Annotated in this window: 89 protein-coding genes (1 of these 89 cut by a window edge); 46 read left to right on the top strand and 43 right to left on the bottom strand. The window is 70.0% G+C overall.

The features are described from left to right. The 4 genes from ACQZ13_RS05125 to ACQZ13_RS05110 all read right to left on the bottom strand — a co-directional run. A protein-coding gene (locus tag ACQZ13_RS05125) for an efflux transporter outer membrane subunit (RefSeq protein WP_431050157.1) crosses the window boundary here: on the bottom strand, window positions 1-1,329 show its 5' portion. It extends 96 nt beyond the left edge of the window; the window shows 1,329 of its 1,425 coding nt (coding positions 1-1,329); it begins with the start codon at window positions 1,327-1,329; the stop codon falls past the left edge of the window. Window positions 1,330-1,341: 12 nt separating this feature from the next. Next, the gene (locus ACQZ13_RS05120) at window positions 1,342-4,605 is read right to left on the bottom strand and encodes an efflux RND transporter permease subunit (RefSeq protein WP_431050156.1); all 3,264 of its coding nucleotides are present in this window, start codon (window positions 4,603-4,605) and stop codon (window positions 1,342-1,344) included. A gap of 122 nt (window positions 4,606-4,727) precedes the next feature. Continuing rightward, window positions 4,728-5,939 (bottom strand): efflux RND transporter periplasmic adaptor subunit, encoded by a 1,212-nt coding sequence (locus tag ACQZ13_RS05115; protein WP_431050155.1) that lies wholly within the window; start codon window positions 5,937-5,939, stop codon window positions 4,728-4,730. A gap of 55 nt (window positions 5,940-5,994) precedes the next feature. After that, a complete protein-coding gene (locus ACQZ13_RS05110; RefSeq protein ID WP_431050154.1) occupies window positions 5,995-6,843 on the bottom strand; it encodes an alpha/beta hydrolase fold domain-containing protein in 849 nt (282 codons plus the stop codon). A gap of 232 nt (window positions 6,844-7,075) precedes the next feature. Here ACQZ13_RS05110 and ACQZ13_RS05105 point away from each other — a divergent pair, with 232 nt between their 5' ends. Together ACQZ13_RS05105 and ACQZ13_RS05100 are read left to right on the top strand one after the other, a co-directional pair. After that, window positions 7,076-8,089 (top strand): LysR family transcriptional regulator, encoded by a 1,014-nt coding sequence (locus ACQZ13_RS05105; protein WP_088404923.1) that lies wholly within the window; start codon window positions 7,076-7,078, stop codon window positions 8,087-8,089. Window positions 8,090-8,362: 273 nt separating this feature from the next. Further along, complete coding sequence (locus ACQZ13_RS05100) at window positions 8,363-9,727, top strand: reverse transcriptase family protein (RefSeq protein ID WP_431050153.1); 1,365 nt, start codon at window positions 8,363-8,365, stop codon at window positions 9,725-9,727. On the opposite strand, the gene ACQZ13_RS05095 is transcribed toward ACQZ13_RS05100, so the two are convergent. Then, a complete protein-coding gene (locus ACQZ13_RS05095) occupies window positions 9,717-11,114 on the bottom strand; it encodes a sensor histidine kinase (RefSeq protein ID WP_431050152.1) in 1,398 nt (465 codons plus the stop codon). The two genes, ACQZ13_RS05100 and ACQZ13_RS05095, sit on opposite strands and share 11 nt — an antisense overlap. A gap of 13 nt (window positions 11,115-11,127) precedes the next feature. Further along, window positions 11,128-11,817 carry a response regulator gene (locus ACQZ13_RS05090; protein WP_088404920.1) on the bottom strand — a complete coding sequence of 230 codons (690 nt, stop codon included), beginning with the start codon at window positions 11,815-11,817 and terminating at the stop codon, window positions 11,128-11,130. Between the two features lie 135 nt (window positions 11,818-11,952). Here ACQZ13_RS05090 and ACQZ13_RS05085 point away from each other — a divergent pair, with 135 nt between their 5' ends. Genes ACQZ13_RS05085 through ACQZ13_RS05075 form a run of 3 tightly spaced genes read left to right on the top strand, consistent with a single transcriptional unit; the run spans window position 11,953 to window position 14,358 of the window. Beyond that, a complete protein-coding gene (locus tag ACQZ13_RS05085) occupies window positions 11,953-12,858 on the top strand; it encodes an alpha/beta hydrolase (protein WP_431050151.1) in 906 nt (301 codons plus the stop codon). After that, entirely contained in the window at window positions 12,842-13,117 is a 276-nt protein-coding gene (locus ACQZ13_RS05080) for an acyl carrier protein (protein WP_088404918.1), read from the top strand. Before ACQZ13_RS05085 ends, ACQZ13_RS05080 begins: the two co-directional genes overlap by 17 nt. Before the next feature lie 14 nt (window positions 13,118-13,131). Continuing rightward, a complete protein-coding gene (locus ACQZ13_RS05075; RefSeq protein WP_431050150.1) occupies window positions 13,132-14,358 on the top strand; it encodes a beta-ketoacyl-[acyl-carrier-protein] synthase family protein in 1,227 nt (408 codons plus the stop codon). Here ACQZ13_RS05075 and ACQZ13_RS05070 read toward each other — a convergent pair. Beyond that, complete coding sequence (locus tag ACQZ13_RS05070) at window positions 14,335-14,982, bottom strand: response regulator transcription factor (RefSeq protein WP_431050149.1); 648 nt, start codon at window positions 14,980-14,982, stop codon at window positions 14,335-14,337. The two genes, ACQZ13_RS05075 and ACQZ13_RS05070, sit on opposite strands and share 24 nt — an antisense overlap. Continuing rightward, window positions 14,979-16,946 (bottom strand): sensor histidine kinase, encoded by a 1,968-nt coding sequence (locus ACQZ13_RS05065; RefSeq protein WP_431050148.1) that lies wholly within the window; start codon window positions 16,944-16,946, stop codon window positions 14,979-14,981. The genes ACQZ13_RS05070 and ACQZ13_RS05065 overlap by 4 nt, the downstream gene beginning before the upstream one ends. Before the next feature lie 193 nt (window positions 16,947-17,139). Between ACQZ13_RS05065 and ACQZ13_RS05060 the strand changes: the two genes are divergently transcribed. The 4 genes from ACQZ13_RS05060 to ACQZ13_RS05045 all read left to right on the top strand — a co-directional run bounded on the left by ACQZ13_RS05060 (window position 17,140) and on the right by ACQZ13_RS05045 (window position 23,557). Beyond that, window positions 17,140-18,162, top strand: coding sequence for a TRAP transporter substrate-binding protein (locus tag ACQZ13_RS05060; RefSeq protein WP_431050147.1), 1,023 nt, complete (start codon window positions 17,140-17,142; stop codon window positions 18,160-18,162). A gap of 78 nt (window positions 18,163-18,240) precedes the next feature. Next, entirely contained in the window at window positions 18,241-18,882 is a 642-nt protein-coding gene (locus ACQZ13_RS05055) for a TRAP transporter small permease (RefSeq protein WP_431053130.1), read from the top strand. Then, the gene (locus tag ACQZ13_RS05050) at window positions 18,879-20,207 is read left to right on the top strand and encodes a TRAP transporter large permease (protein ID WP_088404913.1); all 1,329 of its coding nucleotides are present in this window, start codon (window positions 18,879-18,881) and stop codon (window positions 20,205-20,207) included. The genes ACQZ13_RS05055 and ACQZ13_RS05050 overlap by 4 nt, the downstream gene beginning before the upstream one ends. A 287-nt stretch (window positions 20,208-20,494) precedes the next feature. Then, window positions 20,495-23,557, top strand: a complete 3,063-nt coding sequence (locus ACQZ13_RS05045) for a hypothetical protein (protein WP_431050146.1) — start codon at window positions 20,495-20,497, stop codon at window positions 23,555-23,557. 6 nt (window positions 23,558-23,563) lie between these two features. Here ACQZ13_RS05045 and ACQZ13_RS05040 read toward each other — a convergent pair whose 3' ends face one another. Then, window positions 23,564-24,265 carry an SDR family oxidoreductase gene (locus ACQZ13_RS05040; protein WP_088404912.1) on the bottom strand — a complete coding sequence of 234 codons (702 nt, stop codon included), beginning with the start codon at window positions 24,263-24,265 and terminating at the stop codon, window positions 23,564-23,566. Window positions 24,266-24,433: 168 nt separating this feature from the next. On the opposite strand from ACQZ13_RS05040, the gene ACQZ13_RS05035 reads away from it, so the two are divergent. From ACQZ13_RS05035 to ACQZ13_RS05020, 4 genes are all read left to right on the top strand, one after another. Beyond that, entirely contained in the window at window positions 24,434-25,441 is a 1,008-nt protein-coding gene (locus ACQZ13_RS05035; protein ID WP_431050145.1) for an HlyD family secretion protein, read from the top strand. Then, the gene (locus tag ACQZ13_RS05030; protein WP_431050144.1) at window positions 25,438-26,421 is read left to right on the top strand and encodes an ABC transporter ATP-binding protein; all 984 of its coding nucleotides are present in this window, start codon (window positions 25,438-25,440) and stop codon (window positions 26,419-26,421) included. The genes ACQZ13_RS05035 and ACQZ13_RS05030 overlap by 4 nt, the downstream gene beginning before the upstream one ends. Continuing rightward, window positions 26,418-27,587 (top strand): ABC transporter permease, encoded by a 1,170-nt coding sequence (locus tag ACQZ13_RS05025; RefSeq protein ID WP_431050143.1) that lies wholly within the window; start codon window positions 26,418-26,420, stop codon window positions 27,585-27,587. Before ACQZ13_RS05030 ends, ACQZ13_RS05025 begins: the two co-directional genes overlap by 4 nt. A gap of 271 nt (window positions 27,588-27,858) precedes the next feature. After that, a complete protein-coding gene (locus tag ACQZ13_RS05020) occupies window positions 27,859-28,371 on the top strand; it encodes a hypothetical protein (RefSeq protein WP_431050142.1) in 513 nt (170 codons plus the stop codon). 5 nt (window positions 28,372-28,376) lie between these two features. Here ACQZ13_RS05020 and fdhD read toward each other — a convergent pair whose 3' ends face one another. The 4 genes from fdhD to ACQZ13_RS05000 form a co-directional block, all read right to left on the bottom strand. Continuing rightward, on the bottom strand, window positions 28,377-29,213 hold the full coding sequence (fdhD, locus tag ACQZ13_RS05015) for a formate dehydrogenase accessory sulfurtransferase FdhD (RefSeq protein ID WP_431050141.1): 837 nt from the start codon (window positions 29,211-29,213) through the stop codon (window positions 28,377-28,379). Continuing rightward, the gene (locus ACQZ13_RS05010; RefSeq protein WP_431050140.1) at window positions 29,210-29,548 is read right to left on the bottom strand and encodes a hypothetical protein; all 339 of its coding nucleotides are present in this window, start codon (window positions 29,546-29,548) and stop codon (window positions 29,210-29,212) included. The genes fdhD and ACQZ13_RS05010 overlap by 4 nt, the downstream gene beginning before the upstream one ends. Before the next feature lie 10 nt (window positions 29,549-29,558). After that, a complete protein-coding gene (locus ACQZ13_RS05005) occupies window positions 29,559-31,919 on the bottom strand; it encodes an FdhF/YdeP family oxidoreductase (protein ID WP_431050139.1) in 2,361 nt (786 codons plus the stop codon). Window positions 31,920-32,075: 156 nt separating this feature from the next. Next, window positions 32,076-33,746 carry an OFA family MFS transporter gene (locus ACQZ13_RS05000; RefSeq protein WP_431050138.1) on the bottom strand — a complete coding sequence of 557 codons (1,671 nt, stop codon included), beginning with the start codon at window positions 33,744-33,746 and terminating at the stop codon, window positions 32,076-32,078. Window positions 33,747-34,482: 736 nt separating this feature from the next. Between ACQZ13_RS05000 and ACQZ13_RS04995 the strand changes: the two genes are divergently transcribed. From ACQZ13_RS04995 to ACQZ13_RS04980, 4 genes are all read left to right on the top strand, one after another. Next, window positions 34,483-34,857 carry a hypothetical protein gene (locus ACQZ13_RS04995; protein ID WP_431050137.1) on the top strand — a complete coding sequence of 125 codons (375 nt, stop codon included), beginning with the start codon at window positions 34,483-34,485 and terminating at the stop codon, window positions 34,855-34,857. Window positions 34,858-34,910: 53 nt separating this feature from the next. Beyond that, complete coding sequence (locus ACQZ13_RS04990; protein WP_431050136.1) at window positions 34,911-35,771, top strand: hypothetical protein; 861 nt, start codon at window positions 34,911-34,913, stop codon at window positions 35,769-35,771. 10 nt (window positions 35,772-35,781) lie between these two features. Continuing rightward, window positions 35,782-38,805 carry a TonB-dependent receptor gene (locus tag ACQZ13_RS04985; RefSeq protein WP_431050135.1) on the top strand — a complete coding sequence of 1,008 codons (3,024 nt, stop codon included), beginning with the start codon at window positions 35,782-35,784 and terminating at the stop codon, window positions 38,803-38,805. A 127-nt stretch (window positions 38,806-38,932) separates the two neighbouring features. After that, window positions 38,933-39,478, top strand: coding sequence for a cysteine hydrolase family protein (locus tag ACQZ13_RS04980; protein WP_431050134.1), 546 nt, complete (start codon window positions 38,933-38,935; stop codon window positions 39,476-39,478). A gap of 15 nt (window positions 39,479-39,493) precedes the next feature. On the opposite strand, the gene ACQZ13_RS04975 is transcribed toward ACQZ13_RS04980, so the two are convergent. The 8 genes from ACQZ13_RS04975 to ACQZ13_RS04940 all read right to left on the bottom strand — a co-directional run bounded on the left by ACQZ13_RS04975 (window position 39,494) and on the right by ACQZ13_RS04940 (window position 44,214). Then, window positions 39,494-40,264 carry a Crp/Fnr family transcriptional regulator gene (locus tag ACQZ13_RS04975; protein ID WP_431050133.1) on the bottom strand — a complete coding sequence of 257 codons (771 nt, stop codon included), beginning with the start codon at window positions 40,262-40,264 and terminating at the stop codon, window positions 39,494-39,496. 178 nt (window positions 40,265-40,442) lie between these two features. Continuing rightward, window positions 40,443-41,141, bottom strand: a complete 699-nt coding sequence (locus ACQZ13_RS04970) for a flagellar basal body L-ring protein FlgH (protein ID WP_431050132.1) — start codon at window positions 41,139-41,141, stop codon at window positions 40,443-40,445. 14 nt (window positions 41,142-41,155) lie between these two features. Next, window positions 41,156-41,701, bottom strand: coding sequence for a cell division protein FtsI (locus tag ACQZ13_RS04965; RefSeq protein ID WP_431050131.1), 546 nt, complete (start codon window positions 41,699-41,701; stop codon window positions 41,156-41,158). A 10-nt stretch (window positions 41,702-41,711) separates the two neighbouring features. Beyond that, the gene (locus ACQZ13_RS04960; RefSeq protein ID WP_431050130.1) at window positions 41,712-42,062 is read right to left on the bottom strand and encodes a hypothetical protein; all 351 of its coding nucleotides are present in this window, start codon (window positions 42,060-42,062) and stop codon (window positions 41,712-41,714) included. 19 nt (window positions 42,063-42,081) lie between these two features. Further along, window positions 42,082-42,345, bottom strand: a complete 264-nt coding sequence (locus ACQZ13_RS04955) for a hypothetical protein (protein ID WP_431050129.1) — start codon at window positions 42,343-42,345, stop codon at window positions 42,082-42,084. Between the two features lie 214 nt (window positions 42,346-42,559). Next, window positions 42,560-42,784: a hypothetical protein gene (locus tag ACQZ13_RS04950; protein WP_431050128.1), complete on the bottom strand. Its 225-nt coding sequence runs from the start codon at window positions 42,782-42,784 to the stop codon at window positions 42,560-42,562. A gap of 199 nt (window positions 42,785-42,983) precedes the next feature. Then, on the bottom strand, window positions 42,984-43,124 hold the full coding sequence (locus ACQZ13_RS04945) for a hypothetical protein (RefSeq protein ID WP_431050127.1): 141 nt from the start codon (window positions 43,122-43,124) through the stop codon (window positions 42,984-42,986). Between the two features lie 55 nt (window positions 43,125-43,179). Then, window positions 43,180-44,214: a cation diffusion facilitator family transporter gene (locus ACQZ13_RS04940; protein WP_431050126.1), complete on the bottom strand. Its 1,035-nt coding sequence runs from the start codon at window positions 44,212-44,214 to the stop codon at window positions 43,180-43,182. A 116-nt stretch (window positions 44,215-44,330) separates the two neighbouring features. Between ACQZ13_RS04940 and ACQZ13_RS04935 the strand changes: the two genes are divergently transcribed. Then, complete coding sequence (locus ACQZ13_RS04935) at window positions 44,331-48,038, top strand: CheR family methyltransferase (protein ID WP_431050125.1); 3,708 nt, start codon at window positions 44,331-44,333, stop codon at window positions 48,036-48,038. Here the strand turns inward: ACQZ13_RS04935 and ACQZ13_RS04930 are convergent, their stop codons facing one another. Beyond that, complete coding sequence (locus tag ACQZ13_RS04930) at window positions 48,039-49,127, bottom strand: GGDEF domain-containing protein (protein WP_431050124.1); 1,089 nt, start codon at window positions 49,125-49,127, stop codon at window positions 48,039-48,041. It abuts the gene before it with no gap. A 192-nt stretch (window positions 49,128-49,319) separates the two neighbouring features. On the opposite strand from ACQZ13_RS04930, the gene ACQZ13_RS04925 reads away from it, so the two are divergent. Next, window positions 49,320-49,652, top strand: a complete 333-nt coding sequence (locus ACQZ13_RS04925) for a hypothetical protein (protein ID WP_431050123.1) — start codon at window positions 49,320-49,322, stop codon at window positions 49,650-49,652. A gap of 140 nt (window positions 49,653-49,792) precedes the next feature. Here the strand turns inward: ACQZ13_RS04925 and ACQZ13_RS04920 are convergent, their stop codons facing one another. The 5 genes from ACQZ13_RS04920 to rtcR all read right to left on the bottom strand — a co-directional run bounded on the left by ACQZ13_RS04920 (window position 49,793) and on the right by rtcR (window position 59,781). Next, window positions 49,793-52,495, bottom strand: a complete 2,703-nt coding sequence (locus ACQZ13_RS04920; RefSeq protein ID WP_431050122.1) for a thiamine pyrophosphate-dependent enzyme — start codon at window positions 52,493-52,495, stop codon at window positions 49,793-49,795. 251 nt (window positions 52,496-52,746) lie between these two features. Continuing rightward, the gene (locus tag ACQZ13_RS04915; protein ID WP_431050121.1) at window positions 52,747-54,291 is read right to left on the bottom strand and encodes a methyl-accepting chemotaxis protein; all 1,545 of its coding nucleotides are present in this window, start codon (window positions 54,289-54,291) and stop codon (window positions 52,747-52,749) included. Between the two features lie 85 nt (window positions 54,292-54,376). Continuing rightward, on the bottom strand, window positions 54,377-54,613 hold the full coding sequence (locus tag ACQZ13_RS04910; RefSeq protein ID WP_431050120.1) for a hypothetical protein: 237 nt from the start codon (window positions 54,611-54,613) through the stop codon (window positions 54,377-54,379). Window positions 54,614-54,862: 249 nt separating this feature from the next. After that, the gene (locus tag ACQZ13_RS04905; RefSeq protein ID WP_431050119.1) at window positions 54,863-57,997 is read right to left on the bottom strand and encodes a two-component regulator propeller domain-containing protein; all 3,135 of its coding nucleotides are present in this window, start codon (window positions 57,995-57,997) and stop codon (window positions 54,863-54,865) included. Between the two features lie 119 nt (window positions 57,998-58,116). After that, window positions 58,117-59,781, bottom strand: a complete 1,665-nt coding sequence (gene rtcR, locus ACQZ13_RS04900; protein WP_431050118.1) for an RNA repair transcriptional activator RtcR — start codon at window positions 59,779-59,781, stop codon at window positions 58,117-58,119. Window positions 59,782-60,069: 288 nt separating this feature from the next. Here rtcR and ACQZ13_RS04895 point away from each other — a divergent pair, with 288 nt between their 5' ends. The 9 genes from ACQZ13_RS04895 to ACQZ13_RS04855 all read left to right on the top strand — a co-directional run bounded on the left by ACQZ13_RS04895 (window position 60,070) and on the right by ACQZ13_RS04855 (window position 76,570). Further along, window positions 60,070-61,668 carry a vWA domain-containing protein gene (locus tag ACQZ13_RS04895; protein WP_431050117.1) on the top strand — a complete coding sequence of 533 codons (1,599 nt, stop codon included), beginning with the start codon at window positions 60,070-60,072 and terminating at the stop codon, window positions 61,666-61,668. Window positions 61,669-62,047: 379 nt separating this feature from the next. Further along, window positions 62,048-63,262 (top strand): RtcB family protein, encoded by a 1,215-nt coding sequence (locus ACQZ13_RS04890; RefSeq protein ID WP_431050116.1) that lies wholly within the window; start codon window positions 62,048-62,050, stop codon window positions 63,260-63,262. 72 nt (window positions 63,263-63,334) lie between these two features. Next, on the top strand, window positions 63,335-64,402 hold the full coding sequence (gene rtcA / locus ACQZ13_RS04885; protein WP_431050115.1) for an RNA 3'-terminal phosphate cyclase: 1,068 nt from the start codon (window positions 63,335-63,337) through the stop codon (window positions 64,400-64,402). Window positions 64,403-64,485: 83 nt separating this feature from the next. Further along, window positions 64,486-68,340, top strand: coding sequence for a DUF4132 domain-containing protein (locus ACQZ13_RS04880; protein WP_431050114.1), 3,855 nt, complete (start codon window positions 64,486-64,488; stop codon window positions 68,338-68,340). Beyond that, window positions 68,337-69,509: an ATP-binding protein gene (locus tag ACQZ13_RS04875; RefSeq protein WP_431050113.1), complete on the top strand. Its 1,173-nt coding sequence runs from the start codon at window positions 68,337-68,339 to the stop codon at window positions 69,507-69,509. Before ACQZ13_RS04880 ends, ACQZ13_RS04875 begins: the two co-directional genes overlap by 4 nt. After that, window positions 69,506-72,085 carry a DUF5682 family protein gene (locus tag ACQZ13_RS04870; protein ID WP_431050112.1) on the top strand — a complete coding sequence of 860 codons (2,580 nt, stop codon included), beginning with the start codon at window positions 69,506-69,508 and terminating at the stop codon, window positions 72,083-72,085. The genes ACQZ13_RS04875 and ACQZ13_RS04870 overlap by 4 nt, the downstream gene beginning before the upstream one ends. Continuing rightward, a complete protein-coding gene (locus ACQZ13_RS04865; protein ID WP_431050111.1) occupies window positions 72,082-73,224 on the top strand; it encodes a VWA domain-containing protein in 1,143 nt (380 codons plus the stop codon). The genes ACQZ13_RS04870 and ACQZ13_RS04865 overlap by 4 nt, the downstream gene beginning before the upstream one ends. Further along, on the top strand, window positions 73,221-75,503 hold the full coding sequence (locus ACQZ13_RS04860) for a hypothetical protein (protein WP_431050110.1): 2,283 nt from the start codon (window positions 73,221-73,223) through the stop codon (window positions 75,501-75,503). Before ACQZ13_RS04865 ends, ACQZ13_RS04860 begins: the two co-directional genes overlap by 4 nt. Before the next feature lie 92 nt (window positions 75,504-75,595). Beyond that, complete coding sequence (locus tag ACQZ13_RS04855) at window positions 75,596-76,570, top strand: aldo/keto reductase (protein WP_431050109.1); 975 nt, start codon at window positions 75,596-75,598, stop codon at window positions 76,568-76,570. 163 nt (window positions 76,571-76,733) lie between these two features. Here ACQZ13_RS04855 and ACQZ13_RS04850 read toward each other — a convergent pair whose 3' ends face one another. The 3 genes from ACQZ13_RS04850 to ACQZ13_RS04840 all read right to left on the bottom strand — a co-directional run bounded on the left by ACQZ13_RS04850 (window position 76,734) and on the right by ACQZ13_RS04840 (window position 79,069). Next, window positions 76,734-77,789: an NAD(P)H-dependent flavin oxidoreductase gene (locus tag ACQZ13_RS04850; RefSeq protein ID WP_431050108.1), complete on the bottom strand. Its 1,056-nt coding sequence runs from the start codon at window positions 77,787-77,789 to the stop codon at window positions 76,734-76,736. Window positions 77,790-77,850: 61 nt separating this feature from the next. After that, window positions 77,851-78,756: an SDR family oxidoreductase gene (locus ACQZ13_RS04845; RefSeq protein ID WP_431050107.1), complete on the bottom strand. Its 906-nt coding sequence runs from the start codon at window positions 78,754-78,756 to the stop codon at window positions 77,851-77,853. Between the two features lie 97 nt (window positions 78,757-78,853). Then, complete coding sequence (locus ACQZ13_RS04840; RefSeq protein ID WP_088404882.1) at window positions 78,854-79,069, bottom strand: hypothetical protein; 216 nt, start codon at window positions 79,067-79,069, stop codon at window positions 78,854-78,856. Window positions 79,070-79,383: 314 nt separating this feature from the next. Here ACQZ13_RS04840 and ACQZ13_RS04835 point away from each other — a divergent pair, with 314 nt between their 5' ends. From ACQZ13_RS04835 to gloA2, 3 genes are all read left to right on the top strand, one after another. Continuing rightward, entirely contained in the window at window positions 79,384-79,839 is a 456-nt protein-coding gene (locus tag ACQZ13_RS04835) for a hypothetical protein (protein WP_431050106.1), read from the top strand. Between the two features lie 130 nt (window positions 79,840-79,969). Next, complete coding sequence (locus ACQZ13_RS04830; protein WP_431053128.1) at window positions 79,970-82,567, top strand: ATP-binding protein; 2,598 nt, start codon at window positions 79,970-79,972, stop codon at window positions 82,565-82,567. 2 nt (window positions 82,568-82,569) lie between these two features. After that, window positions 82,570-82,953 carry an SMU1112c/YaeR family gloxylase I-like metalloprotein gene (gloA2, locus tag ACQZ13_RS04825; RefSeq protein WP_431053126.1) on the top strand — a complete coding sequence of 128 codons (384 nt, stop codon included), beginning with the start codon at window positions 82,570-82,572 and terminating at the stop codon, window positions 82,951-82,953. A gap of 9 nt (window positions 82,954-82,962) precedes the next feature. Here gloA2 and ACQZ13_RS04820 read toward each other — a convergent pair whose 3' ends face one another. Beyond that, the gene (locus ACQZ13_RS04820) at window positions 82,963-83,988 is read right to left on the bottom strand and encodes a SphA family protein (RefSeq protein ID WP_431050105.1); all 1,026 of its coding nucleotides are present in this window, start codon (window positions 83,986-83,988) and stop codon (window positions 82,963-82,965) included. Window positions 83,989-84,287: 299 nt separating this feature from the next. On the opposite strand from ACQZ13_RS04820, the gene ACQZ13_RS04815 reads away from it, so the two are divergent. Then, entirely contained in the window at window positions 84,288-84,893 is a 606-nt protein-coding gene (locus ACQZ13_RS04815; protein WP_431050104.1) for a chalcone isomerase family protein, read from the top strand. Between the two features lie 67 nt (window positions 84,894-84,960). On the opposite strand, the gene ACQZ13_RS04810 is transcribed toward ACQZ13_RS04815, so the two are convergent. The 3 genes from ACQZ13_RS04810 to ACQZ13_RS04800 all read right to left on the bottom strand — a co-directional run bounded on the left by ACQZ13_RS04810 (window position 84,961) and on the right by ACQZ13_RS04800 (window position 86,768). Continuing rightward, window positions 84,961-85,581 (bottom strand): class I SAM-dependent methyltransferase, encoded by a 621-nt coding sequence (locus ACQZ13_RS04810; RefSeq protein ID WP_431050103.1) that lies wholly within the window; start codon window positions 85,579-85,581, stop codon window positions 84,961-84,963. 89 nt (window positions 85,582-85,670) lie between these two features. Beyond that, on the bottom strand, window positions 85,671-86,405 hold the full coding sequence (locus tag ACQZ13_RS04805; protein WP_431050102.1) for a DUF899 family protein: 735 nt from the start codon (window positions 86,403-86,405) through the stop codon (window positions 85,671-85,673). Window positions 86,406-86,525: 120 nt separating this feature from the next. Next, window positions 86,526-86,768, bottom strand: coding sequence for a glutaredoxin domain-containing protein (locus ACQZ13_RS04800; RefSeq protein WP_088404873.1), 243 nt, complete (start codon window positions 86,766-86,768; stop codon window positions 86,526-86,528). A 117-nt stretch (window positions 86,769-86,885) separates the two neighbouring features. On the opposite strand from ACQZ13_RS04800, the gene ACQZ13_RS04795 reads away from it, so the two are divergent. Both ACQZ13_RS04795 and ACQZ13_RS04790 read left to right on the top strand, forming a co-directional pair. Beyond that, window positions 86,886-88,106 (top strand): helix-turn-helix domain-containing protein, encoded by a 1,221-nt coding sequence (locus tag ACQZ13_RS04795; RefSeq protein ID WP_431050101.1) that lies wholly within the window; start codon window positions 86,886-86,888, stop codon window positions 88,104-88,106. A 103-nt stretch (window positions 88,107-88,209) separates the two neighbouring features. Next, window positions 88,210-88,872 (top strand): DUF5074 domain-containing protein, encoded by a 663-nt coding sequence (locus ACQZ13_RS04790; protein WP_431053124.1) that lies wholly within the window; start codon window positions 88,210-88,212, stop codon window positions 88,870-88,872. Window positions 88,873-88,977: 105 nt separating this feature from the next. Here the strand turns inward: ACQZ13_RS04790 and ACQZ13_RS04785 are convergent, their stop codons facing one another. Together ACQZ13_RS04785 and katG are read right to left on the bottom strand one after the other, a co-directional pair. Then, window positions 88,978-89,631, bottom strand: a complete 654-nt coding sequence (locus ACQZ13_RS04785) for a CAP domain-containing protein (protein WP_431050100.1) — start codon at window positions 89,629-89,631, stop codon at window positions 88,978-88,980. A gap of 179 nt (window positions 89,632-89,810) precedes the next feature. Then, complete coding sequence (gene katG / locus ACQZ13_RS04780) at window positions 89,811-92,012, bottom strand: catalase/peroxidase HPI (RefSeq protein WP_431050099.1); 2,202 nt, start codon at window positions 92,010-92,012, stop codon at window positions 89,811-89,813. A 606-nt stretch (window positions 92,013-92,618) separates the two neighbouring features. Here katG and ACQZ13_RS04775 point away from each other — a divergent pair. The 5 genes from ACQZ13_RS04775 to ACQZ13_RS04755 all read left to right on the top strand — a co-directional run bounded on the left by ACQZ13_RS04775 (window position 92,619) and on the right by ACQZ13_RS04755 (window position 97,170). Continuing rightward, the gene (locus ACQZ13_RS04775; RefSeq protein ID WP_431050098.1) at window positions 92,619-93,299 is read left to right on the top strand and encodes a hypothetical protein; all 681 of its coding nucleotides are present in this window, start codon (window positions 92,619-92,621) and stop codon (window positions 93,297-93,299) included. A gap of 194 nt (window positions 93,300-93,493) precedes the next feature. After that, window positions 93,494-94,153 (top strand): peroxiredoxin, encoded by a 660-nt coding sequence (locus tag ACQZ13_RS04770; RefSeq protein WP_431050097.1) that lies wholly within the window; start codon window positions 93,494-93,496, stop codon window positions 94,151-94,153. Between the two features lie 287 nt (window positions 94,154-94,440). Then, window positions 94,441-95,307 (top strand): hypothetical protein, encoded by an 867-nt coding sequence (locus ACQZ13_RS04765; RefSeq protein ID WP_431050096.1) that lies wholly within the window; start codon window positions 94,441-94,443, stop codon window positions 95,305-95,307. Between the two features lie 59 nt (window positions 95,308-95,366). Then, window positions 95,367-96,239: a hypothetical protein gene (locus ACQZ13_RS04760; RefSeq protein WP_431050095.1), complete on the top strand. Its 873-nt coding sequence runs from the start codon at window positions 95,367-95,369 to the stop codon at window positions 96,237-96,239. A 58-nt stretch (window positions 96,240-96,297) separates the two neighbouring features. After that, window positions 96,298-97,170 carry a hypothetical protein gene (locus ACQZ13_RS04755; RefSeq protein ID WP_431050094.1) on the top strand — a complete coding sequence of 291 codons (873 nt, stop codon included), beginning with the start codon at window positions 96,298-96,300 and terminating at the stop codon, window positions 97,168-97,170. 48 nt (window positions 97,171-97,218) lie between these two features. On the opposite strand, the gene ACQZ13_RS04750 is transcribed toward ACQZ13_RS04755, so the two are convergent. Beyond that, the gene (locus ACQZ13_RS04750) at window positions 97,219-98,118 is read right to left on the bottom strand and encodes an SDR family oxidoreductase (RefSeq protein WP_431050093.1); all 900 of its coding nucleotides are present in this window, start codon (window positions 98,116-98,118) and stop codon (window positions 97,219-97,221) included. Between the two features lie 93 nt (window positions 98,119-98,211). Between ACQZ13_RS04750 and ACQZ13_RS04745 the strand changes: the two genes are divergently transcribed. Beyond that, on the top strand, window positions 98,212-99,117 hold the full coding sequence (locus ACQZ13_RS04745) for a helix-turn-helix transcriptional regulator (RefSeq protein WP_431050092.1): 906 nt from the start codon (window positions 98,212-98,214) through the stop codon (window positions 99,115-99,117). 20 nt (window positions 99,118-99,137) lie between these two features. On the opposite strand, the gene ACQZ13_RS04740 is transcribed toward ACQZ13_RS04745, so the two are convergent. Next, window positions 99,138-100,055, bottom strand: a complete 918-nt coding sequence (locus ACQZ13_RS04740; RefSeq protein ID WP_431050091.1) for a LysR family transcriptional regulator — start codon at window positions 100,053-100,055, stop codon at window positions 99,138-99,140. A 132-nt stretch (window positions 100,056-100,187) separates the two neighbouring features. Between ACQZ13_RS04740 and ACQZ13_RS04735 the strand changes: the two genes are divergently transcribed. Next, a complete protein-coding gene (locus tag ACQZ13_RS04735; RefSeq protein WP_431050090.1) occupies window positions 100,188-100,913 on the top strand; it encodes an SDR family NAD(P)-dependent oxidoreductase in 726 nt (241 codons plus the stop codon). Window positions 100,914-100,965: 52 nt separating this feature from the next. After that, entirely contained in the window at window positions 100,966-101,202 is a 237-nt protein-coding gene (locus ACQZ13_RS04730; RefSeq protein ID WP_431050089.1) for a tautomerase family protein, read from the top strand. 46 nt (window positions 101,203-101,248) lie between these two features. Here ACQZ13_RS04730 and ACQZ13_RS04725 read toward each other — a convergent pair whose 3' ends face one another. Next, entirely contained in the window at window positions 101,249-101,788 is a 540-nt protein-coding gene (locus ACQZ13_RS04725) for a hypothetical protein (protein WP_431050088.1), read from the bottom strand. A gap of 169 nt (window positions 101,789-101,957) precedes the next feature. Between ACQZ13_RS04725 and ACQZ13_RS04720 the strand changes: the two genes are divergently transcribed. From ACQZ13_RS04720 to ACQZ13_RS04710, 3 genes are all read left to right on the top strand, one after another. Beyond that, the gene (locus ACQZ13_RS04720; RefSeq protein ID WP_431050087.1) at window positions 101,958-105,317 is read left to right on the top strand and encodes a hypothetical protein; all 3,360 of its coding nucleotides are present in this window, start codon (window positions 101,958-101,960) and stop codon (window positions 105,315-105,317) included. A 5-nt stretch (window positions 105,318-105,322) separates the two neighbouring features. After that, window positions 105,323-107,068, top strand: a complete 1,746-nt coding sequence (locus tag ACQZ13_RS04715; RefSeq protein ID WP_431050086.1) for an SWIM zinc finger family protein — start codon at window positions 105,323-105,325, stop codon at window positions 107,066-107,068. A gap of 334 nt (window positions 107,069-107,402) precedes the next feature. Beyond that, window positions 107,403-109,367 (top strand): reverse transcriptase domain-containing protein, encoded by a 1,965-nt coding sequence (locus tag ACQZ13_RS04710; protein ID WP_431050085.1) that lies wholly within the window; start codon window positions 107,403-107,405, stop codon window positions 109,365-109,367. Here the strand turns inward: ACQZ13_RS04710 and ACQZ13_RS04705 are convergent. The 3 genes from ACQZ13_RS04705 to ACQZ13_RS04695 all read right to left on the bottom strand — a co-directional run bounded on the left by ACQZ13_RS04705 (window position 109,352) and on the right by ACQZ13_RS04695 (window position 112,346). Further along, a complete protein-coding gene (locus ACQZ13_RS04705) occupies window positions 109,352-110,026 on the bottom strand; it encodes a YitT family protein (protein WP_431050084.1) in 675 nt (224 codons plus the stop codon). The two genes, ACQZ13_RS04710 and ACQZ13_RS04705, sit on opposite strands and share 16 nt — an antisense overlap. 50 nt (window positions 110,027-110,076) lie before the next feature. Next, window positions 110,077-111,105: an amidohydrolase family protein gene (locus ACQZ13_RS04700; protein WP_431050083.1), complete on the bottom strand. Its 1,029-nt coding sequence runs from the start codon at window positions 111,103-111,105 to the stop codon at window positions 110,077-110,079. 335 nt (window positions 111,106-111,440) lie between these two features. Beyond that, window positions 111,441-112,346, bottom strand: a complete 906-nt coding sequence (locus tag ACQZ13_RS04695; protein WP_431050082.1) for a LysR family transcriptional regulator — start codon at window positions 112,344-112,346, stop codon at window positions 111,441-111,443. Between the two features lie 155 nt (window positions 112,347-112,501). Here ACQZ13_RS04695 and ACQZ13_RS04690 point away from each other — a divergent pair, with 155 nt between their 5' ends. Then, window positions 112,502-113,650 (top strand): porin, encoded by a 1,149-nt coding sequence (locus ACQZ13_RS04690; protein WP_431050081.1) that lies wholly within the window; start codon window positions 112,502-112,504, stop codon window positions 113,648-113,650. Between the two features lie 9 nt (window positions 113,651-113,659). On the opposite strand, the gene ACQZ13_RS04685 is transcribed toward ACQZ13_RS04690, so the two are convergent. Beyond that, window positions 113,660-115,054: an RtcB family protein gene (locus ACQZ13_RS04685; RefSeq protein ID WP_431050080.1), complete on the bottom strand. Its 1,395-nt coding sequence runs from the start codon at window positions 115,052-115,054 to the stop codon at window positions 113,660-113,662. Window positions 115,055-115,343: the final 289 nt, after the last annotated feature.

The raw sequence follows: 115,343 nt of genomic DNA, 5'->3' as shown, positions 1-115,343 counted from the left end.
GCGCAGTTCGCTGCGGCGCGCGTCGAGCAGGTCGAGCTGGCTGACCAGCCCGTTGCGGTAGCGCGAGTCCGACAGCGCCGTCGCACGCGTCGACGACTGCACGGCCTGCCCTTGCACTTCCGCCTGCTGCGACAAGGTCTGCAGACCGACCAGCGAGTCCTCGACCTCACGCAGCGCTTGCAGCAGTTGCTGGCGATAGCTCGACATCGCCAGATCCAGCCCTGCCTTCGCCGATTCCACGCCGGCCTTGCGGCGGCCGCCGTCGAAGATCGGCAGCGACAGCAGCGCGTCGACCGACCACGCACGCGCCGACCAGCGGAACACGTCGCTCAGCTCCGGCGACGCGTAGCCGCCGTTGGCCGTCAGCGTCAGGCTTGGGAACCACGCGGCCTGCGCCACGCCCACCCGCGACTGCGCCGCCAGCAGGCTGCGCTGCGACGCGGCCACGTCAGGACGTCGCGCCAGCACCGTGCTCGGCAGACCCGCCGGAATCGCCGGCAGCGGCGCGAGCGCCGTGTCTTCCGCCACCTTGAAGCCCGAGGCGGGCTCGCCCAGCAGCACCGACAGCGCGTTCTCCAGCTCGGCGCGACGACGGTCGAGGCTGATCGCCTCGGCCTCGGTCGAAGCGACCTCCGTCTGCACGCGCGCCAGATCCAGTTCCGCGACGTCGCCCGCCTGATAGCGACGCTGCGTCAGCGACAGCGTCTCGCGGTAGGCTGCGACCGTGTCGCGCACCAGTCGACGTTCCTGATCGGCGAAACGCAGCGCCAGGTAGGTCTGCGCCACATCCGCCTGCACCATCAGCCGCGTCGACTGCAGCAGCGCTTCACGCGATTGCGCGTCCAGCGAAGCCGCACGCGTCGCTTCCGACAGGCGACCGGAGAGATCGACCTCCCAGCTCGCGCCGAGACCCGCGTTGTAGACCGTCGTGGCAGCCGGGCCCTGGCCCGCCACCGTGCCTCGCGTCGCACCGGCGCTCGCGCCGACTTGCGGCAGGCGATCCGCATTCGTGCTGCGCAGCAAGGCGCGCGCTTGCGCCAGTCGCGCCGCAGCGCCTTGCAGGTCGTTGTTGTTGACCAGCGAGCGGCGGATCAGATCGTTCAGCGTCGCATCGCCGAACGCCAGCCACCAGTCGCCGCGCGGCTCGGCATCGGCGGGCGGGGCCACCGCCCAGCGCGCCTCGCCGACCGTCGCGGTCGCCTGCGGCGCCTGAGTCTTGAAAGCCGTCGGCGTCGCCGGCAGGCGCGACTCATCGATCGGCGGCGGCGTCGCGCAACCGGCCAGCACCAGGGCCGCCAGCAACGTCGTCATCATCAGTTTCGTTTTCATGGCTCGAATCCTTTATTCGTGCTCGTGGCGCGGCGCGGCCGGATGCGGGCGGGCGTTGCCGCCCGGGCCGAAGTCGTGGCCCTCGCCCTGCGCGGGCTGCACGAACGCTTCCACGTCATGCGGCACCTCGCCGTGCTGCTTGAGCGGCTTGTTGCCCGTCAGGCGACGCACCACCACGTAGAACACCGGCGTCAGGAACAGGCCGAAGGCCGTCACGCCGATCATCCCGGCGAACACCGCCACGCCCATCGCGTTGCGCATCTCCGCGCCCGCGCCCGTGGCCAGCACCAGCGGCAGCACGCCCATCACGAACGCCATCGACGTCATCAGGATCGGACGCAGACGCAGCCGGCTCGCCTCGATGGCCGCCTGCAGCGGCGTCCTGCCGGCGAATTCCAGCTCGCGGGCGAACTCCACGATCAGGATCGCGTTCTTCGCCGACAAGCCCACCAGCACGATCAACCCGATCTGCGTGAAGACGTTGTTGTCCCCGTGGCTCAGGAACACGCCCGTCATCGCCGCCAGCAGACCCATCGGCACGATCAGGATGATCGCCACCGGCAGCGCCAGGCTCTCGTACTGCGCGGCCAGCACCAGGAACACCAGCAGGATGGCCAGCGGGAACACCCACACGCCCGAATTGCCGGCCAGGATCTCCTGGTAGGTCAGCTCGGTCCACTCGTAGCTGATGCCCGGGGGCAGCGTCTCCGCGGCGATGCGCGCAACCGCGTCCTGCGCCTGGCCGGTCGAGTAGCCCGGCGCCGCGCCGCCGTTGATGTCGGCCGACAGGAAGCCGTTGTAGCGCATCGCGCGTTCCGGACCGAAGCTCGGCTCGACCTTCATCAGCGCCGACAGCGGCACCATCTCGCCCGAGGCCGAACGCACCTTCAGCAGACCGACGTCCTCGGCACGGGCGCGGTAGGCGGCGTCCGCCTGCACACGGACCGTGTAGGTGCGGCCGAACTTGTTGAAGTCGTTGACGTACAGCGAGCCCAGGTAGATCTGCATCGTGTCGAACACGTCCGTCACCGCCACGCCCAGCTGGCGCGCCTTGGTGCGGTCGAGGTTCGCGTACAGCTGCGGCACGTTGACCTGGTAGCTGCTGAACAGACCCGCCAGTTCCGGCGCCTTCTGCGCCTTGGCCATGAAGGCCTTCACCGCGCCGTCGAGCGCCTCGTAGCCGAGACCGCCGCGGTCTTCCAGCTGGAACTTGAAGCCGCCCGTGGTGCCCAGACCCTGCACCGGCGGGGGCGGGAACATCACGACGAAGGCGTCCTGGATCTGCGCGAACTGCGCATTCAGGTTGCCCGCGATCTCACCGGCGGACAGGCCCTTGCCGGTGCGTTCGTCGAAAGGCTTCAGCGGCGTGAAGACGATGCCCGAGTTCGAGCTGTTGGTGAAGCCGTTGATCGACAGGCCAGGGAAGGACACGGCGTGGTCGACGCCGGGGGTCTTCATCGCGATCTCGCTCATGCGGCGGATCACGTCTTCCGTACGGTCCAGCGTGGCGCCGTCCGGCAGCTGCGCGAAGCCGATCAGGTACTGCTTGTCCTGCGCCGGCACGAAGCCGCTGGGCACCGCCTTGAACAGGCCCACCGTCAGGCCCAGCAGGCCCGCGTAGACGATCAGCATGATGATCTTGCGCGAGATCGCCTTGGTCACGCCGCCGCTGTAGGCCTTGGCGCCGCGGTTGAACAGCTTGTTGAAGCCGCCGAAGAAGCGGCCCAGCACCTTGTCCATCGCGCGGGTCAGCCAGTCCTTGGGCGCGTCGTGGCCCTTGAGCAGCATCGCGGCCAGCGCGGGCGACAGCGTCAGCGAGTTGACCGCCGAGATCACCGTCGACATCGCGATCGTCAGCGCGAACTGCTTGTAGAACTGACCCGTCAGGCCGGTGATGAAGGCCAGCGGCACGAACACCGCGACCAGCACCAGCGCGATCGCGATGATGGGACCCGACACTTCGCGCATCGCGCGGTAGGTCGCCTCACGCGGACTCAGGCCCGCCTCGATGTTGCGCTCGACGTTCTCCACGACCACGATCGCGTCGTCCACCACGATGCCGATCGCCAGCACGAGGCCGAACAGCGACAGCGCGTTGATCGAGAAACCGAACAGGTGCATCACCGCGAAGGTGCCGATGATGGACACCGGCACCGCCAGCAGCGGGATGATGGACGCGCGCCAGGTCTGCAGGAACAGGATCACGACCAGCACGACCAGCGCCACCGCTTCCAGCAGCGTGTGGACGACGGACTCGATGGACGCACGGACGAACTGCGTCGGGTCGTAGACGATGGAGTAGTCCACGCCTTCAGGCATGGCCTTCTTCAGCTCGGCCATCGTGGCGCGCACGTTGTTCGAGATCTCGATCGCGTTCGAGCCCGGGGCCTGGAAGATCGGGATCGCCACGGCGGACTTGTTGTCCAGCAGCGAGCGCAGCGCGTATTCGGCGGCGCCCAGCTCGATGCGGCCCAGGTCGCGCAGACGCGTCACCTGGCCGTTGGCGCCGGACTTGACGATGATGTCGCCGAATTCCTGCTCGTTGTTCAGACGGCCTTGCGCGTTGATCGGCAGTTGCAAATCGATGCCCTGCAGACCGGGCGAAGCGCCGACCACACCGGCGGCCGCCTGCACGTTCTGCTCACGGATCGCCTGGACGACGTCGCTGGCCGACAGGCCGTGCTCCGCCACCTTCTGCGGGTCCAGCCAGACGCGCATCGAGTAGTCCCCCGAGCCGAACAGCTGCACCTGACCCACGCCCTGGATGCGCGCGAGGCGGTCCTTGACGTTCAGCACCGCGTAGTTGCGGAGGTAGGTCATGTCGTAGCGGTCGTTGGGCGACAGCAAGTGCACGACCATGGTCAGGTCGGGGCTGCTCTTGACCGTCGTCAGACCGAGTCGGCGGACCTCCTCGGGCAGGCGCGGCTCGGCTTGCGAGACGCGGTTCTGCACCAGCTGCTGGGCCTTGTCCGGGTCGGTGCCCAGCTTGAAGGTGACCGTCAGCGTCATCAGGCCGTCGGTGGTCGCCTGGCTGCCCATGTAGAGCATGCCTTCGACGCCGTTGATCGATTCCTCGAGCGGCGTGGCCACCGCTTCCGCGATGACCTTGGGGTTGGCGCCGGGGTACTGCGCGCGGACGACCACCTGCGGCGGCACGACTTCCGGGTATTCCGAGATCGGCAGCACGCGCACGGCGAGCAGCCCGGAGACGAAGATCAGCACCGACAGCACACCCGCGAAGATCGGGCGGTCGATGAAGAATTTGGAGAGATTCATGTCAGTCTTTCAAGTCGACTGGAGAAAACGGCAAAGGGTCCCCCGCGGGGCGGCGTCGCGCCGCCCCGAAGGCTGTCCGTAGCCCCATGGGGACGGGTCTTGCCCGCCCCTTCGGGTTCAGGTCAGGTCTTGTCCGCCTTGGGGGCGCCGTCCTTGGCCTGGATCTCGGCCTTGGCGTTCATCGGGACGATGGTCGGAGCGACCAGCGCACCCGGTCGCACACGCTGCAGGCCGTTGACGACCACGCGCTCGTTGGCCTTCAGGCCCGACGTGACGACGCGCAGGCCGTCGACGTTGGCGCCCAGCAGGACCTCGCGGTAGCTCAGCGTGTTGTCGGCGCCGACCACCATGACGAAACGCTTGCTCTGGTCGGTGCCGACCGCGCGCTCGTTGACGAGCACCGCCGCGCGGGTCTTGGCCTGGCCCAGGCGGATGCGGGCGAACTGGCCCGGGATCAGCGCGCCGTCCTTGTTGTCCAGCACCGCGCGCACGCGCACCGTGCCGCTGCGCGCGTCGACCTGGTTGTCGATCAGCTGCAGCTTGCCGTTGAACGGCGTGTCGGCGGTGGCCGCGGTGCCGATCTGGACAGGGATGCTCGACAGGTCACCGGCGGCGCCCTTGGCGTTGCCGTGCAGCTCGTTCAGCGCGCGGGCGACGGTGCCTTCATCGGCGTCGAAGCTCGCGTAGATCGGGCTGACCGAGACCAGCGTCGTCAGCACCGGCGCGCCCGGACCGGCGGCCACGAGGTTGCCCTGCGTGACCTCCAGTTTGCCGACGCGGCCGGCCACCGGCGCCTTCACCTGCGTGTAGCCGAGGTTCAGCTTCGCCGACTGCAGCGCGGCCTGCGCGGCGCGCAGGTTGGCGTTGGCTTCATTCGACGCATTGCTGCGCTCGTCGAGCTCGCGCTGCGCGATGGCGCGCTCGCTCCACAGGCGGGTGGAGCGCTCCAGCTCGCTCTTCGAGTACGTCACGCGGGCCTGCGCGGCCAGCACCTGCGCGTCGGCGCGGTCGACCTCGGCCTGGTAGGGCGCGGGATCGATGGTGATCAGCAGGTCGCCGGCCTTCACCAGCGCGCCCTCCCGGAAGTGCACCGACTGCACCGCGCCGGAGACGCGGGCGCGCACGTCGACGCGCTCCACGGCTTCGAGGCGGCCCGAGAACTCGTCCCACGCGGCCACTTCCTGGCTCGCGACGGTGGCGACGGAGACGGGAATCGCCTGCGGCGCGCCCGACGGTTGGTTGGCGACCGCCTGCTGGCTGTGCAGGCCGACGACGAGGGCGCCGACGACCGCGGCGACGGCGGTGAGCGAAGTGGCAAAGATCTTCTTGTTCATGGTGGTGCTCCGGTGACGGGGGTAGACGTTGGGAGTTCTTGGAGGGCTCTTGGGGTCAGGCGGGTTGCAGCCGGGATCTGCCGGCCGGTGGGATCAGGGACAGGAAATCGGCCAGCTTCTGGCGCAGGGCGCTCGCCCAGGGCAGCTGGAGGGCGGACAGCGAGGGCAGCTTCATCAGGCTGCAGGGCCAGCCGCTGGGGCCGGCGATCAGCGCCTGCTGCACGTCGACGCCGGCACGCTTCATCGCGCGGGCGTAGGCCAGGGCCTCGTCGCGCATCGGGTCGTCGTCGGCGCTGACGACCAGCGCCGGCACCAGACCCGACAGGCGGCCGGTGTTGGCGGGCGCGGCGTAGGGGTGGTCGCCGTCCTCGCATTCGCCGAGGTAGGCGCGCCAGCCGTGCATCCAGCGGCATTCGCCGTAGCCGGCATCGGCCTGGCGCAGCGAGGCGGTGCCCATGCAGGGGTTCAGCATCGGCCCGATCAGGATCTGGCCGGACAGCTTGCGATGGCCCTGGTCGCGCGCCATCAGGGCCAGCGCCGCCGCGAGGTTCCCGCCGGCTTCTTCACCGGCGACGATCAGCGGCGCGCCCTTGCCCGACAGCTTGGCGCGCGCCTTGTGCAGGCCGGCCAGCAGCGCGTCCAGCGTCTTGAGCGCGGTCGGGAACACGGTTTCCTCGCCGGTGGGGTAGTCGACGTCGACGACCACCGCGCCCGCGTCCGCCAGCAGGCGCGAGACCAGCTCGCCGCTGTCGAGGTCGCCGCGGGTGAAGGCGCCGCCGTGCAGATGCATGACCACCGGCGCGTCCTTGCGGCGGGCGGCGCTCTTGTACACGCGCACCGGCACCACGCCGTCGCCGGCGGGCAGGAGGTCGTCGTGGCAGGAGGTGAGCGGCAGCGCGTCCATGGCAGGGCCAAAGGCCTGCTCCCCGTGGGGGCAGACCGGTCATGTTGCAATGCAGCGAAATTTAGACAACGGACGCCGTCCGATAAATAGCCCGGGACGCGCTTCAGCGTTTCATCGACGAAACAATCGATCGGGCAGGATGGCGACCTCGCGCGCGCGCAGACGCGCCGTTGTGTTGGAGCAGTCGCGGCGGTGCCGCAGCAGTCGGGGTCAAGGGTTCAAGGGGTCACGGATGGACAAGCTCAATGCCATGCAGGCTTTCGCGCGCGTCGTGGAAGCGGGAACGTTCACGCGGGCGGCGGAATCGCTGGACCTGCCCAAGACCGCGGTGACGCGGCTGATCCAGTCGCTGGAGGACCACCTCAAGGTCAAGCTGCTGAACCGCACGACGCGGCGCGTGAGCGTGACGCCGGACGGCGCCGCGTATTACGAGCGGGTGACGCGGCTGCTGTCGGACATCGAAGAGCTCGAGGGCTCCGTGTCGCATGCGCGGGCAGCGCCGAAGGGCCGCATCCGCGTCGACGTGGCGTCGTCTGTTGCGCGGCTGCTGCTGATTCCGGCACTTCCGGAGTTTTATGCAAGACATCCGGACATCCAGATCGACCTCGGCGTGTCGGACCGGCCGGTGGACCTGATCGGCGACAACGTCGACTGCGTCGTGCGCGGCGGCGAGATCACCGACCAGTCGCTGGTCGCGCGCCGCATCGGCGACTGGGGCTACGGCTGCTGCGCCTCGCCGGCCTACATCCAGCAGCACGGCCTGCCGCAGCATCCGCTGGACCTGGAGTCGGACCAGCATCACGTGGTCAGCTATTTCTCGACGCGCACCGGCAAGCGCTTCCCGTTCGACTACAGCAAGAACGGCCAGCGCTACGAGATCTACGGCCACTACAAGGTGTCGGTGAACGACGGCAACGCGTACATGACGGCGGGGCTGACGGGATTGGGCGTGATCCAGGCGCCCTACTTCATGATCAAGCCGCACATCGACTCGGGCGAGCTGGTGCCCTTCCTCTGCGATTGGGAATCGGATCCGCTGCCGCTGTACGTCGTGTACCCGCCGAACCGGCACCTGAGCACCAAGCTGCGGGTGTTCGTCGACTGGATCGCGGAGCTGTTCGACCGCCACTCGCTGTGGCAGAAGCAGCTGGTCGCGAGCTGCGAGGCCAAGCGCACCGAGTCGGATGCGGAGTACATCCCGCTGCAGGCCAACGGCACGAAGCAGGCGGTGCTGAGCGCGGCTTGAGGCCTCACACCCCCGTGAGGGTGCTTGAGCGTCGTCACGGCCCGCACCCATAATCGCCGCCGACCTCCGGTCGCCGCCAAGCCTTCGGAAGCGTTCGCGCCTCCGGCCGCGGGGTATCCCCGCGGCGCTTTCTCTCGCTACTCATCCGGCGCCGATACCTGCACCGCGCTGCCGCGCGGACCTGTATCCGTCGAGACCCGTCAGTTGGCGGCGCATCCGGGGGTCACCTGTTGCCCCCACGTTGCCCTGACCGTTGCTCCACGCGCCGTGCCGATGAGTCACCCTTACTGGATCGCGATCTCGCTCGCCCGCGCGCTGCAGGCGGACGATGAATCGCCACGTGCGCGCGAGGCCGGTGCGCTGCTGGCGCGCGCGGAGCAGTGTCTCGGCACCGAGGCGCGCCCGTGGTTGAAGCCGCTGTGCGACGACCTCGCGCGATGGCCCGGGCCGGTGTGGCGCGCGCATACGGTGAACAGCTTCGCCTTCGCGCTCCTGGAGCTCAACGCCTTCCATGAAGGCTTCGATGCGGAACGCTTCCCTCGACCGGAGATGCGGCGACTGTTGCTGCGGCCCTCGCGGATGCGGCCCTTGCCCTTCGCGCTGGAACACCTCGTGCTGCCGCATTGGCCGACGGAGGCCGACCTGGCGGCGTGGCTCGGCCTGACGACGGACGAGCTCGATCACTTCGCCGGTCCCGCGCGTCAATACCGGGAAGCCAACGCTACGCCGCTTCGTCCGAATGTCGCGCCGACGCCCCACTACCGCTGCCTGCTCGTGCCGAAACGTCGCGGCGGCCTGCGTCTGATCGAGGCGCCGCTGCCGCGATTGAAAACGATCCAGCGCCAGTTGCTCGACGGCCTGTTGAACAGGTTGCCCTGCCACGAGGCGGCCCAGGGTTTCGTGCCCGGCCGCAACGTCGCGACGAACGCCGCGGTGCATGTCGGTCAGGACTTCGTCATCCGCTTCGACCTGCGCGACTTCTTTCCCAGCATCGGACGCGCGCGGATCGCGGCGACCTTCCGGACGCTGGGGTTCTCCGACGCGGTCGTCGCGCGGCTGACGACGCTCTGCACCGCCCGCACGCCGGCCCCGGTGCGCGAACGCCTGCGCGATGACGGCGCCATCGACTTCGACGGCGCCAAGCGGCTCGCCTCTCCGCACCTGCCGCAAGGCGCGCCGACATCGCCGGCGCTCGCCAATCTCTGCGCGTTCCCGCTCGACATGCGGCTGGACGGGCTCGCCCATCGTTTCGGCGCGCGCTACACGCGGTATGCGGATGACCTCGTGTTCTCAGGGACAGCCACGCTGCGCCGCGATCAGCGCGAGTTCCGCGCCTGGGTGCAGGCGATCGTCGAGGAGGAAGGCTTCCGGCTGCGCCACGACAAGACGCACGCGATGCCCGCTGGCGGCAGACAGCAAGTGACCGGCGTCGTCGTCAACGCGAAGCCGAACCTTGCGCGCGAGGACTTTGATCGATTGAAGGCCGAGCTGCATCGGCTGGGCGCTTCGACGGACGTGGATCCGGCGCTGCGATCGGTGCTGCTAGGGCGCATCGCCTGGACGAGGCAATTCCTGGCACCAGCGCGCGTCGAGAAACTTCAGCGGATGTTTGACGCGATCGCCTTCGTCAGGAACTGACTGGCGCGCGCGGCACGCTCAACCGCACCCGCAAGCCCTGACCCGTCGTCGCATCGAGCAGCTCCAGCTTCCCGCGGTGCCGCTGCGCGATGTCCAGCGCGATCGCCAGGCCCAGGCCGCTGCCGGTGCCCTTGGACTCGCTGCCGCGCTCGAAGCGGCGCAGCGCGCGTTCGCGGTCTTGCGGAGGAATGCCGGGCCCGTTGTCCTCGACCTCCATGCGCGCCCAGTCGCCGTCGCAGCCCGTCCGCACCGTGATGCGCGGATTCGGACCGGCGTAGTTCAGGCTGTTGTGCAGCACGTTCGACAGCAGCTCGCGCAGCAGGAAGCTTTGGCCCAGCATAGGCGCGCTCTCCAGCTCGAACTCGATGTCGGCGCCGGACTGCAGCGCGCGCGGCACCCAGTCCTCCGCCACCTGCGCCGCGATGTCCCGGAGGTTCACCGGTTGTTCGCGTCCGCCGGGCTCGGCCTCGGCGCGCGCGATCGACAGCATCTGCGTCGCCAGCCGCGCGCTGCGGTCCACCGAGCCCTGCAGCCGCTTCAGCACCGGCTCCATCTGCGGGTCGTGCGGCTCCAGCAGCGCCAGGTCGATCTCGGTGCGCAGCGACGTCAGCGGCGTGCGCAGCTGATGCGCCGCATTCGCCAGGAAGTCCTGCTGCGCCGACGAGGCCCGCCGCAGTCGCTCGAAGAGCCGGTTGAACGCCGCGATCAACGGCCGCAGCTCGCCGGGCACGTCGTGCTGCAGCGGCTCCAGGCGCGCGAGGTCGCGCTGTTCCAGCTCCGCGCTCAGCTGCGACAAGGGTCGCAGGCCGCGGTAGGTCGCCCACCAGCCGGCGCCCGCCAGCAGGATCGCCATGCCGCCGATCAGCAGGCCCACGACCACCACCAGCTGCTGCTGCAGCGCGTCGCGCTTGTTCAGCGTCTCGGCCACCAGGATCTGGCAGACATGCCCGTTGCCGCAGGCGGCCCCCAGGACCGCCGCGCGCAGCGATTCGCCGTCCAGCGTCGCCAGCGTGAAGAACCATTCGTTGGGTTTGCGCTTGGGCAGCTTCAGCCGCGCCAGCTGCGCGTCGCCGAGCACCACCTCGCCCGACGGGTCGAGCACCAGGTAGTACACCCGGTCGGTCCGGTCGAAGCGCAGCGCGCGGTCGGTCGGTCCCGAGACGTCGACGACGACCTGGCCGTCGCGCTCCTTCAGCAGGCTGGCCACCGCGAGCGCGGTGTCGCCCAGCGCCTGGTCGAGCCACGAGATCGCCGTGTCGTGCATGACCCGGTACAGCATGAACCCGGCCGCGGGCACCGCGACCAGCACGGGGAACATCAGCCAGATCAGCAGCCGCTGCTTGAGGCTGAAGGTCCGGCGGCCGCCGGGCGGGGACGACTCGCTCATGCCGCGGCGGCGGTCAGGCCTTGGCCGCCGGCGCGGGCGGCATCTCTTCCAGCAGGTAGCCCAGCCCGCGCACGGTGCGCAGTTGCAGGCCCGCAGGCTCGATCTTGGCGCGCAGCCGCGAGACGCAGACCTCGATCGCGTTGTCGCTCACGCCCTGCTCCCAGCCGTTGCTGGCCGAGGCGATCTGCTCCTTGGCCACCACCTTGCCAGCGCGCGCCAGCAGGAAGCCCAGCACGTCCCATTCGCGGGCCGACAGCGCCAGCGGCTCCTCGGCGATGTAGGCGCGACGCGCCTCCATGTCCATGCGCAGCGAGGAGAGTCTCAATTCGTTGCCCGTCCGCGCCTGGCTGCGGCGCACCAGCGCGCGGGCCCGGGCGATCAGCTCGCTCAGCGCGAAGGGCTTGACCAGGTAGTCGTCGGCGCCGCCTTCCAGGCCGCGCACGCGGTCCTCGACGGCGTCACGGGCCGTCAGCAGCAGCACCGGCGTCGTGCTGCCCTGCGCGCGCACGCGCCGCAGCGTCTCGAAGCCGTCGATGCCAGCCAGACCGATGTCCAGGATGAGCAGGTCGTAGCGGTCCTCGCGCAAGGACAGCGGCACGGGCTCGCCGCGGGCGCTGACGTCCACGACCCAGGACTGCGAGCGCAGCGCCCGGGCGGTGGACTCCGCCAGGAACTCATCGTCTTCGACCAGGAGGATTCGCATGGAGCGTCAGCATAAGCCTAGAGCCTTGCACGGGCCAATCCGTCACCTGTCAGAAACCTGAGGGCAACGGCGTTGACAGGTTCCGGACAGGTTGTCGTCAAGTCCGCAACAGCGAGCTTGGACAGACTGCCGTCCATGCCGAACACCACCCTGACCGACGTCTCCTCCCGGCCGGATCCCCGACCCGCCGTGCTGCTCCTGCACGGCCTGTGCGCCAACCCGCTGGAAATGATGCCGCTGGCCCGCTCGCTGCGCGACGCCGGCTACGTCGTGGAAGCGCCCGCGCTGGACGGCTACGGCGTCGTTCCCCCGGTCGCCGGCGCGCCGGCCGCCGACCGGGCGCCGCGCCGCCCGGTCCCGCCATTCGAGCAGTGGGTCGAGATGGCCGCCGCGCACTTCGACGCCCTGGCCGCCAGGCACGCCCGCGTGGCCGTCGGCGGTCTGTCCATGGGCGCGGTGCTGGCGCTGGCGCTTGCGCTGAAGCGCCCGGCGGCGGCATTGATGCTGCTGTCGACCAGCCTGCACTTCGACGGCTGGAACGTCTCGCCGTGGCGCCGCCTGCTGCCGCTGGCCTACGTGCCGCCGCTGCGCCAGTGGCTGGCCTTCCGCGAGACGCCGCCCTACGGCATCAAGAACGAGCGCCTGCGCGAGTGGGTCGCCCAGGCGATGAATTCCAGCCACGTTTCCGCCGCCGGCGCGGACCGGCTGCCGGCCGCGTCGCTCTACCAGGCCTCCCGGATGATCCGCCTGGTGCGCCGCCGGCTGCACACGATCGCGACGCCCGCCGTCGTCCTGCATGCGAGCGAGGACGACGTCAGCGGTCCGCGTTCCGTGCTGGAACTCCAGCGCCACCTGGCCACGACGCCCGAGGTGCACTGGTTCCATCACAGCTATCACATGCTGACCCTGGACAACGAACGCGGCGCCGTCACCCAGGCGGCGCGCCAGTTCCTGCAGCGGATGGTGCCCGTCGAGGCACTGTCTCCTTCCCTTTCCCCCCTGACCACGACCGAGGACCTCCGCCATGAGCAACACGCTTGATCAACTCCGTGAACTCGCCTGCCACGAGCTGGGCATGACCGGGGACGAACTGAAGAACGACGTCACCTTCGCCGAACTGGGTCTGGACTCGCTGATGCTGGTCGACTTCATGTTCGCGGTGGAGGACAAGTTCCTGATCGACATCGACCACGAGACCGCGATGAAGCAGCCGACCATCATCGGCCTGGCCGCGATCGTGGACGCGCAGCTGGCCGCCAAGGTCGACGCCGGCGGCACGCCCGCGGCCGTCGCCGCCTGAGCGCCGGTACCGGCATGAGCCCGGAAGCGGTATGGATCACCGGCATCGGCGCGTGCAGCGCGCTCGGCCCGGACGCGGACTCGCTGGCGGAGGCGCTGGCGCAGGGACGCTCGGGGGTCACGCTGCAGCCCGGAGAACCGACACGCGGCGTGGTGCCGTTCGCGGCGGCGGCGGTGACGCTGCCGCTGGGACAGGACATGCCGCCGGCGCAGCGCAACCTGCACGACCGTCACAGCCTGATGGCGCTGCACGCGGCGCGCGAGGCCTGGACGCAGTCCGGCCTGCCGGCGACCTCCGCGACGCCGGAACGCTCGGCGGTGGCCTGGGGCACGGGGCTGGGCGGCTCGAACGCGCTGCAGCAGTCCTACGGCGAACACCTGACCAAGGAGACGCCGCGCATCCATCCGTACACGGTGGTGCGGGTGATGAGCAACTCGGCCGCGTCGCACCTGGCGATGAAGTACGGGTTGAAGGCGGCGATGCTGACGATCTCCAACGCCTGCGCCTCCTCGGCGCAGGCGATCGGCGAGGCGCTGATGCTGCTGCGCCAGGGCCGCGCGGACGTGGCGCTGGTCGGGGGCTCGGAGGCGATGCTGAACCCGGGCTCGGTGGCCGCGTGGCAGGCGATGGGCGTGATGGCGCCGGCGGATCCGGAAGATCCGTCGCGCAGCTGCCGGCCGTTCGACGACGCGCGCAAGGGCCTGGTGCTGGGCGAGGGCGCGGCGGCGCTGGTGCTGGAGACGGAGAGCCACGCCCGCGCACGCGGCGCGTCGGCGCTTGCCGTGCTGGCCGGCTATGGACATAGCGTGGACGCGGTGCACCTGTCGCGGCCCGACGCCGACGGCCAGGAGCGCGCGCTGCGCGCCGCGCTGGCCGATGCGGGCATCGCGGCGTCGCAGGTCGGCTACGTGAACGCGCACGGCACGGCGACGGACGTCGGCGACACGGTCGAGGCGGAATCGCTGTCGCGCGTCTTCGGCGTGCGCGGCGTGCCGGTCAGCGCGACCAAGGCGCTGCACGGTCACCTGATCGGCGCCGGCGGCGCGCTGGAGCTCGTCGCCTGCGTTCAGGCGATGCGTCGCAGGGAACTCCCGCCGAGCGCGCACATCGGCAAGAGCGAACTCGAAGAGATCGCGGACGTGATCCGCGATCCCCGCGCCTTCGATGCGTCGAAGGCGATGGTCAGCAACTCGTTCGCGTTCGGCGGCAGTAACGTGTCACTGGTGATCCGGGCGGCCTGAGCCGCCCTTCACCTCGAACCGCTCCAGCATCGTCGCCAGCTCCGCCGCGGAGCGCAGACCCAGCTTCGTGAACGCCCGTGCGCGGTGGACCTCCACCGTGCGGATCGCGATGCCGAGCTCGTCGGCGACCTGCTTGTTGAGCTTGCCCGCCGCGACCAGCACCGCGACCTCGCGTTCGCGGTCGGTCAGGCTGGCGAGCTTGCCGGCGACGTCCGCGTGAGCGCGCGATTCGCGCCAGCGGTGGATGTCGGTCGCGATCGCGCGCTGCACCTTGTTGACCAGCGCCTGGTCGTTGAACGGCTTCTCGACGAAGTCGAGCGCGCCCTTCTGCATCGCGTCCACCGCCATCGGGATGTCGCCGTGGCCGCTCAGGAAGATCACCGGCAGCGGCACGCCGCGCGCGATCAGCTCGTCGTGCACCTGCAGGCCGGAGAGCGGCTCCATCCGCACATCGAGCACGATGCAGCCGTGCGGCTCGATCGCGCGATCCAGCGCCTCGAACAGCGCCGGACCGCTCGCGTGCGGCTCCACGCGCAGCCCGTGCGTGCGCATCAGAAAGGCCAGCGCGTCGCGCACCGCCGCCTCGTCGTCCACCAGATGGACCGTCGCCTGTGGGTCGCTCATCGCGCGCCCTCCTTGTGTTGTCCGATGCCGCTGCCGATGCTGGCACCTGTCGCCGGTTCGCTGCCGTCGCACGCGCCCTGTCCCGGGCACAGCGGCAGTGTGAAGCTGATCCTCGCGCCGCCGAGTGCGCTCGCGCCGGCTTCCATGCCGCCATGGTGCGCCTCGATCACCGACCGGCAGATCGCCAGCCCCATGCCCATGCCTTCGGACTTCGTCGAATAGAAGGCCGTCGTCAGCTGGTCGATGCCGCGTCCCTGAAGCCCGGGCCCGTTGTCGTCGACATCGACCCGCACGAATCGGTCACCGACGCGCTGGGCGGCGATGCGCACCTGCGAGCCCGGCTTGCCGTGCAGCTCGTCGAGCGCATTGCGGACCAGATTGATCAGCACCTGCTCGATGAGCACGGCGTCGGCCTGCACATCCGGCAGGCCGGCTGGCATCGCGACCTCGACAAGCACGCCGCGCAGGTCGCGCTTGAGCAGCGCCAGCACGCGCGCCGCGAGTTCCGGCACCGCGCAGCGCTCCGGCTGCGGCGCGCGGCGCGTCAGGAACGCGCGGATGCGCTGCACGATGCGCCCGGCCTCCTGCGCCTGCTCGCCGAGGCGGCGCAGCGCCTCCATCACGATCTCGTCGGTCTGGCCCGCGCGTTCCAGCGACCGCAGCGCGCCCGCGTTGTAGCCGGCGATCGCCGCCAGCGGCTGGTTCAGCTGATGCGCCAGCGCCGACGCCACCTCGCCCAGCGTGCTCAACCGCGCCTGGTGCGCGAGCGCCTCCGTGCGACGACGGTCCCGCTCCTCCGTCTGCTTGCGCGCGCTGATGTCGACGATCGATCCCATCCACCCGATCTGCACGCCGTTCGCGTCCACCAGCGGCGCCTCGAAGATCATCACGTCCAGCTCGTGGCCTTCGCGATGCATCCAACGCGCCTCGTAGCCCTCGCGCGGCGCGCCGCCGGCCATGTTGCGCTGATGGCGGCGCAGGCTGTCCTCCATCTCGTCGGGCAGCCAGTACGGCATGGGCGGCAGTTGACCCAGCAGCTCCTCCCCGCTGTAGCCCACCAGATCGCAGAACGCGCGGTTCACATGCGTGAGCCGGCCGTCCAGGTCGCGACCGCGCAGACCCACCGTCAGCGAATCCTCGACCGCGCGGCGCCAGGCCGCCTCGGTTCGCGCCTCCGCTTCGGCGCGTCGCACCTCGCGCATCTGCCGACGCAGCATGCCGCTGGCCAAGGCCGAGAGCAGCAGGAACACGCCCATCAATCCCGCCGCCAGCGTGTACCACCAGGGGCGATGCGGCACGCGCGTGTTGAGTTCGAGCCAGGTCTCGCGCATCGCCGGATCGACGCTGACGCGGTAGCTCTGCGTGTCGGGCAGCGCCAGCGCGTCGCCCGCCTGCGCGAGCCGCTGACCCAACGCGTCGACCAGCCGCACGTCGTACTTCTGCGAGAGCCACCACGGCAGCGTCTGCCGCAGCAGCGCGCTCGGCGCGAAGCGCACGACCAGCCGGCCGCCCTGCGGCCGCGGCGAACTCCAGTGCGCGGTCAGTCCGCCTTCGTCGAGGCTCACGCCGCTGCGTTCCCGCGACGGCGCCAGCGCCTGCGGCGTCTGCTGCGGCACGTGCGCGATGACGCGGTTGTTGCCGTCGAGCACCGTCACGCTGACCCACAGCCGTCGCAGTCCTTCCGCCACTGCGCGATGGTTCAGCAGCATCTGGTCGTCGACGCTCCCCGGCAGCTGCTGCGCGAGGCGGTCCACCGCCGCGTGCTCCGCATTGAGCCAGTCGGAGATGCGCGCCTCCAGCGACAGCGAGTCGGCGATCAGCGTCAGCCGTTCCTCCTCCAGGTCGCGCATGTCGCTCAAGCGCAGCCACACGCCGACCGACGCGGCGAAGGCCAGCGCGAGCAGCACGGGCAGGGCCCAGCTCGCGCGCTTGAGCAGGTGGAGGAGACGTCGGGACGCGGCCATGGCGGCAGTCTAGGTGCTGCGCTGCGCAGAGCGCACGACGGGCCCCGCGGGATACGTGTTTCCCCAATGTGGAAGTCCACAACTGGCGGCGCGGGAACCGGATTTCCACAATCCGCCACATTCCGCGACAGGTCGTCACTGCGCCTGATGGGCGGATCCCGAAGAACACTCGCGAAGAACACCAGGAGACCGCATGTCCGCCAAATTCCCCCGCCGCCTGCTGCTGTCGGCTGCCCTCGCCATCGCCGGCATGGGCGCCGCCGCCACGGCGTTCGCGCAAGCCCCGATCGTCATCAAGCTGAGCCACGTCGTCGCCCCCGACACCCCCAAGGGCAAGGGCGCGCAGCGCTTCAAGGAGCTCGCCGAGGAGCGCAGCAAGGGCCGCCTGAAGGTCGAGGTCTACCCCAACAGCCAGCTCTACAAGGACAAGGAAGAGCTGGAAGCGCTGCAGCTCGGCTCGGTCCAGATGCTGGCGCCGTCGCTGGCCAAGTTCGGCCCGCTGGGCGTCAAGGAATTCGAGGTCTTCGACCTGCCCTTCCTGTTCAAGGACGACGCCTCGTTCCGCAACACGACCAACACGCTGGGCATGGAGCTGTTCAAGAAGCTCGAGCCCAAGGGCATCAAGGGGCTGGCCTTCTGGGACAACGGCTTCCACATCATGAGCGCCAACAAGCCGCTGCACCACGTGGCGGACTTCAAGGGCCTGAAGATGCGGATCCAGTCCTCCAAGGTGCTGGACGCGCAGATGCGCGCGCTGGGCGCGATCCCGCAGGTGATGGCCTTCTCCGAGCTGTACCAGGCGCTGCAGTCCGGCGTGGTCGATGGCACCGAAGGCGTGCCGTCCAACTTCTACACCCAGAAGACCTACGAGGTGCAGAAGCACACGACGATCAGCAACCACGGCCACCTGGCCTACGCGCTGATCATCAACAAGAAGTTCTATGACGGCCTGCCCGCCGATCTGAAGGCCGTGGTCGACAGCTCCGTCAAGGACGCGACGACCTACGCCAACGCGATCGCGCAGACCGAGAACCAGCAGGCCTTCGAGAAGATCAAGGCCAGCGGCAAGACGACCATCTACACGCTGACGCCGGCGGAAGTGAACGAGTGGAAGCTGGCGCTGATGCCGGTCCACAAGGAGATGGAGTCGCGCGTGGGCAAGGGCACCGTCGAGGCTGCCTATAAAGCCGCCGGTTTCGTCCCCCCGACGAAGTAAGCCGCTCACCGTCCTTCCTCAGCCGCGCCCTGCTTAGGCGGCGCGGCTTTTCTTTGCCTGAAGGAGACCGCCATGTCATTGAAGTGGCTGGATCGATTGGAGGAGACGCTCATTGCGTTCCTCATGGGCGCCGCGACGCTGGTGATCGCGATGGCCGTGCTGCACCGATTCCTGGCCGGCGTGCCGGCGGTGCAGGACTACGTCATCCGCATCGACGTGAGCTGGGCGCAGGAGCTGTGCATCTACATGTTCGTGTGGATGGCGAAGTTCGGCGCGGCCTACGGCGTGCGCGCCGGGACCCACGTCGGCGTCGACGTGCTGGTGCGCAAGCTCAAGCCCGAACACGCGAAGTACCTGGTGATCTTCAGCCTGCTGGCCGGCGCGGTCTTCACCGCGACGGTGGGCACGCTGGGCGCGACCTTCGTGTGGGAGAACGGCGCGCACTACGCGTTCACGCATGCCTTCGGCATCGAGAACCCCGACCTCTTCGAAGGCCCGACCTCGCCGGACCTGGAGATCCCGACCTGGATCGCCTACTCCTGCGTGCCGCTGGGGTCCTACCTGATGTGCTTCCGCTTCCTGCAGGTGTGCTGGACCTTCATCCGCACCGGTGAGGCGCCGCACGCAGACCACGGCCATGTCGAAGGCATCGAGGACGACGTCGCCGCGGTGGGCTCGGTGAAGACCGCCGAGGAAGCTTCGAAGGGAGACCGCGCATGAACACGCTGATCATCTTCTCGCTGCTGGTGGTGCTGATGCTCACCGGCATGCCGATCTCGATCTCGCTGGGCCTGACGGTCCTGACCTACCTCTTCACGATGACGAACGTGCCGATCGAATCGGTCGCGCTCAAGCTGTTCACCGGCATCGAGAAGTTCGAGATCATGGCCGTCCCGTTCTTCATCCTGGCGGGCAACTTCCTGACGCATGGCGGGGTGGCGAGGCGGATCATCCACTTCGCCACGACCATGATCGGCCACTGGTACGGCGGCCTGGGCCTGGCCGGCGTGCTGGCCTGCGCGATGTTCGCGGCGATCTCGGGCTCGTCGGTGGCGACGGTGGTCGCGGTCGGCTCCATCATCCTGCCGGCGATGACCAAGCAGGGCTATCCGAAGCAGTTCGGAGCCGGGGTGATCACGACGTCGGGCGCGCTGGGCATCCTGTTCCCGCCGTCGATCAACCTGGTGATGTTCTCCATCGCCACGGCCGGCATGTCGGCGACGGGTCCGCACGGCGAGGTCGTCGGCACCGCGTCCGTCGGCCAGCTGTTCATGGCCGGCGTCGTGCCGGGCGTGTGCCTGTCGATCCTGCTGGGCATCACGACCTGGTACCGCGCCAAGAAGTACGACTACCCCCGCATGGTCAAGGCCACCTGGGGCGAGCGCTTCAAGGCCTTCCGCGACAGCTTCTGGGGCCTGATGCTGATCGTCGTCGTCATCGGCGGCATCTACAGCGGCAAGTTCACGCCGACCGAAGCGGCTGCCGTGGCGGCGGTGTACGCCTTCATCATCTCGGTCTTCGTCTACAAGGACATGGGCCTGAAGGACGTGCCCAAGGTGCTGCTGAAGGCCGCGGCGATGAGCTCCATGCTGCTGTACATCATCACCAACGCGGTGCTGTTCAGCTTCCTGATGGCCTCGGAGCAGATCCCGCAGACGATGGCCGCGTGGATGTCGGCGCAGGGCTTCGGACTGTTCGTGTTCCTGCTGCTGGTCAACCTGATCCTGCTGGGCGCGGGCAACTTCATGGACCCCGCCGCGATCGTGCTGATCATGGCGCCCATCCTGTTCCCGGTGGCGGCCAAGCTCGGCGTCGATCCGGTGCACCTGGGCATCCTGATGGCGGTGAACATGGAAGTCGGCCTCTGCCATCCGCCGGTGGGCTTGAACCTCTACGTGGCGTCGGGGATCACGAAGATGGGGATCACCGAACTCACCGTCGCCGTGTGGCCGTGGCTGCTCACGATGCTGGGCTTCCTGATGGTCGTCACCTACTGGCCGACGCTGTCGCTGGCGCTGCCGAGGGCCTTGGGTCTGGTCGGCTGACGACGGATCCGTCCCGCTCCGAAAGCCCCGCAGGCGCGATTGCGCCGCGGGGCTTTTTTCATGGTGCCGGGTCATGCCTTACCCGCTTGCGAGGGCCCTCGCCTCCCTCGCAAGAGGTAGGCGCGTGGTGTGCGAATCGACGGATTCGGCAACACGGGTAACGGTCGATTTCAGAGAGGCGCGATCGATTGACGCGACCAGTAGCGGACCACTTTAATGCGCTGCCCTGACGCGCGACCTGCGCGTCGGGACCGAACACGCCGGCCGCAGCGCCGAGAGGAATCCGCATGGCGCTCGCCCCCCGTCCCACCTCCGCCGAATGGCTGCGTCGCGCCGCCGTCCGATCGAGCCGCGCCGCGCTGGCCGCTGCCCTGCTCGCGGCGCTGAGCGCCTGCGGCGGCGGCAACGGCGATGAGTCCAAACCGCAGACCAATCCGCCCGTCAGCGTCGATCCTGGATCGGGCGGCGGCACGGGTACCGGATCGGGCGGAACGGGCTCGGGAGGAGGCACCGGCACAGGCGGAGATCCCACCGCCGAGATCCCGCCGCCGCTGTCCCCGCCGATGCCGCCGACGATTCCGGCGGATCCGGAACCGGCGCCGCCCGCACCGCCTCCGTCGACGACACCGACCGCGCCGGCACCTTCGCCTGCGCCGGCACCCTCGCCTTCTCCGGCGCCGTCGCCGGCGCCCTCCCCGGCGCCTGCCCCTTCGCCGGCGCCGTCTCCCGCACCTGCTCCCTCACCGGCGCCTGCGCCTTCCCCCGCACCTTCACCGGCCCCGGCACCTTCGCCTGCGCCTTCTCCAGCGCCGGCGCCTTCCCCCGCACCGTCTCCCGCGCCGTCCCCCGCTCCTGCACCCTCGCCAGCGCCCGCGCCGGCCCCGGCACCTGCCCCAGGCCCGACCGCCACGACCCCGCTGCGTCTGCCGCTGGAGTTGCTGGGCGCCGGCCTGCCGAGCGCGCCGACCGTTGCCACCGCCAACCTGACGCTCGACGTCAGCGGCGTCGGCGCCGCGACCGAGCTGTGGCTGCGCTGCCACCGCTGCAGCTTCTTCGGACCGCCGGAACACGAGGCGACCAGCGAAACACCGGCCGCCGTGAAGGCGAGCCTGCGGATCCTCGGCGGCACGTCGACCGCCAATGCCGGTGCCGTCCCCTGGGTCGACATCACCGACGCCACGATGGTGCTGGCCGATGCCGAACGCGTGCAGGGCGGCCTGAAGCGCGGCGGCGGCCTCTACACCGCCCGCATGAAGCTCACGCTCGACGCGGCCACGAAGGCGCGCCTCATCAGCGGCGTGAACCTCGTGCAGTTCCGCTTCAACGGCAGCGACGGCGAGTCGAACGGCTACCGCGTCATCGACCTGCAGTTCCGCAACGCGCAGGGCCAGAGCCTGGCGACCAACGCGGTGCAGCGCACCGACGTCAACGCCGAGAAGGTCGCCGGCCGCACGCTGACCACCGACGTCGCCGCCGGCGAGAAGCTGTGGAAGGCCGAGAACACGCTGCTGAAGTCGACGCTGGTGCCGCGCCAGATCCGCGCGGCCTGCGCGTCTTGCCATGCTTCGGACGGCCGCGACCTGCAGTACTTCAACTACTCCAACAACTCGATCGTCCAGCGCTCGCGTTTCCACGGCCTCACCGAGGCGCAAGGCGGCCAGATCGCCGCCTATCTGCGATACGCGCTGCGCGACATGGCGCACGTCGCGCAGGCCGCGCCGTGGAATCCGCCGTACCAGCCGGGCGCGGGTCTCGACAGCAAGCCGGTCACCGAATGGTCCGCCGGCGCCGGTCTGGATGCCGTCCTCGATTCGCCGACCGATGCGGTCAAGGCGCTGTTCGGCAAGCCGCTGGACGGCTCGGCGCTCGCGCTGACGCAGGCCGACGTCGACAAGGTGATGGACGTCAACACGACGCTCAACACCCGCGAGGTTCCTCTCCCCATCCAGTTCCCCGACTGGAACTCCTACCTGCCGGCCATCCATCCGCTGGACATCTGGCCCACCGGCGCGGACGCGGCCGGCTCGTTCGAGAAAGGCGCGACCTTCACCGCGGACAACCGGCGCCTCGATCCGCTGGGCACGTCGAAGAAGATCACCGCCTGGCTGGAGTCGCACCGCTCCGCCACCTTCGGCGACTGGAGCCACCTGACCCCGCAGCAGCGCAACGAGATCCAGAGCCTGCTCAAGCCGTCCGGCTTCGAGCTGTACGCCTTCCTCGGCGGCGGCCGCGGCAACCACCTGGCCAAGACCGGCCTCTACGGCTCACAGGTCGGCGCCGCGCAGCTGCAGAAGCTGGCCTCGCCGACGCGCGTCGCCACGGAGCCCGCCGCCTTCACGACCAACGCCTTCATCGAACGCGTCGTCGGCAGCGCGCTGCAGTGGAACCTCGTCCAGCAATGGGAATGGGCGCAACGCTACGGCATGGAAGGCGACCAGCGCTGGTTCATCGGCGACTACGACGCGACGGCCAAGACCTGGGCGGGGCGCGGCGAGAAGCGCGGCTGGCCGTTCAACACGGTCAGCGCCTTCTTCCTGGCGCCGCACATGGTCTACCAGCAGGACAACGACGCCACCGGCAAGATCACCCGCGAGTGGCTGCTCGCCTGGGAGACCGGCAACAAGCCCGGCTCCTACACGCGCACCAACGCCTGGTACCAGATGCAGGTCACGCTCAATCCGGGCGCGCAGAGCGACTGGGTGAACTACTCGGTGGACTGGCCCTACCTGACCGGCTTCGACTCGCTGCTGTCGCAGACGCTGGGCGACGCCACGCCGGCCCAGTCCACCTTCGCGTTGATGAGCGACATCCGCCTGCTGCAGGCCCGGATCAAGTCGGCGCAGTTCGTCAACAACAACATCCCCCTGTGGGTGCCGACGGACACGCGCTCGATCATCAACAACCGCGGGCGCTTCAGCAAGGCGGCGGTGGTCAAGCACCTGAACCCGATCAACTTCATGGAGGCCGTCTCCACGCAGGCGACGCAGAGCTCGCCGTTCCGCCGCCTCGACAAGCTGCAGGCCGGCCTGACCTTGAAGCTGCTCAACGGGGCGTTCAAGCAGTTCAACCAGCTCTACACCGCCACCGATCCGGCGATCTGGCGCCGGTGCGATCCGAACAACATGGACCTCGGCGAGGCCGAGCCCACCGCCGGCTTCTCGTTCTGCCTGGACGTGACCAAGCAGCCGCTGACGCTCAAGTCGCCCGGCGTCTACGTCATGGCGTCGACGGACTACCGCAGCACCGCCGAGCAGAAGCTGCAGTACGCGGTGTGGAAGGCCGGCACGCTCGGCGCCGATCCGGACCGCGTCAAGACGCTGAACGACTGGCTGCTGCGCGTCTGGCCCTGAGTCCGCTCAGACGCCGCCGCGGTAGCTGCCCTGCTCGGCCGACAGGCCGGCCTTGACGCCGCGCGTCAGCTCGTCGGCGTAGACCTCGTCGCGACCGGCGGCGAGTGCGTCCAGCACCTGCTGCGCGACGTCGAGCGGATCGGCCTTGGGCGCTTCCAGGCCGGCGGTCATGTCCGTGTCCATGAAGCCCACGTGCAGGCCGACCACCGCGGTGCCCTGCCCCTTCAGCTCCTGGCGCAGGCCGTTGGTCACCGACCAGGTCGCCGCCTTCGACACGCTGTAGGTGGCCGCACCCGTCAGGTTGAGCCAGCTCAGCACCGACAGCACGTTCACCACCGCGCCGCCGCCCTGCGCCTTCAGCACGGGCGCGAAGGCGCGCGTGAGTTCCAGCGGGCCGACGACGTTGGTCTCGAATTCGTCGCGCAAGGCGGCGAGCGCCTTCTCGCCCAGCAGCGGCGAGCCGCGCGTGATGCCCGCGTTGTTGATCAGCAGCGTGACATCGCCGGCGGCGCGCACGGCGGCCGCGATCTGATCCGGTTTCGTCACGTCCAGCTTCACCGGCACGACGCCGGGCAGATCGATGGTCGAGGGGTCGCGCGCGGCGGCGTAGATCTTCTTCACGCCGGCGGCCTGCAGTGCCTTGACGAAGTTCTTGCCCAGGCCGCGGTTGGCGCCGGTGACGAAGGCGACGGTGTTCTTGAAGTCCATGGGGATGTCCTTGCGGGGGTTGCGGGGCGTCTCAATGACGCGTTTTCAATGTTGATCGACATGAATAATGTAATGTCGACCATCATCTAAACGCAGCGAGGCATCGGTCTTGCCCCTGGTGGCGCAGGGGCAATAATCGTTGTCACCCCGTCGCCGGAGATCGCGTCGATGCCGAAGATGTCGCGTTGCCTGTGTCTTCCCGTCCTGGTCTCCGTGGCCTCCCTGGCACTGTTGACGGCTTGCGGCGACGAACCGCCTCCGGCCTGGTCCGGCTACGCGGAAGGCGAGCCGGTCTACGTGGCGGCCCCCGTCGCCGGACAGCTCGTCGAGCTCGCGGTCCAGCGCGGCGACACCGTGAACGCCGGCGTGCCGCTCTTCCGCATCGACGTCACGCCGGTGAGCGCCGCCCGGGCCGAGGCCGACGCCCGGCTCGCCGCGGCCAGTGCCGAACAGGCCGACGTCGCCAAGGGCCGCCGGCCCGACGAGATCGCCATGAGCCGGGCGCAGCTGGCGCAGGCCCGCGCGCAGTCGACGCTGGCGGATTCGGACCTCGCGCGGCAGCAGCAGCTGATCGGACAGGGCTTCATCTCCGCCTCGCGGCTGGACGACGCGCGCGCCGCCGCGGCGCAGGCGCGTCAGCGGGTGCGGGAGCTGGAGTCCTCGCTGCGCGTGGCGGAGCTGCCGGCCCGCACCGACCAGCAGGCCGCCGCGCGCGCCAACACGGCGGCGGCCTCGGCGGCGCTGGCCCAGCAGCAGTGGCGCGAATCGCAGACGCGCCAGAGTGCGCCGTCCGCCGGGCTCGTCGACGACACCTTCTACCGCGTCGGCGAATACGTGAACGCCGGGCAGCCGGTCGTGTCGCTGTTGCCGCCGGCGCAGCGCAAGGCGCGCTTCTACGTGCCGGAGCCCGAACTCGCCTCGCTGCGCCAGGGGCAGGCCGTGCAACTCAGCTGCGACGGCTGCGGCGCGCCCATCGCGGCGCGCGTCAGCTACATCTCGCCGCAGCCGGAGTACACGCCGCCCGTCATCTATTCCAACAGCCAGCGCTCGCGCCTGGTGTTCCTGGTCGAAGCGCGTCCCGAACCGGCGCAGGCGCTCCGGTTGCATCCCGGCCAGCCGCTGGAGGTCCGACCCGTGGCCATCGCCGTTGCCGCCTCGTCGACGGGACGCCCATGAGCGACACCGCCGGTGAACTTGCCATCGACGTCCGCGGCCTGACCAAGCGCTACGGCCAGCGGACCGTCGTCGACCACGTCGACCTGCAGCTCGGTCGCGGCCGCATCTGCGGTTTCCTCGGCCCCAACGGCAGCGGCAAGACGACGACCATCCGCATGCTCTGCGGCCTGCTGACGCCCGACGAGGGCGAAGGCACCTGCCTCGGCCTCGACATGCGCAAGCGCGCCGGGGAGATCAAGCGGCAGGTCGGCTACATGACCCAGCGCTTCGGGCTGTACGAGGACCTCTCGATCCGCCAGAACCTCGATTTCATCGGGCGGCTCTTCGAACTCGACGACCGCGCCCGTCGCGTCGACGAGGCGCTGGACCGGCTCGGTCTGAAGACCCGCCAGGACCAGTTGGCCGGGGCGCTGTCAGGCGGCTGGAAGCAGCGCATGGCGCTCGCCGCCTGCCTGCTGCACGACCCCAAGCTCCTGCTGCTCGACGAGCCCACGGCGGGCGTCGACCCGAAGGCGCGGCGCGACTTCTGGGACGAGATCCATCGCCTGGCGGCCGACGGCATCACGGTGCTGGTCTCCACGCACTACATGGACGAGGCCGAGCGCTGCCATGAGCTCGCCTATATCGCCTACGGCAAGCTGCTCGCGCGCGGCACGCAGCGCGAGATCATCGAGCAGGCGAAGCTCACCGTGTGGGCGCTGCACGCGGAGGATCCGAAGCGCCTGGCCGACCTGTCCGCGGCGCTCAACGGCGCCGAGGGCGTGCTCAGCGTCGCCGCGTTCGGCAACAGCCTGCACGTCGCCGGCCAGGACGAGGCGGCGCTGGAGCGCGCCATCGCGCCGCACCGCAACGGCGGTGGCGCGAGCGACGCTGGTGGTGCCAATGCCGACCTGCGATGGGAACGCGCCGAGGCCAATCTCGAGGACGTCTTCATCAGCCTGATCAGCAAGACGCCCGACAACTTCGAGGCCGCGCGATGACGTCGAGCCGCTTCAGCCTCGCGCGCGTGCTGGCGATCTTCATCAAGGAAGTCCAGCAGATGCTGCGCGACCGGCCGACCTTCGCGATGGCGGTGGGCGTGCCCATCCTGCAGCTGCTGCTCTTCGGCTATGCGATCAACACCGATCCCAAGGGACTGCCGACCGCGGTCGTGACGCAGGATCGCGGGCCGATGGCGCGCAGCCTGGTGGCGGCGCTGGCGCAGAGCGGCTACTTCCGCGTCCAGGCCCGACCTGCGTCGGAGCGCGAGGGCGACGCGCTGGTCGAGGACGGCGAGGTGCAGTTCCTCATCGTCATCCCGCCGGACTTCAGCCGCCGCGTCATCCGCGGCGAACAGCCGGCGGTGCTGGTGAGCGTCGATGCGACGGATCCGTCGGCGTCCAGCAATGCGCTGGCGGCGCTCGCGCAACTCGGCGCGCAGGCGCTGCGGCGCGACCTCATCGGTGCGGCGAATCCGAGCGGCGCTGCGACGGCCGCTACGTCAGGCGGCGCCTCGCCGGGCATGCCCTTCGAATGGCGCATCCATCGGCGCTACAACCCCGAAGGCCTGTCACGCTACAACATCGTCCCGGGCCTCATCGGCACCATCCTGACGATGACGATGGTGATGCTCACGGGTCTCGCGATGACGCGCGAACGCGAACGCGGCACGATGGAGAACCTGCTCGCGACGCCGGTGCGTCCGCTGGAAGTGATGATCGGCAAGATCCTGCCCTACATCGTGCTGGGCTACGTGCAGTTGGGCGTGATCCTGCTGGCGGCGGCGCTGCTGTTCCAGATCCCGATGGCGGGCAGTTTCACCCTGCTGCTGACGATGATCGGCGTGTTCATGCTGGCCAACCTGGCGGTGGGATTCACCTTCTCGACGCTGGCGAAGAACCAGTTGCAGGCGCTGCAGGCGACGTTCTTCTTCTTTCTGCCGTCGATGCTGCTGTCGGGGTTCATGTTCCCGTTCCGTGGCATGCCGCGATGGGCGCAGGTCATCGGAGAGGCGCTGCCCCTCACGCATTTCCTGCGCATCGTGCGCGGGATCATGCTCAAGGGGAATTCGTTCCAGCAGCTCGTGCCGGAACTCTGGCCGATGCTCATCTTCCTGCTGGTCGCGGGGACCATCGCGCTGCTCAGATACCGGCAGACGCTCGACTGAACGCTTCAGTACTACCACCGCCGCTGGCCCTCACCCCCACCCTCTCCCGCAGTGCGGGAGAGGGGGCCACCCCAGTGATCCTGCGGCGAATTCCTCGGTGCATTCTCACTCCCTCTCCCGCTTGCGGGAGAGGGTGGGGGTGAGGGCCAGCTGACTAGGCAGTCAACCAGATCCCCCATGCCCACGGGGGAAAGTCCTGATCCCGGCTTCAGCCGCGCTTCAGCACCGGCGCGCACCGTGAGGGCTCGCGGGTTGGAGTTCGGAGGACCACATGGGACACGCCTCAAGCAGGAGGTGGCGGTACGTCGTCGGCGTGACCGCCACGCTCGGGATCGCGGGCATCGCCGCGGCGGCGCCGTCGGTGGCGGATCCGGCGCCTCCGGCATCCGCACCGATGGCGGTGCAGGAGGGAAGCGCGCCGGCAGAGGCGGCGCGTCGGCCGCTGGCGTTGCAGGCGTCGCTCGCGGCGCTACGTTCGCGACTACAGACGTCCCCGGCAGCGAGCGCCGACGGCGCGCGATCCAACGTGATGCTGAATCGCGGGCTGGACATCCAGGTGGTCGAGCTCCCGCGCGAAGGTGCGCCCATCGGCCCGCCGCCCAAGCGCGCGCATCACGCGCTGAGCATCGGCATGTCGGGCCCGAAGCAGATGCTGCGGGGACTCGGGCTGGATGCCACCGAATGTGCGGCGCGATTCCGCATGCCTTCGAAGCTCAGTCGGAAGGGTGACGGATCGGCGCAGATCGACATCACCGCGCAGCTCGGCATGGGCTGCAAGTTCTGAGGTGCTCAGGCGTAGAGCGTCGCGCGGCCTTCGCGGACGAAGCCCGCGAGCCGCAGTCCGCAGGACTTTGCCGTGCGGATCGCCAGGTGCGTGGGCGCGCTGACCGCCGCCAGCATCGGCATGCCGGCGATTGCCGCCTTCTGGACCATCTCGAAGCTGGCGCGGCTGGTGACGGCGGCGAAGCCTTGCGAGGCGTCGATGCCGGCCTTGGCCATGGCGCCGATCAGCTTGTCGAGGGCGTTGTGGCGGCCGACGTCTTCGCGCGCGAGGACGACGCTGCCGTCGGGGAGGCACCAGGCGGCGGCGTGGATGCCGCCGGTACGTTGCTGCAGCGGCTGCGCGGCGGCGAGCTCGCGCATCGCGCGCGACAACGCCGGCACGAGGGATTCTGCGTCGCCAAGGGCCGCGGGCAACGGCGGCACCGGCCGATCCGGCACGCGGAAGACCTGATCGAGGTTGTCCGTGCCGCAGAGGCCGCAGCCCGTGCGGCCGGCCATGCTGCGGCGGCGTTCCTTCAGCAGCGCCTCGCAGCGCGCGGTGACGCGCAGCTGCAGCGCGACGCCGTTGGGTCGCGTGCGCACTTCCACGTCGAGCAGATCCGCCGGCGATCCCAGCAGTCCTTCGGTCAGCGAGAAGCCGAGCGCGAAATCCTCCAGGTCCAGCGGCGTCGCCAGCATCACGGCATGCGAGAGACCGTTGTACTCCAGCGCGACCGGCACCTCTTCGGCGACGAATTCCTCGTCCGCCGCGCGCGTGGCGCCTAGCCGCTCCGGCCGCACCGCGATCAGCGCGGAAGGCAGTGGCGCGTCTTCATCGCCGGGTAGCGCGCAGGCGTCGTTCACGAATCCATCCCCTCGTCGCCGCGACCGGCCGGCGTGATCCTGGCGATCCACCGGCCGTCCTCATCCACGCGCAGGCCCACCCAGCCGGGTCCCTGCGCGTCGCCGACGCGCGCGTCGCTCATCAGCGTGTAGAGCCGCAGCAGCACGCTGACGCGCAGCCCCGTGCGCTTGGCCAGACGCGGCAGCGACACGCCGTTGCCGCCGTCCAGCTCCGCCAGCGTCTCCAACGCGAAACGCGCCTGCGCGGCCATGTCGCCGTCGTCCTCGATCGTCTCCTCGACCTCTCGGTCCGGAGCGTCGCGGACGTCGGCGACTGGCGCGTCGGCGCGGTTCATCGTGCGCGCCTCAGGCGGTCGCCCCGGCCACCGAACGGGCCTGGTCCTGCGGCAGCGGCGCGTCCTGCGGGCGCAGCGTCAACACCACCGGGATCGACTTCGACGTCGGCGTTCCCGCGCCGATGGACACGCTGCTCAGCGGCACCAGCGAGTTGGTCTCCGGGAAGTAGCTCGCCAGGCAGCCGCGCGGGATGTCGTACTCGATCAGCACGAACTTCTCGGCGCGACGCGTGTCGCCGTCGCTGTAGACGCTGGTGATGTCGACCCACTCGCCGGCCTTCATGCCGATGGTCTTCAGGTCGTCCTTGTTGATGAACACCACGCGGCGATGGCCCCACACGCCGCGGTAGCGGTCGTCGTTGCCGTAGATCGTCGTGTTGTACTGGTCGTGCGAACGCACCGTCGCCAGGTTGAACACCACCGTCTTCTCGTCGCCGCGCAGCCGCGCGCGCGCCTGATGCAGCGGCGTGTCCGTCGGCAGCGCGTAGGTGATGAAGTTGGCCTTGCCGGTCGGCGTGTTCCAGACCCGCTCCGACGCGGTGTTGCGCAGGCGGAAGCCGCCCGGCACCTTGATCTTCTCGTTGAAGCCGGCGAAGTCGTCGAAGACTTCCTCGATCTTGTCGCGGATGCGCGAGTAGTCCTCCACCAGCCACAGCCACGGCGTCTTCGAGCGGCCCTTGAGCGTCGCGGCCGCCAGGCGCGCCACGATCATGGGCTCCGACAGCAGGTGCTCCGACGCCGGCGCGTTCATGCCGCTGGAGATGTGCACCATGCTCATCGAGTCTTCCACCGTCACGCCCTGCGGGCCGGCGGCCTGCATGTCGATCTCGGTGCGGCCCAGGCACGGGAGCACCAGCGCCTCCTTGCCGTGGATGGTGTGGCTGCGGTTGAACTTGGTCGTCACGTGGACGGTCAGGTCGGTCTTGCGCAGCGCCTTCCAGGTCGCGATCGTGTCCGGCGTCGCCGAGGCGAAGTTGCCGCCCAGCGCGAAGAACACCTTGCCCTTGCCGTCCAGCATCGCCTGGATGGATTCGACCGTGCCGTAGCCGTTCTCGCGCGGCGGCTCGAAACCGAACACCTGGCCGAGGCGATCCAGCAGCGCCTTGGGCGGCTTCTCGTAGATGCCCATCGTGCGGTCGCCCTGCACGTTGGAGTGGCCGCGCACCGGGCAGGCGCCCGCGCCTTCGCGACCCAGGTTGCCGCGCAGCATCAGCAGCGCCGCGATGTGCTGGATGGTCGCCACCGAGTGCTGGTGCTGGGTAATGCCCATGCCCCAGCAGATGATCACGCGCTTGGCCTGCGCGTACAGGTCGCCGGCGGCGCAGAGCTGCTCCTGCGACAGGCCGGATTCGGCCTCCAGCGCTTCCCAGCTTTCAGCCCGGATGCTGGCTTCGAATTCCTCGATGCCGTTCGTGTGCTCGGCGATGAAGCCCAGGTCCAGCACGCGCTCGCCGCCGGCGGCCACCGCCGCGTCGTCCAGCTCGAAGACGCGCTTGCACAGCGCCTTCATCACGGCCATGTCGCCGCCGATGCGCAGCTGGAAATAGTTGGTCGAGATCGGCGTGCTGCCCAGGGTCGCCATCTCCATCTTGTCCTGCGGGTCGGCGAAGCGCTCCAGGCCGCGCTCGCGCAGCGGGTTGAAGCTGACGATCTTGCAGCCGCGCTTGGACGCTTCGCGCAGCTCGCCCAGCATGCGCGGGTGGTTGGTGCCAGGGTTCTGGCCCATGATGAAGATCGCGTCCGCCTTCTCGAAGTCGTGCAGCGTCACCGTGCCCTTGCCGATGCCGATGGTCGGCTTCAGGCCCTGGCCGCTGGGCTCGTGGCACATGTTCGAGCAGTCGGGGAAGTTGTTGGTGCCGAACTCGCGCACGAACAGCTGGTACAGGAACGCGGCCTCGTTGCTGGCGCGTCCCGAGGTGTAGAACATCGCCTCGTTGGGATTGCTCAGCGCGTTCAGGCGCGCGGCGATCAGCTCGAAGGCGTCGTCCCAGGCGATCGGCTTGTAGCGGTCCGTGGCGCGGTCGTAGACCAGCGGCTCGGTGATGCGGCCCAGGTTCTCCAGGTCGAAGTCGGACCACTCGGCCAGCTCGCTGACGGTGTGTCCGCCCAGCACGCCGGCCGTGGCGCGGTGCGCGGTCGCCTCGGCGGCGATCGCCTTGGCGCCGTTCTCGCAGAACTCGAAGGTCGAGCGGTGATCCCGGTCGGGCCAGGCGCAGCCGGGGCAGTCGAAGCCGTCCGCCTGGTTGGCCGACAGCAGCGTCTTCGCCCCCTTCACCGCGACGCCCTGCGCCTGCAGGTGCTTCGCGACGCTCTTCAGCGCGCCCCAACCGCCCGCGGGGCCCTTGTAGAAGTGGATCTTCTGCTCGCTCATCGAGTCCTCCAAAAATCGTTGTTCCCTGTCCGCCCCTCGCCCAACGCGAGGTCTTGAAACAGAGTCGCCCCGTGGTCGTCGTGGACGGCCGCCGGGGCGAGGGTCATGCTAGCCGGTCAGACGCTCTCGCGCTGCCGGCGGGTCTTGCGCGCAAGCTCAGCTGAAGAACTTCGCGGCGCTCAGCAGCGTGCGATAGATGCCCCAGGCCAGCGGGATGCCCACGGCCAGCCAGGCCAGCGCGACCAGCACCGTCGGCGTCGCGGCGCCGGCGCCCGGACCGCTGCCCACTTCGTTGGCGGCGGCCTTCTCATGGGCCAGCTTCTTCTCGACGGCCAGTTCGGCGTCGGTCATGAAGTGCTTGTCGGCGACCGGACGGATGGCCAGGTTGGCGATCAGGCCGATGACCAGCATGCCCACCAGGATGTACATCGTCTGGTTGTAGACCTGCTCGCGCGGGATGCCCAGACCCAGCTGGTAGTCGCGCATGTAGTTCACGACGATGGGGCCCAGGATGCCGGCGGTGGCCCAGGCGGTCAGCAGGCGGCCGTGGATCGCGCCCACCATCTGCGTGCCGAAGAGGTCGCCCAGGTAGGCCGGCACGGTGGCGAAGCCGCCGCCGTACATCGACAGGATGATGCAGACCGCGCCCACGAAGGCCAGCTTGTGGCCGGCGGCCGCGCTGCTCGGCAGGCTGGCGTACAGCAGGCCGCCCAGCACGAAGAACACGGTGTAGGTCAGCTTGCGGCCCAGCTTGTCCGACAGCGACGCCCACACGAAGCGGCCGCCGATGTTGAACAGGCTCAGCAACGCGGTGAAGCCGCCGGCGATCGCGGCGATCGCGGCCAGCTGCGTCTTGTCCAGCTCGCTGAACTTGGCCGACACGCCGATCAGGTTGCCGCCGAAGATCTCCTGCAGCATCGGGCTGGCCATGCCGATCACGCCGATGCCGGCGGACACGTTCATGCACAGCACGATCCACACCAGCCAGAACTGCGGGATGCCCCAGACCTTCTTCACGTGCACGTGGCGCTGCGTGATCATGGTGTTGGTGGCCTGCGCCGCCGGCGGGGTCCAGCCCTCAGGCTTCCAGCCGGTGGGCGGCACGCGGTAGCCCATCGCGCCGGCGACCATGAACAGGAAGTACACGACGGCCATGACGACGAAGGTCTGCATCACGCCCGCGTCGGTCGGGGTGGCGAAGTGCTTCATCAGCTCGACGGCCAGCGGCGAACCGATCATCGCGCCGCCGCCGAAGCCCATGATGGCCATGCCGGTCGCCATGCCGCGACGGTCCGGGAACCACTTGATCAGCGTCGACACCGGCGAGATGTAGCCCAGGCCCAGGCCGATGCCGCCGATCACGCCGGAGCCCAGGATCATCATCCAGAACTGGTGGGTGTGGATGCCGATCGCGGAGATCAGCATGCCGCCGCACCAGCAGACCGCGGAGACCAGGCCCGCCTTGCGCGGACCGGCACGTTCCAGCCAGCCGCCCCAGATCGCGGCGGCGCAGCCCAGGAACACGAAGAACAGCGTGTACATCCAGCCCAGGGTCGCGACGCTCCAGTCGCACTGGGTGGTGAACAGCTGGGCGAAGAAGCCCACATCCTTGCCGCACGCGGCGCCGGTCCCGGCGGTCTGCAGCATCTTGGACAGCGGCAGCCAGAACACCGAGAAGCCGTAGGCCATCCCGATGCACAGGTGGATGGCGAGCGCGCTAGGCGGCACCAGCCAGCGGTTGAAGCCGGGAGCGGCGATGGTGCGCTCCTTGTCCAGCCAGCTCCCGCTGGTGGATCCGCCGCCCTGATCGGTCAGCACAGTAGACATGGGTCCTCCTCAATCACAAAAGAAAGGCGGCCGCAACGCGGCCCGCTGATGACGAACGGCGACGAACCCTCAAACGGCACCATTCGGCCGCGTCCCGTGTTCCGACGTTCCCCGTCCCTTTCGGCATCAAGAAACCGTTAGGAAAACGATTTCTGGTGACGGGCTGAAAAAGTTGGGGCAGAACGCTCGCGGCGTCGCGATCTTGACGCATGTCATTGACATCCATTGACAACCACACATAGCGAGCGGACATGTATCGCACGAACACGACAGCCGGCGTCTATGGAACGCCGGGCGGTAACCGAATGTGGCGGCGGTCATTCGGGCGATAAACGCACAACACCCCCCGTGAGCGGTGTCCGCCCCAGGAGGGACGGGGAGGGACACGCACCGCCGCGGATTGTTGAGGCCCCCACAACGGTGCGTTGCGCGCCGCAGCATTTATGGGATCGGGGTGAATGCCTATTGTTCGGGGGTCTCCTGTCTCTGAAGGCGTCCATCAGCGCCTTCTTCGCCGGACCGCCCGACCCGGGCCGTCCGGCTTTTTCTTGGGCGCAGGAAACCGCGAGGGATCGCCGTTTGCCCCGATGAACACGTGGATGTATCGGGTTGAAACCTGCCACTTGTCCTACAAGCCGTCGCGACCTCAACCCACGTTCGACGCCCCGTCCACGGTCCAAAGTTGGTCCTAACCGATCTCCACCGATCGGCCCCTCAAGCCCAAAGGAGAGAACTCATGAACGCGACCAAATCCCTCGTGACCGGTGCCGTTGCCCTGACCGCCTTTGCCAGCGTGCTGGGCCTGGCGTATGCGCAGGTCGAGAACTCGACCGAGTCCACCCAGACGCAAGCCACGCAGGAGCAGTACCCCGCCACCCAGACTGAACAGCAGGCCCCTGCCGACCAGAGCATGACGCCGGCCGACCAGTCGAACCAGGCGACCACGCAGCAGGAGCAGACGACGCCGGAAGCACAGTCGCAGCAGACCCAGCCGTCGTCGACCGACCAGTGGCAGAACCAGCAGCCGCAATCCACCCAATCGACGCAGGACCCGCTGCCGGCCGAGCCCACCAGCGCCGGTACGCCGGCCCCGCGCGCCGACCGCAACTGATCGGTGAGTCCGCACCGCCACGCCCGGACCTGATCTCTCCCTGAAAGCCCACCATGCTGCGCGCCTCCAGCGGGTACTTCTTCAGCGATCCTCCTCCGCCCAAGCCGTCTTCCGGGACGGGGTGGGGCTGGATCCCTGAACACCTGCGGGAACGCGCGGGATGGGCGGCGCAGGGACTGGTCCTGGGTCTGGCCGGCGCGCTGCTGGCCTGGCCGGCGGCAACCTTCCTGATGAAGCAGCTTCGATCGGCTCCGCCCGTCGTGGCCCGACACACTCCATCCGCACCGGTCCAACCGGTCGCCCAGGCCCCCGCACCAGTGCTGCGGACCGGCACGGCCGACTTCGGCAAGACCAAGGTTTCCAAGCAGGCCCGACAACTCGCCCAGTGGGTGATGGCGGGCTGGGATCACAACGGACGCCCGTTCGCGATCCTCGACAAGCGCCAGGCGCAGGTGCTGGTGTTCAGCCCCGAAGGCAAGCTCCAGGCGACCACGCCGGTGCTGCTGGGCTACGCCGCCGGCGACGACAGCGTCGCGGGCATCGGCCTGCGGCCCATCGCCGAAGTGAAGCCCTCCGAGCGCACCACGCCAGCCGGCCGCTTCGTTGCGCAGCCGGGCAAGAACGCCGGGCACGAGGACGTGCTCTGGGTCGACTACGAGGCCGCCGTGTCCATGCACCGCGTGCGCCCGACCAACCCCGCGGAGCGTCGACTGGAGCGGCTCGCGTCGCCGACGCCCAAGGACAACCGCATCAGCTTCGGCTGCATCAACATGCCGGTGAAATTCTTCGAGCAGACCCTGTGGCCGACCTTCGGCAAGCGCGGTGGCATCGTGTACGTGCTGCCTGAAAAGAAGGCGATGGAACAGGTCTTCGCGGAGCAGATGCGCCGCGCCAAGGCCGGACCGTCCACCTGACGCGCGGTCGATGACTGCCCCGCGTCCGCGGTCGACGACCGCCTCCCGTCGCCATCCCTCCTTCCCCACCGTCCCCTCCGTCACCCGTTCCGCGCTTGCGCTGGCGGTTGTCGTCGCGCTGGCGGCCGGCATCGCCCCGTCCGCGCAGGCGCAGGTGAGCCGTGCGACCGTGCGCGGCCTGGTCAATGCGCCAGCCGGTGTCCAACCCGGCGGACTGTCCATCACCGCCACCAACAGCGCCAACGGCGCCCGCTACCGCACGAGCACCCGCGCCGACGGCCGTTATGCGCTGATCGGACTGGCGCCGGGCGAGTACGTCGTGAGCGTGGCCGCCGCGGACGGCAAGCCGATCAAGACCGAACGCATCACGCTGTCCGTGGGCGAGAGCGCGTCGCTCGACCTGGGCGCAGCGCCCGTGGCGGACACGCCCGACGCGATCCAGCTCGGCACCGTGACCGTCGAGGGCAACGCGAGTCGGCAAGGCGTCAAGGATTCGCAGCTCGGCACGGTGGTGTCGCAGCGCATGATCGAGGCGCTGCCGCAGACCACGCGCAATTTCCTCAGCGCGGCGGACCTCGCGCCGGGCGTCGCCTTCTCGACCGATTCGAGTGGGCTCAGCCGCGTGCAATCCGGCGCGCAGGACTTCGACCACCTGAACGTCTTCATCGACGGCGTGGGCCAGAAGAACAACATCCTGCGCGGGGGCGTCAGCGGCCAGTCGGACACGCGCGGCAACCCGTTCCCGCAATCGGCGATCGCCGAATACAAGGTGCTGACGCAGAACTACAAGGCCGAGTTCGACCAGGTCAGCAGCGCCGCGATCACGGCGGTGACGAAGTCCGGCACCAACGAGTTCCACGGCGAGATCTACGGCGACCGCACCGGCACCAACTGGCGGTCCATGAACTCGCTCGAGAAGGAGCGCGAGGCCCAGGGCATCTCGCGGCCCTCGTCCGAGAAGTACGAGTACGGCGCCAGCATCGGCGGTCCGATCGTCAAGGACAAGCTGCATTTCTTCGTCGCCTATGACGCCAAGCGCATCGAGGACTCGCGCCAGATCGCCGGCCAGAACTTCGAGAAGCTGCCCAACGCCGGCATCGTGCCGGAGCTGCTCGCGCGGCGCGGCAGCCAGGTCGATCCCTTCCACGAGGACCTGTTCTTCGGCAAGCTCGACGCGCAGCTCAACGACGAGCATCGCCTGACCCTCAGCGCGCGGCTGCGCCGCGAGACCGACCGCATCGCCGAGGACCGCAACCTCTCGCTGCCCGGCAACGACAAGGAGCGCCGCAACGACGAGACGCGCATCGACCTCAAGCACGAGTGGTCGCGCGACGACTGGCTCAGCGAGGCGCGCATCGGCTACGAGGACTACCTCTGGAACCCGAAGTCGGCGTCCGACACGCCGCTGGTCCGCTACAAGGTGTCGACGGCGTCGCCGCAGGTGCTGACGGCCTCGCAGGACGTGATCCTGGACGGCGGCTCGCCGGACGCGCAGCGGCGCAAGCAGCGCGGCACCTTCGTGTCGGAGGAACTGACCTACACCGGCTTCGACGGCCATGTGATCAAGGGCGGCGTGAAGCTCAAGGACATGCGCTACGACCTGAGCGGCACCGCCAACTCGGTCGACGCGGTCGAGGTGCTGATCGACAACGTCACCGGCCTGCCCTACTGGGACGGCACCAACTGCCTGGGCACCAACGTCTCCAACAACGGCAGCACCAGCGCGCAGTGCAACATCCGACGCGCGTCGGCGGCCTCGGGCGCCAGCTTCAAGAACAAGCAGTGGGGGCTGTACCTGCAGGACGACTGGGCCGTCACGAACAAGCTGGAGCTCAACCTCGGCGTCCGCTGGGACTACGAGGACAACATGCTCAACAACGCGTACGCGACGCCGGCGGACCGCATCGCAGCGCTGATGGCGCTGGACGGCGAGCGCTACGGCATCGTGCCGCCGGCGGGGCAGACCTACGCGCAGTCGCTGGCCAAGGGCGGCATCGACATCTCGCAGTACATCAGCAGCGGCAACTCCCGCAAGGCGTTCAAGAACGCGATCGCGCCGCGGGTCGGGTTCTCCTACGACGTCTTCGGCAACCGCAACACGGTGGTCTTCGGCGGCTACGGCCGCAGCTACGACCGCACGATGGCGAATCACGCGCTGGACGAGGCGCAGAAGAACCAGCCCGCCGGCGGCGAGATCTGGCTGATCCGCAACGACCTGAAGATGCCCTATGCGGACCAGTTCAGCATCGGGCTGCGGCAGGCGCTGACGAAGACGTGGAACGGCGAGATCGCATTGAGCCGCGTCGAGGCGAAGAACCAGTTCGTCTGGTTCAGCGGCAACCGCGACGCCAACGGCGGCTTCGCGCAGCAGTCGTCCATCGATCCGCTGTGGGGCGGACCGCCCGGCTTCGGGCAACTGGTGCTCGGCGATTCGATCGGCCGGACGCGCACGGACTCGGTCTTCGTGAAGGCGGAGAAGCCGTACTCGGAATCGTCCGGCTGGACGGCGACGCTGGCCTACACCTACAGCGACGCGAAGACGACCAACCTGCAGTGGAGCAACGACACCTTCGACTGGACCTACGGCCGCGCGGGTCGCGGCTGGAATCCGAGCACGCTGGTGGACAGGCACCGGCTGGTCGGCGCGTTCATGACCGACAAGCTGCTGCCGTGGGGGTTGACGTTCTCGGCCAAGGGCACCTATGCGAGCGGCTTCCCGCGGCGTCTGACGAACTGCATCGGCGGCACGCCGCAGTGCTTCCTGGGGGAGGGCGATTCGCCGAGCTTCCGGCAGGTCGACATCAGCATCGGCAAGGCCTTCAAGTACGGCATCCACCAGGTCGCGCTGCGGCTGGACGTGCTGAACGTGCTCGGCGCCGACAACTACGGCGGCTTCGACGACTGGATCGGCAACGCGCCGCAGCCGGGCGCGACACCCAACCGGCTGGGCGGCGACAACCTCAACCTCGACAAGCCCAACAACATCCGCGGCGACAACCGCGCGATGCGGGTGGTGCTGAACTACAAGTTCTGAAGCGGGGATCGCGGAGGCGGTCCGGCACCGCAAAGCGGGGACAAGGTCGGAGGACGTGACGAACGGCGAGGCCGGTGGCCTGCCGGCTATGCTGGCCGGCATTGTTCATCGACAACCGCCGGACGCCATGACCACTGCCCTGCTCATCATCGATCTGCAACGCGCCCTCTGCGTCGGCGAGTACGCCTGTCACGAGGTCGACGCCGTGATCGGTCGCATCAACGGCCTGATCGCGCAGGCGCGGGACACCGGCACGCCGGTGGTCTTCGTCCAGCACGAGGAGGACGGCTACGAGCCGCTGCGCCACGGCAGCGAGGGCTGGCAGATCGACGACCGCCTGCACGTGAAGCCCGACGACCGTCGGGTTTTCAAGACCTCGCCGGACTCGTTCCACAAGACGGATCTGGACGCGGTGCTGAAGGGCTTCGGCGTGAAGCACCTCGTCATCTGCGGCGCGCAGAGCGACTTCTGCGTCGACACCTCGACACGCCGCGCGCTGAGCTCCGGCTACGACGTCACGCTGGTCGAGGACGGCCACACGACGATCGCGTACGGCGACCTCACCGCGCCGCAGATCATCGACCACCACACGCTGATCCTGCGCAACCTCAACAGCTTCGGGCCGAAGATGGAGGCGAAGAAGGCGGCGGAGATCAGCTTCGCCAAGACCTGACCCTGAACGTTCGGGTCACTTCATCGGCGTCCGCGCGCTGGCAAGCTGCGACAACGTCATGTCGCACTGATCCACCGTCGCGATGCAGTCGAGCCCGCGCGATTCAACCTCCCCCATCAGGCTCAGCCACGCGTTCAGGCCCTCCAGCGTGACCTTGGTGCGCGAGGTGCGGCTCCAGCCGCGCTCGGCCAGTTGCCCGAGGTAGATCCAGGTCTGCCGGCGCGACAGCCCCGACAACTGCCCGATGCACGCCTGCGACACCGGCAGCGCCAGGCTGTTGCCCACCGTGCCCGCGCGCTGCGAGCTGCTCAGCGCCGCAGCCAAGGTCGCCAGCACGCTGATCAGGCGCTGGAAGCCGTTGCCGGCCAAGCGCATCGTGATCTGGTCCTGCAGCCGCGAGGCCGTCGCCGCATACAGCTCGACCGTCGCGGCGTCGCGGTCCGGCGCATTCGTGTCCTTCATCCGCGGCATCGGGATGTGGATCGTCGTCACGTCGACCAACGCCGTTACGTCGTACCGTGCCGCCAGCTTGCCCAGCGGCGAGTCCGCCCCGATCACGTCGCCCAGCCACAGCGCCGCCACGGCCACACGCGTGTCCGCCGCGACCTTGGCCGCGAGGAAGGCCGCGCCGCCGCTGATCGCGATCCACTCGGCCAGCGGCGTGCCGGCCTCGATGATCTTCTGGCCGCGTCGATACGTCCGGATCTGGCCGTCGGCCAGCCAGTCGTCGCTCGTCGCGTCCGGTGCGCCGTCTTGCGTCGGCGTCCGCGTCCCTCTCGTGCTCATGATGTGTTCTGCGTGAGATCCGCCGGACAAGGCTCCGCCCTCCGCTTTTCCTGCGGAACTTTTGCGAATGCCGTTGCGGCGAATCGTGGGTTATAGAAGCGGACCGCCGACCTCGATCGGTCGATAAGGCCCGTGGCCTCGGCCCGGTTTGCGGGTTGACCGCGCGTCAATCAGCCCATCACCAGATGGACAGGCTCCTCGCCAGCACGCGCTGCAGCCAGCTGCGCGACGAGGCCTCCGACACGTCGCCCTGCGCGACGCTCTCCAGGCTCGCGTTCACCACGTCGCGCGACGAGACCAGGTTGCCCGGGCGGATGTCGCGCGGATTCACGATCCCCGAGAAACGCAGCGTGTTCACGCCCTTGTTCAAGCCCACGTTGCGCTCGCCCGCCACCAGCAGGTTGCCGTTGGGCAGCACGTTGATGACGCTGACCGCCACCGTGGTCGTGAAGCTGTTGTCCGTCTCCGTCGTGCCCGAGCCCTTGAACGAATCGCTGCCGGCCGCCGCGGCGTCGACGTTGAGCAGCCGCTCCACCACGCCGATCTTGCTCTGGCCGCCCGGACCGTGCACCGCGAGCTTGTTGTCGCGGCTCGTGTCGGTCGTCTGCTTCTGGCTCGCCTTCAGCGTCTCCTGGATGTCCACCTTCAGCGTGTCGCCGATCGCGCTCGGACGCTTCTCGCCCGAGAACAGCGAGGTCGGCGACATGCTCGGCTGGTAGATCGCGCCGTTGTTCGGACGCTCGATGTACATCGGCGCCTGCGGCGGCGTGACCATCATCGGACCGGCCACCGTGGGCGGCGCGCCCGCGCAGCCGACCAGCGCGGCCATGGCGACGAGCGCCAGCGCGGCGGCGCGGCGGGATTCATTCGTCCACATCACATCCCTCTCCCTCAGCTCTGGAAACCGGTGATCAGCGCCTTCACGACCGGCGCGATCTTGTTGCGCGTTCCGGCCCAGCGGGCCAGGCCGAAGTTCTCCTCGGCGACGTAGCTGCTGGTCGACAGCAGCGTCCCGTCGGCGCGATGCAGGCTCAGCGACGCGGCGCTGAGGTTGGCGCGGTAGCCGCTGGCCATGGGCGGCACGCCCCATTCGATCGTCGCGACATAGCGCAGCCACACGCCACATTGCTGCAGGCCCGTGCCGGGCTCGTACACGCGGCTCTCCACGCCCTGCCCCTTCAGCTCCGCCTGCAGCGCCGGGACCAGGTCCTCCAGCGGCGCGTTGCGGTTGAACTCGATGCACAGCGTGCGCACCGGCGCATCGCCGTGATGGACCGTGTTGCTGGCCTTCGCCGGCGCGGCGGTCGCGAGCGCCGTCGAGGTCGCCGTGCCGGCGCCCTTGAGCAGTTCCCATGCGGGGACCGGACTCAGGGCGCTGCAACCGCCAAGGCCCGTCAGCGCAATGACGGCGATGGGCGCGATGAGCGTCAAGCGCATGACCCGACCCTCAGACCAGCTCGTCGAGGATGGCGCCGCCGCCGAGCGCGGCCATCACGCCGTAGCCGACGACATTGCCGAGCACGTTGCCGACGCCGCCGGCGACATCGCCGACCGTGTCGGTGACGACATCGGCGACCGTCTCGACGGCATCGACCGCGTCGCCCGCCAGCGCCTGCAGGCCCTTGGCGCTGATGGTCGCCGTCACGCCGAGCACGGGTCCCAGCGTCAGGCTGGGCCCGCTGCCCCGCGAGGAAGCCGAGGACCCGCCGCCCGACGAGGCGGCGCGGCCGCTCTCATGCGAGCCGTCGGAGGACGTCGCCAGGGCGATCAGGCCGGACAGGAGGGGCACGCTGCTCAAGGAAGGCTCCCGGCGACGATCAGCCGCGCGCGGCCAGCGAGGCCGTGTCGAGCGACAGCGTGGAGGCTGGCGTCGCGAGGGTCGACGCGCCGGCAGCGACCGCCGGGGCGGCGGCCATCGGTGCCGTGACCGCGGACGCCGGCGCGCCGGCCTTCGCGTCGTTCAGCATCTTCGTGAAGTCGGCGCCGCCGTTGCCGGCCTTGGCGGACTTCGCCGAACCGGCGGAGGCGGGAGCGCCGACGTGAGCCGTCGGCGACGAAGAAGCGTTGGACTTGACGTGCATGGCGAAGCGCTCTCGTTCGTTGGGGTGAACGGATTCTTCGCCGCGGCCGCCTCCCGGCATGCCGCGATGAGCGCAACGAACGCAGCGGTCGTCGCGGGCTCGGTGAACTGCGTCACCGAGCGATCGGAACTGGGGGATGTCCTGGCCGCTTCACCGGCTCAAGTTCGCGCGAGGTCGGCACCGAGGCGGGCGACCCGCGCGCGGGACGGGCGACCTACGCGCCCCGGCTCTGATGCGCCATCGCTTCGGTCCACTCGTCCCAGGTGGATTCGGTGACCTCCAGGCCCTCCAAGGCCGGCGGGTCCTCGACGGGCCAGCCGGACGGGCTGAAGGGAATGCGCCGCTGCAGCAACACCTCGGTCTGCCGCAGGATGCGCTGCATGGCCGAGTTGAAGGGGCGGCCGGGTTCCCCGGCGGGTGGCGCGAATCGTTGTCGCATGGGTCCTCTCCTGATGAGTCCCCACTATCAGCGGGGGACGGCCCAAGTGCCATCCCACCATAGGGTGGTCTCGGGGGGATGTCGGAGGGGGGGTGACGAAAGGCCGCAACGATCGGCCAGCCGGTCGAGCGCGCATCAAGCACGCGTGAAGCCAGGCCTCGCCGTCATCAGATCGATCATTTCGATCTGATGGAATTGATCAGATGACCTGGCGCAGCAAGGCGTAGAGCGCGATCGCGCCGGAGGCCACCGCACAGGCGGTCTTCATCGAACGGTTGGCCACGAAAGCGCCGATGAGGCTGCTGACCAGGATGGCGGCGAGAAGGTAGTTGGTTTTCATGGGCCGCGATTGTGGCGGCGCGCCGGCGGGTGTCCGGCGAGGTCCGCGGCGCGGATCAGACAGTCGCGCGGTCGGGCCGGTTGATCTCGACGGTGACGTGAACAAGTTCCTCGTGCACGGCCAGCAGACGACGCACGTCGTCGGGTCGCGCCTCGGGGCTGTCGGTGACCAGCGAGACGATGCAGGCGTACTGCGCGCGACCGACGCGCCACACGTGCAGGTCGGCGATCGCGGCCGGCCACGGGGCGGTAGCGATGACTTCGCGGATCTCGTCGGCGACGGGCGCATCCATCTCGGCGTCCAGCAGCACGCGGCCGGTGTCGCGCAGCAGCCCGCGCGCCCACACCGCCACCAGCACCGCGCCGGCGATGCCCATCACCGGGTCCAGCCAGTCCGCGCCCCACAGCCGGCCGCCGAGCAGCGCCACGATCGCGAGCACCGAGGTCGCCGCGTCGGCCAGCACATGCATGTAGGCGGCGCGGAGGTTCAGGTCGGCATGGCCGTCGTGACCGTCGTGGCCGTGGCCGTGGCCGTGGCCGTGGCCGTGGCCGTGGCCGTGGCCGTGGCCGTGGCCGTGGCCGTGATCATGACCGTGTGCGTGGTCGTGCCCGTGGTCATGCCCGTGATGGTGGTGCTCGCCGCGCAGCAGCCACGCGCAGGCCAGGTTGACGACCAGCCCGATGGCGGCGACCGCGATGGCCTGGTCGTAATGGATGGGTGTCGGCGCGATCAGCCGCTCCACCGACTGCCACAGCATCAGCCCCGCGACGCCGACCAGCAGCAGCGCGCTGCTGTAGCCGCCCAGGATCTCGATCTTCCAGGTGCCGAAGGCGAAGCGGCCGTCCTTCGCCCAGCGTCGCGCCGCGCCGTAGGCCAGCAGCGACACGCCCAGCGCCACCGCATGGGAGCTCATGTGCCAGCCGTCGGCCAGCAGCGCCATCGAATTGAAGACGTAGCCGCCGGCGATCTCCGCGACCATCATCAGCACCGTCAGCAGCACGGCCCATCGCGTATTGCGGGCGGCAAGCGGATTGCCCTCGTCGAAGACGTGCGTGTGTTGCCAGGGCGTGGTGGACATGGAGGGAGACATGGGGCCGAAGTATCCCTTCGACCGCCCGCGTCGCGGCCAGAGTCCTTGCGCCCAACCGGTCATCCGACGGGGGTAGACTGCGCCGCAGTTTTCCAATCAATACAACGGGATAGCGGGTGGACACTGAGGAGCGACAACCCTTGCGGGTGGTGGTGCTCGGCGGATCGGCGGGCAGCATCGATGCGCTCGGCACCGTGCTTGGTGCGCTACCGAACGAACCGGGCTTCGCGGTCCTGGTCATCACCCACCTCGACCCGAACGAGGTCACCCGCCTGCCGGAGGTGCTCCAGGAGCGCACAGCGCTGCCGGTCGAGCGCCTTGAGCACCTCACCAAGGTCCATCACGGCCACGTCTACGTGCTGCCGGAGAACTGCGGCGTCATGGCGCTGGACGGCCACTTCCGCCTCACCCGCCGCACGCCCGGCCTGCACCTGCCGATCGACGCCTTCCTGGCCTCGCTGGCGCAGGACCCCGACCTGGACGGCGCGGTCGTCATCCTGTCGGGCACCGGGCAGGACGGCGCGGCCGGCCTGGTGGACCTGAAGGCCACCGGCGGTTTCGCACTCGCCCAGGCGCCCAACACGGCCGCGCACGACGGCATGCCGGTCGCGGCGATCAACACCGGCCTGGTCGACGAGGTGCTGCCGCCGGAGGACATCCCCGCCGCGCTGCTGCGCCGCTTCGGCCAGCCGCACCACGAGAGCGACCTGCCCGGCTCCGCCGGCGTGGCGCAGGACGTCGACGCCCTGGAGACCGCGCTGGCCATCGTCCAGCAGAAGGCCGGCGTCAACCTCGGCTACGTCAAGGACGTCAACCTGCGCCGCCGCTTCCTGCGGCGCGTGCTGCTGCAAAAGGATCGCGACGTCGGCGCCTACCTGCAGTTCCTGCGCACCGATCCCTACGAAGCCGCCGCGCTGCGCGACGACGTGCTGATCGGCGTCACCGCGTTCTTCCGCGACGCGGAGTTCGTCAACGTGCTGCGCCAGGTCGTGCTGCCCAAGCTGCTGGCGCTGCGCCACGATCCCATCCGCATCTGGGTGCCGGCCTGCTCCAGCGGCGAGGAGGTCTACACGATCGCCATGCTGCTCAAGGAGGCGATGAACGCCGAGGGCATCAACCGCCGCGTGCAGATCTTCGGCACCGACCTGAACGAGGCCTCGATCGAGACCGCCCGCGCCGGCCGCTACAGCGCCGCCGCGCTGGAGAACGTGCCGCAGCCCTTCCGCGACACCGCTTTCGTGCCGAGCTCCGGCGGCTACCTCGTGGCCAAGGACCTGCGCGAGATGTGCGTCTTCGCGCGGCACAACCTGCTCACGCATGCGCCGTTCTCGGGCATGGGGCTGATCAGCTGCCGCAACATGCTGATCTACCTGCGCAAGGAAGCGCAGCAGCATGTCTTCGAGGTGCTGCACTACGCCTGCCGCAACGACGGCTTCATGCTGCTGGGCCGCGCCGAGGCGGCCTCCGTCGCCGACGGCTTCGAGCACGCCGGCGCGCCGCACCTGTACCGCAAGCTGCCGAACTCGCGCCGCCACCGGCCGCTGTTCCCCATCGACGCGCTGCGCCCCTGGGTCAGCGACGGCGACGCGCCGCGCGTGCCGCAGGCGCCGCCGCCGGACCTGGTCAGCGAGGCCGCCAACCGCGTCGCGCTCGCGCGTTACGTGCCGCCCGGCTTCGTCGTCAGCCAGGGCGGCGACGTGGTGCAGTTCCGCGGCGACGTTTCCGCCTTCATCGCGCCGGCCAGCGGCGAGGCCACGCTCGCGCTGCCCCGCCTGCTGAACGCGGCGCTCAACGTGCCCGTACGCACGGCGCTGGTCGAGGCCAAGCGCACCGGCCAGCCGGTGCGGCGCGAACGCGTCGCCTTCAACGACCGGCGCTACGTGCTCGAAGTCCTGCCGCTGGAAGCCGGCGAGGCGCTGCAGCATTTCCTGCTGACCTTCGCGCTCGAGCCCGACGAACCCGTCGCGGACGTGACCTCGGCGCTGTCGACGCCGCCGTTCTCGCCCAGCGGCGCACGCGCCCGCGTCGACGAACTCGAACGCACCGTCACGACCTTGTCCGACGAGCTCGAGGCGACCCAGGCGCAGCTGCGCACGCTGGTCGTCGAGTTCGAATCGGCCAACGAGGAGCTGCGCACCGCCAACGAGGAGATGCTCAGCACCAACGAGGAACTGCAGAGCGCCAACGAGGAATTGCAGAGCGCGAAGCAGGAGCTCGAATCGGCCAACCAGGAGCTGCTCTCGCTGAACGAGGAGCTCAAGTCGCGCAACGACGAGCTGGACCTCGCCAACGACGACCTCAGCAACCTCGTCGAGGGCATCCCGCTGCCGGTCGTGGTGCTGGACCGCCAGCTGCGGCTGCGGCATGCGTCGCCGCAGGTGGCGCAGCTCTTCGGCATCGATCCCGCGGCGCTGGGCCAGGCGATCGGGCAGCCGGTGGTGAACGTGACCTCGCGCTTCGCGGTGGGCCAGCTCGAACAGCTGGTGCAGGCCGCCGTGCAAGGCCTGGCCCCGGTCGAGCACGAGCACCAGGACACCGAAGGCCGCTGGTGGCTGATCAACGTGCGGGCCTACCGCACCGCGGACGAACGCATCGACGGCGCGGTGATCGCCTTCCAAGACATCCATGAACTGCGCTGCGCGCTGGAATCGGCGCAGCATGCGCGCGACGACGCGGAGCGCGCCAACACCGCCAAGGACGATTTCCTCGGCATGGTGTCGCACGAACTGCGCGCGCCGCTGAACGTGATCTCGGGCTGGGCCTCGGTGCTGAAGCAGTCGCAGGAACGCGGCACGCTCGGCGAGGCGACCGCGACGCGGGCGATCGCCACCATCCTCAAGCACTGCCAGGCGCAGGCGCAGCTGATCGACGACCTGCTGGACGTGTCGCGGATCGCCTCCGGCCATCTGACGCTGGAGATGCGGCCGCTGGACCTCGCGGCCTGCGTGCGCAGCGTCGTCGACGGTCTGCAGCCGGCGGCACAGGCCAAGGGCCTGACCTTGAGCGGCACCGGCCTGCAGCAGCCGCACCGCATCCAGGGCGACCAGCGCCGGATGCAGCAGATCGTGGCCAACCTCGTCGGCAACGCACTGAAGTTCACCCCGAGCGACGGACGCATCACCGTGTCGCTGAGCCGCATCGGCCCGACGGTGGAACTGGCCGTCGTCGACAACGGCATCGGGGTTCCGGTGGAACTGCTGCCGCGGCTGTTCGACCGCTTCACGCAGGCGGACATCAGCCGCACGCGCGAATACGGCGGTCTCGGCCTGGGGCTGTCCATCGTCCGCCACCTGGTGCTGGCGCACGGCGGCACGGTCACGGCGCACAGCGACGGCGAAGGCCGCGGCACGCGCCTGACCGTGCGTTTCCCCGCGGTGGAACTGGCCTCGGACACGCCCGAGACGGCGCCGCGCGAGACCACGGTCAACGACCTGGTCGGCCTGCGCGTGCTGCTGGTCGACGACGATCCCCATGCGCTGGACGCGCTGCGGCATCTGCTGGAACTGGCCGGCGCGGAGGTGCGCGCGGCGGGATCGGTCGAGCAGGGCTGGGAGCTGATCGCCGCCGCGTCCGAACATCCGCCGCATGTGCTCGTCAGCGACGTGGCGATGCCCGGCGCCGACGGCTATTCGCTGGTGCGACGGCTGCGGGCCCGCGAGCGCGCGCTCGGCACGGCGGCGCCGCTGTACGCGGTGGCCCTGACGGGGCTGGCGACGCTGCAGGACCGCGACGCGGCGATCGCCGCCGGCTTCGACGACCACCTGGCCAAGCCGGTGGACGTCGACCTGCTCATCGAGAAGGTGATGCTGGCGCGTCCGCGCTGATCAGTCCGCGGCCTGGGTCTGCGCCGCCAATACCGCCGGCACGGCGATGCTGCGACGACGCTGGCGCTTGACCTCGTACATGCGCTCGTCGGCGAGATGCAGCGCCTGCTCGACGCTCAGCCCGGCCGGATCGAGCGCCACGACGCCGACGCTCGCGCCCGCGTACTGCAGCGCGTGACCGTCGAGGTCGAAGCGGCCCACGCTCGCCAACGCGGCGCGCTGCTCCAGCGTGCGCGCGGCCTGCGCCGGCTCGCCGCGATCCACCAGCGGTCCCGCCGAACGCGGCAGCCCGCCCAGGCTCACGCCCGGACCGACGACGATGAACTCATCCCCGCCGACGCGCGCCAGCATGTCCGACCCGCGCAGCTCCAGCGACAGGCGCTGGGCGATCTCGCGCAGGAACAGGTCGCCGCGTTTGTGGCCCAGCTGGTCGTTGACCGACTTGAAACCGTCCAGGTCGATGCAGCCCAGCAGCACGCAGGTGCCGTCGCGGGTGGCGCGTTGCAGCTCGCGCTGGAGTTCGTCGAACAGCGCGCGGCGGTTCGGCAATCCGGTCAGCGCATCGGTCAGGGCGTAGGTCGCCAGCTGCTCGTTGGCGGCGCGCAACTCGGCCACCAGCCGCTCGCGCTGCAGGAACTGGCTCACCAGCGTCGAGAACAGCCGCAGCAGCGACTGGGATTCGGGACTGATGGTGCGACGCTCCGCACTGGCGGCGCACAGCGTGCCCAGCAGCTCGCCGCCGTCGTCGCGCACGGGGGCGCTCACATAGGTCTGGATCCCGAGCTGGCGCGCGGCGTCGGAGTCGCCCCAGCACGCGGCCACATCGCTGGTGGCCATGCGGCCGGCGTCCAGCGCGCGCTTGCACAAGGTGTCCGACCACGGAACCGTGAGACCCTCCGGGATGATCATCTTGCCGGTGTTGCGCGCCATCAGCACATGCTGCTCCCCGGCGCGCAGGTCGATGGTGGTGAGGTAGGTCGACTCCAGCCCGGTGACCGTGCCCAGCATGTCCAGCAAGGGGCGGGTCAGCTGTTCCAGGTTGCGGGCGACGGGGACGGTCGACGTCAGGCGGGCGAGCAGGGCTTCCAAGATCGGCAATCGACTTCAGGGCTGAAGTCGTGGATGTTGTCACAACTGCAAAGCGCCCTCGGACACCGTCCGTCATGACACCGGTGCCGTCCGCCGGATCGCAACGACGTCCTTCATGACCGCGACATAGTGCCGCTCCGCCGGGCGTGGGAATTGCCGCTTTCGCAACATCGCACACCAGGGAGAACCCGCATGCAACGCGATGGACAGTACCGCGGCGTGAGCTACCGCGTCGAATCGATGCCCGCCCCCGGCGGAGCCTTCACCGGCAGCTACCAGCTGCTCGACACCGGACGGCGGCGCAGCGACGCCACCGACGCCTTCGGGGAGGAACTCGACACGGCCGGGAGCCTGGATGTCGTCCACCCGGTCTCGGAGTCGGCCTGGGCAACGGAGAACGAGGCGCTCAGCGACGCCACCGAGGCAGCTTGCCACGCGATCGAGATCCTCCAGTTGGGGCGGCCCCAGGGGCAAGGTCGGGGGACGAGTTCGAGCAGGAGGCGCACGGATTCTTTGGGGCAGTAAGAGGGACCGCCCAACCGCGATAGGCCTGGCGCGGGCTCTCCACGACTCAGGGGGCATCCCTCCGGGAACCCCCAGAGTCATTCCGGCCCCAGCCGCACCCGCTGACCCCGGGCCTTGGGACTTTCTGGCCGCGGAAGGGGTCAGGCCTCGCCCAGCGCGCGGGCGACCAGCTCCACCTGCTCCAGCTGGTGGATCGCGTGGGACGAGGTGGCGCCCGACCCGTTCGCACGACGCGCCACGCAACGCAGTTGCACATGCTGCGGCAGGACCGCGTCCATCTGTTCGCGGATGAACGTCCACGCGCCCTGCTGGCGGTGCTCTTCCTGCACCCAGGTGATCTCGACGAGACCGGGGTAGCGCGCGAAGAGTGCCGTCAATTCATCCGCCGGGAAGGGATAGAACTGCTCGATGCGGGCAAGCGCCAGATCCGCGCGGGCGACCGACCGCCGCCCGCGCTCCAGGTCGTGATGCACCTTGCCGCTGCACAGCAGTAGACGCTCGATCTGCGCCGGACGCTCGACCGCGACGTCGTCGATGACCGTCTGGTAGCCGCCGTCGGTCAGGTCCGCGATGTCGGCGTGCGAAGCCTTCTCGTGATACAGCGTGCCCTTGGGCGACATCACCACCAGCGGCTTGCGAAGGGTGTCGAAGGCCTGCCGACGCAGCAGGTGGAACCACTGCGCCGCGGTCGACGGACAGGCCACGCGCAGGTTGTCCTCGCCGCACAGCTGCAGGAAACGGCTCAGGTAGCCGCTCGAATGGTCCGGCCCGATGCCCTCGTTGCCGTGCGGCAGCAGCATCACCAGCGCGGAGGTGTCACCCCACTTCTCCTCGCCCGAACTGATGTATTGATCGACGAAGACCTGCGCGCCGTTGACGAAGTCGCCGAACTGCGCCTCCCACACCGTCAGGGTGCGCGGCGCGCCGACGCTGTAGCCGTACTCGAAACCGAGCACCGCCTCCTCGGACAGCGGGGAGTTGAAGATGTCGAAGCGCCCCCGCGACGGATCGCCGGGACCGGCGCCGCCGCCGACACCGACACCGACACCGACGCCGTCGGCACCGCGATCGCCTCTGCCACCGATCTGCCGTAGAGGCACGAACTCCGTCGCAGCACCCTCGCCCGCCGACCCCATCGCCGCGGTCGTCTGTGAAGTCGTCTGCGAGGTCCATACCGCCTGCCGATGCAGGAAGGTCCCTCGCCGCACGTCCATGCCGGAGATGCGCACGTTGAGCCCGCCCTGGAGGATGGTCGCGTAGGCGAGGTTCTCCGCGAAGCACCAGTCGGCGCGCAGCGGCGGATCGGCCAGTCCGGCCATGCGCCGCCAGTGGTCCGTCAGCGTGCGCACCATCGCGTGCGGCTCGAAGCCCGCGGGCAGTTGCGTCATCGGATCGACCAGCGCCTGCACGCCGGCCGCGTCGAGGGCTGGCACTTCACCGGGTCGGCGCAGCGGCGACCGCGCGTCGTCCGCCTCGGGCATCGTCGGATCGGAGAAGGCCTGATGCGCCCGCACGCGGCTGCGCGTGACGTGCGAGGCCATGTCCGTGCCCGGAGGCAGGACGCGATCGGCGCGCAGCGCGGCGGCGTATCGGTCGACGATGGTCGGATGCGTCTGCGTCAGCGCGTGGATGCGCGGCCGCGTGAGCGCCGGGACGTCGCTCTCGGAATGGCCGAGCCGCCGGTAGCCGATCAGGTCGATGACGATGTCGGAGCCGAAACGCGCGCGCCAGTCGAGCGCGATCGCCGCGGCGCGCAGGGCCTGTTCGGGCTCGTCGGCGTTCACGCGCAGGACCGGCGCGTCGACCATGCGCGTGACATCGGTGCAGTACTGCGCGGGCCAGGCGCTCATCGGGTTCGGCTCGGTGAAGCCGACCTGGTTGTTGATGATCACGTGCACCGTGCCGCCGACGGTGTAGCCCGGCTTGCCGCCCAGCATCAGCGTCTCCATCACGACGCCCTGTCCGGCGAAGGCCGCGTCGCCGTGCAGCATCAGCGGCAGCACGAGACGACGTCCGTCCTGGTCCGCGCGCTCGCGCCCGAGCGCGTCCTGACAGGCGCGCGCGAGACCGGTGAGCACGGGATGCACGCTCTGCAGGTGCGAGGGGTTGTGCGCCAGCGTGAGCGTCAGGCGACCCTGCGGCGTGTCGAGTTCGCGCTCACCGCCGAGGTGGTAGATGAGGTCGGTGTGCCGCTCGGGATGCGGCGATTTCGGATCGAAGAAATCGAGCACGCCCGCAGGCGGGAAACCCATCAGGTTGACCAGCACGTTGACGCGGCCGCGGTGCGGCATGCCGAGGAAGAGGCGCCGGACTCCATGACCCGCCGCCTGCTCGCAGAGTGCGTCCAGCAGCGGGATCAGCGTCTCGTTGCCTTCGAGCGAGAAACGCTTCGCATGCGGGAAGGCCTGGGCGACGTGTTCCTCCCAGCATTGCGCACGGATGAGCCGGTCGAGCAGCGCGAGGCGTTCGGTAGCGCCGCCCGCGCCGGGTGGCGCGGATTCCATCGCGTGATGGAGCCAGTCGCGGCGCGAGGCGTCGCGCACCGCGCTGGCGTCGAGCGCCAGACCGCCGCAGTAGATGGCCTTCAGTGCGCGGTCCAGATCGGCGACGGTGCGGGCGCTCCACAGCGGCGTGCCCCGCGGCGAGAGCCAGTCGCCGGGCTGCAGGCCGAAGCGCTCCGGGTCGAGCAGCGTCGGATCCGCGGGACGCGACACGCCGAGCGGATCCAGCCGCGCGCTGCGATGACCGTCGCGGCGATGGGCCTCGATGAAGGCGAGCACTTCGGGTCGCCAGCGCGTGGACGACTCACCCGCAGGCGCGCCGTCGTGGATGCGATCGTTCATTTGAAACTCCCTGGTGAGTTGCAAAGACCGCAGCCCTCACCCCCGCCCTCTCCCGCAAGCGGGAGAGGGAGTCCCACCGGATCCCTTCAAACTCTCTCGCGCCTGCGGGAGAAGCATCGGACCGCGGGAATGACTCCCTCTCCCGCTTGCGGGAGAGGGTTGGGGTGAGGGCCAGCGGCCGTGGAAGTCCCGCAGCCTTCTTGCTCCCTCTCCCGCTTGCGGGAGAGGGCCGGGGTGAGGGCCAGCGGCCGTCAGAGTACAAAGGCCCGCACCGCGTTGTTCAGATGGGCCGCCTCGTCCTGCAGCGCCTTGGCCGATGCGGTGCTCTGCTCGACCATCGCGGCGTTCTTCTGCGTGGTGTCGTCCATCTGGATGATGGCCGCGTTGACCTGCTCGATGCCCATGCTCTGCTCGCGGCTGGAGGCGCTGATCTCGGCGACGACGCCGCTGACGCGCTGGATGCCCGAGACGACCTGGGTCATGGTCGCACCGGCCTGCTCGACCAGCCGTCCGCCCGCATCGACCTGCTCGGTCGACTGGACGATCAACGACTTGATCTCCCTGGCCGCGCTCGCCGACCGCTGCGCCAGCGCGCGCACCTCCGACGCCACCACGGCGAAGCCGCGTCCGTGCTCCCCGGCGCGTGCCGCTTCCACCGCGGCATTCAACGCCAGGATGTTGGTCTGGAACGCGATGCCGTCGATCGTGCCGATGATCTCGCCGATGCGCTGCGAGGACGCCGAGATGGCGCTCATCGTCGCGACCACCTCGCCCACCGCCTTCCCGCCGGCGCCGGCCACCTCGGACGCCGACGCGGCGCTGGCGTTGGCCTGGTCCGCGTTGTCCGCGCTCATGCGCACCGCCGCGGTCAACTGCTCCATCGCGGAGGCCGTCTGCTGCAGCGCACTCGCCTGCGCCTCCGTGCGCGCCGAGAGATCGGCATTGCCCTGCGCGACTTCCTTCGCCGCGGCGGAGATGGTGTCCGCGCCTTGCCGTACTTCCGACACGATGCGATGCAGGCTGCGCACCATGTGCTGCAGCGCGCCGATGAGCCGGCCGATCTCGTCGGTGCTCTGCGGCATCGGGCGCAGGGTGAGGTCGCCCTTGGCCACGTCCTCGGCCAACTGGATGGCCCCGTGGATGCGCTGCGTGATCGACCGCGTGATGCTGATCGCCGTCACCACCCCCAGCACCACGGCGATCGCCGCGACCAGGGTCATCCACAGCTTGGATCGTTTCGCGTCTTCCTTGGCCGCGACGACGTCGTCCGCCATCGCCTTGGCCTGGTAGTCGACCATCTTGTCGATCAGCGCGTAGTAGCGGATCTGCGACTGCGCCATGTCGCCCTGGTAGACGGCCATGGCCTCGTCGCGCTGGCCGGCGGCGACCAGGTCGAAGAGCTTGCGCACCGCGGCGCCGTAGGCCTTCCGGGCCTCCGACTGCTCGGCGAAGATGGCCTTCGCCTCGTCGGTGTTGAGCATCTTCTCGAACTTCGCGAAGTTCTCGGTGTTGGCGGCGCGCACGGCCGCGTAATCGTCCATGTAGCGCTTGGCCTGCGCCGGATCGGTGGCCATCAGCAGACGGCCGATGACGATCACGCCCTTGTCGCCGACATTCTTGATGTCGTCGCTCACGGCGATCTGCGCATAACGGTCTTCCACCACCCGGTCCATCGTGCCGCTGGTGCGATTGAGCACCGAAACGGCCACGGCCAGCACGAGCAGCAGCAGGACGATGACGACGGCGAATGCGGCGGCCAGCCGCGTGCCGATATTGACGTTGGACAACGTTGGCATGTTTTTTCTCCCTGAGGCCGAACGGTCGGACTTCGGCGGGGCAAGAAACGGTCCGGCAGGCTTTGCCTGTTCCGGGAACGACCTTCTATGCCTGCTGAGCGAACGTGGCGATGTATTGGCAGGCCACGCGATCCGCGTGAGCGACTGCTTCGTCGGCGGAGGGGAATTCGTCGTCCAGTTCGTGCCAGGCGGTGACGCCGGGGCGTCCGTCTTCTTCGCCCTTGACGACGAAGCGGCCTCGCCAGGGGCCGGTGCCGGGCCCGTGGGAATCGAGGATGTAGGTGCGGCCCTTGTGCTGGCGGACGGTCTGCGGAGTCGTCATGGTCGGCAACGGTCGGACGGACGCTGTGGAGCCGGGTCGACGTGCGCGAAGGGGGCGCGCACGGACACGGGTAACGCGGAGCCTGAGTTGTACACCCACTCCCGCTTCACCGGAATGAAATCCTTTCGCCCGTCCCGGCTGGTGGAGGAGCCGGGCATGCCGGTGCCCCCGGGCGCGAATTCCGAGCGGCGAGGAGGAGATTGAGCGCCCGGGGGCACCGGCATGCCCGGCGACTGCTCGGTCGACCGATCAGCGGACCTGATTGCGCCCTTCGCGCTTCGCCACGTAGAGGGCTTCGTCTGCCTGGGCGATGAGGCTTTCCAGCGTGCAGGAGTCGCTGGGCACGCAGGCGGCGACGCCGAGGCTGATGGTGACGACCGGCCCGGCGGGCGAGGTCGGATGCGGCATCGCGAGTGATTCGATGCCGGCGCGCACCGACTCGGCCACCTTGAGCGCCGCGTCGCGATCGGCGCCGGGCAGCAGCACGACGAATTCCTCGCCGCCGTAGCGTGCGGCCAGATCGCCGGCGCGCCCGATCGAGGCGCCCAGCACGGCGCCGACGGCGCCCAGGCATTCGTCGCCCTTCAGATGGCCCATCTGGTCGTTGTAGCGCTTGAACGCGTCGACGTCGGCGAGCACCAGCGCAAGCGAAGTGCCGGTGCGGCGCGCGCGACGCCATTCCTCGTCGGCGGCCTCGTTGAAGCGGCGGCGGTTGGGCAGCCCGGTGACGGCGTCGAGGAAGGACAGCTGCTTCAGATGCTCGTTGGCCTGGCGCAGTTCCTCGGTGCGCTGGGCCACCAGGCGCTCCATCTCGATGTGGCGTTCGCGCAGCTGGCGCATGCGCAACATCACGGCGCCGGCGAAGAAGCCGATCGCTCCCAGGGCGACGAGGAAGTGGAACCAGCCGGTCTCATGGAAGCGCGGCTGCACGGTGACCGGCAGCGGCGTGGCCGATTCGCGCCAGCGCTGGCCGTCGCCCGATACCGCCAGCCGCAGCTTGTACTGGCCATGCGAAAGCGCCGGGAAGGTCAGCTCGCGGTCGTTGCCGACGTCGGTCCAGCCGCGCGACAGGCCTTCCATCCAGAAGCGGAAGCGCACGCGATCGGCTTCGCGCAGCGTCGACGCCGCCAGGCTGACCGACAGCGCCACCGGACCCGGCGGCAACTCCAGCGGCTGGCCGTCGAGCGCGAGGGGCTCGCCGTCGACCTTGATCTGCTCGATGCGCACCGTCGGCGGCTCGCCGCCGCCGGGCAGGCGTTCGGGGTCGACGACGACCAGTCCTGCCGACGACGGCAGCCAGACGCGTCCCCGCGCGTCGATCGCGCCGGCCGATTGCAGATTGCCGGCGAAACTGGTGGCGCGCAGCGTGTCGCCGGGTCCGAAGCCGACCGAGCGCACCTGCTTGAGCCGGCCGTCGAGGAAGGCGTCGAGGTCGTTGCGTGCGACGCGGTAGAAGCCGCGGTTGCAGGTGATCCAGAAGTAGCCGCCCCGGTCCTCGAGGAAGACCTGCGACAGCCCGTCCCACAGGCCGTCCGCCGGCTTGACGGCACCGATGCGGCCGTCCTTCATGCGGTTGATGCCTTCGCCGTTCGTGCCGATCCAGAGCTCGCCGTGGGCGTCCTCCTTCAGCGCGATGACCCAGTCGGACAGCAGGCCGTCGGCCGTCGTGAACTGGCGCGCCTTGCCGTCGCGCCAGCGCACCAGTCCCTGGCCGGTGGTGCCGAACCAGAGCGTGCCCGTGCTGTCCTGCAGGATCGCCGCGACGCCCTCATTGGGCAGGCCGGGCGCGGTGACGACGTCGAAGCCGTGGCCGTTGAAACGCGCCAGCGCCGTCCGCGTGCCGACCCACACCGTGCCGGCGCGGTCCTCGAAGATCGCGCGGATCTCGACGCCCGGCAGGCCGCTGTCGGCGCCGAAGGTGTCGATGCGGCCGTCCGGTCGACGGCGCGCCACGCCGGCGGTGTAGGTGCCGATCCAGAGCGTGCCGTCGCGCGCCTCGTGCAGGGTGGAGATCTCGTCGGTCGGCAGCCCGTCGGCCTGCCGCAGCGTCGTGATGCGGCCGTCCTTCAGCCGGTTGATGCCGCCGCCGGAGGTCGCCGCCCAGACCGCGCCGTCGCGCGCCGCGATGACCGAGCGGACGTTGTCATGGCTCAGCCCCTCGGGCGTGCCGAGCACGGTGAACGCGCGGTTGCGCAGCCGGTTCAGACCGTCGACCCAGGTGCCGACCCAGATGCTGCCCTCGCGGTCCGCCATCAGCGACCAGATCTGGTTCCCGGCCAGGCCGGTGCCCGGGCCGTTGCCGGTGGAGATCGTGCTGAAGCGGCCGTCGCGGAAGCGGCTGACACCCGCACCCCAGCTGCCGATCCACAGGTTGCCGCGGGCGTCGCGCGTCAGCGCGGTCAGGTGGTCGCTGGGCAGGCCGTCGGCGGTCGTGTAGACGCGCATCGTCGAGGGATCGAGCCCTGGCATCCGCACGAGTCCGCCGCCCGCCGTCGCCGCCCAGACGCCGCCGGCCGGATCGGCGATCACGAAGCGCACCTGCGCATGCGGGAAGCCGCCCGCCGTGTCGAACACCTTGAACTTGCCGTCCGGCGTCATCGCGAGCAGGCCCGCGCCGGTGGTGCCGATCCAGAGCGTGCCGGCGGTGTCGAAGGCGGCGCTGCGCAGCTTCGCGGTGGGCAGGCCGTCGGAGGCCCCGTAGACCTTGACCGCGCCGTCTTTCCAGCGGACCAGCCCGCCGTCGCCGGCAGCCCAGATCGCGCCGGACTTGTCCTCGACCAGCGACCAGATCCGCCGCCCTCCGGCCTGCGCCTTGGTGATCGCAGGCAAGAAACGGCCTTGTTCGTAGACGGCGACGCCGTTGGGATGCCCGATCCACAGGCGGCCGCGTCGGTCTTCGAGCAGCGCGAACACCGGCTGCGAGGCGACGTCCGGCGCCTGCGCGGCGTCGAAGCTCACAAAGCGCTTCCCGTCGAAACGCGCCAGACCGCCGCCGGTGCCGATCCACAGGCCGCCGTCGCGGGACTGGAGCAAGGCCTGGACGGTGTTGAGCGGCAGACCCTGTTCGGTCTGCCAGAGGTCGATCTTGTATTGACTGACGGCGCGCACCGGATCGGACAGGTCGCCGCTGGCGCCCAGGTCCGCGACCGGACCTGACGCCGGCGCGGAGGCCGCCGCCGGCGCCGCCTTCGACGCAGCCGGCGCCGCGGATGCGGATGCGGATGCGGGTACGGATGTGACGTTGGCCTTCGCCGCCGCCATGCTCCCTGGCGCCGCCATCGCCGTCCCGAATGCCACGAGCAGCCAAGCCGCCACGCGAAGACGCATCGTCGTCGCGGGCACGGGGCAGGCGCAGGTGGCGGAGGGGGACCGGTCGAAAGTCATAGGCGGGGAATCGGCGATTGTGACCGGTCCTGCGGAAGCATCCGGGCTGCCGTACGGGGAACGGGTGCGGATCGTGTGAAGGCGTGGCGGCGCGCAGACAGGCGTGGCGGAGGCATCGGTCATCGCGCCGCGGCGATGCGGTCCCAGGACAGTCCGAACTTCAGCAGGTACTTCCTCAGGCGGTCGGCATCGTTGAGCACGCTGCGCGCCTGACGGCTCGCGTGGAAAAGCTGCCGACCCGCTTCGGACAGGGACGAGGCCGCCGCGCACACGCGCAGCACGGCGGCGAGCTGCAGGCGGTCGAACAGGTCCATCGCTTCCAGCACGGGCGGATCGAAGAGCGCGGCCAGGAGCGCTTCGCCGCTTCCGCCGCCCTCCCCACCCTCCCAGTCCGCGCCCGCCCTGCCCGACTTGCCCGGGCGGCCGGATCCGACGGTCTCCCGCTCCCACAGCCATTCCAGCCGGGCGATCTCGGCATCCACCAGCGGCGCGCCTATCCGACCGCCTTCGGCCAGCGTCACCAGCCGCGTCACCGACGCCGACAGGTCGCGGAAGTTGCCGCTCCACGGCGCGCGCGGCGACTGCGCGAACGCCAGGTATCGCGCCTTCGCCTCCGCATTGAAGCGCACCGCGCGGCCGTTCTCCCGTCCGGCCTGCTGCACCAGGTGGTCGACGTTGGGCTCGATGTCCTCGGGCCGGTCGCGCAGCCCCGGCAGGCTGTAGGTCCAGAGATTGATCCGCGCGAACAGGTCGTCGCGGAAGCGCCCCGCGGCGACCTCCGCGCGCAGGTCGCGGTTGGTGCCGGCGATGAGCTGGAAGTCGCTGGCCACCTCGCGGTCGGCGCCCACGGGCAGGAAGCGCTTCTCCTCGATCGCCTTCAGCAGCATGGCCTGTTCGTCCAGGCCCAGTTCGCCGATCTCGTCCAGGAACAGCAGTCCGCCGTCCGCCGTGCGCAGCAGGCCGGCGCGATCCGCCATCGCGCCCGTGAACGAGCCCTTCTTGTGCCCGAACAGCGTCGACGCCGCGCCGTCGCCGCGCAGCGTGGCGCAGTTGACCTCGACGAAGGCCCCTTCGAGCTGGTGGCGCGTCTGCTTCAGCTCGTACATGCGGCGCGCGAGGAAGGACTTGCCCGCCCCCGTCGGCCCGGCCAGCAGGATGGGCGCGCGTGAATGCACGGCCACGCGCTCGATCTCCTCGATCAGCGCGTTGAAGCGGCGGTTGCGCGTCGCGATGCCGCTCTTCAGGAAGGCGACGGCGTCGTGCTGCTCCGCCTCGAAGCGCTGCGCGATGCGGTCGTAGCGCGACAGGTCCAGGTCGATCAGCGTCATCGAGCCCGGCTCGCCCTCCTTCCACTTGCGCGGCGGCGAGGTCTGCAGCAGCACGCCGGGGATGAAGCGCGCCTCCACCATCAGGAACATGCAGATCTGCGCGACGTGCGTGCCGGTGGTGATGTGGGCCCAGTACTGCTCATGCGCCGGATCGAAGCGGTAGCCGCGCACCCAGTCGTAGAGCGTCGCGTAGACCTCGCCGAAGTCCCAGGGGTCCTCGTGCGGCATCTCGATCAGATGGACCTCGGTCTCCGGCGAGATCTTGGCGACGTCGGTCCGCACCAGCTCCGCGAGGGCCAGGTGTTGCGGCGCGTGGAAAAGCTCCAGCCGGTGCACGACCACGTCCGGCTGCGACACCAGCGAGATCGTCGGCCGCCACTTCTCCCACCGGCCGGCGCCCATGCCGCCGTCCAGTTGCGAGCCCAGGTAGCCGATCACCACATTCTTCTTCGCCATGGGCTGCAGTTTATCCGCGCCACTTCCATGATCTAGCTTTTTCGCTAGTTATCTAGCCAGCCATCCAGTCCCAGAGAGGCCTCTGGACGAATGGAGGGCTGCAATCCTGGTCCCGCCTCTCTGGAAGAAGAAAAGTTTTCCCTTATGAATCAACGGCTTGATTGGAATCCAGGCAAGACCCGGCCCGGCCTGGCAAGACCTGGCACGGGCGTTGCAATGAAGAAGGCAAGACAACACGGCGACGCCGCATCGCAGCAACGCCGAACGACATCCGACAGGGAGGACAACATGGTCAACACGCAACTCTTCAAGACGACGCCCGGCAAGCTGCCGCCCGCCGCGGACGCGGTGAACCAGTCCGGCGCCCGTGCCTACGGCTACAAGACCCGGCACCACCTGGCGCAACTGGCGGCCACCGGCTGCATGACGTCGACGTTCCACGCCGACGCTCAATCCCAGCTGGCAGATGCGCTGGCCCTGGCTCAGGACGTGGACACCGCCTTCCTGGCCAAGACCGCGGTCTACGCCCGCCAGTCCGGTCACATGAAGGACATGCCCGCGCTGCTGGCCGCCGTGCTGGCGCAACGCGACGTCGCGCTGCTGCAGCCCGTGTTCGGTCGTGTGATCGACAACGGCAAAATGCTGCGCAACTTCGTGCAGATCCTGCGATCCGGCCAGACCGGCCGCAAGTCGCTGGGATCGCGTCCGAAGAAGCTGGTCCAGCAATGGCTGATGAACGCGAGCGAGCAGCGCCTGCTGCAGGCATCGATCGGCAACGAGCCGACGCTGGCCGACGTGGTCCGCATGGTCCACCCCAAGCCGGCGGAAGCCTGGCGCGCGGCGTGGTTCGCCTGGCTGATCGGCCGTCCGTACGACGAAGCGGCGCTGCCGCCCGCGACCCTGGCCTATGAGCGCTTCAAGCGGGCGCTGCTGTCCGGCAAGACGGAAGGCGCAACGGCGGACGACCTGCCGCCCGTGCCCTTCCAGATGCTGACGGCGCTGCCGCTGAACGACTCGCACTGGGCGCGCATCGCGGCGCAGGGCTCCTGGCAGATGGTGCGTCAGAACCTGAACGCTTTCGCACGCCACGGCGTGTTCGAGCGTCCGGAGATGACGGCGCAACTGGCCGCGCTGCTGCGCGATCCGAAGGCCGTGGCCTCGGCCCGCGTGCTGCCGTACCAGTTGATGACGGCGTTCCACGCGACGTCCGACGAGGCGTCCGACGTGCCGGCGGAGATCCGCGAAGCGCTGCAGGACGCGATGGAGGCCGCGCTGGTCAACGTGCCGGCGATCGAAGGTCGCATCGTGGTCTGCCCGGACGTGTCGGGATCGATGTCCTCGGCGGTGACCGGCGGGCGCGGCTCGGCGACTTCGGTGGTGCGATGCATCGACGTGGCCGCCCTGGTGGCCGCGGCGCTGGTCCGCAAGAACCCGGGCTGCCGCGTGATGCCCTTCGAGCAGCGGGTCGTGTCGGTCAAGCTGAATGCCCGCGATTCGGTGATGACCAACGCGGCCAAGCTGGCGGCGGTCGGCGGAGGCGGGACTTCGGTCAGCGCGCCGCTGCGTCAGCTCAACGAAGAGCGGGCGCAGGTGGACCTGGTCGTGATCGTGTCCGACAACGAGTCGTGGATCGACGCGCGCCGCTACGGCGCGACCGAGACCATGGCGCAGTGGGAGGCGATCAAGGCCCGGTGCCCGACGGCGAAGCTGGTGTGCATCGACATCCAGCCCGGCGCCTCGACGCAGGCGGTGGAGCGCAAGGACGTGATGAACGTCGGCGGCTTCTCGGACGCGGTGTTCCGGATGGTCGGCGAGTTTGCCGCCGGGGCGACCGAGGCCGGCCACTGGGTCCGCGAGATCGAACGCGTGTCGCTGGATCCGCAGTGAAGGATTGAATGATGGAATGAAGGCTGTCGACGGCAACGGATGCGGTTGCCGCGGCGAGCGATGAATGCCGGTGGAACTACAGCACTCTTAATGCCCTGGTCGCGGGTTCGAATCCCGCCGGGGTCCTTCGGGACACCGTAGCTCAGTCTGGTAGAGCAGGAACACGTTTCACCATCCCTTGTCATCGCTCACCGCGGCAACTGCCCGGGCTAGTCCCAGCACCCTGTTTCTGCGGTGAATGCAGGCAGGACTACATCGGTAGAGCACCCGCCTTTCGGGGCGCGGAGGTCGCGGGTCCGAATCCCGCCCGGCGCAAGCCGGTAGCTCAGAAAAACGTCTTGCCGATTCCTTGTCACCGCGCTTTTGAATGGAACGAATCATGAAGAACTACAACGAGATGGAAGTCGCCGACGGCGTGCCGGTGAAGATGTGGACGCAGGGCGTGCCCGTCGAAGATGAAGCGCGCAAGCAGCTGATGAACGCGGCGAAGCTGCCGGTGGTGTTCAAGCACATCGCGGCGATGCCCGACGTGCACCTGGGCATCGGCGCGACGGTGGGATCGGTGATCCCCACGCTGAAGGCGATCATTCCGGCCGCGGTCGGCGTCGACATCGGCTGCGGGATGATGGCCTGCAAGACCACGTTGCGTGCCGAGGACCTGCCGGACAACCTGGGTCCCCTGCGTTCCGCGATCGAGGCCGCCGTGCCCCACGGTCGCAACCCCAAGGGTCGCGACGAGGGCGCGTGGGAGAACCCGCCCGACATGGTCGACGCGGCCTGGGCGACCCTCGAGGCGGATTTCACCGAGATCTGCCGCGACTACCCCAAGCTGAAGAACACCAACAACCACAAGCACCTGGGCACGCTCGGGACGGGGAACCACTTCATCGAGGTCTGCCTGGATGAACTGGGCTTCGTGTGGTTCATGCTGCATTCGGGTTCGCGCGGCGTCGGGAACGCGATCGGCACCATGTTCATCGAGCTGGCGAAGAAGGACGCGATGCAGCATCAGGCCAACCTGCCGGATGCGAACCTCGCGTACTTCGAGGAAGGCGCGAAGTACTTCGGCGACTACGTGCGTGCGGTGGGCTGGGCGCAGAAGTTCGCGGAGACCAACCGCGAGGTGATGATGCGCCGCGTGATCGGGGCCGCGAAGAAGGTGATCGGGAAGAAGTTCGAGAGCCACATCGAAGCGGTCAACTGCCATCACAACTACGTGCAGAAGGAGACCCACTTCGGCCAGGACGTGTTCGTGACCCGCAAGGGCGCGGTGAGCGCGAAGAAGGGCCAGATGGGGATCATCCCCGGCAGCATGGGCGCGCGCAGCTACATCGTCCGCGGCAAGGGCAACCCGGAGAGCTTCGAGAGCTGCTCGCACGGGGCCGGCCGCACGATGAGCCGCACGGAAGCCAAGCGCCGCTTCACGCTGAAGGACCACCGCGAAGCCACCGAAGGCGTCGAGTGCCGCAAGGACAAGGACGTCATCGACGAGATCCCGATGGCCTACAAGGACATCGACGCGGTCATGGCGGCCCAGCAGGACCTGGTGGAAGTGGTGCACACGCTGAAGCAGGTGGTGTGTGTGAAGGGATGAAGCAGTAGAGAACGAGAAGACCGGCGCCGCGCGGCAGAGGAACCGCGCGGCGCCGGATCGCGAGAGAAAAACATGGACAACAAGAACAAGCTCATTGAACTGGACGGCTCGCACGGCGAAGGCGGCGGACAGATCCTGCGCACGGCGCTGGCGCTCTCGATGTGCACCGGCACGCCGCTGCGCATCGCCAACATCCGCGCGAAGCGCCCCAAGCCGGGCCTGATGCGTCAGCACCTGACCTGCGTGCTGGCCGCGCAGGAGGTCTGCGGCGCGACGGTGATCGGCGCGGAGCTGGGCTCGCAGGCGCTGGAGTTCCGTCCCGGCCAGGTGCATGCCGGCGACTACCGCTTCGCGGTCGGCACTGCGGGCAGCTGCACGCTGGTGCTGCAGACCGTCCTGCCGCCGCTGATGCTGGCCGACGGCCCCAGCCGCCTGCACCTGTCCGGCGGCACGCACAACCCGATGGCGCCGCCCTTCCATTTCCTGCAGCGCAGCTTCGCGCCGCTGATCCGTCGCGCGGGCGCGAAGCTGGACCTGACGCTGCGTCGTCACGGCTTCTTCCCCGCCGGCGGCGGTGAGATCGAGGCGGTGATCACGCCGGCCGACGGCGGCCTGCGCCCGTTCGACCTGCTCGAACGCGGCGAGCCGCTGGAGGCCTTCGCGGAAGTGCTGGCGCCGGCACTCCCGCGCGGCGTCGCGGACCGCGAACTCGAAGCGCTGCAAGGACTGACCGGCTGGGACAGCCACCAGCTGCGCGTCGGCACGGCGCGTCAGAACGAAGGACCCGGCAACGCGCTGATGACGACGCTCGCCTACGAGCAGTTGACCGAGGTCTTCATCGCCTTCGGCGAGCGCGGCCTGTCGGCGGAGGAAGTCGCGCAGACCGTCTTCAAGGAGATGCGCGCGTACGAGCTCTCCGCCGGCGCCGCCGGCCCGCACCTGGCGGACCAGCTGGCGCTGCCGCTCGCGCTGGCGGTCGCGGGATCGGGCCGCCCGGCGGCCTTCACCTGCACGGAACTGACCGAACACAGCCGCACCAACTTCGGCGTGATCGCGCGTTTCCTGGACGTGCGTTTCGACTCGCATCTGGAGGTCTCGCGGGCCGGCAACGCCTGGCGCGTGGACGTGCTGCCCGGCTGAACTTGCCGTCACGATCGCGCGAAGAAACCGACAAGATCGCGCCGCTATAGTCCCCTCCCAAAGCACTTTCAGGGAGGGTAGCGATGCGGCGTTTCGAGTTGGTGGAAGGCAGTGCCAGCAAATTCTGGGAAGTCTCGCGCGACGGCGCGGCAGTGACCGTGCGCTTCGGCCGCATCGGCACCAACGGCCAGGAAAAGACCAAGACGCATGCGAGCGACGCCGCCGCGATCAAGGACCTCGACACGCTCGTCCGCGAGAAGACCGGCAAGGGCTACAGCGAGGTCGGCGGTGAGGTCGCCGCCGACGGCGCCTCGAGCTCGCAGACCAGCGCCGCGCCGGCTCCTGCGCCAGCTCCGAGGAAGACTGCGCAGCGCGCCGCAGCGCCAGTCGCAGCTGTGACCGAGACCGAGACCGAGACCGAGACCGAGACCGCTCCGGAGGCGGCATCGACATCAACATCCGCAACTGCTCCGGCCCCCACGGCGAAGGCGCCGGTGCCTGCCGCCGCGCCGGCCGCGGGCGGCCCGCTGCCCGCCATCGACTGGCCGTCCGGCGGCCTGACCTGGACCGCCGCGCTGATCGAGGCCCTGCCGCCGCTGCGCGGCGTGCACGCGCCCGAAGGTCCCGCGGCGGCTTCGCTGGAGACGGCGCTGCCCCGGCGCGATCCCACCTACGTCCACTATCACAAGGCCGACCTCGAGCGCACCCTCCTGGACCTCTGGCCGGGCTTCACCCGCTGGACCAACGACGAACTCGCCCAGCGTCTGACGCGCGACGCGCTGCAGGATCTCTCCCTCGAAGACTGGGTGCAGTGCTTCCTGCAGGCCCTGACGGCCGACTTCATCATGGCGCCCGAGGAAGCGGTCAGCGGCAGCCGTCCCCAGACCGGCCTGCGCTGGCTGACCGAGTGGGCGCTGGCGCTGCGCGGCGTGGCCTTCGCCACCGACATCGCGATCGCCCTCGGGCCGATCGGCGATCGGCATTACTTCGCCGCAAGCTGGTTGCATGACTCCGCGCTGCGCCCGATCCGCCGCGAACTCGCGCGCTGCGACGACGCCACGCACGCGCAGGTCGAGGAACGCCTGGGCGACATGGACGCTAGCGTCCAGTCCACGCTGCGCATTCGCGCCATGCTCTTCCCGCGGCGCCTGGACTGGGTGCGTCAGCTGCCGGTCGAGCGCGACCACTTCGGCGTGTTCCTCGACGCCACGCTGCCGATCGAGGAGATCCTCGAACGCCTGCGCGAATTCATCCGTCATCGCTACGTCTCGCAGATGAAATCGGGCCTGCTGCTGCAGCTCCGACAACACGGCGAGGCCGCCGCTCCGCTGCTCACGGGGCTGCTGGGCATGGTCACGAGCAAGGAGAGCATCACGCCCGTCACCGGCCTGCTGCAACGCCTGCGCGCGCCGGCGCTGCCCCGCCTGCTCGCGACCATGCTGGAACGTCCGGAGGTGCGTGACCTGCTGGACCGCATCGCCGAGACCCATCCGGCCGCCGTCATCGCGAGCACCGCCGGCGAGGCCCTGTCCGGCCGCAACGCCTTCCTCGAAAGCTGGCTGCAGCGACTGGTGCTGCGTGCGCCCGATGCGCTCGCCGTCGCCGAACAGGAGCTCGCTCCGGAGCTCCGCGATCGCCTGCACGCCGTGCTCGCGCGCAACCAGGCCGCCGAGTGCCCTGCGGAACAACTGCCCGCGCTGCTGCGCGATCTGCCGTGGACGCGCAAGGTCAAGCTCACCCCGCTGCCCACGCTCGATCTGACCGCCGCCGGTCGCGCGGTCCGCATCGCGTTGAGCCCCGCCGAGAGCGCCGCCGTGCGCGTGATCGAGATCAAGCCGGTCGTCATCCGGAGCGGAGACAAGAAGCTCGACGAGCAGTTGTCGGACATGCAGATCCGCCCCGAAGGACGTGCACGTATCCTGGCCGGCGTGCCGCTCGAGGACGGCGACTTCGTCCTCACCAAGAAATGGTTCTACGGCGTCGACCCCGAGATCCTGATGACGCTGCCGCCCGCCCCGGCGCTCGCGCTGTGGAACAGCTATCCGAGCCGTTACTGGAACACCTGGTACTGGAAGCCCGCCTACATCCACGCGCTGCTCGACCGGCACGGCGAGGCGGCGGTGCCGGGCCTGATCGGACTGGTCGCGGCGCTGCCTGAGATCGGCCTGCCGATCGCGAACGCCGTGGACAGCGTGGGGCTGGTGCCCGCGATGCTGCACACGCTGCGCAACCTCAAGAAGGCCAAACCCGCGGCGATCGCCTGGGCCAATGCGCATCCGGGCACCTTCCTGGCCGGGGCGCTGGTGTCCGCCTTCAGCGCCGACAAGACCGCCCGGGAGAACGGCCAGCACGGCCTGCGCTGGTTCATGACCGCGCACGGCGAAGCGCCGGCCCGCGAGGCCGCCGCGGCCTTCGGTCCCGAGGTCGAAGCCGCGCTGCGGGCGCTGATCGACGCCGACCCGCTGCTGGTGCTGCCCGCGCGCATGCCCAAGCTGCCCGCCTTCGCCGTCACGTTGGCGATGCGCCGACCGGTGCTGCGCGAGAACGGCCTGATGCTGTCGGGCCCCGACGCGGAATCGGTCGCGCTGATGCTGGCGATCAGCAAGGTCGAGGCGCCCTACGCCGGCATCGTCGAGCTGAAGGCGCTGTGCACGCCGGGCTCGCTGAGCGCGTTCGTCTGGGACCTCTGCGAGGCCTGGCTCCAGAACGGCGCCCCCGCCAAGGAAGGCTGGGCCTTCCAGGCGCTGGGCCTGTTCGGCGACGACGACACCGCGCGCCGCCTCGCCGCGCGCATCCGCGAATGGCCCGGCGAATCGGCGCATCAGCGCGCCGTGTCCGGCCTCGACCTCCTGGTGGCCATCGGCACCGACGCCGCGCTGATGCACCTCAACGGCATCGCCGGCAAGGTCAAGTTCAAGGGCCTGCAGGACCGCGCCCGCGAGAAGATCGCCGCGCTGGCCGAGGCCCGCGGGCTCACGTCCGAGGAGCTCGCCGACCGGCTGGTCCCCGACCTCGGCCTGGACGAGGGCGGCACGCTGACGCTGGACTTCGGCCCGCGCCAGTTCCGCATCGGCTTCGACGAGTCGCTCAAGCCCTTCGTGCGCGACGGCGCCGGCGCGCGGCTCAAGGACCTGCCCAAGCCGATCCGCAGCGACGACGCCGCGCTCGCGGGCGCCGCGACCGAGCGCTACAAGCTGCTCAAGAAGGACGCCAAGGCCATCGCCAGCCTGCAGGTCATGCGCATGGAACTGGCCATGACCGCGCGGCGGCGCTGGACCGGCGAGGAGTTCCGCGCCTTCTTCCTGTCGCATCCGCTGATGCGCCACCTCGCGGCCCGCGTCGCCTGGGGCGTCTACGAGGGCGACCGCGTCACGCGGCTGTTCCGCGTGGCCGAGGACTGGACCCTGGCCGACGCCCAGGACGACACCGCGCAGCTCGCCGACGGAGAGACCGTGGGCATCGCACATCCGCTGGAGATCCCGGCCGCGGAGCTCGCCTCGATGGGCCAGGTCTTCGCGGACTACGAGATCCTGCAGCCCTTCCGTCAGCTGGGCCGCGAGACCTACGCGCTGACCGACGCCGAGCGCACCGCGAAGTCGATCACGCGCTTCGCCGACAAGGCCATCGCCACGGGCAGCGTGCTGGGCCTGGTCAACCGCGGCTGGGAACGCGGCCAGGCGCAGGACGCCGGCTGGGTCGGCCAGTTCGAGCGCCCCGTCGCCGCGGGCCTGTCGATCGAGCTGGAACTCGACCCGGGCACCATCGTCGGCGATCCGACCTATGAGCCCAAGCAGCGCATCCCGCGCATCGTGCTGCGCCGCCAGGGCACCTGGGGCGACGACGGCCTGGAGACGTTCGACCGCCTGCATGCGGTCGTCGCCAGCGAGATGCTGCGCGACGCCGACCTGCTCGCGCCTTGGAAGGAACCCGCGAAATGACCCGCAAGACCACCGCCGCCGCAGCGACCACGGCGAAGGCCGATGCATCGGCTGCTTCGTCGGCCGCCCCGGCGCAAGCCAAGTCCGCCGCCATGCAGCGTCCGCCCGCGGAGCTCCTCTATGCCGACGAGCTTGCCCGCCTCGCCGCCGAGGATCGCGGCCCGGTGCCGCCCGGCTGGCGCCTGTCGATGGGTGCGGTCATCCGCTTCATCGCCGGCGGCGAGGGCCACCGGCGCAAGCTGGTCTGCGCGCCCAGCCTGCTCGAACGCGCACTGGTGACGCTCGCGTCCAACCGCGCGCTGCTGCTGGTCGGCGAGCCGGGCACCGCCAAGAGCCTGCTGTCGGAGCTGCTGAGCGCAGCCATCAGCGGCACCAGCACGCTGACCGTGCAAGGCAGCGCCGCCACGACCGAGGACCAGATCAAGTACGGCTGGAACTATGCGCTGCTGCTCAACGAAGGTCCCAGCGAGCGCGCGCTCGTGCCTTCGCCGCTGATGCGCGGCCTGCGCGAGGGACGGCTGGTCCGCTTCGAGGAGATCACCCGCTGCCCGCCCGAGGTGCAGGACGCGCTGCTGTCCGTCCTGTCGGAGCGGCTGCTGATGGTGCCCGAGCTGGCCGATGCCGGCACGACCGCTGGTACCGTTTTCGCGGCGCCGGGCTTCAACCTGATCGCCACCGCCAACATCCGCGACCGCGGCGTCAACGAGATGTCCGCGGCGCTGAAGCGGCGCTTCGCCTTCGAGACGGTGTTCCCGATCGCGGACTACGACGAGGAACTCGCGCTCGTGCGGACCGAGGTCGACCGGCTGCTGGCGCGCGACGGCCTGAGCGTCACGCCCTCGCCCGACGTGCTCGAAGTGCTGGTCACGGTCTTCCGCGAACTGCGCACCGGCATCGGCCGCGACGGCCAGGCGGGCGAGCGGTTGTCGACGGTCGTCAGCACCGCCGAGGCCGTCAGCGTCGCCCACGCCATCACCCTGCGCGGCCACTACCTGCGCGGCGACGCGGGCCGCGCGGCCGACATCGTCGAGGCGCTGGCCGGCGCGGCCGCCAAGGACAACGCGGACGACCTCAAGAAGATCCGGCGCTACATCGACCAGCGCGCCGGCAAGCGCGCGGGCGAGCACTGGCAAGCCTTCCACGCGGCGCGGCATCTGCTGCCTGAATGAAGCCGCCGCGCGTCCTCGGCATCCGCCACCACAGCCCCGCCTGCGCGCGGCTGGTGGCGCGCACGATCGCGCGCGAGCGCCCGCAGGCCGTGCTGATCGAGGGGCCGTCCGACTTCAACGCACGGCTGGGCGAGCTGATGCTCGACCACGATCCGCCGCTGGCGATCTACAGCCACGCCCACGCCGCGGACGGCAAGCCGGCGCAGTGCTGGTACCCGCTGCTGTCGCATTCGCCGGAATGGATCGCGTTGCGGCACGGCGTGGTGGCCGGCGCGCAGGTGCGATTCATCGACCTGCCGCACTGGACCTACCGCGCGATGCCCGACGACACGCGCCGCACGGCGGGACAGCCGCGCAGCCGCTACGGCCGCGTCGACGCGATGCTGCGCGAGCGCCTGCGCTGCGACGGCCCGGACGCGCTGTGGGACCACCTGTTTGAAGCTGACGAGGTCAACGTCAACGTCAACGTCGACACCGACGGCGATGATTCGCCAACGCCATTCGAGCAACGGCTCGACGCCTACTTCGACGAGCTGCGCGGAGACGATCCCGGCACGGCGCAGGACCGCGCGCGTGAGGCGCTGATGTCGGAATGGGTCCGCTGGGCGACGGCGCGCTTCGAGCGCGTGCTGGTCGTCTGCGGCGGCTGGCACAAGCCGCCGATCGACCAGGCCTGGCGCGCATGGCGCGACCAGTCCGCCGCCGGAGCCCGCGGCGCAACGGAGCCCCCGCTCGAATCCCAGTCCACTGATTCCCAGTCCACCGATTCCCTGTCGACCGATTCCTTGCCGCCCGAGCCGCTCGCGCCCGTGCCACCCGATCCCCGCCAGGCCGGCAGCTATCTGGTGCCCTTCAGCGACCGGCAGGTCGACGCGCTCGGCGGCTACGGCGCGGGACTGCCGTCGCCGCTGTACTACCGCTGGCTCTGGGACCACGGCGCCGCCAGCGCGGCGGAGCGCTCCATGGCGGTGATCGTGAGTCGGCTGCGTCGGAAGCAGGTGTCCTGCTCGACCGCCGACGTCATCGCCTTCGAGCACCACACGCGCGCGCTCGCGGCGCTGCGCGGTCGGACCACGCCGCTGCGCACGGACCTGCTCGACGGACTGCTGAGCGCCGTCGTCAAGGAGGCGCTGGAGACGCCCGCCCCGTGGCACGGCGACGGCCTGCTGCGCGGCGACCATCACCCGATCCTGCGCGAGGCGTTGCTCGCGCTGACCGGCGACGGCGGCGGCCGCCTGCACGGCGACACGCCGCAGCCGCCGCTGCTGCGCGACGCCGAGCGGCGCCTGGCCGAGGCGGACCTGCTGATCCCGTTCTCCTCGCACACGTTGGTGCTGGACCGCCGCCGTGCGGAAGACCGTCCGCGCTCGCGCCTGCTGTGGCAGCTGCGCGTGATCGGCGTCGGCGGCGTCCAGCTGCGCAGCATGGCCGCGCCGGGCGGCGCGCGTTCGCTTGCGCCGGCGCTGCACTTCCAGGAACACTGGCAGCTGCGGCGCGACGACCGCTGGCACGCGGACCTGATCGAAGCGTCCATCCACGGTGCGACGCTGGACGGCGCGGCGCGTCAGGCGCTCGCGCAGCGGGCCGGCGCGCAGGGCGGCGACCCGGCGGCCTTGACCGGCACCTTGCTGGCGGCTGTCCGCGCGGGCCTGCTCGACATGGGCGAGGACCTCGCCGCGCAATTGCGCGACGGCCTGCCGCGCTGCCACGATCACGGCGCGTTGGCCGGCGCGGCGCGCACGCTCGCGGAACTGGCCCGCACCGGCTTCTGGAGCGACGATCCGCGCGCGATGCTCGAAGCCACGCTGGGCGCGATCGCGGATCGGCTGACGGGGCTGCTCGAGGATCGCGGACTGGCGTCCGACGCCGACGCGTCGTCCTCGGAGGGCGGCAGCGCCGGCGCCGCGTCCGTGCCCGCGTCCTCGCCCGCACAGGCGGAGGCCGACGTGCGCGCGGTCGCCGTCTTCGAATCGCTGCTGCAGCTGGATCTGCCCGCACTCGACCGCGAGACCGTGCTCTCGACGATGGTCCGGCTGGCCGACGGCGCCGGTCGACCGCCGGCGCTGCGCGGCGCGGCGCTCGGTCTGGCCTATGCGCTGGAGGCGCTCGGCGACGACGGGACGGCGCGCGCCCGCGTGATGGCGGTGCTGCGCGCCATGCCGCCGCGCGACGCGCTGGGCGATTTCCTGTACGGCCTGTTCGCCTGCGCGCGTTCGCTCGCGACCGCCGACGATGCGATCGCGCGGGCGCTGCACGCGACGCTGGCGGCCATCGGCACCGAAGACTTCCTCGCCGCCCTGCCGGCGCTGCGCGGCGCGATGGGCTGGCTGCCGCCGCGCGAGCGTGGCGCCGTGGCGGCGCACGCGGCGCGGCTCCTGGGCGACGAGGCGCCCGGTGCCAGCAACGGGAACGGGAACGGCACCACCACCGGCATCGGCACGAGTGCCGGCACCGGTCCGCGTGGCACAGGCGTCGTCTCACCCTGGCTGCTGACCTCCGGCCGCAGCGCCGCCCTGCTGAACGCGCGACGCATCGAGGCGCGGGCCCTGGCCGCCGCGCGGGAGCTGGGCCTGTGAGCGCGCCGCTGCCGGAACTGGACATCGCCGACCGCTGGCGGCTGCTGCTCGGCGAAGCGGGCACCGGCAGCCTGGGCGTCGCCGGCGCGCAGGCGTTCGCGATGGACCGGGCGCTGGCCTGGCTCTATGGCCGGGACGACGACGGCGGCGGCCTCGCGCCCGAGGACCGCCTCGATCGCGGCGGCGGTCTCGGGGCCTCGCCGCTCAGCGTGCCGGAATGGATCAACGAGATCCACACGCTCTTCCCCAAGGAGACGATCGAGCGCCTCGAACGCGATGCGATCGAGCGCTACGGCATCGACGACGTCGTCACCAACCCCGAGGTGCTGGCCCGCGCGACGCCCAACGTGGCGCTGCTGCAGGCGGTGCTGCGGACCAAGCACCTGATGAATCCAGCCGTGCTGGCGATGGCGCGCGATCTGGTGGCGCAGGTCGTGCGGCAGCTGATGGAGAAGATGGCGACGCGCGTGGAGCAGGCCTTCAACGGCAGGCGGCAGCCGCAGCGCACCGCCGCGCGCGGGCCGGCGTCGCAGTTCGCCGCGCGCGAGACCCTGCGGCGCAACCTGCGCCACTACGACGCGGCCAGCGGCCGGCTGGTCGTGCGGGAGCCGCGCTTCCGCGTCGACAGCCGGCGCGTGATGACGCCGTGGCAGGTGCTGATGCTGGTGGACCAGAGCGGCAGCATGGTGCCGTCCGTGATCCACGCGGCGGTGACGGCGGCCTGCCTGTGCGGGCTGCCGGGCATCAAGACCCACCTGATCGCCTTCGACACCGAGGTCGTGGACCTGACCGGCCACACCGGCGATCCGGTCGAGCTGCTGCTCAACGTGCAGCTCGGCGGCGGCACCTGCATCGGCACCGCGGTCGGCTACGCGGCCGACCTCATCGAGGTGCCGCGACGCGCGATCGTCGTGATCGTCAGCGACTTCTACGAGGGCATGGATCCGCAGGTGCTGGTCGGACACGTCCGCGCGTTGACCGCGCAGGGAACGACGGTGCTGGGCCTCGCGGCGCTGGACGAACGCGCGGATCCCGTCTACGACCGCGAACTCGCGGGGAGGCTGGTCGAGGCCGGCGCGCACGTCGGCGCGATGACGCCGGGGCAGCTCGCGGGCTGGCTGGCGGAGAAACTCGGATGAGCCTCGGCGACCACGCCCCGATCCGCGAGGACCTGCTGCATCTGACGCCGGAAGCGCTGACGCACGCGGCCAACGCCGGCATCGTCAAGCGCGCCCAGCGCGAGCTGGCCGGCGGCTACCGGCCGACGATCGAGGTGGACGTCGACGGCCAGTTGAGCGCGCGCTTCGACGACGGCATCGAGTGCCGCTGGCCGCGCGCCGTGACGCTGCCCGACGTGCGCTGCAGCTGCGGCGCCGCGGGCATCTGCCGGCATCGGATCATCGCGGCGCTCGCGTACCGCGAGGCCGTGCTCGCGAGGCCGGCCGTCGCCGCCGATCAGTCCCATGAGCACGACGGGCTGACCGCTGCCGCCGACGCGCCGGCAGACGCGGTGACGCCGCCTTCCGCGGAAGCGGCGGAAGCGGCTGAAACGTCGTCGCCTTCAACCGCATCAGCGGCCGCCGCTGCACGCGCGCCCTCTCCGCCGCCGGTCCATGAAGTGGGCGAAGACGTGCTCCTCGCGATGCTGCCGCCCGCGGTGCTGGCCCAGGCCCATGCGTTGCGGGAACACGGCCTGTCGATCGAAGTCCGTCCGCGCACCCAGGCGGGGGCGTCGGACGGAGAACCCTGTGACACCGCGCGCCTGCCCAGCGCCACCGTGCGCTTCTGGGCCGGCGCCGGCCTGGAGGCGGCTCGATGCGACTGCATCCGCGCGACGGCCTGCGAGCATGTGGCGCTGGGCGTGTGGGCCTTCCGGGAGGCGCATCGCCTCGGGCTCACGGGCGCGGCCTCGGTGCGCCTCGCGCCGACGGTCTCCGGCGGCAAGACGCCGACCGTCGATCGCGCGCCCTTCGAGCACCTCGCCGCGGCGCTGCTGCGACACGGCGCGGCCGGCGGCGCGTCGGCGCTGGCGCAGCCGCTGTCGCTCGCACGGAGCGCAGCGGGCGACGCGGCCTGGCTGCTGGGCACGCTGGACGATCTCGAAGCCTGGAGCGACGCCTACGCGCGCCGCAGCGCGCGCCACGACGCCGCGGAAGGTGTCGACCTCATCGCCGAACTCGGCCTGCGCCTGGCCGCCGGCGCGCGGCCCGGCCATGCCGGCGACGCGTGGGGCACCGGCCAGCCGGGCGAGGTCGAGCTGGACCGCCTGCGCCTGACCTGCCTGGGCGCGCGCACGGCGCGGGACGGCGACGCGCGGCGCACCTCGCTGGTCATGGCGGACCTGGACACCGGCACGCTGCTGCTGCTCCGGCACGACTGGCAGGTGCCCGGCGACAAGGCCGGGAACGAGGCCGCGATCCGCGCCAGCGAGCGACTGGCGCCGGGTCTGCTGATGTCGATGCTGGGGCTCGGACAGCTGATCTCCCGCCAGGCCCGTCGTCGACCCGACGGCAGCCTGCGTCTGGCCAGGCATCGAAGCGATCGCAACCAACCGCTGCCGCAGACGGCGGACTGGCAGACGCTGCGGGCGCCGCTGCGGACCGACCGCGTCGCGCAGCTGCGGCGCGAGCGCCTCCTGCATCCGCACCCGGACGTGACGCCGCGCCACGCGGCGCGCCGCTTCGTCGTGTTCACGCCGGCCGACTGGGGCACGCCGTTCTACGACGCCCACGAGCAGACGGTCGCCACGCTGCTGCGCGACGCGGACGGCGCGCCGCTGCTCGCCCGCCGCGCGCATGAGCGCCACACGCCTCATGCGCTCGAAGCCATCGCGCAGGCCTTGACCGGCGCGGACGCCGCGCCCACCCACATCGCCGGCATGCTGCGATGGCGCGGCGCGCTGCCGGAACTGGAGATCTGGGCGATCGCGGGCGCCGGCCGCCTGACGGTGCCCGACCTGGACACGCGGGCCGGCTCCGCGCTGGCGGGGTTGCCGCTGGGGCACGTGCCGGCGCCGGAGGCGATGCCGGACGCGACCTCCTCCGCCACCGACGGCCCGGCGGCGCTGCGGACGCTGATGGCCGCGCTGCTCCACCATGGCCGCAACCAACTTCCCGCCGCCTGGCGGAGCGAGGCGCGCGGACTGGAGCGCCGCCTGGCGCTCGCTGGCTGGCGCGCGCTGGCGGAAGGGCTAGGCGGCGTGCTGACCGCGATGGACGAGTCGGACGAAGCGCACGGGCGCTCCGCCGGTGCCGCGCTCATGCGGCTGGTCTCGCTGCTCCGGCTTCACGTCGATGCGGCGGCGCTGGAAGCGGCCGACGGGTCGAGCGCGACCGCCGAGCATGCGGAGAGCAACGAGGACAACGAGGGCGGCGAGGACAACCGGGACGACGTCGAACCGCCATCGCCAGGCGCCTGAAACCGCGCTGAAACCCGGCCGCGCAGCCCGGCGTCACAATCGCGGCCTCGCGCCGTTCCAGGCGCTCTTGCCCTTCACGCGGCCGCCTCGACATGACCACACTTCCGCTGCAGCAGCACCTCCCGACCGCCAGCCCGCTCGCCTACGGCTGCATGGGCCTGGGCGGCCACTGGGACGACTCCCCGTTCACCGCCGCCCACGTCGACCACGCGCAGGCCGCCGTCGAGGCCGCGCTGGAGATCGGCGTCACGCTGTTCGACCACGCCGACATCTACACCCGCGGCAAGGCCGAGTCGGTCTTCGGCGAGCTCTTCCGCCGCCAGCCCTCGCTGCGCGAGCGCATCGTGCTGCAGAGCAAGTGCGGCATCCGCTTCGCCGACGACCAGGGCCCGGGCCGCTACGACCTCTCCGGCGGCTACATCGTCCAGGCCGTCGAGGCCAGCCTGAAGCGCCTGGGCACCGAGCGCCTGGACATCCTGCTGCTGCATCGCCCGGATCCGCTGATGCAGCCGGAGGAGATCGCCGAAGCCTTCCAGCGCCTGCGCGCGGCGGGCAAGGTGAGCCACTTCGGCGTGTCCAACATGAACGTCGGCCAGATGGCCTGGCTCGGCCGCGCGCTGGAGCAGCCGCTGGTGGTGAACCAGCTGGAGCTCGGCCTCGGCCATCTGGAGCCGCTGGACGCAGGCACCTGCTTCAACGACCGTCAGGCCGCGGCGCGGCCCGGCGCGCTGGCGTGGACGGGCACGCTCGAACACTGCCAGCAGCACGGCATCCAGCTCCAGGCCTGGGCCGCGCTGGCCCGCGGCCGCTTCAGCGGGGACACCGCCCAGGACCCCGCCGACGAAGCCGCCCGCGTGCTGGTCCAGAAGATGGCACAGGAACACGGCGTCAGCACCGAAGGCATCCTGCTGGCGTGGCTGATGAAACACCCGGCGCGCATCCAGCCCGTCATCGGATCGGCCAACCCCGACCGCATCCGCGCCTGCGGCGATGCGCTGAAGGTTCAGCTCACGCGCAACGAGTGGTACGCGCTGTACGTGGCGGCGCGGGGTGCGCCGTTGCCTTGACTGCGTGAGGCCGCTGGCCCTCACCCCCGCCCTCTCCCGCAAGCGGGAGAGGGGGCCACCCCAGTGCTCCTGCTACGAATGGCTCGGTGCATTCTCACTCCCTCTCCCGCTTGCGGGAGAGGGCGGGGGTGAGGGCCAGCGGCGGTGGCAGTACTGACGCCCGTCAGAACGCCGCGCTGAGCTCGTTCACGAGCGCCGCCGCGCCGATCTCACGCACAGCGGCGAAGTTCTGCCCCGACCACAGCGGCGAGAAGTCGCCGCTGCCCTGCGCCTCAGCCTTCGCGCGCAGCGGCGCGACGCTGGAGGTCGCCAGCGGGAACTGCGGCGCCGCGTCGTTCAACGGCCCGACCTCGCGCATGTAGCGGTTCACGATGCCGCGCGCCGGCCGACCGGTGAAGAGATTCGTCACCGCCGTGTGGTGATTCGCCGGATCGCGCAGCGCCGCGCGATGCGGCGCGCTCGTCGTCGCTTCCTCGCACAGCAGGAAGGCCGTGCCCAGCTGCACCGCCGACGCCCCCAGCGCCAGCGCCGCGCGGATGCCGCGCACGTCGGCGATGCCGCCCGCCGCGATCACCGGCACCCTCACCGCGCGCACGATCTGCGGCAGCAGGGCCATCGTGCCGGGCTGGCGCGTCAGGTCGTCGCTGAGGAAGTGGCCGCGATGCCCACCCGCCTCCCAGCCCTGCGCGATCACGCCGTCGGCACCGTGCGCCTCCAGCCAGCGCGCCTCGTCGACCGTGGTCGCGCTGCCCAGCACCAGGCTGCCCCAACCCTTCACGCGGGCGATCAGTTCCGCCGACGGCAATCCGAAATGGAAGCTCACCACCGGCGGCTTGAACGGCTCGACGAGATCGGCGATCTCCGCGGTGAACGGCGCCCGGCCCGGTCCCGCCTTGATCTGCGCGGGATCGATGCCGAACTCGGCGTAGTACGGACCGAGCCGATCGCGCCAGCGCGACTCGCGCGCGTCATCCGGCGCGGGCGAGGTGTGGGCGAAGAAGTTGACGTTGAACGGCTTGTCGGTGCCGCCGCGCAGCGCCTGCAGTTCCTTCTGCAGGACCTCCGGCGTCAGCATCGCGGCGGGCAGCGATCCCAGCCCGCCCGCGTTGCTCACCGCGAGCGCCAGCCGCGCGTCCTGCACGCCGGCCATCGGCGCCTGGATCAGCGGCAGCCGGGTGCCGAGGAAGAACGGAGCGAAAGGCGCGCTGGAGGTGGGCATGGCGGCGGATCCTGGACTCGACAAGACGAGTCGGGATGATCGCGCAAGGACGATGCCCCTGTCAGCCCTTGTCCATCTCGAAGGGCGGCACGCGTCGTCCGTCGATGTCGGTGAAGCCGTACTCGACCGCGAGGTCGCCGACGCGCAGCACACGCCCCGTGCGCGCCATGACCTGCGGATCCGCGGCCAGCGCCGCGACCGCGCGGCCGACGTAACGCGGCGACTCCGTGCCCGCCAGCTCGGGGCGTTCCCGCCAGTGGTCCTCGTCGGTGTGATGACCGGCGAGCACGAACTCCGTCCGCATCCAGCCCGGCGAAACGGCCACCGAGGACACGCGATGCGGTCGCAGGTCCTGCGCCATCGCGCCGGCCAGGCGCGTCATCGACGCCTTCGCGAGGTCGTAGACGAGGTTGCCCTTGAGGAACCGGTCGCGGTCCCAGAAGGTGGTGGTGACGATCAGCCCGCCGCCGCGCGCGATGAGCAGCGGCGCCGCGGCGCGGCTCGCCAGCAGGTGATTGCGCACGCCGCGGTCCAGCATGGCGTCCCACTCGTCCATCGGGCGTTCCCAGAACGGCGCGTCGAAGACGCCGCTGAAGACCTCGTGGCCGCCCCAGGCGTTGTTGACCAGCAGATCCAGACCGCCCTGCTCCGCCCGCACGCGCTCGAAGAGCGCGCGCACCTGCGCCTCGTCGGTGTGGTCGCAGCGCGCGGCGATGCCGTGTCCGCCGAGCCGGGTGACGTCGTCGGCGGTGTCGTCGACCGTGCCCGGAATGCGGGACATCCCGCTCAAGGCCTGCAGGCGGTCGTACTGCGTCGCCGGCTGCGCGCGCGTGCTGCGACCGGTGACGTAAACCGTCGCGCCGGCGGCGCCCAGTTCCAGCGCGATGCCGCGTCCCGCGCCCCGGCTTGCGCCGGTGACCACGGCCACGCGCCCGGCCAGCGGCCGATCAGGTCCTTCGGTGTTCATGTCGCCGTCTCCCGTCTGAACGTGAGCGACAACGATACGCGGCCCTCGAGGGGCCGCGCGCCGGGTCCTGTCAGCAGTCAGCGCCGGTCAGTGACGATCACTTGCAGCTGTAGCTCTTCGCATTGACTTCCTTGACGTTGCCCGCGCCGCAGGTGGCCGTGGCCTGCTCGCTCATCTTGCGGACGTCCTCCATGCGCTGCGTGGTGGCCTCGGCGGTGTTGGGCGCGATCACGCAGCCGGTGGACAGCACGGCCGCAGCGCCGGCGAGCAGCAGGGCCATCGAACGGGCGACAGCGGTGGAGCGGATGGTCATGACGAGTTCCCTCGGAAGTTGAAATCGAGGCGCAGTCTAGGCAGCCACGCGCGGTGCGGAGGTCGCTGCGACAGTCCGTTATCCGGACGGGATGAACTGCAGCGCGGCGCGATGTGCGGACAGGCGTCCCTGACGGCGAGTCCGCGCCGACGCGACCGGTGGACGCCGCGGTGTCCCGGCGCCACCCAGCGACATGTCCCAAGGATCGGGGGCTGCGCGCAGATCGCACATGACCCCGTTCACACGCGCTTGACGAAGGCCGGCTACGCTGCGCGTCTCGTCCTGCGGTCCAGCAGGGCGATCCAGGAGTTGCCGTGACTGACCTTCGTTCGATCCAGCGCCCTGCGACCGCGGTGCGCGCCGTGGTCGCAGCGGCGGTCCTGTGCGGGCTGCTGAGCGCCTGCGGATCGGATTCGACCGGCCGCAAGCCGGCGATGACCGCCTACGAAACCGCGCAGCACGACCGCTGCGTCGCGCTGCTGCGCCCGATGCTGCACGGCCAGCCGGTGCGCTCGACCGCCGTGGAGCACGGCGCGCAGGGCCTCGACTACGTCTGGGTGAACGCCGAGGTCCACGACGACGACGACGACCTGGACCGCCGTCTGGCCAAGGGCACCAGCTTCGGCGGCCACTGCCAGTTCGAAGCCGGCGGAGAGGCCGTCCACCTGCACGTCTACGCGCTGGACGACGAGGCGTCGTCGATGCCGGCGCCCGAGTACCGCTTCGTCGCCGGACCGCGCGACGTGATGGTGAGCGCCGGCGCGCACTGACCGCACCGGGCCAGGGTCGTCCAAAGGCGCCTGTCAGCGCCCCGGCGCGCCGACGGCGTCGATGAGCGCCGGCGGAGCGTCCGGTTCGGCGGATACTGGCCCATCCTCAGCCCCGCAGGAGCGCGCCTTGGTGGCCCCCTCCGATCCCTCCCACGCCGACGCAGCGCCTGCGTCGATGCCAGCGCCGCCGACCGCGTTGCCGCCCTTCCTGCGCGGCGGCGGCGACATCGCGCGACTGATCGCCGCCTTCGACTGGGGCGCGACCTCGCTCGGGCCGCTGGCCCACTGGCCGGACCATGTCCGCCACGCGACGGCGTTGATGCTGCGCGCGCGCACGCCGATCGTGATGCTGTGGGGCGAGCCCGGCGTGATGATCTACAACGACGCGTACGGCGTGTTCGCCGGCGCGCGCCATCCGCAGCTGCTGGGCAGCAACGTGCGCGAGGGCTGGCCCGAGGTGGCGGACTTCAACGACCACGTCATGCGCGTCGGCCTGGCCGGCGGCACGCTGAACTACGAGGACCAGGAACTGGTTCTTCACCGCCACGGCCGCGCGGAGACGGTCTGGATGAACCTCGACTACTCGCCGCTGCTGGACGACGACGGAGAACCGGCCGGCGTGATGGCGATCGTGGTCGAGACCACGGGCAAGGTGGCGGCCGAGCGCCGCGTGCGCAGCGAGCGCGAACGCCTGACCCAGCTCTTCGAACAGGCGCCCAGCTTCATGGCCGTGCTGGCGGGACCGGAGCACCGCTTCGAGAGCGTCAACCCCGCCTACCAGCGGCTGATCGGGCATCGCGACGTGATCGGCCGCAGTGTCGCGGAGGCGCTGCCCGACGCCGCCGCGCAGGGCTACGTGACGCTGCTGGACACGGTCTACGAGAGCGGCCGCGCCTACACGGCGCACGCCGCGCAGTTCGTCGCCCAGGGGAGCGACGGGCCCGACGGCCAGACCGAGGAACACTTCCTGGACTTCGTGTACCAGCCCATCCGCGATGAAAGCGGCGCCGTCACGCACATCTTCGTCGAGGGCGTCGACGTCACGGCGCGCGTGCGCGGCGAGCAGCGCGGCGCGGCGCTCGCCGGCCTGAGCGAGCGGCTGCGCGAGGTCGGCTCGCCGGCGGACATCGGTTTCGCCTCGGCCCAGATGCTGGGGATGATGCTGACGGCGACACGGGCCGGCTACTGCACCGTCGACCACGAGACGGAGACCGTGCGCATCGACCGCGACTGGCGCCGCGGGGGCCTCGACAGCCTGGCCGGCCAGCGCCGCTTCCGCGACTACGGCAGCTTCGTGGACCAGCTCAAGCGCGACGAGGTCGTCGAGATCGCCGACGTCCGCGAGGATCCGCGCACGTCCGCCCATCTGGACCGCTTCGACGCGATGCGCGTGCGGTCCATCGTGAACGTGCCGGTGCTGGAGCAGGGCCGTCTGGTGGCGCTGCTGTTCGTGCACGACGAGTCGCCGCGCGCCTGGAGCGCCGACGACGTGTCGCTGATCCGCGAGACGGCGCACCGGACCCGCGTCGCCGTCGAACGCGCCCGGCATCAGGCGCTCGCGCAGGAGCGGGAAGAACGGCTGCTGCGCTCGGACCGGCGCAAGGACGAGTTCCTGGCGACGCTGGCCCACGAGCTGCGCAATCCGCTGGCGCCCATCCGCAACGCGGTGCACCTGCTGGCCGCCGCCGATCGCGAGGACCGCTTCACCGGCATCCGCGAGCTGCTGGAACGCCAGGTGACCCACATGGTGCGGCTGGTCGACGACCTGCTGGAGGTCTCGCGCATCAGCCGCGGCCTGATCACGCTGCGGCACGAGCCGGTGAATCTGAGCGGCGTCGTCGACGCGGCGGTGGAGAGCAGCCGCCCGCTGATCGATCGCGAGGGGCACCGGCTCACGCTGCGCTTCGACGGCCCCGCGCCGTGGGTGCAGGGCGACCCGGTGCGGCTCACGCAGCTGCTGGTGAACCTGCTGAACAACGCGGCGCGCTACACCGACGCGGGCGGCCGCATCGACGTGCACATCGCGCGCGATGCCGGCGACGCCGTCCTGACCGTGACCGACAACGGCATCGGCATCTCGGCCGAACAGCTGCCGCAGCTGTTCGAACTGTTCTCGCAGCTGGACCGCTCCCACAGCCGCTCGCAGGGCGGGCTCGGCATCGGACTGAGCCTGTCGCAGACGCTGGCCCGCCTGCACGGCGGACAACTCACCGCGACCAGCGACGGACCGGGACGGGGCAGCAGCTTCCAGCTGCGGCTGCCGGAGATCGCCGCCGCGGTGGCGGGTGTGCCGGCTCCCGTCCAGGAGGACGCGCCGCTGAACGCGCGCCTGCTGCTGGTCGACGACAACCGCGACGCCGCCGACACGACGGCGGAACTGCTGCGGCTGATGGGCGCGGAGGTGGCGGTGGCCTACGACGGGCCGTCGGCGCTGGGCGCGGTGCGCCAGCTGCGGCCCGACGCGATCCTGCTGGACATCGGCATGCCCGACATGGACGGCCACGAGGTCGCCCGCCGCCTGCGCGCGATGGCCGACGACATCGGCCGTCCGCGCCTGATCGCGCTGACCGGCTGGGGCCAGGAGCAGGACCGGGAGAAGACGCGCGAGGCCGGCTTCGACGACCACATGGTCAAGCCGGTCGATGTCGACGAACTGAAGGCCGCGTTGATGGCCGGTCGGCCGTCGTCGAGGACGACAACAAAGACGACGACGAACCGAACGGAATGACCATGCTGCTGCGCATCCATCACACCGCGATCATCTGCGCCGACTACGCGCGCTCGCGGCGCTTCTACACCGAGGTCCTGGGCCTGCGCGTGATCGCGGAGACCTATCGCGAGGCGCGACGCTCCTACAAGCTGGACCTGGCGCTGCCCGACGGGGGGCAGATCGAGCTCTTCAGCTTTCCCGACGCGCCGCCGCGGCCCTCGTACCCGGAGGCGCAGGGGCTGCGCCACCTGGCCTTCGAGGTCGACGACGTCGAAGCCGGCAAGCGCGAGCTCGAAGCCAAGGGCATCGCCGTGGAGCCGGTGCGCGTCGACGAGCTCACCGGCAAGCGCTTCACCTTCTTCGCGGATCCGGACGGGCTGCCGCTGGAGCTGTACGAGCGCTGAGAACCGGGATCAGTTCAACCGGTAGTTCAGGCGCAGCCAGGTGACGGTGCCTTCGGGGCGGTTGCGCACCGAGAACTCCTTCATCACCTTGAAGTCGACGCCCCACTCGCCGCTCTCCGCCAGGTAGGCGATCAGCGGGCCGGCCGACAGCGCCTGCACCTTGTTGGCGCCGGCTGCGCCGCCGTTGTCGGCGGTGAACTGCTTGAGCACGTAGCCCTGCACGCCGACCTTCCACTGGTCGTTGACGTTGTAGGTGCCGGACCAGTCCGCATGCAGGTACTGGCCGGAGCGCACGCCGGTGTCGTCGTTGCGCGTGTTGAAGGAGTAGGTCGCACGCAGGCCGACGGCGAAGCCGTTCTCCCACACGCGCGAAGCCACCAGCAGCGGCTTGAAGGTCCAGTACTTGCCCGCGCCCGGATTGACCGCGCGGCTCGCGTCGTACGAACCCATCGGCGGGTTGAACGCGACGCCCAACGCAACGCGCGATTCGTCCTGCTGCCAGTCGATGTAGGCGGCGAGTTCCGGATCGGCCATGCCGCTGCGCGTGCCCGACAGCGCGCCGCCGGCGGCGGACAGCTGCTGGTTGATCTGCGCCACGGCGGTGGCCGGCAGGCCGGCCGGCAGCACCGTGGTCAGCGTGAAGTCGTTGGTCTGCTTGACCAGCGGGAACGCGGCGGAGAAGCCCAGGCGGCCGTCCATCACGATCTTCTCGGTGACCCAGGTCAGGCGCGGGACGAAGACATCCGCCTTGATCGAGCCGTTCACCGTCAGCGGCAGCGCGCCGACGCCGGGGATGGTCAGCGAGCGCGTGGGCGTGTTGCCGTCGGCGTCGCGCAGCTTGTCGGCCTCGTAGTGCTGGTACCAGGTCTGAAGGTAGACGCCGGGGAACTGCGGCGTCGAGATCTCGTAGGACGGTGCGCCGAGCAGCGCGCGGACCTGGCTGTTCTCGGTGGCATGCGCGGCGCCGGCGACGACAGACAGCGTGACGAAGGCGGCGAGCGCGGACGGACGCGCGCGCGGAAGGTCGATGAACACGGGGATCTCCTCCGGATGGTTCTGAATTTCGAATCGGAGCGCATCGTGCCAGCGGAAGGGGCCAGGGCTTGTGCCATTCGTCACATCGAGCCTCGGATTAGAGGCACGGCCCCAGTTTCCGGGGCTGACGCGCCACACCCCGCCGCGCTTTAATCCGGTCCGCAACGCGCCACGCGATCGCCGTCACCATCGGCTCGAACTCGCGACGCCACGAGCCACGCCACTTTTTTCGCCACCGCATCGGGTCGGCTCGCGGCTCAATCCCACAACACGACGCGTCACTGCGAGGAGACTTCACCATGCAACGTTCCACCCTCATCCGCTCCGTGCGGAACGCCCTGTTCATCGGCCTTGCCGCGATGTCCTCGTTCGCCTTCGCGGCGGAGGTGGAGGTCGAGGGCTTCAAGTTCCAGGACACGGCGCTGCTGCACAACCAGACGCTGCAGCTCAACGGCGCGGCGACGTCGAGCATCCTGTCGACGCGCTCCACCGCGGTGGCCTTCTACCTGCCGAAGAAGCAGACGACGATGGAAGCCGCGGTCGCCGAGAAGGGCGCCAAGCGCATCACCTTCTACATGATGCGCGACGTGTCCTCGCGGGACCTGGCCAACGCGATGCTGGACCGCATCCGCCAGAACGCGGCGGAGGAGTTCTCGAAGAACATCATCCAGACCGCGCAGCTGGGCGTGGTCTTCGGCAACCGCGCCAAGCTGCTCAAGGGCGACCTGGTCACGATCGACTACGACCCCGCGAAGCAGACGACGGAATTCAGCGTCAACGGCCAGAAGGTCGGCGACACCATCCAGGGCGAGAGCTTCTTCCCGATGATGATGAAGGTCTGGATCGGCCCCAAGGTCCGCGGCAGCACGCGCGACGGCCTGCTGGGGATCGCGCCGGCGAAGTGATCGCCGGACGCTGATCAGACGCCGCGCGCCGGGAAGGCGCGCGTGCGCGTCCGATCGGGTGAGCCGCTCAGCGTTCGACCGACGCGGCGTACAGCATCAGGCCGCGCTTGAGCAGCAACGGCTCGACGCGCGCGAAGCCGGCTTCAGCGAGCGCGACGCGCTGCTCCTCGATGCTCATGTAGAGCTGCTCGTTCTTCATGCCGCCGTCGCCCGCGAAATGGTCGCAGACCAGGTAGCGGCCACCCGGCGCGAGCAGCCCTCGCACCTGCTCATGCAGCGCGCGCGTGTGCCGCTTGTGGCGCAGCTCGTGCACGGCCTGGTTCGTCACGACGTGATCGAACGGGCCGAGGCCCTCGACCCAGTCCGGCTCGCGGAAGCTGCGCTCGACGAAACGCACGCGCTGCGCGTCGTCGCCGATGCGCTCGGCGGCGAGCTGATGCATGGCCGGCGAGAAGTCGAGCGCCACGTAGTCGATGGCAGGCAAGGCCTGGAGCAGGGACTGCGCCAGGAAACCCGGACCGGAGCCGAGCTCCAGCACGCGACGGGCGTTGCCGGCGTCCAGCGCCTCGGCGAAGGCCGCGAAGAACTCGGTCCGCCACGGCCGTTTGACCATCGCCTCGTCGGCCCACTGGCGGGCGTCGGACATCTCGCGAAGGTCGATCGGGCTGGGGACGTCGAGCAGGGACATGGGCGCTTTCGCAGTCGTTGTAGGAGGCCGAACAGGCCGCCGACTTTAGCGTCTCCTTCCGACAGCCAGCCCCGTCCTCCGTCACGCCCTCAGTAGTCCAGCTTCGGATACCAGCTCGTCCCCCGTCCGCCGGGGGTCAGGTCGAGCACGTTCCACAGCGGCGCGATCTCCGGCGCGCCGTGCGCGTCCTGGCCGGGGTCTTCGGTGCCGCCGTTCTCGGCGCTCCAGAAGTGGAAGACCTTGTCGCCGCGCCGCACCCAGACGGTCAGCGCCGGGTACTCGAAGCCCTTGTCGTCGATCAGCTTGAAGGTGGTCGTGAACTGATCGCCGACGAGCTGGAAGAAGCGCAGGTTGCGCCATCCGCGTTCGCGCGCGAAGGCGAGCTGCCGCGACACCGGCGAACGTCCCAGGACCGCGACGGCGACGCGCTGATCGAGATCGCGCAGCGGGATGTCCAGCGAGCCCAGGAAGGACGTGCACATCGGACACGGCCGCTCGCGCTGCGGGCCGTACATCCAGAAGTAGGTGACCAGCGTGTCGTGCCGGCCGAAGAGATCGGCCAGGCCGACGTCCTTGCCGTTCTCGTCGAGGAAGCGGTACGGCTCGGCCTCGCCGCCTAGCGGCAACGCGCGACGCTGTTCCGCCACACGCCAGAGATGGCGTCGCAGCTCGACCTCTTCGGCGAGCAGCGCCTCGCGCGCGGTGCGGTACTCGGGGCTGTCGCCGGGATAGGGCTTCGCGTTCGCCTTGGCCAGGGACTTCGCGTCCTTCAACGCGGGCGTGGAGGACGACGCCTGCGGGGAGGCGGTGGACGGCTGCGCCATGAGAGGACTCCCATGCCGACGGAGATCGGCGGCTGAAAGGTCCAGTCTGAAACGCGCGGCGGCGCCCGCCTGTAGGCGTTCAGGCCGTCGCGGCGTAGGACGCCGCGAGGCTGGCCGCGATCAGCGGCCCAGTTGCTTCAGCGCGGCCTGCAGGCCGGTGACGCCGCCGACGCGCTGGTCGTTGATGAAGACCTGCGGCATCTGGCGCACGGACGGGCCGCACTTCTCGTAGAAGGCCAGGCGCTCGGCCTCGTCGTCGATCAGGATCTCCTGATAGTCCATCCCGCGGGACTTGAGCAGACTCTTCGCCGTGTCGCATTGCGGGCAGGCGGACTTCGAATAGACGACGATCTTCAGTTCCATGGGCAGGAGTGTATTCGGGGCCCTTCCCACCTGCCGACCCGGGGTCTCCCTGACCTCCGGGGCCGCGGGATCCTCGCCGGCCCGTGACGGCAGCGTCGGCGCTTAAGCTCCGACCTCATGGACGCTCTGATCACCGCCGCCGCCCGCTTCCTCGCCGCCGGGGATGCCTTGAGCGCGCTGCAACGGGTCGCCTTGCGCGACGACCCGGCCGCGCTCGCGCTGCGCGGCATCGCGATGGCGCAGCTCGGCGAGCACGCGCGCGCTCGCGAACTGCTGCGTCAGGCCGCCAAGGCGTTCGGACCGAAAGAAGCCGTCGCCCGCGCGCGCTGCGTCGTCGCCGAAGCGGAGGTGGCGCTGGCGATGCGCGATCTCGGCGATCCGACGCGCCCATTGCTGCAGGCCGCCGCGACGCTGGACGCCCACGAGGATCGCGCCAACGCGCTGCAGGCTCGGCTGGTCGCCGCAAGGCGCCTGATCCTGCTGGGTCGCGTGGATCAGGCCGCCGACGCGCTGCCGGCGGAAGACATCTCCGGTGCGCCGCCCTTGCTGGTCGCGATGGTCGCGCTGGCCTCGGCGGAACTCGCGATGCGGGCCTTGCGCGTCGGTGCTGCCCGGGTCGCCGTCGAACAGGCGCTCGTCGCCGCGCAACGTGCGGGCGTGGCGGCCCTGATCGCGGAGGCGGACGATCTGCGCGCCTCGCTCGATCATCCGGCCGCGCGCCGCATCGACGGCGGTCAGGCGAGGAGCTTGCGGCTGGAGGAGGTCGAGGCCCTGCTGTCCTCGCCGATGCTCGTCGTGGACGCCTGCCGGCGCACCATTCGCGGCGCCGGGCTCCACGTCGATCTCTCGCGTCGACCCGTGCTGTTCGCACTCGCACGGGTGCTCGCAGAATCCTGGCCGGGCGACGCGGATCGGGCGACGCTCATCCTCCGCGCGTTCAGGACCCGGCATCCCGACGAGACACATCGCGCGCGGCTGCGCGTCGAGCTGGGCCGCCTGCGCGCATTGATCGAGCCCGTCGCCCGCATCGAAGCGACGCGCGAGGGCTTCGCGCTGCGCGTGGCGGACGAGCGCGCGGTCTGCCTGCTCGTGCCGCCGCTGGAAGGCGAGACCGCGTCGCTGCAGGCCCTGCTGGCCGACGGCGCGGCGTGGTCGACGTCGGCGCTCGCGATGGCGCTGGGCGCCAGCCAGCGGACGGTGCAGCGCGCGCTTTCGGAACTCGAGGCGGCAGGACGGGTGCGCGCCATCGGTCAGGCGCGGGCGAAGCGCTGGCTCGCGCCGCCGATGACGGGAATCGCGACGATCTTGTTACTCCCTGCTCCGCCGACGGCTGGATAGATTGAGGTCCATGCGGCGACGGTTCGCCGCAAAGGAGAACACGATGACGGCTTCCAATTCCGCCTCCACGTCCGACGCCTGCGATCCTCACGCCGAGGCGCGCATGGCCTCCAACGCGCATTTGCCCGCGGCCCGCATGGCTGAGGTCGTGCGCGAATTCGGTCCCTACCCGGGCGCGCCTGCCGTCCACGGCGTGAGCCATGACGGCGACCGCGTCTGGGCCGCCACGGCGGCAGGCCTGCTGGCGATCGATCCGGCCAGCGGCGAGGTCCAGCGCACGCTGCCGTGCGCCGCGGACGCCGGCACGGCCTTCGACGGCCGTCACCTCTACCAGATCGGCGATTCGCAGATCCAGAAGATCGATCCGCAGAGCGGTCGCGTCGTCGGCACCATTCCGGCGCCATCGGGCCAGGGCAGCGATTCGGGACTCACCTGGGCGGAAGGAAGCCTGTGGGTCGGGCAGTACCGGGATCGCAAGATCGTCCAGATCGATCCGGAGACCGGCGCGGTGCGACGCACCATCGAGTCCAACCGCTTCGTCACCGGCGTGACCTGGGTGGACGGCGAACTCTGGCACGGCACCTGGGAGGGCGATGAGAGCGAACTGCGTCGCGTGGATCCGGCCGACGGCGCCGTGATCGAACGGCTGACCATGCCGGCGAACGTGGGTGTCAGCGGGCTGGAGTCCGACGGGGCCGGATTGTTCTATTGCGGCGGCGGGAACAGCGGCAAGGTGCGAGCCGTGCGGCGACCGAAGCGGGCGTAAGCATCGCTGAGACCTCCGCACTTCCACCGCCGCTGGCCCTCACCCCAGCCCTCTCCCGCAAGCGGGAGAGGGAGCAAGACGGGCAGTTGTCCTGCGAGGCTTAGCTCAGCGGGCTTTGCCGAGGTCCATCACCCAGTACTTGCTGTAGGTGTTGGCCGAGGAGGCGGCCGGCCGGCAGGCGACGCCGACATCGACGAAGTTCGCCGACATCAGGTTGGCGCAGTGCCCGGGGCTGTTGCGCCACGAGCTCATGACCGACTCGACGGTGGTCTGTCCGGCGGCGATGTTCTCGCCCGCCGCGGCCCAGGTGTAGCCCGCGTTGGTGATGCGGGTGGAGAAGCTGCGGCCGTCCTGGCTGTCGTGGCTGAAATAGTTCTTCGTCGCCATGTCCAGCGCGTGGCCGTCGGCGGCCGTCGTCAGCTTGTCGTTCCAGACCACCGGCGAGACGGCCGGGAAGTTCCCCGACGACCCGCAGCTCGCGCCGGCGGCGCGCAGCGCGTTGATGCGGTCCAGCAGGTCCTGCTTGAAGTTGGGCAGGTCGCAGGTCCCGGCGACGAGGGGCGGATCCGTCGGCCCGGGGTTCGTCGGGTTCGTCGGATTGGTGGGATTCGTGGGGGAGGTGGGCGTGACCGGGTCCGGCGTCGGCGCGGCATCGCCGCCCCCGCCGCCGCACGCACCCAGACCCAACGCCAGGAGGGCGGCAACGATCATCGAGGTGGGGAACTGCCGGTGGGCCGGCTTGTTGGAAGGGACGTCCATCCCACTATCTTAGGAAACGAATGGAAAGATTTCTGGAACCAAACGTAGCAGAGGGTCAGCGGGAGAGGCTGCCGACCCTGGCCGCGTAGCCAAATTGCCTACACCGTAGCCAATCTGCCTACGGCGGGCAGATGGCTTGCGGGGCCGCCCGCCCTCCCGGGCGGCGGCCCCGCGTCCGCTCAGATCAGGTCGTAGCGGTCCAGGTTCATCACCCGGGTCCAGGCCTTGACGAAGTCGCCGACGAACACCTTCTCGCCGTCCTTGGACGCGTACACCTCGGACAGCGCCCGCAGCTGCGAGTTCGATCCGAAGACCAGGTCAGCGGTCGTCGCCGTCCACTTCGCAGCGCCCGAGGTGCGATCCCGCCCTTCGAGCACGGCTTCGTCGCCCGTCGACTTCTGCCACTTCGTCCGCATGTCCAGCAGGTTGACGAAGAAGTCGTTGCTCAGGGTGCCGGGCCGCGTCGTGAGGACACCGTGCTTCGTGTGGCCGACGTTGGTGTCGAGCACCCGCATGCCGCCGATCAGCGCCGTCAGTTCCGGCGCGCTCAGCGACAGCAGCTGGGCCTTGTCGATCAGCAGCTCGGCCGTGTGCTTCACCAGGTCCTTGCGGACGTAGTTCCGGAAGCCGTCGGCCGCGGGCTCCAGGTAGCCCATCGATTCGACATCGGTCTGGTCCTGCGACGCATCGGTGCGCCCCGCCGTGAACGGCACGACGACGTCATGGCCGCCCTGCTTCGCCGCCGCCTCGATGCCCGCAGAACCGCCCAGCACGATCAGGTCGGCCAGCGAGATCTTCTTGCCGCCGGCCGCCGAGCCGTTGAACTCCTTGCGCACCGTTTCCAGCTTGCTCAGCACCTTCTCGAGGTCGCTGGGCTGGTTGACCGGCCATTCCTTCTGAGGAGCCAGCCGGATCCGCGCGCCGTTGGCGCCGCCGCGCTTGTCGCCGCTGCGGAAGGTCGAGGCCGAGGCCCAGGCCGTCGTCACCAGCTGCGACACGCTCAGGCCGCTCGCCAGCAGCTTGGCCTTCAGCGCGGTGACGTCCTTGTCGTCGACCAGCGGATGATCGGCCTTCGGTACCGGGTCTTGCCAGATCAGCTCTTCCTGGGGCACCAGCTTGCCGAGGTAGCGCGACACCGGCCCCATGTCGCGGTGCGTCAGCTTGTACCAGGCGCGCGCGAAGGCGTCCGCCAGCTCGGCCGGGTTGTCCTTGTAGCGGCGGGAGATCTTCTCGTACGCCGGGTCGACGCGCAGCGCGAGGTCGGCCGTGGTCATCATCGGTGCGTGACTGCGGCTCTTGTCGTGCGCGTCGGGCACCGTGCCCGCGCCCGCGCCGCCCTTGGGCGTCCACTGGTGCGCGCCGGCGGGACTCTTGGTCAGCTCCCATTCGTAGCCGAACAGGGTCTCGAAGAAGCTGTTGTCCCACTTGGTCGGCGTCGGCGTCCAGGCGCCCTCGATGCCGCTGGTGATGGTGTACACGCCCATGCCTTCGCCGAACGCGTTCTTCCAGCCCAGGCCCTGCTCCTCGACGGCGCCCCCCTCGGGCATGGCGCCGACGTGATGGGCCTCGCCCGCGCCGTGCGCCTTGCCGAAGGTGTGGCCGCCGGCGACCAGCGCGACCGTTTCCTCGTCGTTCATCGCCATGCGCTTGAAGGTCTCGCGGATGTCGCGCGCCGACTTGGCCGGGTCGGGATTGCCGTTCGGACCTTCCGGGTTCACGTAGATCAGGCCCATCTGCACGGCGGCCAGGGGGTTCGCGAGGTCGCGGTCGCCGGCGTAGCGTTCATCGCCGAGCCAGGTGGTCTCCGGGCCCCAGAACACGTCGGTCTCGGGTTCCCAGACGTCGGTGCGGCCGCCGGCGAAGCCGAAGGTCTTGAAGCCCATGGATTCCAGCGCGACGTTGCCGGCCAGGATCATCAGGTCGGCCCAGGACAGCTTGCGGCCGTACTTCTGCTTGATCGGCCAGAGCAGGCGGCGGGCCTTGTCGAGGTTGCCGTTGTCGGGCCAGCTGTTGAGCGGCGCGAAGCGCTGCGCGCCGGTGCCGGCGCCGCCGCGGCCGTCCTGCACGCGGTAGGTGCCGGCCGAGTGCCAGGCCATGCGGATGAAGAACGGACCGTAGTGGCCGTAGTCGGCGGGCCACCAGTCCTGGGAATCGGTCATCAGCGCGTTCAGATCCTTGACGACCGCGTCGAGGTCGAGGGTCTGGAACTCATGCGCGTACTTGAAGTCCTCGCCCATCGGGTTGGTCTTGGACGAGTGCAGCGAGAGGATGGAGAGGTTGAGCTGCTCGGGCCACCAGTCGCGGTTGCCCTTGGTGCCGGCCACCGCGTGGTGGTGGGTGCCGCCCGAGAACGGGCACTTCGATTCGGATTCGCCTGACATGTCTTCCTCCTGAGTTGAGCCTGGGGGTTCAGTCCACTGGTCCGCCTTGCAGCGTGCGAGCGCGGACGAGTCTAGGACTCGCCTAGTCGGGACAGCAACAGTCGGGGTTTATCGGGGCGATAGTTTTCTTGTGCGCGACGATCCGTTCGGACCATGGGGCTGGAAACAACATCGCCCCAGGGGCACAGCCCGTCCACGATCTGTTAGGACGGGGGGCAGCCTGGGGCGAGAGAACAAAGTCTAGCGACGGGCGGTCGATCCCCGGATGATTTCCAAGTGAACCGATGCCCATTCGACACAGCCCTCAAGGGTGTTGATCCAGGCCATTGACCGATGCCACAATCCGCGCCTTTCATCCCTTGGAGCCCCCGTGGACAGTGCCCCCAGTCCCTTCGCGACGCGAGCCGGAACGGCCGCCGCACGACTGACGCGCTGACCGGCTCCGGCGGCGCGCAGCGGCGCGCCCTCTCCTTCTCCTGTTGCATCGATCGCCTTCCCGAGGCAACCGTCGCCATCGCGCGACGACTCACCCGATCCGATCCATCGTGACCCGCACCGTCATCACGCCCCAACCGGCGTGCCCGACAGTGCGCACAGGAGTCCTTCATGCGCCCTTTCCTGCCGGCTCTGCTGGCCCTGCTCGCCGGCCCGCTGCTGCCCGTCCCCTGCCTCGCCGCCGGCGGGCATCACGCCGTCGACGACGCCTCGATCGACGACCCCGGCCAATGCAATGTCGAACTCTGGGCCGAGCGCTCCAACCTCGACCGTCGCCAGCTCCGGCACGCCGGCATCGGCTGCAACATCCTGGGCGTCGAAGCCGGCCTCAACGCCGATCAGGAGACCTCCCGGGGTGCGCCGTCGCTCCATCTGCGCGGCGTGCAGCTCAAATGGGCGACCGCCCTGCGGCCGCAACTGGCGATCGGCCTGGTCGCCGCACTGGGGTGGCAAGACCAGACCCCGCGCTCGCAGCAGTCGCTGCTGGTGCCCCTGACCTGGACGCCGCGCGAGGACCTGGCCTTCCACCTGAACCTGGGACGTTCCCGACTGAAGGGCGCCGACGACCGCACCCAGCGCGGTGTCGCCGTCGAGTGGCAGATCACGCCCGCCTGGCAGGCGCTGGCCGAGCATTTCCATGACGGCGAACGGCCGCTGTCGCGGCTCGGCCTGCGTCGCACGCTGAGCGAGCAGTTGACGCTCGACCTGAGCTACGCGAGAACCGCCGCCACCGCGCGGACGCCCAAGGAAGGCTGGTGGACGATCGGTGCGAACTGGACCTTCGGCCAGTGAGCATCCGGTCTGCGCATGAGTAAAGTCGCGGGTCGAGTAAGGCCATTGGGCAGACTCCGTCCGTCGTCAATCTGGAGGACAAGAATGTCGCTCCGCCTCCTCGGGCGCCCCCGACGGCAGGATTGACGACGAGAATCGCCCGGCTTGCCCGTCCGCCTCTGCCGGCGACGGCACTTTCAACCTTGGAGCCCACCATGTCTCTGCGCATCAACGACATCGCCCCGAACTTCACCGCCAAGACCACGAAGGGGGAGATCGACTTCCACAACTGGATCGGCGACAGCTGGACCATCCTGTTCTCGCATCCGAAGGACTTCACCCCGGTGTGCACGACCGAACTGGGCTACATGGCCAAGATCGAGCCCGAGTTCACCAAGCGCAACGCCAAGCTGATCGGCCTGTCGATCGACCCGGTCGAGAACCACTCGAAGTGGGCGGCGGACATCGAGGAGACGCAAGGCGCCGCGGTGAACTACCCGATGATCGGCGACACCGACCTGAACGTGGCCAAGCTGTACAACATGCTGCCGGCCGAAGAGCCGGGCACGTCGGACGGCCGCACGGCGGCGACGAACGCGACGGTGCGTTCGGTGTTCATCGTCGGTCCGGACAAGAAGATCAAGCTGACGCTGACCTACCCGATGACCACGGGCCGCAACTTCGACGAGATCCTGCGCGTGCTGGACTCCATCCAGCTGACCGCCAAGCATCGCGTCGCGACGCCGGTGAACTGGAAGCACGGCGACGACGTGATCATCGCGGGCTCGGTGTCCGACGACGAAGCCAAGACGATCTACCCGGAAGGCTGGAAGGCGCCGAAGCCTTACCTGCGGATCGTCAAGCAGCCGAAGTAAGGACTGCGCGAGGCCGCTGGCCCTCACCCCTGCCCTCTCCCGCAAGCGGGAGAGGGAGTAACACGGTCAGCTCGGTGCACTCTCGCTCCCTCTCCCGCTTGCGGGAGAGGGTGGGGGTGAGGGCCAACCCCTGATCGAACACTAGCCGATTCCCCTCCGATGGGGGGCGTCGGCTTTTTCGTTTCCTGCGTCGCTAACATCCGCGGCGTCAATGCGGCGAACGACCGCATCGCAGGGAGTCGAAGATGGATCATCCACGCCGCTGGATCGTGGCGGGCGGGTTGCTGTTGGCCGCCGCGGCGGTCGCCGTCCAGTTCTGGAGTGAATCGCCGAAGGACGAGCAGGTCGCGATGGCGGTCACGCCCGCCGTGGCTCAGCCGCTCGCGTCCGTGTCGACCAGTGCTTCAGAGCCCCGCGTCGCGGCCGCCGAGAAGATCGAGAAGACCGAGAAGCTTGCGCCGTCCGCCGTGCCGGCCGCCCCTGCGGCCAGCAGCGTGGCGATCAACGACACCCCGGTGTTCAAGCCGCCGACGACGGAAGACTTCGGTCAGATCGTGCTGATCGGCATGCACGGAGGGACGCCCAAGCAGGCTGGCCAGGCGGCGTACTTGCTGCAGACGTGTCTGGAGTTCTCGCTGGTGGACCTGTCGGGCGCCGCGAGGAAATTGAGCTCGCAGGATCCAAAGCGGAATAGCCGGATCGCCGCCGCCGAATGGTTCGAAGACCGATGCAAGTCCATCACGCCGGAGATGCAGGCCCAGCGCGGCGCGCTGGCGGCACGCGCCGTCGAGGCGGGCGGCCCCGACGCCGGCCACGTGGCACTGATCTACGGACGCTCCGTCGGTTATCGCCCGCCCGAGGCGATGCGCCAGCCGCTGCTCGACGCGATGAACGCCGCGTTCCGAGACGGCGATCGGGACATCGTCAAGGAGTTTGCCTTCAACGGCGGGCGGTTGGGTCTCTCCAAGGCGGAGGCGCGAGCCTACTTCCTGGTGTCCATGTCCGAGGCGCGGGAAGCGGAGCGGCCGTTCCACGAAGCGATGCTGCAGGACGGGCCTTTCCGCGACATGTCCGAGGAAGAGGTTCGCGCGTCCGAAACGATCGCCGAGCGCCTCAAGCAGGAACGTAAGCCGCCGGAAAGGCGGAAGGGATGAGCGCGGTGAAGGGACGACGCCCGACTACCGGACGTGGAGCACTCTTTACAGGCGCCGCAATGGCCGTTCTGGTCGCCATCGCGGCCGTGACGTACCTCTGGAGGACACCCGCCGCGCTTGAACCGATCGAGCCCTCCTCGACGGTGCAGGCCGCCGCGCAGCCTGCACGCGCAACGCGCGAAGCAGTCGCCAGCGAAGCGTCGCTCCCCGCCCAGGCAACAAGACAGGCCGCACCGCGTCGCGGGGTAGCCGCACCGATTGACGATCCTCTCGTCCGGCCGCCCAGTGTCGGCGCGTCCGCCGCGATGCGCGACTACGGCCAGATCGTGATCTCGGCATTCAACGGCGGCTCTCCCAAGCTGCTCAGCGAAGCGGTGAACCTCATGTCGATCTGCCGCTTCAATCCGGACCTCATGCAGCACATTGAACGGATGAGGGCGGACGGCCGGCTTGCCGGCGAAGCGGGCAACATCGCGATCGACGCGTTCAGCGAGCGTGGCCGGAAGTGCCAATCCATTCCCCCGGATCTCATGGCTCGCGAAAAGGAGCTCGCCGAGCGGGCGCTGCTCGCGGGCTCCCGACAGGTCGCCGCGATCTACGGCGAACTCGTTGGCTTCGATCCGCCGCCATCGATGAGAGCTCCATTGAAGGAAGCCCTGCGCACCGACTTCTTCGGAGGGGACGACATCGCACCCTTGATGCTCGCGCGGCATCCCGATGTGTTCGAACTCTCGCGTATCGAGACGCGCGCCTACGAGATCGCGTTCGACGCGCTCGACAGCACCCGTACGAGTCGTTCAAAACGCCCCCGCACGCCGTTCGAATTCGACAAGCCCACGCCGCCATACACCGACGACGAGCAGAAGCAGGCCGACCTGCTTGCGCAGACCTGGCTGCGCGGCGTCAAGAAGCCGGATACGTCGCCCGGATGAATCTCGCAGTCCTCCACGAGGACCCATCGTCGCCGTTCACCTTGTCATGGAGCATTGCATGACCCTCTCACGTCGCACCGCCGTGCTTCTGATGTTGGTCGCCGTGCTCGCGGCGGCGACGCTCGCCTGGCTGTGGAAGAACCCCGTTGAGGGCGATCGCGTCGACCTCGCTCGCGCGCAGCCCGCGCGGGCGCACCTGGCCGAGGCGACGCGGCCCACCGTCGGCGAACCCATCGGTCTCGATCGGCAGGTTCAGCCGGCGCAGATCGCAACGTCCGCGCCGCCCGCGAGGCTGGGGCCTCCTGCGGCAGATGTCGATCTCGGCCAATCCGTGCTCATGGCCATCCACGGTGGAACGACTCAGCAGGCCGCGCAGGCTGCGATCACGCTCTCAACCTGCCGCGGGCTGGAAGGCCTCGGGGAAAAGATCCGGAATCTCAAGCCCACCGCAAAACTGACGCCGGACAAGCTGGCTACCGTCGCCGACATGACCGAGCAGCGCGCGCGCCGCTGCCAGTCGATCACCGAGGAGATGCAGACCCACCTGACCGAACTCGCCGAGAAGGCCCTGCGCGGCGGCGTCTACGAAGTGGCGATGATCTACGGTCGTGCCGTGGACTACCGCCCGCCCGAGGCCATGCGGCAACCGCTGCTGGCCGGCTTGCGCAAGGAGTTCATCGAAGGAGAGTCCCACGTGGCCAGCACCCTCTCGCTGGAGGGCATGAAGCTCGGGCTCACGGCGATCGAGGCGCGCGCCTTCTACATCATCGACGAAAGCGAGTCCGGCCCGTCATGGAAGGAGCTACGCGAAAGGGCGTTCCCTGGTATGCCTTTCGCGAACCTGAGCGAAGCCGAGGTCCGTCAGGCCGAAGCACTGGCAGAGCAACTGAAGCAGCAGCGGAAGAAGGTCCCGAAGCGCTACGACAGCTGAGTCAGTTCGTGTCCACGGCCGGAGGCGCAGGCGCGCGCCGCGTGCATCTCAGACCTTCGCGTCGAAGTAACCCGCGTCATCCAGATCCTCCGCCAGCGTCGGATGCTTCGGCATCCAGCCGAGCGCCTCCCGCGTGACGGCGCTGGTGGCCGCGAGGCTCAAGCCGGCGAACTTCGTGAACCAGCCGAAGTGCGCCGGCGCCTCCCCCTGCGACAGGCTCACCACCGGCACGCAGAGCCGCTCGCCGATCGCCGTCGCGATGTCCTTGAACGCGATCCGCTCCTCGGCGATCGCGTGCCAGCGCGCACCGGCCTTCGGCGATTCGATCGCCCGGCGGAACACCACCGCCGCATCGCGCCGATGCACCGCGCTCCATGCGTTCTGACCGTCGCCGATGTAGGCCGAGCGCCCCGTGCGGCGCGCGAGGTCGATGAGGATCGGGACGAAGCCGTGATCGCCCGCGCCGTGCACCGTCGGCGAGAGCCGCACGGTCGCCGCATTGATGCCGCGCGCCGCGAGCGCCAGCGCGGTCGGCTCGGAGACTCGCGGATAACCGTCCGACACCGGCAGGCACGGATCGCCTTCGTGACCGAGACGACCCGACACCGCCATCGCCAGACCCGACGTCACGAGCAGCGGACGCGCCGATCCGATCAGCGCTTCGCCCAGCGCCTCGATGGCGACGCCGTCGCGGCGGCAGTTCTCCGCGAAGCGGGAGAAGTCGTGATCGAACGCTGTATGGATGACCGCATCGGCTGCCGCCGCGCCCGAGCGCAGGCGGTCCAGATCATCGATGGTGCCTCGATGCACCTCGGCGCCGGCCCGGACGAGCGCCTCTGCGGACGCGTCCGAACGCGCCAGCCCCAACACCTGATGACCGGCCTCGATCAATTCATCGACCACCGCCGACCCGACGAAGCCCGTGGCTCCAGTGACGAAAACGCGCATGAGAGAAACCCTCGAAAGTTGATGCGATGCATCGTCCGCGCAGAATCCATCCCGGTGTAGTAGTGACCTTATCCAGGTATGGCGGCTAACAGGATGAACAACGTCTTTCCCCTTCCCTCCCTGCCTCATCCTGCCGAGCTTCCCTCAGCGCCCGTGCAGGCGCAGGCGGCCAAGGACAACCCGCTCGGCGCCTACCTGCGCGATCGCCGCGAGCGGCTAGACCCCGCCGCGCTCGGCCTGCCGATGACGCGTCGGCGCACGCCCGGTCTGCGCCGCGAGGAAGTCGCGCAGCGCGCCCACGTGAGTCCGACCTGGTACACGTGGCTGGAGCAGGGCCGCGGCGGCGCGCCGTCGGAGGTCGTGCTGGAGCGCATCGCCGGCGCGCTGTTGCTGACCGACGTGGAGCGCGAGCATCTCTTCCTGCTCGCCTTCGGTCGTGCGCCCGAGCTCCGTGCGCCGGAAGCCGCCGGCATCACGCCGCGGCTGCAGCGCGTGCTGGACGCGCTCACGCTCAGCCCGGCGATCGTGAAGACGCCGCTGTGGGACGTCGTCGGCTGGAACCGCGCGGCGACCGCCGTGCTCACCGACTACAACGCGCTGCCGCCCGAGCAGCGCAACATCGTGAAGCTGATCTTCTGCAACCCGCGCGTGCGCGCGGCGCAGGACGACTGGGAAAGCGTCGCGCGCTTCGTCGTCGCGGCCTTCCGCGCGGACTCCGCGCGCGTCGGCGACACGACGAAGGTCGACGCCCTCGTGCGCGAGGTCAGCGCGCTCAGCCCCGAGTTCGAGCGCTACTGGCGCGAGCATGACGTGAAAGCCTTCGGCGAAGGCGTGAAGCGGCTGCGCTATCCGATCGTCGGCCTCATCGCCTTCGAGTACTCGTCGTTCTCCGTCGACCAGCGGCCGGACCTCGGGATGGTGGTCTACCAGCCGGCGACGCGCGAGGACGAGGAGCAGGTGAGCCGCCTGTTGAATCTCCAGGAACTCGGCGTGACCTGAGGGCTCAGGCGAGGCAGGGCTCAGGCGAGGAAGAGCTCCCGCTCTTCCTCGAACACCCGCTGCAGATGATCCGCCACGGTGCGGATCGCCCGGTCCTTCCGGTCCTGGCCGCGGATCAGCAGCCACATCTCGCGCGGGTCGCGCACCGGCGTCAGCGCGCAGGCACGCAGCCCCGGCGCCTGCCGCCCGACGTAATGCGGCAGCACCGCGAGCCCCGCGCCAGTCCTTGCCGCGATCGCTTGCGACATGTGGTTGTTGGCGCGGAACGCCACCCGCGCACGAGGGAAGTGCTTCGCCAGCCACGCCGCATCGGGCATGTCGGCGTTCTCCTCGTCGAAGCCGACGAACACCGGCTCCGCGCCGGCCTCCGCCGTCTCGCAGACCTCCGGCGTGCCGTAGAACCCGAAGCCCATCGCGCCCAGCGGCTTGACGATGTAGTCGCCATCGGTCGGCCGCGTGAGACGCACCGCGATGTCCGCCTTGTGCCGGTTCAGACTCACCGCCCGCAGGTCCGTCGCGAGATCGATGTCCAGCCCCGGATGCTGCACCGCGAGCCGCGCCAGCCGGTCGATCACGAAGCCCTGCGACAGCGCCGGCGGCGCGTTCACCCGCACCAGCCCGCGCACGACGCCGCCGTCGCCGCCGTCGCCGTGGACGCCCTCGCGCGCGAGCGACTGCGCCGCCGCCTCCATGTCGCCCGCCGCCGCGAGCGCGCGCCGCCCCGCCGCCGTCAGCACGTAGCCGTCCGGCCGGCGATCGACGAGCTTCTCGCCGAGGCTGTCCTCCAACGCCTGGATGCGCCGCGAGATCGTCGCGTGATTGACCGTCAGCGCGCGGGCCGCCGCCGACAGGCTGCCGTGGCGTCCGAGCGCGAGGAACACCCGCAGATCCTCCCAGTCCACAGCCCCTCGGAGCCCTGTGCGTTTTTGATCAGCCATTGAGACAGGATAGCGGCTACCGCCTGGAAAGGCCGGCTCCTAACCTTGCGTCCAACGCCGAACGAACTCTGATCTCCGCGGCGTCCCGACCCACCCGGATCCTCCGGATCCCGCATGAACAGGAGCTTCTCCATGTCCACGACTTCCAACACCACCGCCCGCAAGGTCGCCATCGTGACCGGCGCCTCGCAAGGCATAGGCGCCGCGCTCGTCGCCGCGTATCGCGCGCAGGGTTACGCCGTCGTCGCCAACTCGCGTCACATCCAGCAGGGCGACGATGCCGACGTCGTCGCGGTCCCCGGCCACATCGGCGACCGCCTGGTCGCGCAACGCGTCGTGCAGACCGCGCTCGACCGCTTCGGCCGAATCGACACGCTGATCAACAACGCCGGCATCTTCATCGCCAAGCCCTTCACCGAGTACACGCCGCAGGACTTCCAGGACGCGTTCGCGGTCAACGTCGCGGGCTTCTTCCACGTCACGCAGTTGGCGCTGCCGCAGATGCTGCTGCAGAAGAGCGGTCACGTCGTGCAGATCACGACCACGCTGGTCGACCATCCGATCGCCGGCGTGCCGGCCGCGATGGCCAACCTGACCAAGGGCGGACTGGACGCGGTCACGCGCTCGCTCGCGATCGAGTACGCCAAGACCGGCGTGCGCGTGAACGCGGTGCGCCCCGGCGTGATCAAGACGCCGATGCATGCGCCGCAGACGCACGCCTTCCTCGCCGCGCTGCACCCGATGGGCCGCATGGGAGAGATCAGCGAGATCGTCGATGCCGTGCTGTATCTGGAGCGCGCCGGCTTCGTCACCGGCGAGCTGCTCAACGTCGACGGCGGCCAGCACGCCGGCCGCTGAGCAAGACTGCAGCGTACGACCGCTTCGACCCGAGACCCACGAAGGAGCCCTCATGCCCTACGTCAACATCAAGGTGACCCGCGAGGGCACCGTCCCCGGCGCCAGCGCCACCACGCCCGAGCAGAAGGCGGCCCTGATCCAGGGCGTCAGCGATCTGCTGTTCGAGGTGATGGGGAAGCCGCATCACATGACCTTCGTCGTCATCGACGAGGTCGAGCTCGAGAACTGGGGCGTCGGCGGCCTGCCGACGACGGAATTCCGCCGCCGACAGGCCGGGACGCCGGGCTAGGGAGGCCCTGGAGACCGGTTCCCGACACGGCGAGGGTCGCGCGGCGTCATCCGCCCTTGATCCTCACCGTGAACGTGAGCTTGTAGGTTCCGCCGTCGCCGCTGAAGTTGAGCGGCGTGAGCGGTGCTTCCGTCGTCACCGTCGGCACCACGAAGCTGTGCCAGCCGAGGTACTCGTCGTTGGACAGCGACCCCGAGACAATGCTCGACAGCTTGGGGCCGACAACCGAGCGCAACTGGGCCGGCGTCAGATTGCTCCAGCCGCTCTGTCCGTAGGCGTTCCAGATGCTCTGCATCATCACCTGCAGGATTCCGCCGCCGCCCAGGTCCGCGTCCCAGTCCTCCTCGAGCATGAACACGAAGACGAAGGCGCCGCCGGCCTCGGACTCATCGATGATGCGCCGCGTGTTGTCCACCGAGTTGACGTTGAAGTTGTCGTCCCAGTCCGAGTCGCGCAGGCGGTGCAGCTTGCCGCCCGGCACATTGCGATGCGCCATGAAGACGAGCACATAGGGCGAATCGTCGCCGCCCTCGCTCGTGTCGACGACGCACTTGAGCTGGGTGAGCATCAGCTGGCGTGTGGGCATGGGGCACCTCCTGCGACGATCGCTTCGAATCCACCGCCCGGGATCGAGCCGTGAAGAAGCCGTGAGCCAGACTAGGCAGTCCCCGGGATGGGGCACATCCCTAGGTCGGCCCCCTCCCCCTAGGTCGTCACCACCCCCCTAGAATCGCCCGACCCAGGGGGAGAAGAGCTTGAGGAAGATCGCATCCGCGACGCTGTCACGCGTTCATCCGCGCGAGCGCCGCTGCACGGTGGAGCTGGTCGAACTGGAGATGCCCGCAGGCCGCGACGCCGGCGCGCGTTACGTCGTCACCGTCCGCCAGGACAGCGGCGAATCGTCGCTGACCGCCACGCCCTGCCCGCTCGCCGAGGCCGAGCGCCGCGCACTGGACTTCATCCGCCGACGCCTCGTCGCCGGCGAGACGCTGATCCGCCGCCAGGGCTTCGACACGCTGGCGGAACACGACACCGCAGGGTCCTCTTCCTCCAACGCCGCCGGGACGCCGGGTGGCACGCGATCCACTTCGTCAGGATCGTCGACATCGTCCGTCGGCCCCGTTCCGCCGCGCATCGCCGCGCTGGTCGCGCGCTTCGAACCCGCGCGCTGGAAACTCGAATCCGCCGACCGTCAGACCCGCTCCGCCTGGCGGGTCGCCGAATGCAGCGACCGCACCGAGGCCGATCCCGCTGCGCAACGCGCGCTGCGCGGCCTGGTGCCTCGCCTCGTCGAACTGCTCGAAAGCGGCAGCGACCTGCTGGACCTGTGCCTCGCAGCAGCGATCGGCCGCCTCGGCGATCCCGGCGCGGCCGAAGCCATGCGCATCCTGGCCGAGCGCGGCCGCAGCCCCGCGACGCAACGGTTCGCCCACCAGGCGCGGCTGATGCTGCTGTCACCGGAGGACCTCGCCGCGCACGCCGAGTTGCTGGCCAGCCAGTGGTCGGCGGAGCTCGCGCTGGAACTCGACGGTCCCGAGCTGGTCGTTGCGCTGCTGGAGCCGCTCGACGCCCGACGTCTCGACTGGCCCGAGCTGATGCAGGACTGGTACGACATCGCGCTCGCCCGGCCTGCGGTGCGCGAACGGGTGCTCTCGCTGCTGCGCGCCCTGCCGGTGCAGGCCGAAGCCTTCCAGGCGATGCGCTACGTCTACAAGGCCGCCGAGCTGCGCCGTGATGCGGAAGTCGTCGCCGTGCTGCATGCGCGCTTCGAAAACACCCGTCCCGCGAAGGGCGGTCTGACGACGCGCCAGTATCGCGACCCGTCGAATGGCGAGATCATCGTCCGCAGCGGCGGCAGCAAACGCAAGCCCGCCCGCGCCTATGGCCGCCTGACGCGCGAGTACCTGCGGCTGCGCGGCCTGCGCAGCGTGCGCCGGCTCGCCGCGATCGCACATCCGCATGCGCCCGAAATCGCCGTCGAGCTGCTGCTCGGCCTGCGCGACGACGAAGTCCCCGCTGCCGCCGTCGAGCATCGTTCCGAGTACGTCGACCGTCGCTGGGCGACGGTCATGCGTCACTACCCGGCAGGCGCGAACTGGCTGCTGGTCACGCGGCTGCTGCTGGCGCGAGCGCCGAACCGCGGCGACCGGGACAACGGCCGCAACGCCGTCGCTGGCGAGGGCGACGGAGATCGCGGACGGGCGAAGCGGGTCTGGACCCGCGAGCCGATCGATGTCACGCGCGCGCTGCCCGAGCGCGCCGAAGGCCTGCGCGAGATGTGGGACGCGCATCCCGAAGCGCTGCTGCGCCTGGCGATGGAAAGCCGCAGCGCGCTGGTCCATGCCGTGGTCGCCCGCGCGCTGCAGGACCACGCCGACTTCCTCGCCCGGCAGGCGCCCGCCGTGCTCGAGCGGCTGCTGCGCAGTCCCTACGCGCCGACGGCCGAGACCGGCTTCGTCGTCGCCAGCGCGCATGTCGAGCGCGGCTCGCCGGCCGAGCAGATCCAGTGGCTCAAGCTGATGGCGTCGAGCGCCCACCCCGCCGCGCGGGACTTCGCGCTGCTGCACATCGCCGGCGATCCGGGCGCCTTCGCCGGCTTCCCGGACCTGATCGTGGCGCTGCTGCTCAGCGGCCAGGAACGCGCCCGCAAGCAGGGTCACGGCCTGGCGCTGCTGGCGACGCCGCAGGCGCTGCTCGACGAACTGCCGCCGGCGCTGTTGGCCGCCGACGCCGCCGATCCCGGCCTCGCCGAAGGCGCCGCGCTGATCGAGCAGCTCCTGACCGGCCCGCTCGCCGCGCCGGCCGGCGAGGCCGTGCTGCGACAGCTCGGCGCACTACTGCCGCTGCTGGACCATCCGGCGGTGCCGATCGTGCAGGTCGGCGTCACCTGGCTGCTGCTGCATCCGGCCGGCGTCACGCTGCTGCCGCCGGCGCTGATGAAGCAGTTGATCGGCGCCGACGATCCCGACCGCCGCGCCTGCGGCGTGCGCCTGCTCGCCGCGCTGCCGGACGAAGTGCTGCGCGGTCAGGTCGAGTTGATCGGCGATCTCGCCGCCCACGCGCATGCCGGCATCCGCGGCGCGGTGGGTCCCGCGTTGCTGCGCGTCGCGCGCGGCGATGCCGAATTCGCCCGCCTGATCGCCGACCGCCTGCACCGATCGCTGTTCCAGACCGAGTCGGGCGACGGCGCCCACACCGATGCGCTGCGCTGGCTGACGCAAGACCTGGCCCCCGTCGCGCCCGCGCGCGATCCGTCCGGAACCTGGCGCGCGCTGCAGGCACGAAGCGCCGGCGCCCAGCGTTACGGCGCCTGGGCGTTGATGTCGCTGACACCTTCGGACTTCTCGCTGCGGCAGCTCGCCACGCTCGCGCGTCATCCCGACACGACGGTGCGGCATTGGTCCATGCAGGCGCTCGACCTCTCACTGCCCGCGCCGCCGTCGACGCCGACGCCCGAGCAGGCCGAGCAACTGCTCCCCCTCGCCGAAGCCGACTTCGACGACGCCATCGACTACACCCGCACGCTCTTCGGCGAGCGGCTGCCGGACGAGTCGCTCGCGGTCGAGCTGCTCATCGCCTGGGTCGACCATCCGAAGGCCTGGGTGCAGGCGCTGGGCCGTGCGCGCCTCGTGCGTCGCATGAGCGCGGCTGACGCCTCGCTCTGCCTCACGCGACTGAGCCAGCATCCGGGCACGCAGGTGCAGCTCTTCGTCACGCAGTGGCTGCTGGAACTGCCGACCGACGACAAGCCGCAGCTCGCGCAACGGCTGCGCGCGCTCACGCCCTACTTCCTGACGGTGCTCAGCCAGGTCCATCGCGGTCGCGCCGCCAAGTCGCGCATCACCGCCTTCCTGCGCGCGCAGACGGACGACGCCGGCACGGCTGCGGTCGTCGCCGAGATCTTCGCCCGCCAGGTCGTCACCGCCAGCCTGACCGACAAGCCCCAGTACATCGCCGGCCTGCGCGACATCGCCGCGAAGCACCCCGGCATCGCGCTGCCCTTCCTGAACTGGAAGCAGCCCGCGGGGCCGCAAGGGGCCTTGCCCGTCGCGCCGACGCGCGCAGGTCCTTCCGGTTCCCCGGGTCCTTCGACTTCTCCGGCCTCCGCCGCCTGACGACGATGCAGTTCCGCTACAAGTACTACGGCAGCACCACCGTCGACGACACCTCGGCGTCGCAGGCCTTCAGCTTCGCGCCGGACACGCTGCGGCCGCCGGTCGCCTTCGACGGCCTGCTGCGACGGGACTCGCATGCGCACCTCGCCTTCCGCGAGGCGCTGTCCGCGCTGCACTCGGTCGTCGTCAGCGACCTGCGCTACCGCGGCCGCGACAAGTCCGCCTACCGCGCCTGGCTGGCCGAGAACGAGCAGTCGATGCTCGCGCGCTTCATGGCGCAGGCGGTCGACCTGAAGCAGCGCTCGGAGGAGATCAACACCGAACTGCGCTCGCTGCGCCAGCGCAAGATCAAGCTGCTGGAGCCCTTCTACAAGGCGCAGTCGGCCTACTTCAGCTGGCTGTTCTGGAACAACCGCGACGCCTGGTTCGTGCTGGACCCGGTGATCACGGTGCATCCGGAGCGGGTGCTCTTCGAGGCTTTCAGCCAGGACGAGTCGACCTACTGCGCCGTCAGCGTGCGGCACGACGTCTTCGACCGCACCGGCGAGATGGCCTGCGGCACGACCAACATCGACTACTCGGCCAGCCTCTACGACGAGTTCCAGAAGATCCGCGACTACAAGGCCACGCGGCTGCAGGTCGATCCGGCCGGCTTCACCGTCGCCACCGGCGACGATCCCGCCTTCCGCGAGGAGAAGATCGACCTGCCCGACAGCTGGGTGCGCGGCTTCCTGCAGGTGTCGAGCGCGATGACGCTGCCGGCCACCGTGGTCGAGCTGCATCCGATGGACCTGCACAACCTCTGCGCCGTGCTGCGCCAGCACAAGGAACGCGCCGGCCCGCGGTCCTTGCGCTTCGAGCTGGCGCCGAACGGGCCGGCGCGGATGGTGCTGGAGCCTTGGAACATCGAACTCACCGCGCGTCGCAGCGCGATCGTCGGCGCGCCGTTGACTGAGCCGCGCACGATCCGCGTCTGGGGCCGCCGCCGGTTGCTGACGCTGGAGCGGCTGATCGCGCTCGCGACGCGCGTTCGCGTCCACCTGCTGGGCACCGGCATGCCGAGCTTCTGGGTCGTGGACATCGGCGACATCACCGTCACGCTCGGCCTCTCCGGCTGGACTGCCAACGACTGGTCGGACGCCGGCCGCTTCGACCTGCTGCAGCCGCGGCACGAGGTCAGCGACGCGACGAAGCTGGCTGTCGCCGGCGCGCTGCAAGGCGACTGGATGGCCTCGGCTGAGGCGCTGTGCACGAAGACGGGCCTGCCGAAGGCGGACGTCGACGCGGCGCTCGGCCTGTGGGTGCAGGCCGGCCGCGCGGTCTTCGACCTGCCGACCCACCGCTACGCCTGGCGCGAACTCGCCCGCGAGCCGCTGCCGATGGAGACGCTGCGTTTCGCCGGCCCCGAGGAGTCGGCCGCGCTCGCGCTGATCCACGACAGGCGTGCCAAGCTCGGGGACATCCTGTCGCACGGCGCGCGCATCGTCGTCGACGGCGAGGTCAAGCTCAAGGATCAGCTCTTCACGCCGCGCCTGATCCTCAACGCGGATCAGCAGCTCGTCGACGGCAGCTGCCAGTGCAACTTCTTCCGCCAGAACCGTCTGCGCCGCGGTCCCTGCGCCCACATGCTGGCCCTGCGCCAGCTGGCGCAGCCGCGGCTCGCCGAGTTGCCGCCGGCCACGTCGCCCCCGCCGGTCACCTCGGCGACGACAGCGTCCGCAACACCTGGCACCAACACGGAGGCCGCATGACGACCGCCGCGGTTAAACTGTTTTCGAGTGCAGCGCGCAGGCTCTTGCAACCCGGGCGGTGTTTCGCCGTCCTTGCCACCTGCCGTTCCATGCGTCACGGGCGCCGTCTTCACTGTGCCGCGCAGCCTCCCCATCGCAGATTCCAATGGGGCTTCCCTGAAGCGAATCGTGCGATGGGGAGGCGCGCGGCGTCGAGTGGACAGCGCCCGTCCCTCAAGCCTTCCAGGCTCTTCGACGAGAAGCGTGCTGCACTCCTTTTCTTCTCCCCGCGCCCCTTCCCCGACCGTGTCCCGCTGACGCGATCCGCCTCGGCGCTCCCAGCCGGAGGCGCCGCATGAGCGACCGTGTCCTGACCCGCGCCGAGATCATCGAGCGCATCCGTGCGTCCTCGAAGGACGCCGTCGTGCTGGAAGAGATGCAACGGATGGGCTTCTGGCCCGTCGGCGACGGCAAGCCCAGCATCGAATCCGCATTGATCGAGCGCGAGATCGAACTCACGCGCGCGCTCGACGAGGTGCAGGCGACGCTGCGCACCCACAGCGATCCGGAAGCCGCGATGAAGGCCATGCGCGAGCAGCGCATGGCGGAGTCGCGCGCACGCCGCGAAGCCACCGCGCAGGCCCGCGAGCAGCGACGCCATGAACGCGCGCTGCGCTGGCACGCCGCCCGCAAGACGGACGCAGGCTACCTCGGCGCCGGCGTGTCCGGCGGTCTGCAGGCGCCGGCGGCCGATGCGATCCACCCCACCGGCGCGACCGGCGAGCCGGGCGCGAAGCCGCGAGCGCTGCTCGACGGACTTCCCGCGCTCGCGACGCCGCTGGACCTCGCCGGCGCGATGGGCCTGACGCTGCCCGAGCTCAAGTTCCTCTGCTTCCACCGCGAGGTGGCCCGCACCACGCACTACCGCCGCTTCCTGCTGCCGAAGAAGACCGGCGGCCAGCGCACCATCTCCGCGCCGATGCCGCGGCTCAAGCGCGCGCAGTACTGGGTGCTGGACCAGTTGCTCGCGAAGGTGCCCTGCCACGCGGCGGCGCACGGCTTCCTGCCGGGACGCGGCATCGTCTCCAACGCCGCGCCGCACACCGGCCGCGCGGTGGTGATCAACCTCGACATCCAGGACTTCTTCCCGACCGTCACCTTCCCGCGCATCAAGGGCGTGTTCCGCGGGCTCGGTTACGACGAGCGCGTCGCGACCATGCTCGCGCTGCTCTGCAGCGAGAACCCCTGCGACGAGCTGGAAGTCGACGGCGAGCGTTTCTTCGTCGGCGGCAAGGGCCGCGATCGCGTGCTGCCGCAGGGCGCGCCGACCAGCCCGATGTTGACCAACGTGCTGTGCCGCAAGATGGACCGGCGGCTGCTGGGACTGGCCGACAAGCTGGGCTTCACCTACACGCGGTATGCGGACGACCTGACCTTCTCCGCCTCCGGCGAAGGCGCGGCCAAGGTCGGCACGCTGCTGCGCCAGGCGCGACATGTCCTCCTCGATGAAGGCTTCACGCCGCATCCGGACAAGCAGCGCGTGATGCGCGCGGGCTCGCGCCAGGAGGTCACGGGCGTCGTCGTCAACGACAAGCCCTCGGTGTCCCGCGAGGAACGCCGCAAGCTGCGCGCGGCGCTGCACAAGGCGACGCGCGAGGGCGTCGAGGCAGCGAGCTGGCACGGCCAGCCGGCGACGCGCGAGGTGCTGGTCGGTTATGGACGATTCGTCGCGATGGTCGACCGGCAGCAAGGTGCACCGTTGCTGAAGCAGGCGTTGGCGCTGCCGGGCGGCTCGGCGAAGAAGCGCTCGGCCTTCGGTGCGCTGTTCCGCAAGAAGGCGGCGGAGGGCGAAGCCCCGGCGCTTGCACGCGGCGCCTGGTGGCAGCCGGCGGACCGGCCCGAGCCGGTGCTCCAGCAGACCACCGGCCAGATCAAGGCGGCGCGCCAGGAGCGGATCAACGCGGCCCGCACCGAACGACGCGGCGGCACGGCGCCCAAGCCGGATCAGCACCAGCAGCGTCGCCTGCAACAGGCCAATCGCGACGCGGACAACGCGGCGAGACGGTCAGCGGCGATCTCCGCCGCCCCGGGGGCAGCGTCGCGCGCCGGTCATCCGATCAACTGGGGCCTCTACGCGCGGCAGTTCGGCGTCATGACGCTGGCCGCGTTCCTGATCGCCTCATGGCTGGTGTTCTTCGGCGGCCTGGCCCACCTGGCCCTGCGCATCAAGACGCGCAGCACTGGCTGGGGCGAGTTCTGGATCGGCCTGATCCTGCTGATCGCCGCCGCGGTGAAGTTCTTCCCTCACAGCACCGCATAGCGGCCGGGCTTGTGGTTGACGGCGATGAAGAGATTCATCACGACGGCCGCGAGCACCGAGTACGCCACGCGCTCCACGTCGACCACGGTGAGCGCGAGCAGCACGATCGCGCAGTCCATGGCCATCTGCACCTTGCCGGCGCGCCAGCCCTTGGCCTTCTGCAGGTAGAGCGAGACGATGGTGGCGCCGCCGAGGCTGGCGCGATGCCGCGCCAGGAACAGGCAGCCCGATCCCAGCAGCGCGCCGCCGAGGATCGCGGCATAGGCCGGGTGGATGCGGTCGATGGCGAAGAGCTGGGGTGAGAACTCGGTCAGCACCGACAGCAGCGCGATCGAGACGAAGGTCTTGATCGTGAACTCGCGGCCCATGCGCGTCCAGGCGAACCAGTAGAACGGCAGGTTGATGACGAAGAACAGCTTGCCCAGGCTGACGCCGGTCGCATAGTGCAGCACGAAGGCCGCGCCGGCCGTGCCGCCGGTCAGCAGTCCGACCTGCGCGAACAGGATCAGCGCCAGCGAGACGAACAGCGTGCCGGTGAAGATCGCCTGCGCGTCCTCGAAGGCCGTGTGGGAGCGGATCGCCAGGTCGGCGAGGGGCTCCGCGACGATCGTGGAGTCGGGCGGTGTGGGCGGTGTGGGGTCGTCAGGTGTGGCGCTCATCCCGGGCACGAAGCAGAAAGCGTGCCCAGGAGTGTCTCACCGCACGGCGCTCAGCGGCCCTGCGCCTTCAGTCGTGCGTCCAGCCGCGGGAACACGCGCCGCGCGTTGCCTTCGTAGACCAACTGGCGTTCCTCGTCGTTGAGGTGGGGCGTGGCGGCGATGTAGCGCTTGGTGTCGTCGAAGTAGTGGCCGGTCTCGGGATCGATGCCGCGCACGGCGCCGATCATCTCGGACGCGAACAGCACGTTCTTCACCGGGATCACCTTCGTGAGCAGGTCGATGCCCGGCTGGTGGTAGACGCAGGTGTCGAAGAAGATGTTGTTCAGCAGATGCTCGTCCAGCAGCGGCTTCTTGAGTTCCTGGGCGAGCCCGCGGAAGCGGCCCCAGTGGTAGGGCACCGCGCCGCCGCCGTGCGGGATCAGGAACTTCAGCGTCGGGAAGTCCTTGAACAGGTCGCCGGTCAGGCACTGCATGAAGGCGGTGGTGTCCGCGTTCAGGTAATGCGCGCCGGTGGTGTGGAAGCAGGCGTTGCAGCTGGTGCTCACGTGGACCATCGCGGGGATGTCCAGCTCGACCATCTTCTCGTAGAGCGGGTACCAGTGGCGGTCGGTCAGCGGCGGGCTGGTCCAGTGGCCGCCGGAGGGGTCGGGGTTGAGGTTGATGCCGACGAAGCCGTACTCGTTGACGCACTTCTCGAGCTCGGGGATGCAGCTCGCCGGATCGACGCCGGGGCTCTGCGGCAGCATGGCCGCGCCGACGAAGTGTTCGGGGAAGAGCTCGGCCACGCGGGCGCAGAGCTCGTTGCAGATGGCCGCCCAGGTCGCGGAAGTCTGGAAGTCGCCGATGTGGTGCGCCATGAAGCTGGCGCGCGGACTGAAGATGGTGAGGTCGGAGCCGCGCTCCTTCATCTTCTTGAGCTGGTTGGTCTCGATCGACTCGCGCAGCTCGTCGTCGGAGATCTTCAGGTCGCTGGCCTTGGGCGCCCGCGACGGGTCCTTCAGGCCCGCGATCTGCAGGTCGCGCCAGGCGCCGAGCGCGGCGGGAGCGGTGGTGTAGTGACCGTGGACGTCGATGATCATGAGGCTCTCTGGTTCGCTGGGAACGACCGCGGCAATGGCGCTGCCCTGCCGGGCCGACTGCGGTGCATTGTGGAGAGCCGCGCCTCGTCGTCCAAGTTATGGCCCGGACTAGCTGCTATTCAGTTCCGGCATGGCGGGTGTGCCGTACTGCGGCGACCGCAGCCCTCACCCCCGCCCTCTCCCGCAAGCGGGAGAGGGAGTGAGAATGCACCGAGCCAATCGGAGCAGGAAGAGGAGTGGGCCATTCGGGGCAGGAGCACTGGGGGTGGCTCCCTCTCCCGCACTGCGGGAGAGGGCGGGGGGTGAGGGCCAGCGGCGGCGGCAGTGCTGAAGCGTCAAGCGCGACCGTGCGTGATGACGTACGCCGCCCGATGCAGGTGCGCCATGAAGTGCCTGACCGCCGGCTTCACCGCCGCATCGTTGCGCGCCATCGCGCCCAGCGTCAGTCGCAGCGGCGCCTCCTTCACAGGCACCACCTGCAGGAACTGCGCGGCGAAGGGATGCGCGGCGATCTGCCGGGGCAGCAGGCCGACGCAGTTGCCGCTCGCGATCACGGACAGCAACCCCAGCGTTGAATTGACCACCGCCCCGGCAGGCGGCGCAGGCAGTCCGTTCGTCTCGAACAGCGTGCGCGCCAGTCCGGTCGCCTCGGTCGCGCCGGTGTAGACCCAGCGCGCCTGGGCCAGGTCGGCCAGCTGCTTCGAACGCGCCAGCGCATTCCCCTTGCGCACCACGACCACCATGTCGATCGGCATCAGTGACTCGACGGTGCACTCCCCGCGCGGCGGATGCTCAGGCAAGGGACCGAGCGCGATGTCCACCTCGCCCTTGCGCACGCGCGTGAGCTGCGCGATGTAGAGCTCTTCCACGATGCGCAGCTGGATGTCGGGGAACTCGGCGCCGAAGGTGCGCAGCGCCTCGGGCACCAGCAGCATCACCGCCAGCGGCACCGCGCCTATCGTCAGCGAGCCCGTCATGCGGCCGCTCAGCTGCTGGATCTGCTCGCGGGCGTGCGACAGCTCGCGATCCGCAGCCAAGGCGCGCTCATAGAGCACCATCCCCTGAGCCGTCGCCAGCACGCCGGTCGTCGAGCGCAGCAGCAGGGTCGTCTCCAGCTCGCGTTCCAACTCCCGGACCATCTTGGTCAACGCCGGCTGCGACACGCCGACGCGCCGCGCCGCCGATCGCAGGCTGCCTTCCTCCACCGCGGCGACGAGCGCCCGCAAGTTCGTGAGCTTCATGCGGGCGGATGATAGCCAGCGATAACGGACGGTTATCGCCTCCTCGTTCGCGCCATCTATCCGGGGCGCGACCCGCTGCCTAGAGTCGCGCCGGTTTCGCGTCGCTCCGGGTGCCGGGCGCGACCGGATCGACAAGAGCAACGAGGAGACAAGCGATGACGACAAGAACGATCGCCCATGCGGCGAGGACGGCGTTGGCCACGGCAGCGGCCGTGTTGACGGCAGGCGCCGCCAGCGGGAGCGCACAGGCGCAGACTGCGGGGAACGTGCAGATCTACGGGCTGCTCGACGTGCCGGTCGAGTACCTGAACAACGTCGGCGCAGCCGGCGCGAGCCTGACCCGCATGCCGGGCCTGAGCGGCGGCTACGCGCCGTCGCGGCTGGGATTCCGGGGCACGGAGGATCTGGGCGGCGGGCTCAAGGCCGTGTTCACGCTGGAGATGGGCATCGGCGCCGACAGCGGCACGCTCAACCAGGGCGGCCGCGCCTGGGGCCGACAGGCCTACGTCGGCCTGCAGGGCGGCTGGGGCACGATCAGCCTCGGGCGGCAGTACTCGATGCTGTTCTGGTCGCAGACCGATGCGGACATCCTCGGCCCGGCGATGTTCGGGTCGGGCTCGCTCGACAGCTACCTGCCGAATGCGCGTGTGGACAACGCCATCGCGTACCGCGGCCAGTTCAGCGGCTTCACCGTCGGCGCGACCTGGAGCCCCGGTCGCGACGCGGTCAACGCGGGACCGAGTCCCTCCGGCACCAACTGCGCCGGCGAGAACGCGGCCGACAAGAACGCGTGCCGGGAGTGGTCGGCGATGGTCAAGTACGACACGCCGGTGTGGGGCCTCTCAGCCGCGGTGGACGAGATCCGCGGCGGCGCCGGCGCCTTCGCGGGCCTGACCAGCAGCGCGATGAAGGACCGTCGCAGCACGGTGGCGGGCTGGTTCAAGACCGGCGACTGGAAGCTCGCCGCGGGGCTGATCGCGCGCCGCAACGACGCCAGTGTCCTCACGCCCAAGAGCAACCTCTGGTACGCCGGCGCGACCTGGTCACTGACCCCGAGCTGGGGATTCGACGCGCAGCTGTTCAAGCTCGACTACAAGAACAGCGCCAACGAGGCGACTCTATGGGCCGTGCGCGGCACCTACTTCCTGTCCAAGCGCACGTCGGTCTACGCGACCGCAGGCCGCATCGACAACGACGGCACGCTCGCGCTCGGGGTCAGCAACGCGGCCGCGGCGGCGGGCAGCACGCCGGCGGCGGGCGGCTCGCAGACGGGCCTGGGCATGGGGATCCGGCACGCGTTCTGACGGGCTGCTTCACGCCTTGAACGTCACCCACGGCCGCAGCTTCGCGACGCCTTCGATGAGCCCCGCGCTCGTCTGTGCATCGATGACGGGCCCGATCGGCTTGTAGGCCTCGGGCGCTTCCTCGATGCGCCGCTCCTCGCGCAGGGTCACGCATTGCCAGCCCGCATCACTGCGGTCGACGGCCTGCAGGCGTCGCGTCTCCTGGCGACGCATCCGCCGACCCGCGCCGTGGCTGCAGGACCAGAGCCAGTCCGGATGGCCGAGCCCACGCGCCACGTACGAGCCGTCGCCCATCGAGCCCGGGATCAGCGCGAGCTGCCCTTCGTGCGCCGGCGTCGAGCCCTTGCGATGGATGTTGAGCCCGTGCTCGGTGAGCACGACGTTGTGCGGCACATCCACGACCAGCTTGGAGCTGTCCGCACCGAACAGGTCCGCCAGTTCCCGCCGCACCATCTCCGCCAGCACGACGCGGTTGGCCCAGGCGTAGCGGGCGGCGACGCCCATGGCTTCGAGGTACTCGCCGGCCAGCGGACCTTCGAGCGCGTAGAGCTTGCTCTCCGGATGACGCACGCCGGCGGGCCATGCGTCGCGGGCGCGGTCCATCCAGCGGGCGCCCACATGGAAGCCCATGTCGCGCGAGCCGCTGTGGATCATGACCACGACGTCGCCCGCGCGCAGCCCGTGCTCATAGGCGGCATGCCGGTCGAGGATGCGATCGACGACCTGGAGTTCGACGAAGTGGTTGCCGCCGCCCGGCGTGCCGAGGCAGGGATCGCGGAAGCGATCGCGGCCGTCGACGAACGCATGCGGCGCGTGTCGCGAGTGCCCGCCGAGCCGGTCGAGCCCGACGCAGCGATCGACCTCCGCCGCGAGCCGGTCGAGGTCGACGCCGGCCCACAGGCCTTCCGGCGCGAGGCGGTCGAGGAAGGCCAGCGGCCCGTCGTCGAACAGCGCCTTGAAGGCCTGCGTCGGCGTCGGGACGTTGCGGGCGTTCTCAAGCAGCACCGCCTTCAAGCGCGCGATCAGAGCGGACTGGTGAGGCGCCGCCTGCGCCAGCGAGAGGCCGGTCGTCACCAGCCGCATGCCGCAGTTGATGTCGGTGCCGATGGCGGCCGGGATGACGACGTCCATCGGCGTTGCGACCACCGCGCCGACCGGCGCGATCGAGCCCGGATGGAAGTCGGGCGTCGCGCACGCGGCGCAGACGGCGGCGTCGCCGCCGGGCGTCTTCACCGAAGCGAAGGCGAGCAGTTGCTTGACGGCTTTTTCCTCCAGCGGCAGCGAGGCCGGCAGCAGGATGGTGGCTTGGGCGCTGTCGTTGCGGACGGTGTAGACGCCGTCCTCGACGCGCAGGTCGATGTGCGAGCGCGCAAACGCGCGCTGGAGTCGAAGGGAGTGGGACATGATGCTGTGCGCTCCGGGGCCGGAAGGCGCCCGAGGCCTGGATCACCCAGGCGAAAAGGGGCAACCGCCGGCGCGAAGCCGCGGTTGAGGACCTTTTCTGCAGCAGCAGTCAGAAAAGAGGTCGCGAGTCTAGCCGCCGATGCCGGGGCCCGCAAGACCCGGCACAAGCGCATGCGTTAAAGTCCCGCGCCCATCGCCCGCAGCGTGCCGCGCGGCGCGGAGCGGGCTCCGAGCGCGTTCCGAGCGGGCTCGGACGGGTTTCAGCAAGCGGGTTTTCAAGGGTCGAAGG

This window comes from Roseateles sp. L2-2, assembly GCF_050613215.1.
Taxonomy (GTDB): Bacteria; Pseudomonadota; Gammaproteobacteria; order Burkholderiales; family Burkholderiaceae_C; genus Roseateles; species Roseateles noduli.
Note: the sequence above shows the minus strand (reverse complement) of the source record. Positions and strands in the feature narration are given on the sequence as shown.

Bases quoted from the DNA above. Each gene is read 5' to 3' on its own strand.
- ACQZ13_RS05105 (WP_088404923.1), top strand. From the start codon at position 7,076: ATGGACAAGCTCAATGCCATGCAGGCTTTCGCGCGCGTCGTGGAAGCG.
- ACQZ13_RS04895 (WP_431050117.1), top strand. From the start codon at position 60,070: ATGGTCAACACGCAACTCTTCAAGACGACGCCCGGCAAGCTGCCGCCC.
- ACQZ13_RS05045 (WP_431050146.1), top strand. From the start codon at position 20,495: ATGGCGCTCGCCCCCCGTCCCACCTCCGCCGAATGGCTGCGTCGCGCC.
- ACQZ13_RS04725 (WP_431050088.1), bottom strand. From the start codon at position 101,788: ATGCCCACACGCCAGCTGATGCTCACCCAGCTCAAGTGCGTCGTCGAC.
- ACQZ13_RS04760 (WP_431050095.1), top strand. From the start codon at position 95,367: ATGGCCGTTCTGGTCGCCATCGCGGCCGTGACGTACCTCTGGAGGACA.
- rtcA (WP_431050115.1), top strand. From the start codon at position 63,335: ATGGACAACAAGAACAAGCTCATTGAACTGGACGGCTCGCACGGCGAA.
- ACQZ13_RS05000 (WP_431050138.1), bottom strand. From the start codon at position 33,746: ATGTCTACTGTGCTGACCGATCAGGGCGGCGGATCCACCAGCGGGAGC.
- ACQZ13_RS04705 (WP_431050084.1), bottom strand. From the start codon at position 110,026: ATGAGCGCCACACCTGACGACCCCACACCGCCCACACCGCCCGACTCC.
- ACQZ13_RS04740 (WP_431050091.1), bottom strand. From the start codon at position 100,055: ATGGCTGATCAAAAACGCACAGGGCTCCGAGGGGCTGTGGACTGGGAG.
- ACQZ13_RS05075 (WP_431050150.1), top strand. From the start codon at position 13,132: ATGAGCCCGGAAGCGGTATGGATCACCGGCATCGGCGCGTGCAGCGCG.
- katG (WP_431050099.1), bottom strand. From the start codon at position 92,012: ATGTCAGGCGAATCCGAATCGAAGTGCCCGTTCTCGGGCGGCACCCAC.
- ACQZ13_RS05110 (WP_431050154.1), bottom strand. From the start codon at position 6,843: ATGGACGCGCTGCCGCTCACCTCCTGCCACGACGACCTCCTGCCCGCC.
- ACQZ13_RS04995 (WP_431050137.1), top strand. From the start codon at position 34,483: ATGAACGCGACCAAATCCCTCGTGACCGGTGCCGTTGCCCTGACCGCC.
- ACQZ13_RS04945 (WP_431050127.1), bottom strand. From the start codon at position 43,124: ATGAAAACCAACTACCTTCTCGCCGCCATCCTGGTCAGCAGCCTCATC.
- ACQZ13_RS04785 (WP_431050100.1), bottom strand. From the start codon at position 89,631: ATGGACGTCCCTTCCAACAAGCCGGCCCACCGGCAGTTCCCCACCTCG.
- ACQZ13_RS05025 (WP_431050143.1), top strand. From the start codon at position 26,418: ATGACGTCGAGCCGCTTCAGCCTCGCGCGCGTGCTGGCGATCTTCATC.
- ACQZ13_RS04915 (WP_431050121.1), bottom strand. From the start codon at position 54,291: ATGCCAACGTTGTCCAACGTCAATATCGGCACGCGGCTGGCCGCCGCA.
- ACQZ13_RS05040 (WP_088404912.1), bottom strand. From the start codon at position 24,265: ATGGACTTCAAGAACACCGTCGCCTTCGTCACCGGCGCCAACCGCGGC.
- ACQZ13_RS05035 (WP_431050145.1), top strand. From the start codon at position 24,434: ATGCCGAAGATGTCGCGTTGCCTGTGTCTTCCCGTCCTGGTCTCCGTG.
- ACQZ13_RS04985 (WP_431050135.1), top strand. From the start codon at position 35,782: ATGACTGCCCCGCGTCCGCGGTCGACGACCGCCTCCCGTCGCCATCCC.
- ACQZ13_RS04685 (WP_431050080.1), bottom strand. From the start codon at position 115,054: ATGTCCCACTCCCTTCGACTCCAGCGCGCGTTTGCGCGCTCGCACATC.
- ACQZ13_RS04730 (WP_431050089.1), top strand. From the start codon at position 100,966: ATGCCCTACGTCAACATCAAGGTGACCCGCGAGGGCACCGTCCCCGGC.
- ACQZ13_RS04690 (WP_431050081.1), top strand. From the start codon at position 112,502: ATGACGACAAGAACGATCGCCCATGCGGCGAGGACGGCGTTGGCCACG.
- ACQZ13_RS05080 (WP_088404918.1), top strand. From the start codon at position 12,842: ATGAGCAACACGCTTGATCAACTCCGTGAACTCGCCTGCCACGAGCTG.
- ACQZ13_RS04975 (WP_431050133.1), bottom strand. From the start codon at position 40,264: ATGAGCACGAGAGGGACGCGGACGCCGACGCAAGACGGCGCACCGGAC.
- ACQZ13_RS04790 (WP_431053124.1), top strand. From the start codon at position 88,210: ATGGCCTCCAACGCGCATTTGCCCGCGGCCCGCATGGCTGAGGTCGTG.
- ACQZ13_RS05095 (WP_431050152.1), bottom strand. From the start codon at position 11,114: ATGAGCGAGTCGTCCCCGCCCGGCGGCCGCCGGACCTTCAGCCTCAAG.
- ACQZ13_RS04855 (WP_431050109.1), top strand. From the start codon at position 75,596: ATGACCACACTTCCGCTGCAGCAGCACCTCCCGACCGCCAGCCCGCTC.
- ACQZ13_RS05085 (WP_431050151.1), top strand. From the start codon at position 11,953: ATGCCGAACACCACCCTGACCGACGTCTCCTCCCGGCCGGATCCCCGA.
- ACQZ13_RS04905 (WP_431050119.1), bottom strand. From the start codon at position 57,997: ATGACTTTCGACCGGTCCCCCTCCGCCACCTGCGCCTGCCCCGTGCCC.
- ACQZ13_RS05005 (WP_431050139.1), bottom strand. From the start codon at position 31,919: ATGAGCGAGCAGAAGATCCACTTCTACAAGGGCCCCGCGGGCGGTTGG.
- ACQZ13_RS04735 (WP_431050090.1), top strand. From the start codon at position 100,188: ATGTCCACGACTTCCAACACCACCGCCCGCAAGGTCGCCATCGTGACC.
- ACQZ13_RS05065 (WP_431050148.1), bottom strand. From the start codon at position 16,946: ATGGCCGCGTCCCGACGTCTCCTCCACCTGCTCAAGCGCGCGAGCTGG.
- ACQZ13_RS04970 (WP_431050132.1), bottom strand. From the start codon at position 41,141: ATGTGGACGAATGAATCCCGCCGCGCCGCCGCGCTGGCGCTCGTCGCC.
- ACQZ13_RS04860 (WP_431050110.1), top strand. From the start codon at position 73,221: ATGAGCCTCGGCGACCACGCCCCGATCCGCGAGGACCTGCTGCATCTG.
- ACQZ13_RS04810 (WP_431050103.1), bottom strand. From the start codon at position 85,581: ATGTCCCTGCTCGACGTCCCCAGCCCGATCGACCTTCGCGAGATGTCC.
- ACQZ13_RS05070 (WP_431050149.1), bottom strand. From the start codon at position 14,982: ATGAGCGACCCACAGGCGACGGTCCATCTGGTGGACGACGAGGCGGCG.
- ACQZ13_RS04940 (WP_431050126.1), bottom strand. From the start codon at position 44,214: ATGTCTCCCTCCATGTCCACCACGCCCTGGCAACACACGCACGTCTTC.
- ACQZ13_RS04850 (WP_431050108.1), bottom strand. From the start codon at position 77,789: ATGCCCACCTCCAGCGCGCCTTTCGCTCCGTTCTTCCTCGGCACCCGG.
- ACQZ13_RS04775 (WP_431050098.1), top strand. From the start codon at position 92,619: ATGCGCCCTTTCCTGCCGGCTCTGCTGGCCCTGCTCGCCGGCCCGCTG.
- ACQZ13_RS04695 (WP_431050082.1), bottom strand. From the start codon at position 112,346: ATGAAGCTCACGAACTTGCGGGCGCTCGTCGCCGCGGTGGAGGAAGGC.
- ACQZ13_RS05120 (WP_431050156.1), bottom strand. From the start codon at position 4,605: ATGAATCTCTCCAAATTCTTCATCGACCGCCCGATCTTCGCGGGTGTG.
- ACQZ13_RS04770 (WP_431050097.1), top strand. From the start codon at position 93,494: ATGTCTCTGCGCATCAACGACATCGCCCCGAACTTCACCGCCAAGACC.
- ACQZ13_RS04845 (WP_431050107.1), bottom strand. From the start codon at position 78,756: ATGAACACCGAAGGACCTGATCGGCCGCTGGCCGGGCGCGTGGCCGTG.
- ACQZ13_RS05050 (WP_088404913.1), top strand. From the start codon at position 18,879: ATGAACACGCTGATCATCTTCTCGCTGCTGGTGGTGCTGATGCTCACC.
- ACQZ13_RS04920 (WP_431050122.1), bottom strand. From the start codon at position 52,495: ATGAACGATCGCATCCACGACGGCGCGCCTGCGGGTGAGTCGTCCACG.
- ACQZ13_RS04925 (WP_431050123.1), top strand. From the start codon at position 49,320: ATGCAACGCGATGGACAGTACCGCGGCGTGAGCTACCGCGTCGAATCG.
- ACQZ13_RS04815 (WP_431050104.1), top strand. From the start codon at position 84,288: ATGCAACGTTCCACCCTCATCCGCTCCGTGCGGAACGCCCTGTTCATC.
- ACQZ13_RS04710 (WP_431050085.1), top strand. From the start codon at position 107,403: ATGAGCGACCGTGTCCTGACCCGCGCCGAGATCATCGAGCGCATCCGT.
- ACQZ13_RS04965 (WP_431050131.1), bottom strand. From the start codon at position 41,701: ATGCGCTTGACGCTCATCGCGCCCATCGCCGTCATTGCGCTGACGGGC.
- gloA2 (WP_431053126.1), top strand. From the start codon at position 82,570: ATGCTGCTGCGCATCCATCACACCGCGATCATCTGCGCCGACTACGCG.
- ACQZ13_RS04795 (WP_431050101.1), top strand. From the start codon at position 86,886: ATGGACGCTCTGATCACCGCCGCCGCCCGCTTCCTCGCCGCCGGGGAT.
- ACQZ13_RS05060 (WP_431050147.1), top strand. From the start codon at position 17,140: ATGTCCGCCAAATTCCCCCGCCGCCTGCTGCTGTCGGCTGCCCTCGCC.
- ACQZ13_RS05100 (WP_431050153.1), top strand. From the start codon at position 8,363: ATGAGTCACCCTTACTGGATCGCGATCTCGCTCGCCCGCGCGCTGCAG.
- ACQZ13_RS04880 (WP_431050114.1), top strand. From the start codon at position 64,486: ATGCGGCGTTTCGAGTTGGTGGAAGGCAGTGCCAGCAAATTCTGGGAA.
- rtcR (WP_431050118.1), bottom strand. From the start codon at position 59,781: ATGGCGAAGAAGAATGTGGTGATCGGCTACCTGGGCTCGCAACTGGAC.
- ACQZ13_RS05030 (WP_431050144.1), top strand. From the start codon at position 25,438: ATGAGCGACACCGCCGGTGAACTTGCCATCGACGTCCGCGGCCTGACC.
- ACQZ13_RS04910 (WP_431050120.1), bottom strand. From the start codon at position 54,613: ATGACGACTCCGCAGACCGTCCGCCAGCACAAGGGCCGCACCTACATC.
- ACQZ13_RS04870 (WP_431050112.1), top strand. From the start codon at position 69,506: ATGAAGCCGCCGCGCGTCCTCGGCATCCGCCACCACAGCCCCGCCTGC.
- ACQZ13_RS04745 (WP_431050092.1), top strand. From the start codon at position 98,212: ATGAACAACGTCTTTCCCCTTCCCTCCCTGCCTCATCCTGCCGAGCTT.
- ACQZ13_RS04980 (WP_431050134.1), top strand. From the start codon at position 38,933: ATGACCACTGCCCTGCTCATCATCGATCTGCAACGCGCCCTCTGCGTC.
- ACQZ13_RS04700 (WP_431050083.1), bottom strand. From the start codon at position 111,105: ATGATCATCGACGTCCACGGTCACTACACCACCGCTCCCGCCGCGCTC.
- ACQZ13_RS04950 (WP_431050128.1), bottom strand. From the start codon at position 42,784: ATGCGACAACGATTCGCGCCACCCGCCGGGGAACCCGGCCGCCCCTTC.
- ACQZ13_RS05090 (WP_088404920.1), bottom strand. From the start codon at position 11,817: ATGCGAATCCTCCTGGTCGAAGACGATGAGTTCCTGGCGGAGTCCACC.
- ACQZ13_RS04805 (WP_431050102.1), bottom strand. From the start codon at position 86,405: ATGGCGCAGCCGTCCACCGCCTCCCCGCAGGCGTCGTCCTCCACGCCC.
- ACQZ13_RS04755 (WP_431050094.1), top strand. From the start codon at position 96,298: ATGACCCTCTCACGTCGCACCGCCGTGCTTCTGATGTTGGTCGCCGTG.
- ACQZ13_RS04955 (WP_431050129.1), bottom strand. From the start codon at position 42,345: ATGCACGTCAAGTCCAACGCTTCTTCGTCGCCGACGGCTCACGTCGGC.
- ACQZ13_RS04715 (WP_431050086.1), top strand. From the start codon at position 105,323: ATGCAGTTCCGCTACAAGTACTACGGCAGCACCACCGTCGACGACACC.
- ACQZ13_RS04990 (WP_431050136.1), top strand. From the start codon at position 34,911: ATGCTGCGCGCCTCCAGCGGGTACTTCTTCAGCGATCCTCCTCCGCCC.
- ACQZ13_RS04890 (WP_431050116.1), top strand. From the start codon at position 62,048: ATGAAGAACTACAACGAGATGGAAGTCGCCGACGGCGTGCCGGTGAAG.
- ACQZ13_RS05010 (WP_431050140.1), bottom strand. From the start codon at position 29,548: ATGAACCGCGCCGACGCGCCAGTCGCCGACGTCCGCGACGCTCCGGAC.
- ACQZ13_RS05115 (WP_431050155.1), bottom strand. From the start codon at position 5,939: ATGAACAAGAAGATCTTTGCCACTTCGCTCACCGCCGTCGCCGCGGTC.
- ACQZ13_RS04875 (WP_431050113.1), top strand. From the start codon at position 68,337: ATGACCCGCAAGACCACCGCCGCCGCAGCGACCACGGCGAAGGCCGAT.
- ACQZ13_RS04800 (WP_088404873.1), bottom strand. From the start codon at position 86,768: ATGGAACTGAAGATCGTCGTCTATTCGAAGTCCGCCTGCCCGCAATGC.
- ACQZ13_RS05020 (WP_431050142.1), top strand. From the start codon at position 27,859: ATGGGACACGCCTCAAGCAGGAGGTGGCGGTACGTCGTCGGCGTGACC.
- ACQZ13_RS04750 (WP_431050093.1), bottom strand. From the start codon at position 98,118: ATGCGCGTTTTCGTCACTGGAGCCACGGGCTTCGTCGGGTCGGCGGTG.
- ACQZ13_RS04840 (WP_088404882.1), bottom strand. From the start codon at position 79,069: ATGACCATCCGCTCCACCGCTGTCGCCCGTTCGATGGCCCTGCTGCTC.